Here is a 115,046-nt window from a genome sequence, read left to right as displayed (position 1 = left end):
TGGGGCGATCCCACGATTCACCAAGGGATGAGCGGACTTGCTGTGGACCGGCTCCGCAGCACAAGCGGCAGTGCGGAGGGCATCCGCCGGGCTTTTCTGCACATCGATGACGCCCAGCGCCCGGTTCTGCAGTTGGTGGCTCGCAACGGCGCCCTTCTCCTCTTGGTCGATCCAGGTCCGGTCTCACGTCCGAGGACCGTGACGGACCTCTGGAACATCGTCTCGCTGCACGTGCAGGAGCGGGCTGATGAAGCCGCGCCGGAGTATCTGCGGCACGCCCGATCCACTGCAGGGGTGCGCCTTCTGGCGTTGAACGAGATCAGAGACGAGTATTCGGCGACCCTCGAGGGCGTTCTTGGTCCACTGAGGGCGGGACGGCTCTCCGATGCCTCGGCCCGGGAAGCTGCCCTGAATCGATCCGTCGCCGGGCTTGATCGTCTCCGGGCGATGTCCGGTCAGGCGCGCACCCTCGCCCAGGAGACGGTGAGCGTCTCCTTCGCGCGCCTGAAAGACGAGCTCAGGTCCGCGGCGCGCTACTGGCATGGTCAGCTCGAGTTCATCGGCCCCTCGTGCGGCGATCACCCGGTGCCCGACGAGGTCGCTCGGGGAGCCCGCGCAGTGGTCCAACGAGTCATCCTCAGTCGTATGGAGTGTTCCGAGGTCAGCCGCATGCGGGTGCAGTGGGAGTGCGACGGAACCCAGCTCCTCATCGACCTCCGCGATGATGGGGCTGGCGGAGCTGCGGACGCCGAGGCGCTGCTGGAGATTGCCCGGCAAAGGGTGGACGCGCTGCGGGGTCAGGTTTCGTTCACCGAAACCTCAGGGTGGGGTGCGGAACTCTCGGTGAGTCTGCCGCTGGATCCACCTCCGGTTCGCCCTTCCACTGCCGCGATCGCTGGTCTTCGGCCACGGGAGATGCAGGTCGCCAAACTGCTGACAGCAGGCAGCAGGAACCGCACGATTGCTCACGAGCTGGGGATCAGCGAGAACACGGTCAAGTTCCACATCTCGCGCATTCTGCGCACCCTGAACGCGAACTCCCGCGCTGAGGCCATCGCTGCACTCCTCTCGGAACAGCGGGCCTGAGGTTCCTTGCAGGGTCACCGACGTGCAGGCCCAGATTCAGAGCTCCTCGGGGTAAGGCCCTGAAGATGCGGCCTCCGCGACAAAATCCTCGACTGTTCATGAGGGCTCGTATAGGTTGTGTTCAGGGCGGAGCGACCGCACTTCACAGGAGGCGTCATGACTCAGAACCCAGGACCCTACGGACCCGAGGACGGCGAGGGGCCCGCGGGCGGCAACAGGCCGCAGGGTGGTCAGCCCCCGCAGAGCCCCGGTCCCTATGGTCAGCCGACTCCGCCCGCCCAGAGCGGTTCACCCTACGGGTACGGGGGAGGGCAGCCGTACCCCCAGCAGTCCCCGCCGCCGAACTACCCGCCGCCGCAGTCGCCCAACCGGAACGCCGTGGAGGGCAAGAACTTCTTCGCCGCGCTGTTCGACTTCTCATTCCAGAGCTTCGTGACGGTGAAGTTCGCGAAGTTCATCTACGCGATCCTGATCCTGTTCATCGCGCTCGGCTACCTGATCGTGATCGTCACAGCTTTTCTCGATAGTGCGGCCGCGGGGCTCTTCGTGCTGCTGCTGGGCTGGATCCCGGCGATGATCTATCTCATCCTGTTCCGCATCACGCTTGAGTTCATGATCGCGCTGGTGCGCACCTCGCAGAACACCGCCGGGACTCGGGCGGAGATCGAAGCGCTGCGCTCAGACTTGAAGAACCGCGGCTGAATCCCGCTTTCCAGCGGACACAACGACGACGGCGCCCGATCCACCACGTGGAGGATCATGCGCCGTCGTCGTTGTGTTGGCTGAAGCTCAGCTCAGCTCAGCTCAACGATCACGGGAGCGTGGTCCGAGGCGCCCTTGCCCTTGCGCTCCTCGCGGTCGATGGAGGCGGAGCTGACACGTGTCGTCAGGGCGGGGGAGCCCAGGACGAAGTCGATCCGCATGCCTTCCTTCTTCGGGAAGCGCAGCTTGGTGTAGTCCCAGTAGGTGTAGACCCCGGGGCCGGGGGTGTGGGGTCGCACCACCTCGGTGTACCCGCTGTCCAGGAAGCCCTGGAAGGCGGCACGTTCGGGGGCGGAGACGTGGGTGAGGCCCTGGTCGCGGAAGAAGTCGATGTCCCAGACGTCCTCGTCCTGCGGGGCGATGTTGAAATCACCCATGAGCGCGATCTGAGCCTGCGGGTCCTCGTTCAACCAGCCCTGGGCATTGTCATTGAGCTGACGCAGCCAGTTGAGCTTGTACTCCATGTGCTCGTCTTCGAGCGAGCGGCCGTTGGGGACATACAGGCTCCAGATGCGCACTCCGCCACAGGTCGCGGCGATGGCGCGGGCCTCTTGGATGGGGTCCTTGCCACCTTTGCCGAAGACCGGCTGATCCGCGAAGGTGCGCTCCACGTCTTTCATGCCCACGCGGGAGGCGATGGCCACGCCGTTCCACTGGCTCAGACCGAAATGCGCGACGTCATAGCCGTTGGCCTCGAAGACCTCCCAGGGGAAGTTCTCGTCCTTGCACTTGGTCTCCTGGATCGCCAGGACGTCTACGTCGGAGCGGTCCAGCCAGGCCTCGACCCGATCGGCTCGAGCCCGCATTGAGTTCACATTCCATGTCGCAATCCGCATGGATTCAAACTACCAGCGCGCTCCTCGCCACCAAGCGTCGGGGGTAGAAGGTGCGGAGCCGGAGGTGCTGGCTCAGCTTTGGCGCCACCAGTCGTCCTGGATCGTCACCGGCACCGTGCGCTTGTGTCGGGTGCGCAGGAAGTGCTTCTCCAGAACTTCCGCTTCGCTGTCCGGGATTTCGCGACCCTCGAGGTAGTCGTCGATGTGGTCGTAGCTGATCCCCAGCTCGGTCTCATCGAGCTGACCGGGGGTGTCATCGAGCAGGTCGGCGGTGGGGGCCTTGGACCAGAGGGTCTCCGAGGCGCCGAGATGCTTCAGCAGGTGACGGACCTGGCGTTTGTTCAGAGTGAACAACGGCAGGACATCGGCCCCGCCGTCGCCGTATTTGGTGAAGAAGCCCGTGGTGGATTCTGCTCCGTGATCAGTGCCGACCACCAGCAGTCCATGCTCGCCACCGACGGCGTACTGCACCGTCATGCGCAGGCGCGCCTTCACGTTGCCGCGGTGGTAGTCCTGCATGCCCCTGCCGAAGGTGTCATTGAAGGCGCTGTCCACGCCGGTGACGGCCTTCTCGATGTTGAACGAGTCCGTCCGGTCCGGAGAGATGAACTCCAGGGCGGCCGCGGCGTCGTCGGCGTCGTGCTGCACGCCGTGGGGCAGGCGCAGTGCGTGGAAATGGACATCATGTCCCTGCTCCCGGAGCTTCTCCGCGGCGAGCTGGCAGAGTCGGCCGGCGAGCGAGGAGTCCACTCCGCCGGAGATGCCCAGCACGAAACCGTTCACCCCCGCGGACTTCGCGTAGTCCACCAGGAAGTCCACCCGGCGGGCGACCTCCTCAGCGGGATCGATCTCAGGCTTCACGCCCATTTCTTCGACGATGACACTCTGTAGCTCACGCATGAGGCGAGTCTACTCAGCGCAAGGTTTCGCCGGTGTCACTTGTGTCTGGGTGTTGGCCAGACGCGCTCGCCGGGCGGGGCCGGTCGACGAGCCCTGCAGGTTCAATAGGATGGAGACCATGACTGAGACTGCCGCCCGTGCCCCGCAGCCCGCCTTCGATCCCGCCGCTGACCGCCGTCGACTGCAGGAGCTCATCAGCGAGCTCGCCGTCGTGCGCGGAAAGGTGACGCTCTCCTCCGGGAAGGAGGCTGACTACTACATCGATCTGCGCCGCATCACGCTGCAGCACGAGGCCGCTCCGCTGGTGGGGCGGGTCATGCGTCATCTGCTCGCCGGGGCTGACATCGACTACGTCGCCGCCGGTGGTCTCACCATGGGCGCAGACCCTGTGGGCACTGCCGTGATGCATGCCGCCGCGCAGCAGGGACAGGCCACGGACACCTTCGTGGTGCGCAAGGCGCAGAAGTCCCATGGCATGGGACGTCAGGTCGAAGGTCCGAGCGTCGAGGGGCAGAAGGTCGTGGTGCTCGAAGACACCTCCACCACCGGCGGCTCAGCCCTCACCGCGGTCGACGCCGTCCGTGCCGCTGGCGGACTGGTCCAAGCTGTGGCCGTGATCGTGGACCGCGACACCGGAGCCAAGGAGCACATCGAAGCGACAGCTGGTGTGCCCTACCTGTTCGCATTCTCGAAGAACGATCTGGGTCTCGACTGACTGAAGCCTACGGGCTGCATTGACGTTCATCGATGCGCCGCGCTAGTCTCGGCATATCGAAGAAGATCGATGTTTATCGATGCGGGAAGCGCCTCCCGGGTTCTCTGGATTCCTCCGGGATCCCCTGAGCTCCGCAGGGCTCCCTCGAGGATCCCTGGGGCTCTCCCGCGTCGACCGCCGAGATGGAGCCACGATGTCAGCCACGTCCGCCACCACTGCTGAACTGCCCGTCGTCGTCATCGGGGGCGGTCCGATCGGTCTCGCCGCTGCGGTGCACCTGTTGGAACAGGGCCTCGAGCCGCTGATTCTGGAGGCCGAGTCCCAGGTGGGCGCCGCGGTCCGGGAATGGGGCCACATCAAGCTCTTCTCTCCCTGGCGGTACAACATCGACTCCGCATGCTCCGCGATGCTGGAGGCCACCGGCTGGGAGTCGCCGCGCCCCACCGCCCTGCCCACCGGAGCTGAACTGGTGCGGGACTACCTCAAGCCGCTCGCAGCGCTCCCCGATCTCGCCGGTCGGATCTGGACGGATCACCGAGTCCTCGCCATCAGTCGTGGCGGGCGGGACAAGACCCATGTGCAGGCGCGCGCCGGTCAGCCCTTCATCCTGCGGGTCGCCCACGCGTCGGCGGTGACCGAGCTGCATGCGCGCGCGGTGATCGACGCCTCCGGCACCTGGGGCAGCCCGAACCCGCTCGGCGCCGCCGGACTTCCTGCCCTGGGCGAGGACACCGCGGCGGTGGCCGACCGGCTGCTCGGTTCCCTGCCCGATGTCCTCGGCGCCGAGTCGCAGCGGCTCGCCGGGCGCCACACGCTGGTCGTCGGTTCCGGACACAGTGCGATCAACACGCTGCTCAACCTCGCCGCGCTCAAGCGCCAGGACCACGCCACCACCATCACCTGGGCCGTCCGTGGGGACTCTGCCGAGCGCGTCTACGGCGGAGGAGACGCAGATCAGCTCCCCGCTCGCGGCGCCCTGGGGCAGCGGCTGCGCCGACTCGTCGAGGAAGGCGAGATCACGCTGCTCACCGGCGCCGAGATCCACGCCCTGGCCGCTCCGGAGGCGCGAGCCCAGACCCCGGACGACGACGCCGCGCCCACCTCCACGCTGCAGGTCGAGTTCGCAGATGGTCGCCAGATCACGGCGGACCACCTCGCCGCAGCCACGGGCTTCCACCCGCAGCTCGAGATGCTGCGCGAGCTGCGCCTGGAGCTTGATCCCGCCGTGGAATCCCCGCGCCGACTCGCCGCCCTCATCGATCCGGAGTTCCACTCCTGCGGCACCGTGGAGGCCCATGGAGCCGATGTGCTGGCGCACCCGGAGGAAGGATTCTTCCTCGCCGGGATGAAGTCCTACGGGCGGGCGCCCACCTTCCTGCTGGCTACCGGCTACGAACAGGTCCGTTCCATCGCAGCGCACCTCGCTGGCGCCGACGCGGCGGCCCGGAATCTGAACCTGCCAGAGACCGGGGTCTGCTCCGGAGTGAGCGCGTCGGACCCGGAAGAACCGCAGTCCTGCGGCGCCCCCGAGCTGACGGCCGGGGAGGCGCAGTCCTGTAGCGCACCCGAGCTTGCCGCTGTCGGTGGAGCGGCCGATGAGGCTAGGGCCGGCATCTCCACCGGCGTGCTGCACGGACGCCGCGGCTGAGCTCGGTCCCGTCCGGTCCCTTCCCATCCGCTCCTGGTGTCTTTCGATATGCTCCGCCATTTAGTGGGCGATTTTCGGGATTTTCGAAGCAAGATCTGGCCTGAACTTCCCGAATATCGCCCAGTAGATGTGAGGTTGTGGAGAAACGGCTAACCATCCGGCAATGGTCGTCAGACTTGCGAGATGGACGCGCTTCCGCCGCAGCTCACCACGCGAGCTTTCACGGCCGCCGAAGCTCTTCGCGAGGGTCTGCCCCGAGAGCGCCTTCGACGCAGGGACATCCTCGCGTTGGGGTCCGGTGTCCACGTTGCCCGGGCGCTCGCCGATGTGTGCACTCCCCAGGAGACCCTCGAGATCAAAGCGGCGGCCCTCCTCCGAGATCGGCCAGAGATGTGGGTCTCGCACCAAACCGCCGCCGAAATCCACGGGTTGTGGCTGCCAGACAGGTTGCAGAAGGACGGGCGCCTGCACCTTGCCCACCCAGCGGGCCCGGACGTCTGGACGCGGCGCGGAGGTGTCTGCGGGCACCGGGTCTCGCTCCGACGCCAGGATGTGGTGACTCGTAGGGGCTCAGAGTCGCGACACCAGCCCGCACATGGTTGGATCTGGGCAGGCTCTGCACCGTCCGCGAGCTGATCATCATCGGCGACCAGCTGGTGCGGCATCCCTACCCGCGCTTCGAAGGACGGGCTGCGCCCCATGCCACACTCGCCGAACTTCGGGGCCTCCTGGAGGAAAGCCCCGGCACGCCAGGCCGACGACGCTGCCTCGCCGCGCTGACCTGGATCCGTGTCGGCGCAGACTCCGTCCCGGAAACGCTTCTCCGGCTCGCGCTGATCCGCGCAGGCTTGCAGGAGCCGCAGCTGCAGGTCCCCGCCCAGCCGAGATTCCGCTGGTCACCCCGCGCCGATCTGGGCTACCCGGCGTTGAAGATCGCCATCCAGTACGACGGCGAGACCCATTTCACGCCGCACCAGCAGCGCGCTGATCAGCGGCGCGACAACGTCTTCTTTGCCGAGGGTTGGAGGCTGCTGCGCTTCAACCAGCAGGACCATCGCGAAGGATTTGAGCGGGCGGTCGGGCAGGTGCGCTCAGCACTCCGTCTCGGGTAGGCAACCCCACCACACCTCTCATGCGAGCCGAGCCTCCCGAGCAAGGATCGCGGCCTGCATCCGTGAGCTCAGCTGCTGCTTCGACAGGATGCTGGACACATGCGTCTTGACGGTCGCCAGACTGACGAAGAGCTCCTGAGCAATCTGGGCGTTGGAGAGCCCGCGACCGAGCGCTGCGAGGACGTCGAGCTCCCTTCGCGTCAGGTGTTCTGAGACTTCCGCAGGGGCATCGTCGGACGACGACGGCGATGCGTTCGCCTCCAAATCGTCCCCGCCGGCGAACTCGCGAAGCAGCTTGCGTGTCACTTCCGGGGCGAGGACCCCGTCGCCGGCCGCCACCCTCCGGATCGCGTCGATCAGCTGATCCGGCTCCACCGACTTCAACAGGAAACCGGACGCACCAGCGCGCAACGCACCGAATACGACCTCATCCAGGTCGAAAGTGGTGAGCATCAACACCTGAGCCGCAGAATCTGCCACGATCCTGCGGGTGGCGGCGATGCCGTCCGTGCCTGGCATCCGCGCGTCCATCAGCACCACATCAGGTCGCAGCGCAAACGCTTGACTCACCGCAGCGGCTCCGTCGGCAGCCTCTCCAACGACGTCGATCCCCTCCGCGGTCTCCAGCAGCAACCTCAGCCCGGCGCGGATGCTGGAGTGGTCATCGGCGAGGACCACGGTGATGCGCTCCTGGTTCATCTCTGCTCCTGATTCAGCGGAAGTTCGGCCTCGACCATCCAGAGCTGTGAGCCCCTGCGAACCCTGGTCGGGTTCTCGCCCATCGGGCCGGCGTTCAAGGACCCTCCGATCAGCTGTACCCGTTCACGCATCACCGCCAAGCCCACGCCGGTTCCGAGGGGTGCGTCGTCGTCGTTCCCCTTGGGTACGCCGTCGGAATCGGCCGGATCATCCGCCACTGGGGACGTGACTGTGAGCTGCAGGCGTTTGCGCTTCTGACGCAGGGTCACAGCTGCTTGCGCATCGCCATGCTTCGCGGCGTTGGTCAGCGATTCCTGCAGCACTCGCAGCAGCACATGATGCTGGCCTGTTGTCAGATTCGCCGGTGGTTCGCCCGTCACGCTGATCTCCATTCCGCGGTCTCTCGCCCGGGTGAGCACGTCCTCCCAGCTGGTTCCGTCGAGCAGCTCCTGGTAGTTCAGGGACTCCGCCTCGGGCGACCCTCCCTCACCGCGCAGCAGCAGGACCATCTCTCGCAGCTGCGCGAGAGCCTCCACGCTGATGCTCCGGATGCTTCCCAGGGCACGCCGATCCCGTTCGGTGTCGGCCACAGAATTCAGCACGGCCCCAGAGGTCAGCGCGATCGCGGAGACCTGCGAGGAGACCACATCGTGGAGCTCCCGTGCCATGCGCTGCCGTTCCTGATCCACAGCTTCGCGACGCTTGCTCGCCTGTCGGCGGAGCATGCTGGCGTGGCGTTCGGCCTCCAGCTGGTGTCGGGCGTCAGGCTCCTGCCAGAGCGGGTAGCCGCGCCGGACCTCCGCCGCCCACCACAGGGGCATCAACAGCACGGCGAGACCGACGAGGGCAATGCTCAGCGCTCCCTCCCAGTCCGCACCCACGAAAAGGCCCAGCGCGGATGACGCCAGGGTGATGCCGGTCAACGCAGCCGCAGAGGCCACGACTGCCCGCGGCGACCCTCGGATGCCGAGGTTGTACACCAGGTCAGACAGGCACAGCAGGATCCCCACATTCACGCCGATACTGAGGTCCAGCACGACGATGCCACACCCCAAAGTCAGCGCAAGCGTCGGTCGACGGATCCGCAGCAGCAGCGCTCCGGCCATCAGCGTCAGCGGAATCAGGTGCCACCACAGTTCTGGAGTGACGCCGAGGGCGCTCCACCACGGAAGCTCGGCCACACCGGCCCAGCCCACCGCGAGGATCAGCACCGCGACGCCGAGCGTCAGCAGTGACTGCAGGTGTGCCCGGACGCTCGGCCTCATGACCATATTCGATCACAGAGAAGCCCAACCCGCTTCCGACCAAAGGTTGAGAATGAGGACGCCGTCGACCGGGATTCGATCCTTTGACCGATGTGCTCTGCGGGCCGGGCGGGCGAGTCTAAGCGCATGATCAATGAACTGCTGGCCAGCGTGGACACCCTATGGGCGTTGCTGGGCGCGCTGACCGTGCTTGCACTTCTGGACTCGACGAGCTTCGGGACATTGTTGATTCCAGTGTGGCTGCTGATGGCGTCGGGTCGGCTTCGGGCGGGGCGAGTCCTGGTCTACCTCGCAGTGGTGGCCGGTGCCTATGCCGTGATCGGGCTCCTGCTCTTGCTGAGCCTGCTGCTGTTCGGGACCCAGCTGGTCGACGGTCTGACGCGAGCCCAACAGATGCCGGCGGTGTTGCTCGCCCAGGTGGGGCTGGGCATTGGTCTGATCGTCTACAGCTTTCGGCTGGATCCGCTCAGCACGGCGGGGAAGGAGCGCAAGCGTCAGCGGGAGGAGGCCAGTGGGTCAGCGGGGCGGGTTCGTCGCTTCCGGGAGCGGGCGGTGGGGGAGGGCGCCCGAGCTGGGATCAGGCCGCTGGTCCTGTTGGGGGTGGCGGCGGTAGGTCTGGAGGTCGCGACGTTGCTGCCCTATCTGGCCGGGATCGGGCTTGTGGCGGCGTTCGACCCGGGAGTGCCCGCAGCCCCGGCGCTGATTCTCTTCTATTGCGCGGTCATGATCACACCGGCGCTGGTGTTGCTGGCGACACGGGTGTTCGCGGCCCGCGCAGTGGAGCGGCCGTTGCGGTGGTTGGAAGGGTTCCTCAGTCGACACGCGAACGGCACCGTGGCGCTGATCCTGTTCCTGGTGGGCCTCTGGGTGGGACTGAACGGGCTCGGTGGATTGGAAGAGGCGGGATGGAATGTGGGTTGAGTGACGGGTTCAAGCCCCGTCGCTCTCGCCGTGCCTGACCCTCATCTCCCCAGTGAGCGCTGCATCAGGATCGTGCTCAACGTGCGTCCGCGCTTGACCCCGACGTCGGCCAGTCGTCCCACCTCGGTGAAGCCCAGCTTTTCGTGCAGCACATACGAGGCGCGGGTGGACTCGTCCTCTGAGAGCACCGCGATGACCTGGCGGTGCCCGGCCTCCTCGCAGCGAATCAGCAGCTCAGCGAGCAGCGCGCGACCGATCCCGCGCCCCTGGGCTCCTGGGCGCAGGTACACGGTGTCCTCCACGGTGTGGCGGTATGCGGACTTGCGCCGCCAGTGTCCGGCATAGGCGAACCCCTGCACGACGCCGGCCTCCGCGGCGACCAGGAAGGGGTGGCCTGCCGCCCGCTTCTCCGCCAGCTCGGCGGCCCACTCGGAGACACCCATCGGCTCCTCGCTGAAGGTGATCACCGTGTGGTGGGCGTAGTGGGTCTGGATCATCACGACTTGGGCGAGGTCGCGGGGTTCGGCGGGTCGAATAGTGAGCGAAGCTTCAGCCATATCTGGAGCATATGCCCGTAGCGGCTCTGGACCGGTGAACCATTCCCGGCAGTGCGCTCGCGGGCCTAGGGTGCTGACATGGGTGAAATGGACAATGCATGGACAGCTGTAGATGACTACCTCATCGAACGCCTGGTGCCGGAGGATGAGGCGCTCGCCGAGACTCGGCGCAGTTCCGCGGAGACTGTGACCCCGGGGATCGACGTCACGGCCAATATGGGCGCCTTCCTGGCGCTCCTCGTGCAGATCTCCGGCGCCAAGCGGGTGCTGGAGTTCGGCACCCTGGCGGGGTATTCGAGCATCTGGATGGCACGAGCCATGGACGACGACGGCGCAGTGGTCACCTTGGACATCGATCCGGCGGCGGCCCAGGTGGCCCGGAGGAACTTTACGGCTGCCGGTGTGGCGGAGCGCGTACACGTGCGGGTGGGCCCGGCATTGGAGTCTGCACAGATGCTGGTCGAGGAACAGGAAGAACCCTTCGACCTGGTGTTCATCGACGCTGACAAGGCGAACAATCCGCACTACCTCGAGGCTTCGCTGACGCTGTCACACCCCGGCACCGTGATCGTGATCGACAACGTGGTGCGCGGCGGTGCGGTGGTGGATGAAGACAGCACCGACCCGGACATCCAGGGCATCCGTACCCTGATGGATCGGATCGAGACCGACGAACGGCTCACCGCCACCGCGCTGCAGACGGTGGGACTCAAGGGCTGGGACGGGTTCCTCCTGGCGCGGGTGAACTAGTCGGACGCTCATCGGCGGCACCGGGCGCAGAGGCTGTGAGATTCCACCAGAGCAGGTGGGATAGCCTCGAACCCATGGAGCAGCAGGGGCAGGCCGACGGCGCAGCGCAGCCCACCGAACGCGAGATCGGTGTGGGCCCGTGGGAGGGACCGTGGCCCCAGGGCGAGCACTACGACCCAGAGCTGCTGCGCGAAGGTGACCGCCGCAACGTCATCGATGAGTACCGCTACTGGTCCCACGCGGCCATCGTCGAAGACCTCGACTCACGCCGCCACGACTTCCATGTGGCGATCGAGAACTGGCAGCATGACTTCAACATCGGCACCGTGGTGCGCACCGCCAATGCATTCATGGCCAAAGAGGTGCACATCATCGGGCGCCGGCGCTGGAACCGCCGAGGCGCGATGGTGACCGATCGGTACCAGCACGTCCGGCACCACCCAACAGTGGAGGACTTCGTGGCCTGGGCGGAATCCGAGGGACTGCCGGTGCTCGGCGTCGACCTCTTTCCCGATTCCAGGCCCATCGAGACCTACGAGCTGCCCCAGCGGTGCGTGCTGGTCTTCGGTCAGGAAGGCCCCGGACTCAGCGAAGAAGTGCGGGAAGCCGCGCAGGACACGCTTTCCATCGCGCAGTTCGGCTCCACCCGGTCCATCAATGCGGGCACTGCGGCAGGGATCGCCATGCACGCCTGGATCCGGCAGCACCGCTTCAGCGGCTGACGCTACGGCGTCTCTCCGCGGTCCAGCTTCTCGATGAACCGCTCGATCCTGCGGGCCCGGGTCACCGGGTTCGCCGCAATCATCAGCTGGTGCAGCACGTGGTACCTGCCCTGGCTGCCCAGCGCCTCGAAGGTCGACTTCGCCGTGGGGGAGACCTCCAGCGCAGCTGCCAGATCTGCTGGCACTTCTGCCCCGGCCTGACCGGCATAGGCTCGATCCCACCTGCCATCGGCCTGAGCCCGTTGGATCTCGGCCACACCTCGCTCACGCATGCGCCCGGAAGCGATCAGCGCCTCCACGTAGCCGACGTTGCGCTGCGACCAGATCGAGGTCCTGCGCCGCGGCGTGAACCGCTGCAGGAAGGTGTTCTCATCGCGGGACTTCCGCTGCCCGTCGATCCACCCGCTGCACAGCGCCTCCTGCAGCGCGTCTGCGTAGCCCAGCGAGTTCGGACTGGTGATGCCCTTCTTCGCCATCACCAGCCAGACTCCGTCCGAGCTGTCCTCATGCTGATCCAGCCAGGCGCGCCAGGCGGCGACGTCGGGCAGGGTCAGCTCGGGAGACTCAGTCACCGCGGCCGGCCCGGGTGCGCGTCGGGTCTCCGGCCCACCGGCTGAGGAACTCGGCGCCGGCCTCATCGTGGATGGCACCGGTGGACGAGGTGAGCACCTCGTACTCGGTCTCCGGGATGCCGTCCTTGGGGCGGACATCAACATGGCTGACGGGAAGACCCCGTTCATGCAGCCAGGTGGCCATGGCGTAGTCGCTGCGCGAGTCCCCCATGGTGAACCAGGTCTCGGCGATGATGCCGCGGGCCTCGAGCAGGCTCAGGCTGCGACGGGCGCCGAGGTCCTTGCCGACTCCTTCGTGCTCCACGTCGGTGGAGATGATGGTGGGGTCGATGCGCACATGCTCCAGCTCGTGCTTCTCGAGCAGGTCCGGGATCGCGGCGTCGAAGTCCTTCTGAGCTTCGAGGTAGTCCTTGTTCTCCACCTCGGTGGACTGCTCCACGGAGACCATGGCGCGCTTGGTCTCATCGAAGAACATCAGCTCGCTGAAGCGCTCCGCCACCAGATCGCGGATGTCGTCGAAGAGGGCGGTGGGGAGCTTGAGCTCTTCGTCGACATTGATCTCGCCGAGCCCTTCGGGGGTCACCTCAGCCCAGACTGCGCCCTTCTCGCTCACCGTGAAGACCGGAGAGTCGGGGAGCAGGCCCGCCGCGCGCATCGGCGGGATCACCTGCTTGGCGATGAAGTCATCGGAGCGCCCGGTGTTGAAGATGACGGGGATGCCCTGATTGGCCATGGCGGTCAGATCTCGCGCGATGGACTCGATGGCGACGCTCCGGCTCACCGGAGAGGCGATGGGCCCGTCGACGTCGAGCAGGAGTCCGAAGGGCGGGGTGGGATTGAAGACGGCAGTCTCAGCAGAAGAAGTCACCTATCCATTATCCTGTACAGGTCGACGTCGCGCGTGCGGTTCTTCGGAGAAGTTCGGTTCGCGTGGTCGTCGGCTCGGTATGGGGCTATAGCTCAGCTGGTAGAGCGCGTCGTTCGCATCGACGAGGTCAGGGGTTCGACTCCCCTTAGCTCCACTCTCACTCCCGCACGCACCTGGCCTCTGTATGCACCCAGCCTCGCCCGTCCCCTGCGGCGTGCCTCTGACCGCGAAGAATGTGGACTAAAGTTTCGGAATGCTCTTCAAATTTGCACTTCCTTGTGTAAACATATCTCTGATGGAGTGACCGGTCTGGTCCCTCGCCAGAGGTGGAGTGACAAGTGGCAGTAGAGATTACGCATGTTCGGTACGGTGCAACGTCGAAAACCGAATCGCAGATTGTGGCCTACCAGTGGCGCAACCCCGACGACGGACATTCCGGGTCCAGCAATAAGCTCATCATGGTGGATCGGGTGGAGAACAAGCGGGGAACCGCCTACGTGGAGACCGGAGGGTTCAGGGCCAGCGTCGCCGTCGTGCGGCCGGATCAGGGTCAGCCGTATCTTCGAACTCGCGCCGACCAGGCCTGGACGAACAATCTGCTTCAGCTCCCCGAGTTCTAGTCTCCTCCGGCACGACTCTTGATCCAATGATGCGGCTCGACTTCCTCGGTTCGCAGTTTTTCAGGAGTCATTCAAGTCTCCGTTTTTTTGCTCGTTCAGCGAGAAACGTGTTCAAGCTGCGGAGTTCTTCAAGTGACGGATTGTTGGAGCGCAGTGCTCCTCATTCTCACCGGTCCGGATTCGCTTCCTATTTGACCGCACCCATGGAGAGCCCGCGCACCAGCTGCTTCTGTGCGACCCAGCCGGCCAGGACCACGGGCAGCGACGCCAGCACCGAGGCGGCCGAGAGTCGTGCCAGGAAGAGCCCTTCGGAGGTCATGGTGCTCAGCAGATAGATGGGTGCTGTGGCCGCATTCGCCGCGGTGAGGTTCAGGGCGAAGAAGAACTCGTTCCAGGCGAAGATCACGCAGATCAGCGCGGTGGCGGCGATGCCGGGAGCGACCATGGGGATCAACACCCGCCGCATGGTGCCGAGCAGCGAGGCGCCATCAAGTGACGCCGCCTCCAGCACCTCTCCGGGGACCTCCAGGAAGAAGGAGCGCATCATCCAGACCGCAATCGGCAGGTTCATGGCGGTGTAGAGGATGATCAGCGTCGCGATGTTATCCAACATCTTGATCTGACCTGCGATGACATAGATCGGCATGATCACCGCGACGACGGGGAGCATCTTGGTGGAGATGAAGAAGAACAGCGCATCCTGTGTCCGCTTCACCGGTCGGATGCTCAGCGCGTAGGCGGCCGGGATGGCGAGCACCAGCACCAGGACGGTGGAGGCGACCGTGGCGATCACCGAGTTCATGAAGTATGGACCGGCGTCGGAGGCGAAGATCGCCCGGTACTGGTCCAAGGTGGGCTCGAAGAAGAAGCTGGGAGGCGAGCTTGCGGCGTCGGTCTCTTGCTTGAAGCTGGTGAGCACCATCCACGCCACTGGGGCGAAGAAGATCAGCGCGATGATCCAGGTGGCCACGGAGAGCAGGCGGCCCCATATCGGATTCTTCATGACTGCTCCTTCGCGTTGATGCTGGTGAAGATGAGCCGCAGCGCCAGCAGCGCAAGGGCGATGGTGGCGATCACGGTGACCACGCCCATGGCGGCAGACTGTCCGATGTCGAAGCCGAGGAATGCGCGCTGGTAGATGTAGAACGGCAGGTTCGCACTTGCCGTCCCGGGGCCGCCGGCGGTCATGAGGTAGATGTGATCGAAGGTGTTCACCACGTAGATCGCGCCCAGAAGAACTGAAAGCTCCAGGTAGAAGCGCAGATGCGGCAGGGTGATGTAGCGGAACGTCTGCCAGGCCGAGGCGCCGTCGACCGAGGCGGCCTCGAGGGCATCACGTGCCTGAGACTGCAGCCCTGCCAGCAGCAGGAGCATCATGAACGGCGTCCACTGCCACACCAGGGCGACGATGACGGAGGTCATCGGGTATTCGCTGGTCCAGTCCACCGGTGAGATTCCCACGAGTCCGATCAGCCAGTTCACCAGCCCGTAGGTCGGGTTGAACATGGAGATGCTCCAGAGCAGCGCTCCGGCCACCGGCATGATCAGGAACGGGGTGATCAGCAGGGTGCGCACGATCCCGCGACCGAAGAACTTCCGGTCCAGCAGCAGCGCCAGCCCCAGTCCGAGGAGCATGGCGATGAACACGCAGCCGAAGGTGATCAGCACCGAGTTCAGAGCCGCTTGCCTGAAGGTGGAGTCGAGGAAGAGGTCGCCGTAGTTGCTCAGGCCGACGAACTGTTCACCCTCGGGGCGCAGGAGGTTGCGGGAGCGCAGCGAGTACCAGATGGTCAGCAGGAACGGGACCTGGGTGACGATGATGACGAAGATCAACGCTGGCATGAGCGGCGCGCGGCGGCGCCAGGCGTCCGCTCGATCAGCCTTCTGCTGCGACTTCTGTTGTGAGGCTGGCTTCGTGGTGCGGGTGTCGCCGGTGACGGCGGTAGGTGGATTCTGCGTCGTCGTCATCTCAGGACTCCCATCCGTAGGTCATGGCGACGGCTTCCGCGAAGCGCTGGGATTGGTCCAGAGCTTCCGTCACCGTCTGTTGACCGGCGATGGCGGCTGAGATCTGCTGACCCACGCGGGTGCCCAGGTCCTGGAACTCGGGAATCGCCACGAACTGCAGCCCGTCGTAGGGCACCTCGTGGACCATGCAGTTCTCCTGGTTCGCGTTGCCCATGGCGGTCAGCGTCGGCTCGGCGTAGTTGCTGGCGATCTCGGCGTACTCCGGAATCTCGTAGGTGGACTCGCGGGAGCCCGGCGGGAGTCCCTCCCAGCCGATCTCGTTGCCCACGAGCTGGAAGTAGTCCGGGTGGGTCATCCACGCGATGAACTCCCAGGCCGCCTGTTTGCGCGGACTGGTCTCCGGGACGGCCAGGCTCCAGGCATAGAGCCACCCTGCATAGTCCGTCTCCGCGGTGGGGGCCAGGGCGTAGTTGACCTTGTCCGCCACGGTGGAGGACCCGGGGTCCTGGATGCCGTTGACCATCGACGAGGCGTCGTACCACATGGCCGCGTTGCCCTGGGCGACCTGGGTGAGGCAGTCACCGAACCCTGCTGTGGCGGCACCAGGCTGGCCCCAGGTCCGCACCGTGTCCACGTAGGTGTTCACCGCGGCTTCGACCTCGGGCGAGTCCAGCATCGGACGCCAATCCATATCGAACCAGCGACCGCCGTAGGTATTGATCACCGTGTTCAGCGGCGCGAGGTTCTCGCCCCAGCCGGCCAGGCCACGCAGTGCGATTCCTGCACGTCCTTGATCGGGTGAGTGGAGGACCTCTGCGAACTCGCGGACCTGATCCCAGGTGGGCCGTTCCGGCATGCTGAGTCCGGCCTCTTCAAAGAGGTCCTCTCGGTAGACCATGAAGCTGGACTCGCCGTAGAACGGCACCGCGTACTGGGTGTCCTCGTAGGAGAGTGCATCACGGATGGTGGTGATGAAGTCATCGGGGTCATACCCCGGAGTCTCGGACATATAGGAGTCAAGACTGGTCAGCCAGCCGTTGGCCGCCCAGATGGGGGTCTCGTAGTTGGAGATCATCACGACGTCGAACTCGCCGCCGCCGGAAGCGACCGAGGCGGTGATCTTCGCGCGGGCCTCATTCTCCGGCAGCGAGACGAAGCGGACATCGATGTTCGGATGGTCGCGCCGGAAGTTTTCGATCAACCCGATGGCGTCCTGCATCTGCGGGTTGGACACGATGGCGACGACGATCGACTCGCGTCCCCCGCTGCCGGTTCTCCCGCCGCTGCATCCACTCAGCGTCAGCGCCGCACCGCCAAGGCCGGCGCCGAGCAGCGTCCGCCTTGTCAGCCGTGGTCCGTTGCTTCCCATAGTGATATCCGTTCTGCGAGGTCCAGCAGGGGCGAGGTTCGCTCATTTGATAGGATTATTTCGCTCAGTTGTTAGGTGACTGTAGTCACAATTCTGAAACGGGGCAACGTGTGTGGAGGTCTGGCGCTGGCGTCTCTGGCTCGCCGGAGAGGCTCCCGGGACCTGAATTCAGCCGCAGCGCAGGCGCCCGTTATGCTCACATGAACTGAGCATGGAGGAACGATGGCTGCGGATCATTTGGTGTTGCTGGCAACACTTGCCACCGAGCACTTCAAGGAGGGGCTCTCTAAAGTTGAGCTCGCGCGCCGGCATGGCGTCTCTCGATTCCAGGTGGCCCGCTTGTTGGACGAGGCGCTCGAGACAGGGATCGTCCGCATCACCATCTTGGACCCGACGGATCCGGGTCCGCAGTTCTCTGGACTTCATGAGGCCTTGGGGATCAACTCAGTGACGGTGGTGCCCCAGCGCGCCACTGAACTGATGCGTCCGGCGTTGGCGCGGCACGCCGCGACCCTGCTCCCGCACCGGTTGCACGAGGGCGGCCGACTGGGGGTTGCCTGGTCGCGCACGCTGATGCACCTGCCCGACTACCTGAGCGATCTGCCTCAGGTGGATGTGGTGCAGCTCGTCGGGGCGCTGAGTGCGCCGGGAACTTCGACGGCGGCCTCCTCGGCATTGATCCACTCTGTAGGCGCTGCAGCCGGCGGGGAGGTCTGGCCGCTTCCCACGCCGTTGATCATGGACACCGCCGAGTCAGCAGCGGCGCTGCGCGGGGTGGCGGAAGTCAGTGCTGCACTCAAAGCCGCCGATGATCTCGACGTCGCCGTCGTCGCCATCGGCGCGTGGGGCCCCGGAACCTCCACCTTCTGGGGGCGCCTGAATGCCGAGGAACAGGCGCAGGCGCAGAAGGGCGGCGTGGTGTCTGAGTGCTCCGGAATCCTCATGGATGCCGACGGTGAGATTGCACTCTCCGGAATGGAGGATCGGGTGATCGGTGTGCGCCCCGAGCAGCTGCGCAGGGCGCATGTGGTCGCCGTCGCCGCCGCTGTGGATCATCCGGAGGCTGTGATCGCCGCGGCGCGAGCCGGCTTCGTCGACGATCTGGTGGTGCCGACCGAGCTTGCTGCTCGGCTCAGTGAGTCCCTCTAGTAATCTCATCTGAGAAATTTTCAGTGCTCAAATGAGTGCACGCTTGGTACAGTGTGGGCATGATCACACTCAATGCCTCCTCACTGAATCAGATCGCGGATGCTTCCGGCGCGCCGGCAGTGCCCACCTATGACCTGGCCCAGCGCCAGGTGGGGATCGTGCATTTCGGGGTGGGCGGTTTCCACCGAGCACACCAGGCGCTGTACTTGGATCGGCTGATGAACGACGGCGAGGCCATGGATTGGGCCATCTGTGGGGTGGGTCTCCTGCCCGGTGATGCGCGGATGCGAGATGCCCTTCTCCCGCAGGACACGCTCTACACGTTGGTGACCAAAGCGCCCGACGGCAGCCGGGACGCCCGGGTGATCGGAACGCTGGCTGAGTACCTCTTCGCCCCTGATGATCCGGAGGCTGTCCTCACCCGGATGACGGACCCCGCGGTGCGCATCGTGTCCCTGACCGTGACCGAGGGCGGCTACAACTACAACGCCTCCACCGGGGAGTTCCAGTTCGAGACTCCTGCTGTGTCCGAGGATCTGGAGGCTGACTTCGCCTCCGGTGCGACCCCGAAGACCATGTTCGGCTACGTGATCGAGGCGCTGCGTCGTCGTCGTGAAGCGGGGGAACAGGCCTTCACAGTGCTCTCCTGCGACAACGTGCGCGGAAATGGCGACCTGGCTCGTCGCATGCTGCTCGCCTATGCCCAGCGCAAGGATCCGGAGCTGGGGGAGTGGATTGCGGAGCATGTGACGTTCCCCAACTGCATGGTGGATCGCATCACGCCGGTCACCGCCGATTCGGACCGTGCCATGGTGGCCGAGAGCTTCGGAGTGCAGGATGCCTGGCCAGTGGTCAGCGAGGACTTCATCCAGTGGGTGCTGGAGGACCGCTTTCCCGCCGGCCGACCGGCGTTCGAGCGGGTCGGGGTGCAGATGGTCGACGACGTCGAACCCTACGAGCTGATGAAACTTCGTCTGCTGAACTGCAGCCACCAGGCCATCGCCTACTTCGGCCTGCTGCTGGGGCACACCTACGCCCACGAGGCAGTCAATGACGAGGACCTGGCTCGGTTTACCCGCAAGAGCTACATGGATGACGAGGGCACCCCCGCTGTGGGCGAGGTCCCGGGAACGGATCTGGAGCAGTACAAGGACCAGCTCATGGAGCGTTTCGGCAACGAGTACGTGGCGGATGCCCTGGCGCGACTGGCTGCGGAGTCCAGTGACCGGATCCCCACCTGGTTGGTCCCGGTGATCCGGGAAAACCTCGCTGCCGGGCGAGACGTGACGGCCTCCGCCGCGATCGTGGCCTCCTGGGCTCGCTACGCCGAGGGCGTTGGTGAGAACGGTGAGCAGTGGGATGTGGTGGACAGGCAGCGTGAACGTGTGATGGCTCGAGCCGCCACCCACGACGAGGACCTCCTGGCGTTCCTGCGCGACGAGGAGCTCTTCGGCGATCTGGTGGAACAGTCAGCCTTCACGGAGCCCTATGCCGAGGCGTTGAAGACCCTGCGTGCCGAGGGTGCACGGGTTCTGCTGCAGCAGATCGTGGCCTGAGGCCACTGGTCTAGCTGCGTGCAGGTGGTGCCGGGGCGCCCTTGGGAGGAGTGATCTTCGCATACTGCCCGTTGGTGCCGGCCGCAGGAGCGTCCGTAGAGGACCGTTCGGGCTGGTCAGGCCGGTGGGGAGAGGCATCCCAGCCCCGGTCGACGACGCGACGCTGCACCAGGATCGCGGCACCAAGAATCAGCAGCCCCAGAGCTGCGACGACGACGATGCCGCCGATCGAGCCGATGCCTGCGCCGTAGCCGACGAGGATCCCAAACCAGCCGAAGTCTGTGTCCCCGAACGTGGTGTTGGCAGAGCCGAAGTCACCAAGGACAAGGAGCAGCAGTGCCGGCAGGAACGTGATGAGCAGACCGTTGACGAAACCGCCTGCCACCGCGCCGCGACGACCACCGGTCGCGTTGCCATAGACGCCGGCTGCGCCACCGGTGAAGAAGTGTGGCACCAGGCCCGGCAGAATCAGGGCGAGGCCGAGCGCGGGGTTGAGCCACAGGGTCAGCGCTGCGAGTCCGACGAGTCCGCCGGTGAAGCTGGAGAGGAAGCCGATCAGCACTGCGTTCTGCGCGTAGGGGAACACGATCGGTGCATCGAGGGCAGGGATGGCGCCGGGCACGATCTTGGCTGCGATGCCCTGGAACGCAGGGACGATCTCGCCAAGGATGGTGCGGACACCGAAGAGGATCACCGCGACGGCGATGCCGAACTGCAGTCCCTGTGTCACCGAGAGCATGATGAAGTTGCCGGGATTCTCCGCGCCGCCGTCGAACGCCTCATAGGCGGCTTCGCCTTCGCGGGCGAAGAAGATCAGCGCGACGACGACGTACATGATCACCATGGACAGGGCGGTCGCGACCATGGAGTCCCGGAGGAATCGCAGTCCTTCGGGGAGCTTCAGGTCTTCCGTGGAGCGGCTGGACTTGCCGCCGACCAGCCGGCCCACGGTTCCTGCCGCGACGTAGCCCGCGGTGCCGAAGTGCCCCATGGCAATGCTGTCATCACCGGTGATCTTGCGGGTGAAGGGCTGCGAGAAGGCCGGGAGTGAGACCATCAGAATCCCGAGCAGCGCGCCGCCGACACCGACTGTGAGCGGCCCGGAGTACCCGGCAGTGGCGAGGACGATCGTGAGCAGCGTGGCCATGAAGAGGATGTGGTGGCCGGTGAGGAAGACATAGCTCAGCGGAGTGAAGCGGGCTAACACCAGACTGATGGCGAATCCAAGGATCATCAGCCACGCCACCTGCGCACCGTAGGTCTCTTGTGCGATCCCGACGATGGCCTCGTTGGTGGGGATGACGCCCTGGGCGCCGGTGGCACCCTGGATCATGATCCCCAGCGGGTCCAAGGATGCGACGACGAGGCCGGCGCCTGCACCGATGAGCAGGAACCCGAGGATCGCCTTCATGGCGCCACCGATGATCTGTCCGGTGGACTTCTTCAGCGCGATCAATCCCACGGCGACGATGATGCCGATCAGGAACGCTGGGACGGAGAGAATCTCGTTGACGAGGAATTCGGGGATTGCGACGAGCCAGTCCATGTGTGTTCCTTAGACGTCGTAGAGCTCGCGCAATGCGCTGTCGAGCTCGTTCTTGCTGGTGAAGTTTTCGATGACCTTGACCGGGATGCCGACATCACCCAGGGACTTGGCGATCTCTCCGGAGGTGAGAATCGCCTTGGCCTCTGAGGCTCGGCCGCGGGCAGAGATGGTGTCGGTGGCCTCGACGTTGAGGAAGCGGCCCCAGCCCCACGTGTCCAAAACACCTTCGAGGGTGTTCTTCAGAAAGAGGGAAGTCCCAAGGCCGTTGCCGCAGACAGTAAGGATCAGATGCTGTTCGGAGCCGCCCGACGACTTTTTCGTGGTCTCGGGAGTCTTTGTGGGCTGGTCCTCTCCACGGAGAATTGCAGTGATTGCCTCGGGAGAGGGGGCTGTATCCACGGCGGCGCGCAAGTCGTCATCGCCCAGGACGCCACTGAGCTCGGCAAGGGCGTGCGTGTGGTCTTTGGAGTCCACAGCGGCAAGAGCCACGACTAAGGAGACCGGATCGTTGTCGCCGCTTCCGAAGTCCACCGGGTCCTTGAGCCGCACCCAGGACATTCCAGTGCGGTGAACAGCCTCGGAGGGACGTGCGTGCGCGAACGCGAAGCCGGGTGCGATGACGATGTACGGGCCGTTGTCGACGACGTTGTCGACCATCGCTTGGGTGTACTCGGCGGACGCAATACCTGCCTGTTCCAGAAGGCCACCCGCAAGGCGCACAGCTGACTGCCAATCTGTTGCCTCGGCATCCAACAGAATCGAGTCCTCGTGAATGAGTTCCGGAAGAGATGAGGTCATGGTTGATCCGTTCTGCTCAGACCTGGTGGTGTCACAGCGGCGATGCTGGCTTTGGAGGCTAGGAGACAGTACCACCAGCTGACGGGAGGGCCCTAGGATGTGAGACCTCGAAAGACGGCAAGTCCTGCATTCATTTGACCCAGATTGAGCAGCGGAGCCGAGAAGCTAGACGCTCCCCGACTCCGCCGATTCATGGTCTCCTACATGTTGCGACAGGTGCCGCGCTCCGGATCGCCGTTCGTTCCGCTACGCCGGTTCTCCGGGGGGATCTGCATTCCACTCGGACAGTTGCTCCGAGTGTGGTGGACATGGGGTGGCTCGTGGATGACCCGGCGCATGAGGTCGGTGCGTGGGTTCGAACTATCGAGTGGAGCCACGTCTTTACAGTTGCTCGAACGCGAGTGGGCCCACCCAGCCCCTCCTCTCGAAACTGTGCACCCGGTAGGATCGCCCCAACGTCGCCACAATGGGGTGGCGGCGCCATGAGTTGAGGGAGACCGCAGTTATGTTCTCGAAGATCCTGGTTGCCAATCGCGGGGAGATCGCCATCCGTGCGTTCCGCGCCGGCGTCGAACTCGGTGCTCGCACCGTGGCCGTCTACCCGCATGAGGACCGCAACTCCTTCCATCGGCAGAAGGCCGATGAGGCCTACCGGATCGGCGAAGAGGGCCATGCCGTCCGCGCCTACCTGGACATCGAAGAGATCATCCGCGTCGCCAAGGACGCCGGCGTGGATGCCATCTACCCCGGTTACGGCTTTCTCTCTGAGAACCCCGATCTCGCCCGCGCCGCCGAAGCCGCCGGGATCACTTTCATCGGCCCGCCCGCCGATGTCCTGGAATCCACCGGGGACAAGGTCAAAGCTCTCCGCGCCGCCAGATCAGCCGGCGTCCCGGTCCTGCAGAGCTCCGAACCTTCCAAGGACACCGAGGAGCTCACCAAGGCCGCCGAGGAGATCGGCTTCCCGATCTTCGTCAAAGCAGTCGCCGGCGGTGGAGGCCGGGGGATGCGCCGTGTGGACAAGCGTGAAGATCTCGCCGAATCCCTCCGCTCAGCCATGCATGAGGCGGAGACCGCCTTCGGCAACCCGACAGTTTTTCTGGAACAGGCTGTCTTGCGCCCCCGCCACATCGAGGTCCAGATCCTTGCCGACGGGGAAGGCAATGTGGTTCACCTCTTCGAGCGCGACTGTTCCCTGCAGCGCCGCTACCAGAAGGTCGTGGAGATCGCCCCGGCCCCGCATCTGGATGAGGAGATCCGCCAAGCGCTGCACCGGGACGCCGTCGCCTTCGCCAAGGCCATGAACTACCGCAACGCCGGCACCGTGGAGTTCCTCGTGGACACCGTCGGGGAGCGCGCCGGGCAGCACGTGTTCATCGAGATGAACCCGCGCATCCAAGTGGAGCACACGGTCACCGAAGAGATCACCGACATCGACTTGGTCTCCGCGCAGATGCGCATCGCGGCCGGTGAGACCCTCGAGGACCTCGACATCCGCCAGGAGGATCTGCGAGTGCGCGGCTCGGCCATGCAGTGCCGGATCACCACCGAGGACCCCGCCAATGACTTCCGTCCGGACATCGGCACCGTCACCGTCTACCGATCCGCCGGCGGGTCCGGCATCCGACTCGACGGCGGCACCGTCTACACCGGCGCGGAGATCAGCCCGCACTTCGACTCCATGCTGGTGAAGCTCACCGCCCGCGGGCGCAATCACCAGACCGCCATCGCCCGGGCTCGCCGCGCGCTCTCCGAGTTCCGCATCCGCGGCGTCGCCACCAATATCCCGTTCCTGCTCAACGTGCTGGACTCCAAGGAGTTCCTCGCCGGGGACGTGGCCACCGATTTCATCGACGCCCACCCCGAGCTCGCCAAGATCAACCGCTCACTGGACCGCGGATCCAAGGCTCTGCAGTACCTGGCCGACATCACCGTGAACCAGCCGCACGGCCCCCGGGTGGAGGGCATCGACCCGCGGGACAAGCTCCCGCACTTCCCCGGAGACAAGCGTGACGAGCCCGACCGCAGCCCCTTCGACGGCCCCTCGGATCACCCCAGACCCGACGGCTGGCGCCAGGTGCTCCTCGCCGAGGGCCCCGAAGTCTTCGCCCGCAAGCTCCGCGAACAGAGCGCACTCGCCGTCACCGACACCACCTTCCGGGACGCCCACCAGTCACTGCTCGCCACCCGCGTGCGCACCCGAGACCTGCTCGCCGCTGCGCCCGCCGTCGCGCATGTGACACCCGGGCTGCTCTCGGTGGAGGCCTGGGGTGGCGCCACGTACGACGTCGCGCTGCGATTCCTCTCTGAGGACCCGTGGGACCGGCTGCGTCTGCTGCGCGCGGAGCTGCCGAACATCCCGCTCCAGATGCTGCTGCGCGGCCGCAACACCGTGGGCTACACCCCCTACCCCCTGGAGGTCACCGACGCGTTCGTGGCCGAGGCCGCCGCCACCGGGGTGGACATCTTCCGGATCTTCGACGCGCTCAATGACGTGAACCAGATCGTCCCGGCCATCGAGGCGGTCCGCAAGACCGGGACCGCCGTGGCCGAGGCCGCTCTCTGCTACACCGGCAACCTCAGTGACCCCGCCGAGGACCTCTACACCCTGGACTACTATCTGGGTCTGGCCCAGCAGATGGTCGACGCCGGCGCGCACATCCTGGCGATCAAGGACATGGCCGGACTCCTGCGTCCTTCCGCGGCGAAGACCCTGGTCACCGCCCTGCGGGAACGTTTCGACCTGCCAGTGCACCTGCACACCCACGACACCGCCGGTGGACAGCTCGCCACCCTGCTGGCAGCCGCCGAGGCCGGAGTGGACGCCGTCGACGTCGCTGTGGCCTCCATGGCGGCGACCACCTCGCAGCCGCCGGCCTCAGCGCTGGTGGCAGCCCTGGAGCACACCGAGCGCGACACCGGGCTGGGTCTGGAAGCCGTGGCCTCGATGGAGCCCTATTGGGAGGCCGTGCGCTCGATCTACACTCCGTTCGAATCCGGACTGCCCAGCCCGACAGGCCGCGTCTACCGGCACGAGATCCCGGGCGGTCAGCTCTCAAACCTGCGCCAACAGGCCATCGCGCTGGGCCTGGGGGAGCGGTTCGAATCCATCGAGGACATGTACCACGCGGCCGACACCATGCTGGGCCGGCTGGTGAAGGTCACCCCGTCCTCGAAGGTGGTCGGGGACCTCGCCCTGCAGCTGGTGGGCATGGATGTGGACCCCAAGGAATTCGAGGCCAATCCGCAGAGCTTCGACCTGCCCGATTCGGTGATCCAACTCCTCGCCGGGCAGCTCGGGGACCCGCCGGGCGGCTGGCCCGAGCCGTTCCGGTCCAAGGCGCTTGAAGGCCGCACGGTCAAACCGCTGGCGCAGGAGCTCTCCGAAGAGGACTCCCAGGCGCTGGCCTCCGAGGACGCCGGGCAGCGGCGCCGCACACTGAATCGGCTGCTCTTCCCGGGCCCGACCAAGGACTTCGAGGCCGCGCGGGACAAGTACGGCGACGTGCAGGTGCTGCACACCCGTGACTTCCTCTACGGACTGCGCACCGGCTACGAGCACGTCATCTCCCTGGGCAAAGGAGTGCGACTCCTGGTCACCCTGCAGACCGTCTCAGAACCTGACCCGAAGGGCGTCAGGACCGTGATGTGCACACTCAATGGACAGGCCCGTCAGGTCGGGGCCCGCGATGACTCCGTGGAAGCCTCCGTCGCGGTCGCCGAGAAGGCCGACACCTCCAAGCAGGGCCACGTGGCTGCACCCTTCGCCGGAGCGGTCTCACTCACGGTCGAGGAAGGTGGCACCGTCGAGGCCGGGCAGAACGTGGCGACCATTGAGGCGATGAAGATGGAAGCCGGGATCACGACTCCGGTAGGCGGGACCGTCTCCCGGGTGGTCCTCACCGGCGTGCAACAGGTGGACGGCGGAGACCTGCTCCTCGTCGTCGAATAGCTGACTTCGGGCCGGAATCCGGGCTCCGTGCCGGAAGCCGGGTTCAGGCTCGGAAGTCAGTGGCCGACCGCGCGCGGCCGGCCCCGAGTCCAGCCGACAGCTGACGGTGACCCCGGTCTCGGTCTTCCCAGGAAGCAGCGAGGTCGCTGATGTCCTCCGGTGAGCGGGCCGCCACGGCGGCCACCCAGCCTCGCGGCGAGGGAATCAGAGTGCTCCACATCCCCTCCACCCGGCTGTCCCCGGTCTCCACCACCGGAGCCCAGCGCAGCTCCGCGCTGCCCGTGCGGCCGTGCCAGCGCGTGGAGACCTCAGGGGTGCCCAGCAGCAGCGCCCCGGGGGGATGGTTCAGCCCCACCCCGGCGGCCTTGAGCACGGCCTCTTTCAACACCCAGTGCTCGATCACCGCGGGGATCTGCGCCGCAGCTGCCAGTCGCTGTAGAGCCCCCCGCTCAGTCCGGTGGAGGGCGTACTCCGTGAACTCGGGGGAGAGCCGTTCCGGAATCGCTTCGACGTCCACGCCGACGTCCCGCCCGGGGGCTGCGGCGCCGGTGAGCACGTGCCGGGCCGAGCTTGAGCTGCTCAGACTGATCCCATCCAGCTGGGGGCGTCCATGCGGGCCGCCGCATTGCTCACATTGCCGCCGGATCTGAAGCTGTGCTGCCTCCTGCGCCCCTGCCCCGAGGTGCGTGGCGGCGGTCAGTCGCAGTGCGCACCGGGCAGTGAGCACGCGCTGCTGGTCTGCCGGGTCGAGCTTGGCCGCGGCAGCCGCCTGGTCCTGCACAGTCACCGCCTCCTCAAGACGGACCAGTCTCCCGCCGGTCAGGCGTGGAAGCCGTGCCTGGAGCTCGGCGCTTGAGGTCAGCAGGACCGAGATCATCGCCGGCTGATGCGCCGGTACTGGGTCACTGCGATCGGTGCGAAGACGGCGATGATCGCCACGCAGCACAGGGTGGCGTAGAGCATCGCGTTCTCCGCGGGCCAGCCACCGGCCACCTGGAACTGTGCGGGGGCGGTGTTGCCGAAGCCCTGCCGGGCGGCGGTGGCGATGGCGGTGACCGGGTTCCACTCCGCGATCCCGCGCAGCGGACCCGGCAGCGAGTCCGCCGAGACGAAGGCGCCGGAGACGAAACAGACCGGGAACAGCCAAAGCAGCCCCAGGCTCTGTGCCACTTCCACGCTGCGCGCGGTCAGCGCGACGACGGCGCCGACCCAGGCAATAGCGAAGGCGTAGAGCAGCAGCAGCAGGAAGGTCAGGGTGATTGTGAGCGGATCCGTGGTGGCTCGCCACCCGATCATCAGCCCGCAGAGCACCAAGACCACTGTGGAGATCACACTGGTGATCAGGTCAGACCAGGTGCGGCCGAGCACGACACCGACCCGTGACATCGGCAGCACCCGGAAGCGGTCCACGATTCCCTGGTGCAGGTCCTTGGCCAGGTAGACCGCGGTGAAGGAGGAGTTGAAGGTCAGGGTCTGCGCGAGCAGTCCGCCGATGAGGAACTCCCGGTAGTCAGCCCCACCCAGCGCGCCGCCGAAGACGAAGGCCATGATCAGCACGAAGATGATCGGCTGGGCCACACCGGTGACCAGGGCCCCGGGGGTCCGGCGTACATTGGTGAAGTTTCGGCGCGCGATGATCCCGCCGTCCCGTACTGCGGTGATCACGCTCATGAGCGGACCTCCTCTCGGGTCGCTGCCTCGGCGTGCCGGGTGGAGGGATCGGTGGCGGAGTCCTCGCCGGAGCGGACCCCGGCCGGCTTCTGGGTGATCTGCAGGAAGACGTCGTCCAGGGTGGGCTGGCGCAACGAGGCTTCGACGACCTCGATCTGCGCCTCCCTCAGCGCGATGAGTGCCGCTTGCAGGCTTTCCTGACGGTGTGGCGCTGTCGCACTGAGCCGCAGCGCGGCATCATCCGCGGTGACCTCCAGGCCGATGTGACTCAGTGCGGCGCGAGCCGCAGGGACCGTGCCGCCGTGCTCAAAGACCATGTCGATGCGGGCACCTCCGGCCTCTGTCTTCAACGCCGCGGGGGTGCCCTCGGCCACGATCCGCCCGCCGTCGATCACCGCGATCGAGTCCGCGAGCTCGTCAGCTTCCTCGAGATACTGGGTGGTCAGCAGCACCGCGGTTCCGTCCTCGGCGAGCGCGGAGATGGCATCCCAGGTGTCGCGTCTACCGCGGGGGTCCAATCCGGTGGTGGGCTCGTCGAGGATCACCACCGGGGGGCGGGCGACCAGGGCCCCGGCAAGGTCCAACCGGCGTCGCATCCCGCCGGAGTAGGAGCCTGCTCGCTGTCCCTTGGGCACGCCGTCGAGCCGGAAGTGTTCCAGCAGCTCGTGCGCGCGGGTTTTCGCGGCCCGGCGTCGCATCCCGTAGAGCTGACCCACCAGGGTGAGGTTCTCGAGTCCGGTGAGCTTGTCGTCCACAGCGGCGTACTGCCCGGAGACCCCAAGGCTGCGCCGCGCTGCATGGCCCTGCGTGCGCACGCTGTGCCCCGCGATGAACGCGTCTCCGCCGTCAGGCTCTAGCAGCGTCGTCAGCACGCGCACCGTCGTCGTCTTGCCCGCCCCGTTGGGGCCCAGCAGGCCTTGGACCGTGCCGGCTTCGACCTCGAGGTCCACGCCGTCCAGCGCCTGGAAGCCGCCGAAGCTCTTGGTGATCGACTGCAGCGAGATCAAGACACAGCCAGGTCGCGTTCGAACACCGGGGTGATGTCCTGCCAGTGCTGCTCGACGTAGTCGAGGCAGTCCTGGCGCGCGGCCGCACCGAAGACGGCCACCCAGCCGCTGGGAACATCGGCGAACTCAGGCCAGAGCGAATGCTGGCCGAGCTCATTGATGACTACCCGGAACTGCACATCATCTCGGTCAAAGGGGTTGGTCATCGCAGCACTCCTGGGTCGGTTTCTCGTCACTCGCCGCATTGGTTCCCGCGGCGCCATGAGTAGTTCGTAACCGGACCGTGATCAGATGGTCGTCTTCTGCAACTTTTCAGGACCTTCCGAGAGCCTCAGCCACCGATCAGTCCTCAGTCAACACCGCGGCGAGGGCGTGGACTCCAGCGGGCTCCAACATGCGCTCGTGGGGAAGCTCTGCCTGTTCCACGATGATCTCCCCGGTGACATGCGGGGTCCAGGCGCTGGGCGCCGGACGGTTCGCTGGGACATCCGTGGTGGCCTCCACCAGGTGGAGGTCGCCACGGTAGACCGGGACCGGGCTGCGATCGAAGAGTGTTCCGATGGTGCGGAAACGTGTGGCGCTGCGCCGCATGGTCTCCTCCGGCACCGAGGCCAGTGGGCTTCCGGCTTCGCGCAGCAGAGACCGGGCGCGGCCGACCGAGAGTCGACCGTGAGCCGGGGCGGGGACACCTTGGGCGCCGAGGAACGCACGCCAGAGGCTCTGCTCATCGGTGATCCCGGCCATCGACTCCTTCGCCGGGTAGGCGTCGAGCACCGCGAGCGTGCCCACCACGTGACCCTGTTCCTGCAGTGCGGCCGCGATGGCGTGGGCCAGCCGACCCCCGAAGGACCAGCCCACGAGGTGGAAGGGGCCCTCCGGCTGTTCGCTGAGGATCACATCCACGTACTGCCCGATCAGCTCCTGCATCGTGGCGGGCTCCGTGGGCATCGGCTCATCGGGGGCGATGCCCGGCATCTGCAGACCGAGGATCGGTCGCGCAGTGTCCAGGTGGGTCACCAAGGAGGAGAAGGACCAGCTCACACCGCTGCCGGGGTGCACGGCGAAGAGCGGGTTGCCCGTCCCCTCCCTGCGCAGCGGTAGTACCGCGCGCAGGCTCTCTGCGACGTCGGCCGCACCGGAGTCCACCAGTGCAGCGAGTCCCTCCACGGTGGGCGCCTGGAAGATCGCCTGCACCGGCAGGTCCGCAGTCAGGGCGGTGTTGATCGCCGAGATGACCGGCTGGGCCAGGAATGAGTGGCCGCCGAGGTCGAAGAAGGAGTCCTCCACTGTGACCGCTGCCGCGCCCAGCACCTGCGAGAACGCGTCCGCCACGGCCTGCTCGGTGTGGTCCCGCGGGGCGCGCCCCTCGCGGCGGGCCGTCGAGGACTCAGGCGTCGGCAGTGCGCGGTCATCGACCTTGCCGTTGGGGGTCAGCGGGATCTCGTCCAGCAGGCTGACCGCCGCAGGGACCATATATCCCGGAAGCGCGGCACGCAGCCGACGCATCAGCTCCGACTGCAGGTCAGGCTGCGGCGTGGCGTCCGGTCCTTCCCCGGAGCCCAGGGTCACCCAGGCCAGCAGCTCGGTACCGCGCTCCAGGGCACGCGGACGGACCACGGCCTGCGAGATCTCAGACATCCCACGCAGCACAGACTCCACCTCGGCCGGCTCCACGCGGTAGCCGCGGATCTTCACCTGTGTATCGGCTCGTCCCAGGGACCGCACGCGAGGTCGCTGTCCCTCCGCTCCGGATTCGACGACGACGAGGTCGCCAGTCCGGTACATCCGCCCGCCCACGGCGGAGAACGGATCCGCGACGAAGCGGCTGGCAGTCTCAGCGGACCTGCCCCGGTAGCCGTCGGCCAGCTGAGACCCGGCCAGCCAGAGCTCACCCACTGACCCATCGGGAACCGGGCGAAGCCGCTCATCGAGCACGTAGGCCGTCGTGCCGGCGGTGGGGGAGCCCAGGTCAGGCTGGGAGTCACCGGCCAACGAAGCGATCAGGGAATCCACTCCCACCTCGGTGGGGCCATAGAGGTTCCAGGAGGTGGTGGTGCTGCGCTGTCGCAGCCACCCCCACAGGTCGGGATCCACCGGCTCCCCACCCAGCAGCAGCACGAAGGGATCCTCCGGGCTGCTTGCGTCGAGGTGATCTCCCAGTCCGGCGTGCGCGGTCAGGGCGCTGACATAGCTGGGCGTGGTCTCCCAGGCCGTGATCCGATGCTCCCGGAAGTAGCCGACCAGCGCCTGCGGGTCCCGACGGGTGGTGTCTTCGATCAGGTGCACCTGGTGCCCGGCGGCCAGCCAGAGGATCGGGTCCATGGCGGCGTCAAAGCCCACCCCCGTGGTGTGCGCCAGCCGCTTGGGCTGTTCCTGTGCCGCGGGCATCAGCGTCGCACGGTGCGACGCCAGCAGGTGTTCCAGCGCGCCATGCGGCACCTGCACGCCCTTCGGTGTCCCGGTGGTGCCCGAGGTGAAGATCAGATACGCCGCGTCCTGGGAGCGTGCCGTTTCAGGGCGAGGGTCCTGGCCGGAGAGCGGGTCCCCCACGGGAGCGTCCGGGTTGAGCAGGGAGTCCATCCCGAGCAGCTCCGCGCCGTTGAGGGCAGCCCGCTCCGCGGCGTCGCGTGCCAGTTCGGCAGAACTCCTCAGCGGCCCTGGGGCCACGGTCTCGTCCCCGTGCAGCACCATCCGAGGCGCTGCCGCGGCGAGCATCGCCGCGACCCTGGACTCCGGCAAGGTGGTATCGATCGGCATCGCGACCGCGCCGGCCCACCAGCTGCCGAGCAGGGCCGCCACGGTGTCCACAGAGCGCGGCAGACACAGCGCCACCACATCTCCGGGCTGGACCCCGTGCGCTGCGAGTCCCGCAGCGATCGCCCGGGTGCGAGCTTCAAGCTCGCCGAAGCTCAGGCTTGACCCGGCTGCGACCAGCGCGGTGGCATCAGGTCCTCGGCGCACGCTCGTGGCAAAGGACTCCAACACTGCGGCTGGACGGCCCTCCGGCTGCGAGGCCGCCGGCCAGGGCGTCAGATCAGACGCGGTTCCGGCCAGCTCAGCGTCCAGCATCGGCCGGTCCGGGGCCTGCCCGACATCGTCCAGGAACCGCGTCCAGCCATGAATCAGGGCCTGAGCGGCACGTTCGGAGAAGAGCGCCGCATTGAACTCCAGCACGCCGTCCACATCGGCGTCCTTGCCAGCGCCGGGACGCAGCGTGAAGGACAGGTCCACCTTGGCGCTGCCGGTAGTCCCGGGGTCCAGTGGGGTGGCCGTGACGTTGGGCAGGTCCAGACTGACGTCGGTGGGCTGCTCCACCGAGAGCATGGTCTGGAACAGCGGATGGCGGCCGAGCTGGCGCTCCGGGCGCACCCGTTCCACGATCTGCTCGAAGGGGACGTGTTCGTCCTCCAGCGCAGCGAGCGTCTGCTGGCGGGCCAGTGACACCGCGTCGGCGAAGCTCAGTGATTCCTCAGAGAGGTCCAGACGCAGCGGCAGGGTGTTCACGAAGAACCCGATCAGCTCCTCGACGTCCGGATCGGTGCGACCCGCCGAGGGGGAGCCGATGACGACGTCCTCCCCGGCGCCGATGCGCCGCAGGTATCCGGCCAGCCCGGCGAGCCAGCCGTGGAAGCGGCTGGCGGACTGCGCGGTGGCCGCGGCTGTGACCTTCCCGGCGAGCTCAGCTGGGATGGTGAAGCGCAGCTGCCCGGCTGGCTGGCTCGCGGTCTGCACCCGCTGCCCGTCCGTCGGCAGCGCCAGTTCGGTGGGCACTGCGTCGAGCCGGTCCACCCAGCGCAGCAGGGCGGGATCCTCCTCGCCGCGTGCCTGGATCAGCTCCTGCAGGTGAGCTTCGCGGCGCGCCACATCACCGAACTGCACGCTCAGCGGTCGGCGCAGAGCAGTGCCGCCGCAGGCCCGGGCGGTGTAGGAGGCCGCAAGGTCGCGCACCAGCGGTGCCAGGGAGGCGCCGTCGGTGGCGATGTGGTGCAGCACAAGCTCCAGACGCCAGGTCTGCTCCGCCTCCTCTGCTTCCTCGCCTGCATCTGTCTCACCCTCGAGGGCGACCAGTGCGGCGCGCAGCGGCTTCTCCTTGCTCAGGTCGAACCCAACGGAGATGCTCAGCGGTTCATCCCCGAGCACCCCGGATCGGGGTTCATGCACGAGCTGCACCGGCCGCGCCTCAGCGGCAGCCGGTGCATCTGACTCGTCCGGTGCGCCCGAGGCAGACGGTGAGCGGGTTCCCTGTGCGGGGAAGGTTGTGCGCAGCACTTCGTGGCGGGCCACAAGATCATCGATCGCCCCGCTCATCGCGGCGGTGTCCAGCGCCCCGCGCAGCTCCACGTGCAGGACCACGTTGTACTCAGCCGAGGAGGGGTCCAGCTGGTTCAGGAACCAGAGCCTGGTCTGACCCGCGGTGAGCGGCAGTTCCGCGCCATCGAGGCGAGGGTGTTCCTGGACCCAGGTCTGCAACGAACCGACCGTCGGCTCGGCAGATCTCGAGGAGGTGTTCTCGCCTCCCGACCCCGCATCAGCGGCGGCTGGCCGTGCCCCGATGCGCAGCAGCTGCGCCGGAGTCCCGGCCTCGAACACTGCGCGCAGCGGGATCGAGAGTCCCAGCTGCTGCTCCAGTCGTCCCACCAGAGTGACCGCGAGCAGCGAGTGCCCGCCGAGCGCGAAGAAGTCGTCATCGAGCCCGACGCTTGGCACTCCGAGCACCTCGCTCATCACGTCGCAGACGGCCTGTTCCCGCTCCGTCTCGGGTTGCCGCGCACCTGCGGTGACCTGAGGCTCCGGGAGCGCTGCGACGTCGACCTTCCCGTGTGAGGTCAACGGGATCTCCTCGACCCCAAGGATCCGTGTGGGGAGCATGTACTCGGGAAGCAGCCCTGACGCGGCGGACTTGAGGTCCTCCGGGCTGCGTGAGCTGACCACCCAGGCGGCCAGCTGTGCGGTGTCCGCGCCGCCGGGAGTCACCACCCGAACGACGGCGGACTCCACGCCCTCGACCGCGCCGAGAACGGATTCCACCTCGGCCACCTCGATCCGGTGCCCGCGGATCTTGACCTGGTCATCATCGCGGCGCAGGAACTCCAGAGTGCCGTCCTGCCTGCGGCGAACCACGTCCCCGGTCCGGTACATCCGTCCGCCGGTGCTCCAGGGGTCCGCGACGAATGCCGAGGCGGTCTCCGCGGGGCGTCCACGGTAGCCGTGCGCCTCCGAGATCCCGGCGAGGTAGAGGTCTCCCTCCACGCCCGGGGGCACCAGCGCAAGCGAGGAATCCAGCACTCGCGCGGTGAGGTTGTTGATGGGTCGACCGATATGCGGTTCGTCCCCGGTGATCGGGGTCAGGACGGAGTCCACGGTGAACTCGCTGGGGCCATAGAGGTTCCAGCCCTGGAGTCGCGGCGAGTCTGCGACGGTGCGCCAGAGCGCGCCCGAGATCGCCTCGCCTCCCAGGGCCAGCGTGAGGTGTCGATCCTGGCGCTCGAGGGCTTCCGGCAGGCCCAGGCTGAGCAGCTGCTGGGCGTAGGACGGGGTGGTCTCCACCACATCGATACCGGCCCCGGGGGTCCGGTGGGCGCCACGGGCGTCCGGGGTGGGATCGCTGGTTCCGGTGAGCAGTCCCACGACGGCCTCGGCGTCGACGCGCTGAGCCTCCTTGGGGATCACCACGGTGGTGCCGGAGACTAGCCAGAGGATCGGGTCCCAGGCGGCGTCGAAGCCCAGTCCGCTCAGGTGCAGCATCCTCGGCAGCGCCGGCGCGCAGCGCTCCTGGGCAGGACTGATCAGCCGGTGCTGGTGGTGGTCCAACACGTTGCGCAATGCGCTGTGGGGCACCTGCACGCCCTTCGGTGTGCCCGTGGTCCCTGAGGTGTGGACCAGGTACGCCGCGTCCGCGGGCTGCGGAGCCGGCGGTACGGCGGCACCGGTGGGCCGTTTGAGGTCCTCAGTGTGCAGCCGCAGCAGCTCAGGGCGCTGCCGCAGCAGCTCCTGCTCCAGCTCCAGCTCCCGGAAGTCTGTGGCCTCGGGCAGGATCGCGGCCCGCGGTGAGGCGCTGGCGGCGATCTGGCTGATCCTGCCCACCGGGTAGCTCACGTCCACCGGGACGGCGATCGCACCGGCGCGCAGGATTCCCAGCAGGGCGCTCAGGGCGTCGACGCTGCGTGGCAGAGCCAGCAGCACCGGCGCGCCGCTGCGCACCCCTGCCTGGTGCAGGTTCGCCGCAATGGTCTCCACCTGATGCATCAGCTCCGCGAAGCACAGCTGATGATCTACGTCCTGCAGCGCCGGGGACTCCGGGCGGCGCGCGGCGGTCTGTTCCAGGGCGTCCAAGATCGTGCCGGATGTGGCCAGCGCCGGGGCCGTGCTGTGCTCCTCGAGCCAGCTGCGGGTCTCCTGATCCACCGCGCTCAGCCCGGACAGGCGCGTTTCTGGCGCCTCAGCCAGGGTGTGCAGCCCGCGCAGCAGAGTGTCCAGGACGCGCTGGGCGCTCGCGGGGGAGAACAGCGCGGCGTCGTAGGTCAGGGCGAGGTGCAGCCCGCCGTCGTCGCCCGCAGGGGCGCTGACGTCGACCATCAGGTCCGTCTTGACCCCGGCGCTGGTCATCTGGGCGGGCACGGTGATCTCCACCCCGTCCAGCTCGACCCGGGCGGGCTCGGTGTTCTGCAGGGTCAGCATCACCTGGAAGATCGGGTGCATCTGTGCGGTGCGCGGTGGGTTCACGGCGTCGACCACCGCGTCGAAGGGTAGCTCCTGGTGCGCGTAGGCGCGGGTGTTCGCCTCGCGCACCCGCTCGAGCACCTCAGCCAGCTCGGGATCCTGGTGCAGGCGGGTGCGCAGCACCAGGGTGTTGACGAAGAACCCGACCAGCTCATCGAGCTGCGGGTCGCTGCGTCCGGCCACCGGGGTGCCCACCACGATGTCCTCCCCGGCGCCATGTTGCTTCAGCGTCACGGCCAGGGCCGACTGCAGCACCATGAACAGGCTGGCGCTGTGACTCGCGGCCAGGCTCCGCAGCTGCGCGTGCAGGGCGGGGCTGATCTCGGCGTCGAGCTGCCCGACGCCGACCTCCGGGTCCTGTGGCAGGATCCGGTCTGCTGCCGAGTCGGTGGTGTTCTCCATTGCGTCGTGCGGTGCGCTGGTTCGTGCACCGTGGGGCGCGACGCCGCGCGCTCGGTCCCGCGGCAGCGCGATCTCAGCGGGCGCGCCGTCGAGCTCACGGCGCCAGAACTCGGCCTGGGTGTGCGCCTCGCTCCCTGCATCGGTGGGATCCCCGAGGTGCTCGCGCTGCCACAGGCTGAAATCGCTGTACTCCAGGGCGAGCTCGCCCAGCTCCGGCTCCTGGCCTGCGGCGCGCGCGGCGTAGGCGCGGGAAAGATCGGTGGCGAAAGGCCGCAGCGACCAGCCGTCGGACGCGATGTGATGCATGACAGCCACCAGCGTGTGATCGATGGCCGAAGAGCTCAGCAGAAGGCCTCGCAGCGGGGTCTCCACAGTGATGTCGAAGGGCCGAAGGGCTTCCTCTGTCACCACGTGGTCAACGCGTTCCGCCGGCACCGAGACGGCGAGGAAGCTTGGGCGAGCTGCTTCTCCGCCGAGCACCTTCTGGATGGGTTCTCCCTCTTGCAGCGGGAAGACGGTGCGCAGCGGCTCGTGCCGGGCGGCGACGTCGGCGAACGCCTCGTGCAGAGCTGCGGTGTCGATCAGGCCCTTCAGCTTCAGCACCACGGGAATGTTGTAGGCCGCGGACTCAGGTTCCAGGCGGTTGAGGAACCAGAGTCGGCGCTGGGTCAGCGAGACCGGTAGCGTCTCCGGGTGGGGCATCCGGTGCAGCGGTGCCGGGCCGTCCGCTGCCTCGCCCTGCTGCAGGCGTTCGGCCAGACCGGCCACGGTGGGACGCTCAAACACATCCCGGACGCTCACGTGAGACTCGGCGGGGGAGGAGAGGAGCGAGGCCAGCTGGGTGGCCAGCAGCGAGTGACCGCCCGCGGCGAAGAAGTCCTCGTCGACCCCGATGCCATCGACATCGAGCTGGAGGACCTCAGCGAACGCCTCGGCCACGCGCCGCTGCATCGCGGTGCGGGGCCGCTGAGAGCTTGCCGCGGCGGTGGCCTGTGGGCTCGGCAGCGCCTTGCGGTCAAGTTTGCCGTTCGGGGTGAGCGGGAAGCCGTCCAGGACCATGATGACGCTGGGCACCATGTAGTCCGGAAGTTCGGCACGGAGCTGGTCCCGCATCGCATGACCGTCCACGGGAGAGGCGCCCCCCGGGTTGGCAACGCCAGCGACGTATCCGGTCAGCCGGGCGGTCGGACCTTCGCCATGGACCAGGGCGGCGGCCTGGTCGACTCCTGGCTGGCTGCGCAGCGCGGCCTCGATCTCGCTGAGCTCGACCCGGTAGCCGCGGATCTTGACCTGGTCGTCCATGCGGCCCAGGAAGCGCAGCGAACCGTCGCTGCGACGCCGGACGACGTCGCCTGTGCGGTACATCCTCGAGCCGTCGGCAGCGAAGGGGTCCGCCACGAAGCGCGCGGAGCTCATGCCCGGCTGCCCCACGTAGCCGCGGGCCACGTTGGCGCCAGCCAGATAGAGCTCTCCGACGGCACGATGCGGGACCGGTTGCAGCGCACTGTCCAGGATGTAATGGCGGCTGTTGCGCACGGAGCCTCCGATGTGCGGCTTGGTGTCCGCGGTGATCGGTGCCACCAGGCTGTCCACGGTGGTCTCGGTGGGTCCGTAGAGGTTCACGGCATGCACGTCTTCCAGAGCGGCGAGGCGGTTCCACAGGTCAGGTCCGACCTCTTCGCCCCCGACGGCGATCACACTGGGATGGTGCCGCTCGGGAATGGTCGCGCTGGCTTCGAAGAGTCCGGTGGACAGCAGCGCCTCGGCGAAGGAGGGAGTGGTCTCGATGAAGTCGATCTCGCGCTCGCTGAGCAGCTGTGCCAGACGCTGCGGGTCGCGTCGGTCCTCGTCGCTGATCATGTGCAGCTCGTGGCCGCCGAAGAGCCACAGCAGCGGATCCCAGGCCGCGTCGAAGGAGAGCCCGGCGGTATGGGCGACCCTGGCTCGCCGGCCGAGGCGCTTTTGGGTCGGGTCGAAGAGCTCGTCCCGGTGTTCCTGGAAGAGGTTGCGCAGCGCGAGCCGTTCGACACCCACCCCCTTGGGGCGGCCGGTGCTGCCCGAGGTGAACACCACGTAGGCGAGGTCGTTGGGGGAGACCAGCGGTAGCGTGCTGGGGTCATCGGTCGCCCTGCGCCAGGCCTGTTCCGTGTCCGCGTCGACCGCCATGGTGGGCAGCTTCCAGTCGGCGCCCGCTGCCCGGTCCGAATCTGCCTGCGCGCGGCTGGTGAGCAGCAGGGCAGGGGCGGAGTCCTCGATCATCCCCTGGACCCGATCGATCGGGTATTCCGGGTCCAGCGGGACGTAGGCGCCGCCGGACTTCAGCACCGCCAGCACCAGCAGCGGCAGGTTGACGCTTCGCTCGATCCGCACCGCCACCAACGCTCCCGGACCCACGCCGCGGCGGCGCAGGTGGTGGGCCAGCCGTGTGGAGTCCGCCTCGAGCTGCTGGAAGCTCAGCACGCCGTCCTCAGCGACCACTGCGCGCGCCTCGGGGTGTGCCGCTGTGGCGGCGGTGAAGGCCTGCAGCGCGGTCTCCGCCGTGATCGAGAGGTCCGGTCCCTGACCGTGGTCCAACAGGGCGGCAGTCTCCGGCGCTGTGGTGAGCGGGAGCTGTCCCACGCTGGTTCCGGGCTCCGCGGTCAGTGCCGCCGTGATCAGGGCACGCAGCCGCTCGCCATGTTCGCGCAGCGTCTGATCCGAGTGCAGTGCGGCGTCACCCTCCAGCTGGAGGGTGGGGGTCGCTGCCTGGCTGTCGATGCCTGAGATCACGAAGGAGAGGTCATGGACCGGTCCGGTGGAGAGGATGTGCACCTTTCCCGTGGTGCTGCCGAACTTGAGGTCCGCGACCACAGGCAGCAGGTTCACCGAGGGTCCGGCCATGCCGGTTGCGCCTGGAAGGGTCTCCACTCGGAAGCGCTGATGCCGCACTGCAGCGCGCACAGTATCGCCGGCTGAGCCGACGATGTCGGTGATGCTGGCATCAGGGGTGATGCTCACGTGCAGCGGCAAGATGTTGGAGAGCATCGAAGGCGTGGACTTTGCTACCTTGCCACGCCGTGCGGTCACCGGCAGGCCCACGGAGACGTGGTCCTGGCCGGTGATTCTGGCGAGATAGACAGCGATGATGCCGACCAGGGTCTTGGGTGCATCCCGGCCGAGTTCGCGCAGTAGCTTCGACTCATCGGGGTCCAGAGGCAGGGCGACGCGCACTACCTGACGGGCGGGTCCAGTGGGGGTGCCCTCGAGTCCCTCCACGGAGGCCTCGCTCTGGACTTGGTCTCGCCAGAAAGCCTCGTCTTCGGCGTGCTGTTCCGATGCGGTATAGCGGTGGAGATCTTTGAGGAGTTCTTGGTGACTGGGAAAGGGGGATTCTCGCTTGGCTGCGATCTTCCCCAGCACCTTCCTGACCGGTCCGCGCGCCAGGCTGTGAGGGACTCGCGCCGCGAGGGCCGAGTAGACCCCGGCCAGGTAGTGCAGGGCGATCACCGCGGAGTAGCCGTCGAGCATGATGTGATGCACCCGCTGGAACAGCCAGTTTTCACCGTCTGGCAGCTTGAAGAGCACAGCGGCACACAGATCTGTGGCGTCGAGGACACGTGCCTTCTCCATATCCGCGTCGATGCGTCGCCTGGCCTCTGCGCGTGCCGTGTCGAGTCCCGCGAATTTCGAGAGGTCCACCACGCTGAGCAGCGCGGCTGCCGGATCAGGCTTCACCAGGGTGGCGAAGGGGCCCTTCGCGTCCTCATGAAAGCGCATGGACAACGAGTCGATGTCTCGAAGCGTTTTGGTCCAGGCCAGACTCAGGATGTTGGTATCGACAGGTCCATCCAACTCCAGATACTGCCCGATCTGGTAGGTCGCATTCTCCGGGTCCAACTGCTGGGCATACCAGATGCCGCGCTGCGCCGATGTCAGCTCGAGTCTCGAATCAAGAGTTGAGCCGGATGTCGGCGGCGCGAGTTCAGCCATGGGTGATGGTGCTCCTTTGAAGATGAATGCTGAGGGATGTCGCGTGACCGGGACGGCGCCGCGCGGCGGTATTACTGCTGGAACTGGCCGATCTGGAGGTCGCTGAGCGTGTTCCCCAGGTCCAGCAGCGGCCCGTCGACCAGGGGGCCATTGATGAGCGTGAGTCCGGCAGTGGCGAAGTCCAGCAGCGCTCCGTTGCCCACCGTCAACAGCATGGCGGCGAGGATAAGCAGTGCAGCCGCTGCAGTTGCCTGAAAGGGTGCCTGGCCGAGAACAGGAGTCGGGGCAGTGGTATCTGCGGTGGTTTCGGTAGTCATGAAGCTCTCCTTCGTGTGATTCAACAGCGAGATGTGGCGCCTTGGTCGTAGTGCTGTTCGGAGCGAAGCCTCACTCGGATGGGTCGTGGAGGAGATGCTGAACTGAACCGCAGGGGGGGGGCGATGTCTCGGACGCGGCCTCCCAGCTTCGTGACGTGCATCCTGCGCACGCTTCAGCTCCCGGCGCTCAGGGGTGGATCCCTGCGACTGATTCTGCTGTTCCTCGCTGAGCAGTGAGGAATGCATCCATGGAGGCGGCGTCCCTGACCATAAACCGCGAAAGACAGTTCTAGACCCCTGTCACAGAAACCCATCACCGATAGGATGGCGGCAGTGCACCGAAGACGCTGCCGTCTTTGACTCAACGCAAAAAGGAGCTCACACGTGGCTATTGCAACCCCGGACAAGTACAACCAGATGATCGATTCCGCGAAGGCCGGCGGATACGCCTACCCCGCGGCCAACGTGACCAGCTCGCAGACCCTGAACGCTGCCATCCGCGGCTTCGCCGAGGCCGAGTCTGACGGCATCATCCAGGTCTCCACCGGCGGTGCCGCGTACTGGTCCGGCGCCAGCATCAAGGACATGGTGGTCGGCTCCCTGGGCTTCGCCGCCTTCGCCAAGCAGGTCGCCAAGAGCTACGGCGTGAACATCGCCCTGCACACCGATCACTGCCCCAAGGACAAGCTTGACGGCTTCGTGCTGCCGCTGCTCGCCGCCTCCGAGGCCGAGGTTAAGGCCGGCCGCGACCCGATCTTCAACTCCCACATGTGGGACGGCTCCGCCGAGACCCTCGAGGAGAACCTGCGCATCGCCGCCGAGCTGCTGCCCCGCAGCGCCGCCGCCAAGCAGATCCTCGAGGTCGAGATCGGCACCGTCGGTGGCGAGGAGGACGGCGTGGAGAACGAGATCAATGAGAAGCTCTATACCACCATCGAAGACGCCACCGCGACCATCGAGGCCCTCGGCCTGGGTGAGCACGGCCGCTACATGACCGCGCTGACCTTCGGCAACGTGCACGGCGTCTACAAGCCCGGCGGCGTGAAGCTGCGCCCGGAGATCCTCAAGGCCATCCAGGAGCAGGCCGCTGCGAAGTACGGCAAGGACGCCCCCTTCGATCTGGTCTTCCACGGCGGCTCCGGCTCCTCTGAGCAAGAGATCTCCGACGCCGTCTCCTACGGCGTGATCAAGATGAACATCGACACCGACACCCAGTACGCCTTCACTCGCCCGGTGGCCGGTCACATGCTCGCCAACTACGACGGCGTGCTGAAGATCGACGGCGAGGTCGGCAACAAGAAGACCTACGACCCGCGCGTCTGGGGCGCCAAGGCCGAAGAGTCCATGGCCGCCCGCATCATCGAGGCCTCCCAGCGCCTCGGCTCCGCAGGCAAGTCCATCAAGTAATTCGGTTCGCCCGGCTCCAGAAGTCGACGACGACGGCGGCCGCACCTCCCACGCGAGGGGTGCGCCCGCCGTCGTCGTATGACCCGCCAACCCTCGGCCTCGGCCGCCCCCGCCGCGGAAAAATCGTAGAGCTCTAGCAAGTCGTATCGCTATAGCACTACGACAAGTCCACAGCTCTACGATTATTTGACCGAGGGGTCGGTCTTCACGCTCCGTGATCCGCTCATCGTCGGAATCCACCCTCGGTGTTGATGGTCTGCTCAGTGATCCAGCCGGCCTCATCGGTGCACAGCCATGCGATCAGCCGCGCGGGATCGTCAGGCTCGCCGAAGCGACCCAGCGGGAACATGTGCGACATCTGCTTCCACGCCTCGGGCCCGAGGTAGCCGGTGTCCACCGGGCCGGGGTTCACCGTGTTGACCCGGATGTTGTCGCTGATCAGCTGCTCCGAGAGCGTCGCAGTGATGCCGGCGAGCGCGGCCTTGGTCGCGGCGTAGGCCACCTCGCCAGGCATCGGACCCAGGGTCTGTCCCGAGGTCAGGAAGATGATCGACCCCGGGGTTTCTCCTGAATGCCGGTGGTGGAAGGCCTGCGCCAGAAGGATCGAGGCCCGGGTGTTCACCGCCCAATGCTCATCGAGCTTCGCGGCAGTGAGCTCCCCGAGTGCTCCGTCCCGACCGTTGAGCGCCTGGTTGCAGACCAGCGCATCGACGGTGCCCAGCTCAGCGATCGCCGCTGCCATCACATGCTCCGCGCCCTCAGGATCGGACAGGTCGGCATGGACTTCGCCGAGCCGAGCGTCTCCCGCCAGGTGGCCCCGGACGCCGTCGAGCACCATCGAGAGGTCGTCCTCACCCCAGGGCTGCTCCCGGTCATGTGGGGAGTAGTGGTGGCAGAAGACGCTGGCGCCATAGGCGGCCATCCGGCATGCCGTCGCGTAGCCGATGCCCGCCCTGCGACTGACACCGGTGACCAGCACGTTGCGGCCACGAAGCGGAAGCGGGTCGCGGGAGAGATCAGGGGTGCGGGGCTGCTCCATGGGCTCATTGGACCACATCAGACCTCCCAGTTGGAGCTGTAGCTGCGGTGTGAGAGCAGTGCGGCGAGTTCCGCGTGGACCGCGACGGTCTTCTCGAGCCGCGACTGTCGATCGGGGACCAGTCCGCCGTCGTCGTCCCACTCTTGGCTGCTGAAGTAGCCCACGTAGGGATTGATCACGCACTTGAAGTCCAGCATCAATGACGAGGCCAACTGGCTCGTGGCCATGTAGGACTGCGGCAGACCCGCGGCGCAGAGGAACGTGACCACCTTGTCGAACCAGGCAGCGGACGTCCCATCGTCACCGGTTGCCCCGGTGGCTTCGATCAGGCTCTTGGTGGCCGCGGAGGGGGCCCAGTTGTAGATCGGCGTGGCGAGAATGATGCCGTCTGCTTCTGCAATCGCGCGATGCAGTCGGGCAAAGGGTTCGGTTTCGAAGACGCTGGAGTTGTCGAAGGCCGGAAGAGCGTGGTCACGCAGGTCGAGGACCGGCGCATGGTGCCCGGCAGACTTCAGCAGTTCTGCGGCCTGCGTGGCAAGGTCCCGGCTTCTGCTCTCCGGATCGAGGCTGCAGGAGATCACCGGAAGCAGGAGTCCATTCATGCCGTGAGGTTACCGGAGTACTTCCACTAACCAGTCGGCCGGACGGCTCAATGTTCTGCGCGACCCCTTCGTCCCACTCGAATCCCTGCCATGAATCCGGCGAGTACCAGGCCGAGGACCAGCACGACTGCACCGCTCGCATTCAACACGTGTGTCATCCCGTACGCGCCGGGGATGTAGGAGGTGCTGGCCAGGGGAGCCGTGGCGACCCAGCCGAAATCGGTGGAGAGGTTTCGCACGACGAGCAGCGTAACGATGCCGCCTACGGTCAGAGCGACCGCGGCCACCCAACTGATCAGCTCCCTGCGCGGCGATTCCATCCCCCGATCGTAGCCATCGCGCCGCCGGCCAGGCAGAGGCTCGCTGCCAGCACGGCCATCGCCGTCGGACTCCAGGTGTCCTGGAGCAGCCCGAACCCAGCCGCGCCCACCGCCTGTCCCGTCGCCACGGCGATGAACAGCACGGAGGTTCCCGCCCCCGCGTGATCCGGCCAGAGACGCCGCGCCCACAGGATCAACACCCCGGTCAGCGCCATGTACCCCGCACCGAAGATGGCCATGCTGGCGTAGGCGAGAGCAGCGTGATCTCCGAGCAGCGCCCAGGCCAGGACCCCGCTGGCAGTCGCGAGCACGCCGGCTGTGATGCTCCACCCGACAGGTTCGCCCACCCGGGTCACGAGCACCCCGGTGAGCGTGCCCAACAGTCCGCCCGCCCCCAGGACGATCCAGAGCCAGCCGACCTGATCCGCAGCGACCGCGCCCGAATCCGTGACCAACAGCGGTCCGAAGGTCCAGAGCAGCGCAGACCCTGACCCGACGACGACGGCGGCGCTGCCTGGGAGCAGCATCTGCCGCCACGCGTGGGCTCTGACCTCGGGGGAGGGGTTCAGGCTCGCGCCCGCCCCGGAATCAGCACCCCAGGATGTCGACGACGTGGCGGGCTCGCGGCGAGGCGAGCTCAGCTCGGTACGCCCGCGCAGTGGAAGCAGCACCGACGCGGCAGCGGCTCCCGCCAGGCCCGCCATCACCACCCATGCCATTCCCACTGACGGTGCGATAAACGCCACCAGACCTGCCCCGATCACTCCCACTCCGGTCCCGGTGTTCACCATGGATTGAGCAGTGGATCTCGCACGGAGAGCGACCATTGCGTCGATCACCGGCACCAGGGCCGGGGAGGCGAAGCCCCCGCCCATCCCTGCGATGACCACAGAGGCGATGAAGAACAGCGGCTCCGAGGCGACGGCCACTCCGAGTGACCCGAGGGTCGCGGTGGACCCTGCGAGGACCAGCCCCGTTCGCGGTCGTCGGTCCGCCAATCGTCCGGCGATCACAGCTGCCACCGAGTAGGCGATGAACTGGGCTGCTGCCGCCCAGCCGAGGACCTCGATCAGTTCGGGGCGCTCGGCAGCCAGCCTCGGGGCGAAGAGCCCGACGCCGAAGCGTGCCATGCCGTAGGTCGCGGCGATCAAGAGCATCCCCGCCACAGCGATTCCCAGCCCCGAGCTGCTTGCGGGTGGATTCGCGCTCTCTGTGGCCGGGGTCGTCCTGGCGGCGCCGATGGGGGATGCCTGGGTTCCTGGGGTGTCGAGCATGAGCAGCCTCCGAAAGATGGCGTCTGGGGTATAACGAACGTTTCACTGTAACGAACGTTATACTAGTTTCATGCCAGATCCACAACGCACCAGAGACCGTGTGCTCGACGCTGCAGAGAACCTCTTCTTCCAAGAGGGCATCAGCATCACCGGCGTGGACCGGGTCGCGGCCGGCGCCGGCGTCTCCATCGTGACGCTCTATAAGCACTTCGGATCCAAGGACAACCTGCTCCGCGAGGTTCTCGACCGCAGGCTCACCGAGTGGACCGAACACTGGGACGCAGCCGTCACGGCGGCGGACTCGCCCCAGTCGCGGCTGCTCTCGATCTTCGACGCCATCGACACCTTCCGGGCCTCCGCGGGTGCAACTCAGTGGTGCTGTTTCCTGGCGACAGCTTCCGAGCGTCCAGCCCCCAAGCCGGACAGCGAGGACCCGGTCTTCGAACTCATTCACCAGGACACGGAGCTGGTGACCCGGCGACTGCGTCAGTTCACGGTGGAAGCAGGATGCCCCGACCCCGACGCGGGCGCATCGATGTTCCTGCTCCTCTATAACGGGGTGCTCTCCAGCCTGCTGCGTGGCGCACCGGTGAATCCGGTCAGTCAGGCTCGAACGACGGCGCAGCAGCTCATCGCCGCCTGGTGAGCCGCCCCGGGAAAAAATCGTAGAGCTATGCGCCTGTCGTAGAGCTATAGCTCTACGATTCGCTACAGCTCTACGATTTTTTCCAGGAGGGGCGGGGGCTCAACCACGCACCCCTACCAACAGTCCCTCCCCGGGGAATGGAGCGGGTCTCGGTAGGGTTGAGCCTTGGGAAATCTTGTTCCGCGGCCGACCCCTCGGACGGCCGCACGTCCACCACAGCTCGGAGAACCTCATGAACCTGTCCTCAATCGCACTGCGCGCCGTGCCCGGCGCCTTCATCCTCAATGCCGGCATCGGCAAGCTGAAGCTCGACGCCGAGACGTACGCCGGCATGCAGGGAATGGCCGCCACCGGCGTCCCTGCCGTCAAGCAGCTTTCCCCCGAGCAGTTCGGCAAGGCTCTGGCCTGGGGTGAGATCACCCTCGGCACCGCGCTCCTGGCGCCGTTCGTGAGCAACCGGGTGGCCGGCGTGGCGCTGGGCACCTTCGCCAGCGGCATGCTCAGCATGTACTTCCGCAACGACGGAATGACCCAGGACGACGGCATTCGCCCCACGCAGGACGGCACACCGATCGCCAAGGATGCCTGGCTCGCCGCGATCGCCATCGCACTGGTCGACCTGGGCAAGTCGAAGAAGTCCAAGAAGGCCCGCAAGTAACAGGCTGACCCCGCGAGAAAGCGACCCCCATGACGCGTGAGAAGCTGCTCCTGCTCGATTTCGACGGCACGCTGTGCCTGGGTGATGACCCGGTGCTCTTCTACGCCGACCAGGTGGACGCTCAGCTGGCGGCCCGGAATCTGGCAGGGCACTTCGAGGGCACCACAGTCCGTGGGATCGTGACCCGCGCCTTCGCGGCGAACACCCTGCTCGCCGCCGAGATCCAGTACGACGCGGCAGGAACCCCGCTCACCGTGGGCACCGAACCCACCCACGACGACGCCAAGGCGCACCCCGTCTCCTGGCCGCTGCAGGACGGCTATCAGCTCGTCCAGCTGCTCGCCCGGCAGGCGGGGCTCACCGACGCCGAGTCCGGAGAGTGCTTCCGTGCGGCACGCAGGGATCTGCTGGCTCATGGGCTCGAGCAGGCCGATGTCCATGCACCCTCCGGGGCGAAGGAACTGGTGGCGAAGATCGCTGAGTGCGCCGTCGTCGTGCTGGTGACGAACTCGCCGGCCGAGGTCTTCGCGCCCTGGCTGGAGGCGCTCGGGCTGACTGAGGCCTTCGATCTGGTCATCAATGATGCGCGCAAGCCCTTCGGCATGCCGGAGGCGCTGGAGCGAGCCCGCGCCGTCGGGGCCGCCGGGACCGCCGCCGGAACCGGATCGGCAGCCTCGCCCGGGCAGCCGATCCACCCCCACGAGGTCCTCTCAGTGGGGGACATCTGGCGCAATGACCTCGAACATGTCGCGTCCCTCGGGGGAGGCACGGTCCTGATCGACCGCTTCCACACGGGGCTGGGGGAGCCCGATCACCGCGTGGAGGGCTTCGACGGCGCCGCCCAGGCGATCCTGACCTGGTCCGATAGCGCAGCAAGGGTGTAATCTGCGTCACAGCGCTGATAACCGTGTGTTAACAGTGTGTGACGGGTTGTCGAACAGCCCCGTCGCAGGTTGGAGGGGGCCTGAGGTGGCCCTTAGAGTGAATCCAGAATCGCCCGTCGTCAGCGTCGTCACTGCGCTGACCTGGGGCGTGACTCGCCGAGTACCGCAGCACTGAGAGTTCTACGGTGGGCCGGACCGGTGTCGCCCTTGCATCTTGATGAAGAGGAAACTCCATATGCGTATGAAGACCAAGTCCACGTTCGCCCTGGCGGGCGTGCTGACGCTCGCCCTCTCCGGCTGTGTCGCTGATGAGGGAGAGACCGGCGGCGGCGACGATGCCGAAGAGACCACCGACTCCGAGGCGGCGATCTCCAGCGTCGACGAGATCGTGATTGCACTGGTCCCCTCCAATGACGTCGACAACATCGTCGAGAGCGCCGAGCCGCTGGCCGAGGCGCTCAGCGACGCCCTCGACGGATTCCCGGTCCGCGCAGAGGAGACCCAGGACTACCTCGGCGCCATCACCGCCATGCAGACCGGTGACGCTCAGGTCGTCATGTCCGGTCCTGTGGGCATGATCCAGGCTGAGGAGCAGGCTGACGCGGTGCCGATCACTCAGTCGGTGCGCTACGGCTCAGAGGTCTACGTGACCCAGTGGTTCACCAACGACCCGGACACCTACTGCATGGACGAACCCGTCGACGTTCCCGACGACGAGGGCAACACCATGCTCTTCTGCAACGGCACCGATGAGGCCGAGCCAGGTGCCGTCGGCACCGAGGCGCTGGAGCAGATCGAAGAGGGCACCACGGTCTCCTACGTGGACCAGGGCTCAGCCTCGGGCTACTACTACCCGGCCACCCAGCTCAACGATCTGCTGGGCTTCGCCCCGGGCGAGGGTGACATCGACGAGCAGTTCGCCGGCAGCCACGACAACTCCGTGATCAACGTCTACAACGGCAGCGCCACCATCGGCACCTCCTTCGACGACGCTCGCGAGAACGTCGTCGCAGAGAACCCCGATGTGGGAGAAGAAGTCGTCGTCTTCGCCTGGGCCGGACCGATCCCGAACGACGGCATCGTCGTCTCGAACGAGTTCACCGAAGAAGAGCAGCAGGTCCTGACCGATGCCTGGCTCGCCGTGGCAGAGGACGAAGATGGCCTGGCAGCTCTGGACGAGGTCTACGAGATCGAGGGCATGGTTGAAGCTGATCAGGAGGCGCTCGACGGCGCACGCCAGGTCTACAACGACTTCGGCGATGAGTGAGCTCTAGCAACCCCTTCTGAGAGGAAACAGTCCTCCATCAGTCCGCGGTCCGGGTGCGAAGCTCTTACGCTTGAAGCGTGAGCTTCGCACCCGGACTCGGCTAGGACACCAGACCATGATCACTTTCGAGAACATCGACGTCGTCTACCCCAATGGTTTCAAGGGGCTGAGCAACGTCAATCTGCAGATCAACAAGGGCGAGTTCGTGGCCATCGTCGGGCTCTCCGGGGCGGGCAAGTCCACGCTGATCCGGACGGTGAACGGGCTGGTGCCCTTCACCTCGGGCACGCTGACCGTGGGCGACGTCGTCGTCGATCCGCGCAGCAAGGCGAAGCTGCGCCGGCTCCGGTCTCGCGTGGGGATGATCTTCCAGTCCTTCAACCTGGTCACCCGCGTCTCCGTGCTGAACAACGTGCTGGTCGGACGCTCCGCGGAGACCCCCACCTGGCGCTCGCTGCTCGGCTGGTACCGCGCGGAGGACAAGGAGCTCGCCTTCCAGTCGCTGGAACGCGTCGGGATCGTGGACAAGGCCTATATGCGCGCCGCCTCGCTCTCCGGCGGCCAGCAGCAGCGCGTGGCCATCGCCCGCGTGCTCGCTCAGGACCCCGAGGTGATCCTCGCCGACGAGCCGGTCGCCTCCCTGGACCCGCCCACCGCGCACAAGGTGATGCGCGACCTGCGCCGCATCCAGCAGGAACTGGGCATCACCACCATCGTGAACATGCACCACCTGGATCTCGCGCGCAGCTACGCCGATCGCGTGATCGGCATGCGTGCCGGTGAGGTGGTCTTTGACGGACCCGTGGAAGAAGCCACAGACGAGGTCATCGAAGAGGTCTACCAGCGCTCGCTGACCGCGGAGGACATCGTCACCGCTGAAGCGACCCAGGAGTAACGCGTGGTCACCACTTCCACCGCGGAGCGCCGCCCCGCCCCGCAGGCTTCGACCACGGTTCGGCCGGAGCCCCCGCGGCCCAGCGGCCTGGTCTACCTGGGCCTTGCCGGGCTCGCGCTGCTCGCCTTCATCGTCTTCTGGGCCATTCAGGAGTCCGGAGATGTCCTGCTCATCCCACTGGGCTTCGTGACGCTATGGGCCCCGTTGAACCCGGTCATCGGTCTGCTTGTGATGCTGGTGGCGCTCGCGGTCTGCTTCAAGGCCAGGATCGGCACGATGGCGGCCTTCGGAACGCTCGCCTTCATCATCATGAGCTACTGGGCCGGTGCCACCGTCGGCTTCACGCTGCTCGAGATCCCCGAGCGCTGGTCCAACGTGGAGCCTCGCCTCATGGCGTTCCTGGACCCCAACTGGAGCTATATCTGGACCGTCCGGGACCAGTGGCTGATCACGATCTCCATGGCGGTGGTGGCCACGCTGATCGGCTGCGCCATCGGACTCGTCCTGGCCATGTACGCCTCGCCCGTCTCTAGCCCCAATAAGGGGACCTCACAGGCGATCAAGGCCGCGAACTCGGTCATCCGCTCCATCCCCGATGTCGGCTGGGCGCTGCTCTTCGTCGCCTTCATCGGCGGCACCGCCCACGGGCTCGGCCCCATGGCAGGCATCCTGGCGCTGCTGATGTTCAACATCGGGATCGTGGCCAAGCTGACGAGCGAGACCATCGACGCCGTGAATCCGGGTCCCGTGGAAGCAGCCGATGCCTCGGGGGCGAACCTGACCCAGCGCAACCGGCTCGCGATCCTTCCCCAGGTGCTGCCCGGCTTCGTCTCCTACGGCCTCTACGTCTTTGAGCTGAACATCCGCGCCTCTGCCGCCCTGGGCATCGTCGGTGTGGGTGGCATCGGCTCGGCCATGATGTTGCAGCTGAACCGCTTCCAATTCGAGAACGTCGCCGCCATCCTGATCGCCCTGGTCGTGGTGGTCCTGCTGGTGGACATGTTCTCCATGTACATCCGGAGGAAGCTGCTGTGAGCAATACACGCCTCAACGCCGGCCCGGGGAGCACCTCGCAGGCGGAACCCCGCTTCGCTGAAGACGCGCTGGACCGCCGTCCGGTGCGCCCGTCCAAGCTTCGCTACAACCTCGGCATGCTCGCTGTGGGCATCATCTTCATCGCCGCCGTTTACGGCGCCGGCATGGACTTCGGTGCGCTGCTGAATCTTCCGGCCAGCATCATCCAGTACGGCCAGCTCATGGCTGCGGGTGTCTTCCAGTTCCCGGATGAGACGGTGGCCGGGTACTGGACGCAGTCCTTCGACGCGATGTTCGAATCCGTGGCCATCGCCTGGGTCGGCACCATGGTCGGCGCGCTGTTCTCCCTGCCCATGGGCTTCCTGGCCGCCCGCAACATGTCCCCGCTGCCGGTGTACATCGTGGTGCGCTTCGTCCTCTCGGTCATCCGCGCGGTGCCGGAGATCATCTTCGCCATCGCGATCATGCTGCCGCTCTTCGGCTTCGGCTCCGGCGGCGGCGGCGCCCTCGCCGGCGCCATGGCGCTGGGCGTCAGCTCCATCGGCACCCTCTCCAAGCTCATCTCCGAGGCCATCGAGGCGGTGGATGGAGGTCCCTTGGAGTCCTCCCGCGCCTCGGGCAGCAACCAGATGCAGATGATCCGCTGGGCGGTGCTGCCGCAGGTCATGCCCGAGATCATCGCGATCTGGCTGTACCGCTTCGAGGTCAACATCCGCGCCTCGGCCATTCTCGGTGTCCTGGGAGCCGGTGGCATCGGTTCCCTGCTCTCCACAGTGTTCGGCGCCCGCGAATGGGACCGCATCGGCATCGTCCTGGTGGTCATCATCGTGGTGACCATGCTCGTCGATCAGATCTCAGCATTCATCCGGCACCGGGTCATCCATGGCGGTGACGCCCGCAGTGACGGCGGGGAGCCGCAGGAGGACGACGACGCACCAGGTCCGGGCCCGGAGGATGGTCCCCGGGTGCAGAATGATCCTGCTCCCAAGGAGAACCGGGCGGCTGCCGGACTGTAGGTGTGGGTCGCCCAAGGTGGAGGGTTCCTCAGCCTGGCCTTCGAGCGAGATCAGCGGCGGTCCCTGGTGAACGCTTGGCAGTAGGATGGTTCCATGAGCATCGTCGGTCACAATTTGATGGAACCGGAGCCCACGCTGCTTCCGGCTGAACCCGAAGTCTCTGAATCGCTGGTCGCCGGTGAAGAGCCTGTTGACCTGGCGGCGAAGCACCCGGAGTCCTCACAGGTCTGGGCGCTGCTCGCCGAGGATGCGCTGGATCAGGGCTACACCGTGGAGGGCTACGCGTACGCCCGTGTGGGGTACCACCGCGGCCTCGACGCCCTGCGTGGTGCCGGCTGGCGCGGTGCCGGCCCCGTCCCATGGAGCCATGAGCCCAACCGCGGTTTCCTCCGTGCGCTCGGAGCGCTGGGCCAGGCCGCGGCCGCGATCGGAGAGACCGCCGAGGTGGAGCGGATCTCTCAGCTCTTGCGGGACTGCGATCCTTCGGCCCCTGAAGCGATCGCCCGCCTGCGCTGAATCCAGACTGCCCGCGCAGACCTGCGACCGCGTTCGGCGGTCTGCGCAGACCTTCACTGACACGCACGCTGGGAGGGTGGTCTCACCATGGCTAAGCTCTATTTCCGCTACGGCGCCATGAACTCGGGGAAGTCCACCGGCCTGCTGCAGGCCGCGTTCAACTACGAGGAGCGCGGCCAGCGCGTGCTTCTGGCCAAGCCTCAGGTGGACACCAAGGGTGAGGATGAGATCGTCTCCCGCCTCGGGGTGACCCGCAATGTGGATTTTCTTATCCCCCCGGGGGCGCCCCTGCGCGAACTCGTCGCGCAGCATGCGCACGGCACCACGCCTGGGACCCTGCTGGATGACATGGAAGCCGAATCGGGCGCACTGAACCGGCAGATCAAGCCCGTGGCCTGCCTGCTGGTCGATGAGGCCCAGTTCCTCGCGCCCGAGCAGGTCGAGGACCTGCTGCGCATCGCGGTCCTCGACGACGTCCCGGTGCTCGCCTATGGAATCCGCACGGACTTTCGCACCACGGCGTTCCCCGGCTCCGCGCGGCTTATGGACCTCGCGCATGCGCTGGAGGAGCTCAAGACCATCTGCCGCTGCGGCCGCAAGGCGGTGTTCAACACCCGCCGTGCCGGTGAGGCCATCATCTTCGACGGAGATCAGGTAGCGATCGACGGGACCGACATCTGGTACGAGTCCCTCTGTGCCGGCTGTTATCTGGAAGCTTCGGGCGGACGGCTCGGCTAGTCAGATGACGGCCCGCAGGGTCCGGGTTGAACCGCGTTGATAGAATCTCCCGGGATGCCTTCGCCGTCGCGCGAGCTCCCAGACCAGCTCAGCCCGGGAAAGGACTGCCATGCCAGCCATTGTGATCGTCGGAGCCCAGTGGGGCGACGAAGGTAAGGGCAAGGCTACAGACCTGCTCGGTTCACGAGTCGACTATGTGGTGAAGCCCAACGGTGGCAACAACGCCGGCCACACCGTGGTCGTCGGCGGCGAGAAGTTCGAGCTCAAGCTCCTTCCTGCTGGCATCCTCTCCCCGAACGCCGTGCCGGTCATCGGCAACGGGGTCGTGGTCAACCTCGAGGCACTGTTCCATGAGATCGACGGACTCGAAGCTCGAGGCGCGGACACCTCCAGGCTGAAGATCTCGGCCAACGCCCACCTGGTGGCTCCGTATCACCAGACGATGGACAAAGTGGCCGAACGCTTCCTCGGCAAGCGCGCCATCGGCACCACCGGGCGGGGCATCGGCCCGACCTACATGGACAAGGTGGCCCGTCTGGGCATCCGCGTGCAGGACATCTTCGATGAGTCGATTCTGCGCCAGAAGATTGAAGGCGCACTGCGCCAGAAGAACGAGCTGCTGGTCAAGCTCTACAACCGTCGTGCGATCGCCGTGGACGAGATCGCCGAGTACTTCCTGGACTTCGCCGAACGGCTGCGGCCCATGGTCGTGGACACCACGATCCTGCTCAATGACGCGCTGGACCGTGGGGACGTGGTGCTGATGGAGGGCGGCCAGGCGACCTACCTCGACGTCGACCACGGCACCTACCCGTTCGTGACCTCGTCGAACCCCACCGCGGGCGGGGCGTCGGTCGGCTCCGGCATTGGGCCTACACGCATCAAGCGCTCCATCGGCATCGTGAAGGCCTACACCACCCGCGTGGGTGCGGGGCCGTTCCCGACCGAACTCTTCGATGAGTGGGGTGAATACCTGCAGAAGACCGGCGGGGAGTTCGGGGTCAACACCGGCCGGCCACGCCGCTGCGGCTGGTACGACGCCGTGATGGCCCGCTATGCCTCCCGCATCAACGGCTTCACCGACTTCTTCCTGACCAAGCTCGACGTGCTCACCGGAATCGAGCAGATTCCCGTGTGCGTGGCCTACGAGATCGACGGCGTGCGCCACGACGAGATGCCGATGACGCAGACCGAGTTCCACCACGCGAAGCCGGTCTTCGAGAACTACCCAGGTTGGACCGAGGACATCTCCGGTGCACGCACCCTGGACGACCTGCCGGTCAATGCACGGAACTACGTGCTGGCCCTGGAGAAGCTCAGCGGCTGCCGCATCTCCGGCGTCGGCGTGGGCCCCGGGCGCGACCAGGTGATCGCTATCCACGATCTGATCGAGGACTGATGCAGGCGGCCTAGCACCGCGCGACGAGCCGGGCGTACGGATCAACGATCCGCACGCCCGGCTTTTTTGTGTCTGCTTCGAGCCACTCCAAAGCACGGGCGAAGAAAATGATCAACAGGTGTTTTTGCCCTTCCAAAAGTTTTTCGAAGACTAGGCCCTGGCTGTAAGCATCAAAATGCTTCGCGCGTACTCTCGCTGTGACCGATTCGTTCAATCAAAATCGCCCTGTTCGTGACCTTGACGTGACCTGAAAGTCTGCGGTTGCATTGTTATGTCCGATCGTGGCTCAAGTCACGTTGTTGAACAAAACGGATATATGTAGACCGCATTCACTCGCTCCGTCCATGGACGGCAAGTGGCGCAACAGGTCACGTGCGGCACGCAGGGGGCGTGCATACGGGGCGGGAGAACCTACCTATGAGGGGACCCCGTAATGAGGGAATCAGTAACAAAAGAGTCGAGGCCGAGGCCTCCAGGGCAGCATCCTCGTTGGAGACGCTGGACCGCCTTCGCATCCAGCTTCGTGCTGGCCTCCGGGCTGACCATCGCTGGGGCGGCTCCGGCATCTGCGGTGGAGCATCGAAGTGGCGGTCTTGCAGAGTTGGTAAACGCGGACACGCTTGGGCTAGACGTTGCGGATGCATTTTCAGCCGAGACGTTCTTTCCTGGCAACGAGGGGCCCGACTCCGCAGATATCGATGCCGCTGCCCTCGAGCAGCTAGTCAATCTGAACCTCGGCGGCATCTCGGTGCCGTTGGGTCTCAGTGGCGCCGTTGAAGCTGGGCTGTTGAACTCATACTCTCAGTCGTCTGCACCGACCGAGTCGTACGCGACGTCAGGAGCCGTAGGCAGCGACGGGTCGGTAAGCGTGAACCCCGGAAACACCTTCGGGTATGCCTCCGTGGACTTGACGTCGGCCTTGTCGAGCCTGGGACTGGGTACTGAAGGATTGGTAGACGATCTCTCCCTGCAACTCGGAGCGCTCGCCACGACCGCGACGTCGAACGAGGGAGGGACCGACCTTGGCTACACGTTGGCAGGGTCACGTCTGAGCATTGATGCGCCCGCGTTGGACGGACTCGTCAGCGCTGCGACTGGAGACAGCGGCGTCGTGGCCGAGCTCGATACGACTGTGAACAACTTGGCTGGGTCGGACGGCACGCTGCAGAGCGCCATCAATGGAATCGGAGAAATCACCCAGCCCGTTAGCGGACTTCTTGATGTTGGAGTAGAGGGCACTGAAATCAGTGTGACCACAGATCTACAAGCCGTCGCGGAAGGCGTTCTGACTCAACAGCTCACTAGCGATAATGGATCTGTCGTCATCGACCTTGGTGAAGGCCAGATCTACGTGGACCTCGCGGCTATCAATGGCGGTTCACTCAATGGTCTGGACCCGAACACACCTGTCCTGTCCAGCGGCCAGGTCGGAGAGATCGTCACGGAGGTGACATCCCTGCTGACTAACGTGCAGGGACAGCTTGAAACGGCGCTCACCGAATCGCTCGAAAACTCGATCTTGACTGTCGAGCTCGATCTGGAGCTAGATGTCGAATTGCCGGTGGTGGGCTCCGTCGCGAGTACGACGACGGGCGCGACGGTTTCAGGGACGTTGCTTCAGTTCGCGACGGATGCAGGTCAGCCAACGGTGGCTATTGCTCCGCCTACATTCGGTGGCTCGATCGGAACAATCCTGAACGCACTGGGAGTGGGTAGCATCGGGGAGCTGGTGACCGGCCTACTCAACCCGGTACTCGGCGCGGTGGTCGGCGCAGCCGGAGACTCGGTCTCCACCGCGCTGGAAGCCACAGACGAGGTTGGGAATCAAGTCGACGGCATCGTCCAACCGGTGCTGAGTGGACTGACTCCCGTCCTGCAGGGCATCGAAAACGTTGTTTCTGTGACCGTCAACGTACAACCTGACGTGGGAGACCTTGGAGAAGGATCCGATACCGTCCGAGCAGTAGAAGTTCAGGTGCTTCCTGGTACAGGACTGGCTGGGATCCGGTTGGCCTCCTCGACCGCGTACTCCCAAGCCCTCGGTGACGTGTTTGTGACCTCGATTGGGGCGACGGACGCGGTGCAGGGTGGTTCCACCACGGTCGTTGGTGAGGGCTTCGCTGCTGAAGAGTCGGTCACGGTGAGCATCCCCGGTGCGGCTGAGGGTGATGATCCGATCACGGAGACGGTCACCACGGACGCTGAGGGTGAGTTCACTGTGGATCTTCCGATCCCGGGGGATTACCCGACCGGTGAGGTGGACGTGACTGCTGTGGGCGAGGTCTCTGAGACCCCGGCCGAGGCCACGTTCAACGTCACCGCTGCTGACGATGACGGCGACGAGTTCGTGACCTCGATTGGGGCGACGGACGCGGTGCAGGGTGGTTCCACCACGGTCGTTGGTGAGGGCTTCGCTGCTGAAGAGTCGGTCACGGTGAGCATCCCCGGTGCGGCTGAGGGTGATGATCCGATCACGGAGACGGTCACCACGGACGCTGAGGGTGAGTTCACTGTGGATCTTCCGATCCCGGGGGATTACCCGACCGGTGAGGTGGACGTGACTGCTGTGGGCGAGGTCTCTGAGACCCCGGCCGAGGCCACGTTCAACGTCACCGCTGCTGATGATGACGGCGACGAGTTCGTGACCTCGATTGGGGCGACGGACGCGGTGCAGGGTGGTTCTACCAGGGTTGTTGGTGAGGGCTTCGCTGCTGAAGAGTCGGTGACGGTGAGCATCCCTGGTGCGGCTGAGGGTGATGATCCGATCACGGAGACGGTCACCACGGACGCTGAGGGTGGGTTCACTGTGGATCTTCCGATCCCGGGGGATTACCCGACTGGTGACGTGGACGTGACTGCTGTGGGCGAGGTCTCTGAGACCCCGGCCGAAGCCACTATCAACGTTGCGGCGGACGGTGGCCCGGATGCGGGTGCCGACGCAGCTGCTGATCCGGGTGCGAATGTTGATGCTTCGGCGTCGGCTTCTGCTTCGGCTGATGCGGACGCCAATGCTGATCCGGCGGCGCAGGCTGCTGCGCAGGTCGCGGCGGATGCGGATGCTGAGACCACGGCCTCTGCGGATGCTTCGGCTGCTGCCGATGCTGATGCGGACCCGGCGGCGCAGGCTGCTGCTGAGTCGGCTTCGGATGAGGACGCCTCCAGCGCTGCTTCGGCGGATGCTGATTCGGCGTCGGAGGCTGCTGCTCAGGCGGCGGCGACTGCGGATGCTGATTCCGAGGCTGCTGCTGATGCGACGGCTGCGGGTGATCCTGATGCGGCTGCGGCGGCCCAGGCTGCTGCCAACGCTGACGCATCTTCGGAAGCTTCGGCGGCGGCTGCTGCTGATGGTGCTGCTGATCCGGGTGCGAATGTTGATGCTTCGGCGTCGGCTTCTGCTTCGGCTGATGCGGACGCCGATGCTGATCCGGCGGCGCAGGCTGCTGCGCAGGTCGCGGCGGATGCGGATGCTGAGACCACGGCCTCTGCGGATGCTTCGGCTGCTGCCGATGCTGATGCGGACCCGGCGGCGCAGGCTGCTGCTGAGTCGGCTTCGGATGAGGACGCCTCCAGCGCTGCTTCGGCGGATGCTGATTCGGCGTCGGAGGCTGCTGCTCAGGCGGCGGCGACTGCGGATGCTGATTCCGAGGCTGCTGCTGATGCGACGGCTGCGGGTGATCCTGATGCGGCTGCGGCGGCCCAGGCTGCTGCCAACGCTGACGCATCTTCGGAAGCTTCGGCGGCGGCTGCTGCTGATGGTGCTGCTGATCCGGGTGCGAATGTTGATGCTTCGGCGTCGGCTTCTGCTTCGGCTGATGCGGACGCCGATGCTGATCCGGCGGCGCAGGCTGCTGCGCAGGTCGCGGCGGATGCGGATGCTGAGACCACGGCCTCTGCGGATGCTTCGGCTGCTGCCGATGCTGATGCGGACCCGGCGGCGCAGGCTGCTGCTGAGTCGGCTTCGGATGAGGACGCCTCCAGCGCTGCTTCGGCGGATGCTGATTCGGCGTCGGAGGCTGCTGCTCAGGCGGCGGCGACTGCGGATGCTGATTCCGAGGCTGCTGCTGATGCGACGGCTGCGGGTGATCCTGATGCGGCTGCGGCGGCCCAGGCTGCTGCCAACGCTGACGCATCAACCGCGGCAGCCGCCGACGTCACTGGTGATTCTGACGCCTCGGCTGATGGTGACGGTGACGGGACCACCGATCCCTCGGTGGCCGTGCAGCCGGACTCAGTGGAGCCCGGTGCGGAGGTAGAGATCTCCGGTGGTGGGTTCGTCCCCGGCTCGACCGTGACGGTCACTGTCACAGATGCCGACGGCAATGTCGTCGACACTATCGATGGTGTCGAGGTCGATGACAACGGTCAGTTCGTCGCGACGTGGACGGTGCCGGAGGGGACTGATCCAGGTGAGTTCACGGTCACCGCTGCCGACGATTCGGATGGTGACATCGCCGACAGCGCCGTGCTCACCGTCACCGACGGAGTCGCCACCGCAGGTGAGTCTCCAGAGGCAGATGACGATGACGGGTTCCTGGCTCGTACCGGAGCTGCAGGTATCTGGCTCCTCAGCGGACTCAGCGTGTTGCTGCTGCTCGCAGGGGGCACAGCGCTCGTCATGCGTCATCGGATGAGTTCCACAGAGTAGGCACGGGTCAGGCAGTACCCGCCGCTGGGTGGGACTGCGGACTCTGCGGGGTCCGGGTGCGTGAGCACCCGGACCCCTGCTCATTGAATCCAGCCTGTAGAAGGAAAAGATATGAATCCCAGACTGCCTAGAACCCGGGGCAGGATCGTCAAGCGATTGGCGGTAACCGCGGCCGTCATCTTCACTGGTTGGCACTTGTTTGCCTCTTTTCTCTGGATTGCCCCTCCTTCCGCTCTGCGTGACGTCGTCCCCGGCAACGCATTGAGCGACTACATGATCCCTATGTTCGGCCAATCTTGGAGTGTCTTCGCCCCCGAACCCATCAACGGCGACTACTACCTCGACATCCGAGCGATTGTGGACAGTGACGGAGAGGAAGAGGTGACTGATTGGGTTCGCGCCACCGATGTTGAACAGTCCCTCGCAACGTATCGACCGTTCCCGCCCCGGGCCGCGAAGCTAGCCGTGGCACAGGCGTCCTCGCTGCGCGGAGAGTGGCACGGACTCAATGCTGACCAGCGGGCGGTCGTGGAACTGAACTACTACCAGGACGGGGATTGGTCAGACAGGCTGGAAGCTGCGCTGCTGGATTACTCGGAAGAGCCTGAAGAGCTCGAGGACTATCTCCGGGAGGAGTGGCACACGATCGCGTACGCCACGCAGGTCGCCCAGGCGGTTTGGGGCGAGGATGTGACACGCGTCCAGTTCCAGGTGGCCCGCCAGGATGTCGTTCCATGGGGTCAGAGGAACGATCCGAGTGCGCAGAGGCCTGATATCCAACCTGTCCCAGTGGGATGGCGAGGGGTGGTCGTTCAGGAACACCAGTCCCAGGAGGCGTTCGCCGACTACTTCTGTTCCGCTCCCGAGGAGGTGTGTGTCGTTGACGAAGACTGAAGTCCAGACCTCGAATGAAACCCAGGTGGACTCACGGACAGAAGCAGGGTCGGGAACGGTGGGGCTCGGACTCGCCCTGCGACAGAACTCACGGTATGTGATGAAACGGTCGACGGCGCTGCTGAGCCGCCTCGAAGAAGCGCTGACTGGAAGTTACAAGTCGACCTATGGGATCGCTGTCACTCGCATCCTCATCGGGTTCACTGGACTCGGACTGTTGGTGACCAACTTCAACTCCCGGCATTACACCTTTGGCGTTGGTTCCGCGTGGAATGGAGAGATCGCTCAACCCACCAGCGACTTCCCGCAGATGTGGATCTTCTCCCTCTTTCACCACGTCGCCGCCACTCCCTGGTTATTCACGCTGCTCTACCTCGCTCTGGCCGGCCTCGCGATCGTGGTGGCGCTCGGTTGGCGCACTCGCCTAGTCCTTCCCTTCTACTTGATCTTCTGGATCAGCTTCATCGAAGTGAATGACGCTGCCGGTGACCAAGGCGACAACGCCTACCGGATGTTCCTGCTAGCGATGCTCTTCACCAACTCATCCATGCGTTGGTCCCTGGATTCGCGACGACGGCGCAGGAACGAACGTGCGCCCCGTCCTATCGTGCAGAAGTACCGGTGGGTGCCGGTGACGTCTCACAACCTCGCACTCGTCGTCTTGGCGTTTCAGGTGTGCGCCATCTACGTGTCAGGGGGGCTCTATAAGGCCGGCGGAGATCCGTGGGCCCACGGGTATGCGATCTACGACCCTCTGCAGACCGCGCAGTTCGGCACCTGGCCAGTGCTCTCGGACTTGCTGACCACGTGGGGGCCATTGGTGGTGTTGATGACCTGGGGGTCACTGACGTTCCAGATCGCGTTCCCGTTCCTGCTGTTCAACAAGTACACGAAGATCATCGCGCTCCTAGGGATCTTGTCGTTCCACATCGCGATCGGCCTGCTCATGGGTCTGCCCTGGTTCTCGCTGACGATGATCGCGGTGGATGCGATCTTTGTCCGCGACCGCAGCTACAGACGTGTGGCTAGGAAGCTCAGCCAGTTGACGGGAAGGCGCGCTGGGGGAGGGCCCCATGACTTGTCTGACCGCAACTCTGTCAGCAAGAGGGACGAGGACGTGACTTTGGCGGAGAAACAGACAGGCCAGGCCCCAACATCTGGCGCCAACTTAACGCAGGGTGCTTCAAGAATGAGTCCGACCAAAGTCCCACGCAGTTAGGTGTTCTCTCCCTCCGCTCTCCCCGCGCGCGTATGGGGGGCGCTCCTCAGGAAGCGCTGCCACCACAGCTGGCGACCAGTCCCAGCGCCAGGTTGATGTTGACACCCTGGGAGGGCGCGGAACTCCAGCCGCTTTCAGCCTCGGTTCTGACGGTCGCGGTGAATTGATTGGAGACCGCTAGAAGATTTCCCAGTGTCTGGAGGAGACCAGTCGTCAGACGAACGCTGGTGGCGTTCGGATCCGAGATCACGTAGACACCTGTAGGGGCGGTCGAGGGCGCCGCCCCACGGGGGCGCAGCTCGAGAATGTAACCCTGGCGCGCGATAGCGGACCCTGGGTGTGACCATGAGACCGTCGGTGCCTGTAGCAGCGGCGCCCTGCAGGTCAGGTTGGTGGGTGGGGGAACGGTGCCGGCCTGAATCGCCCCTCGGGAGTGTGTGAGCTGGTCCAGAGGGCTTCGGTGTCACCTGTGAGCCTGGGAGCTTGGGTGCTTCCCAGCCCGGTGGCCAGCACAAGACACACCACTGCTGCAGCGAGGCCGCGTTGCCATCGCGCACCGCCCAGTGTCTCGTCTCGATGCGAATGACCAGAAAAACCAGACCGCCTCATGAATATTCACCGCCATCCTGCGGACCGTGGGTGTTGCGCCGCGAGTGCATGACCTTTCCAATCACCATCAGAGCAAGCGCCAGGATCAACAGACCAAGGTAGTTGACCCCGGTTTGCGCCAAGTTTCCTGGCCCACCTTCCGGATCTGCAGCAGCGGCAGCGGAGTCGTCACCAGATGCACTGTCGCCCCCTGTGCTCATCGAGATCTCGTCGCCGGCGACCTCGGCATGGACTCGGACGACCGCTGTGGAATCGGCCGACACGGTCTCCTCCACCGGGAGTGTGGTGTCCACTCGCAACCACACGTTCTCGGCGGAGGAGAACTCGTCCAACCAGTTCACCTTCTCAGTCGAAGCCAGAGTTTCGGATTTCAGGAGCACCTCGGCGTCACCTGGACACGCTTCCCCCGGGGTGGATGTGGAGGTGGGTCCGTCGGACCATGCTTGATCACAGGAGGTGATCGTGACCCGGAGCGGAAAATCCCCGGCCATGCTCAGCCCTGCGCGGCCTCTCAGTGTCTCAGGTGGGGTGAGTGAAACATCGATGTCCCACCGAGCCTTGTCTCCTGGTCGCATATTGATGCGTTGCCCGGGTACGTACGCAGAACGCAGACTCACGTATTCACTGCTCGCGGACTCTCGGACGACAGCACCCGAGTTATTTGTAGCGGAAGCCGGGATGGGCGTCATCAGGGTTGCGCCGGTGGCTCCCGTCGCGGCGACGAGGAGAAGTGCCCCTGAGTGACTGCGCCTGCGCCGACGTGCAGCGGAGGCGGGGGCGTGACGAGGAGCAGCGGGAGGGCTCTGCGGCCAGAAGGCCCATCCCACTAGGAGCGCTACCCCCACGGTGACCCCGCCAAGAACATAGGGATTGCCGAGCTGGTTGATGGTGTTCGCCAAACCCGGCACTGACCACAAGACCTTCCTGGCTTCCGTGATGACGTAGGGGAAAGGGTCATCCGATTCGTTGGCGTCGCCGCGCATGGTCACGACCCGCGTCGTTGCAGATTCTCCAGGAGCAACGGAGGTGACTCTGTGCGTCACGGGGAGCTGCCCCGCGCGGTCGATCGTGAGGATGTCACCGACCTCCACGCTGGACGCCTTGACCTCCTGAACCACAGCAACTGCACCGGTTGGGATGGTGGGTTCCATGGAGCCCGTTCGGAACATTATCAAGGAGATGTTGAAGAAATAGGCGGCTCCCACCAGCAACACGGCGAGCAGTCCCGCAGCGGCCGCGACCCACAGCAGCGTCTCGGTCAGCCAGAATCTAAGTCGCGCCGTCACAGTCTCGGCCCCTGAATGTCAGTCACCCGCTCACGCTCGTTCCCTGCACGATCCAGAGGGGGTTCACCGTCGTTCCCTGAGCCGAGTTCGGCGCGTCAGTTCGGAGGGTAAGCCTGAGGCAGTAGTTCACCGTGTTCCCGGCATTCGCCTCCAGGGTCTGTGAAGTAGTGGAGGATGTGCCCAGCGGGCTAGAGGCTGGAACGACCCCAGTGCCGGACGACTGACTGAATACATCGGCGTTGCAGGTCGTGCCAGAGATATGGCGCACGGCATACCTGTACTGGTCTGCCGCCCCGGTGGTCTGCGCGGCACCCTGAAACTGGACGCTGCCGGGAACTGACCCTGCCGCTGTTCTTACTTGAAACAGGGCGTAGGTGTGCCGTCCCGGAAACATCGCGTCCTTATTGGAGTCGTAGACCAATGACTTTGGCGTTTCAGTGGTGGTAGCGCTGAAGCCCGAGCTGTCGCCGCCGTTGCTTTCCAGAGCAAAGCTGGCCGCCGTGATGCTGCCTTGCGCGTATTCATTGTCGTTCCAGGCCGCCAGAGTGGTTGAGGCACCTATGCCGAGCACGAGTCCCGCAGCGAGGAGCGCGCGAAGTCTCCTTGAACGGTTTTGCATGGCCCGCTCCCTGGGGTGTTCTTGGTGCCGAATGTGCGCATCACCAGCTGAATAAGTCCCGGTGCCCATCAGCTGCGTACGAGTATTCCGCGAGCAACGGTCAGGCGTCGTCGGAGACTGCCAGGAACTCCCATGTCGCGGTGGCACTTGCCGATTCAACGAGATCGCTATCGTCCGCCGACACGACGAAGCAGAATGAGATGGTCTCTCCCGCGACGTCATCACCATTGGACTCGAGAGGGATTGCCTCAGCGAGTGGCACCGGCCCGGGCGCCAGACTGCCCGACTCGGCGATGGGTGTGCTCTCAGAAACTCCGCCCGAACTGCAATCGGATGTGCGGTGCAGGGAATACGCCAAGAACTCCGTGTTCTCGCCCTCCGCGGCAAGCTCGACACCCTCTGCCGCCTCAATGCTCCCGTCCACGGTGGTGTCTTCGTCTAGGCGCACGTGGAACGGGGCGTACACGGTCTCACCCGGGACGATGTTGCCTGCGTCGAATGTCAGCGCGGCGACTTCATCTGCTTCATTCACGTTGTGGTCTGTGAAGGATGATGGGTCGTCCTCGGTGGAGCCCACGAGGTTGAAGTTTCCTGCGGTGAAGATACCCTCGGCAAACTCAGAATCATTCCAGGCGGCGAGCGTGACAGCGGCACCGATGCCGAGCACAAGTCCTCCTGCGAGCACAGCCTGGACCTTCCTTCTGCGCTGCGGCACGTTCTGATGAGGCGTGTTCTCCGGCATTTGTCTCCTAGCGGTCTTAGTGGGGTGGCGACTACTGGGAGAAATAACCTGTTGAGGATTAGGTCATAACTGCTGAACATTAGTGCCTCGTGAGCAGTTAACGTAGTAAATGGTGGTGCGCAATTCAAGAGTTTTCCGAAAGAAACTCGAAGATAGTTACCGCGCGGTACCTCCAGAGGCGAACAAGGCTCAGACGCGCGAATGTGGGCGCTTGGCCCGAGCCGGATGGTCAGGTGACGAAGTGTCAGTCAAGCATTGGGCCGGGCTGGCTGGCGCGGGTGGTTTACCTTGCGTGGCCGCGCACTCCGCCCCCCCATTGCAGATGTGTGGCTTGTGCGGCCTATGTGCGTTGCGGCGACGGGCTTTGATCTGAAATTCCTGGATTCAGGATTGAACTGGGCGCACCGTGCTTAGCGCCGCCAGCGTAATCTGACAAGCGCAGTGATAAGCCGACAACGAGAGCCGTACTGTGAGCGGAGTTACATTCACAATATTGGAGGACTCTTTGGGCACTGAAGGTCCTCGCGTCGGACGCGAGCAGGAGCTTGCGCTGGTCCGACAGTCTGCACTCCTGGCGGCGGCGCGCCGGGCGCAGGTCGTCTATCTCGAGGGTTTTGCGGGCGTGGGCAAGGGGACGCTCCTTCGGGACGCGTTCGCGGACTTCGAGGACTGGCGGGAGATCGTCGTCGTCCTGGACCAGGCGCAGAGTGAGATCTCCGGAGATCTGCTGCGTCGGCTCGTGCTTCCACCTGAGACGCAGCTGCGCGACCAGAGCGTGGACGAGCTCGTGAGCGAAGGCCTGCAGCGGGCACAGACCCTGCGTCGTCCGACGGTGATCGCGCTGATCAACACCCAATGGATCGACAGTGAGTCGGCTGAGGCTCTTCTGCGCATCTGCACCCTGCTTCGAGACGCGCCAGTCCTGGTGGTGATGTCTGGACGCCCATCCGCCCGACCGGAGGTCAATCGGCTCAGCGCTTTCGCTCGGAACAGCCCGAACGGGACTCATATCCGGGTCGACCCGTTCCGTCCAGCCGAGACGAAAGAGCTCCTGGCGCAGTATCTGACCACTCCGCTGAGCGCCGGCGTGGTCGACACGGTGCAGGCGCAGACCGCCGGCTACCCTCTGCTGGTGCACGAGGTGGGGCGCCACCTCTCGGCCACTTCCATCGGTACCCGACGACTGGCCATGTCGATCAATGCGACGAAGGCCGGACCTGCAGCTCAGTGGATGCGGCGAGCATTCGAAGAGGCTCTGGTGCCGCTGAGTGAAGAGACGAGAGAGGTGCTGCGCCTCCTCGCCGTCTCTTCCGTGCCACTGGCAAAGCATCAGATCGCCTTCGCGCTGGATTCTCCTGCGGACCTTTCCGACGTCCTGGAATCAGGTCTGGCGGTCTGGCGAGAGGTTGTTCGGATACAAGATTCGCAACGGTCTCATCTGTGAAGCGCTGCTGGCGCTGCTGTGTCCCACGGAGTTTATGGAGCTTCACAGGAAACTGATAGGCATCGTCGATGGTGTTGCTGCCCTAACCCACCGCGTGGAGATCGCCCGAGTCCTGCCCGACTCTGAGCCCATCAGTGAGCTGATCCACGATCTGCGCGATGCCGCCGCGGATTCCCTCCTGCGCGGTGACCTGGAACAGGCGTTCCAACATTTCCTCGCCGTGACGAGCCTGAAGGCTGACGCGCAGGCACTCCAGGATCTGTTGTACTTCGGAGCGATCCTGGGGCACCTCGATTGCTTCCCGCCGTATGAGTCATCGCTCCGATGCCTCAAACCTGGTCCACTGTGACAAGGCGGGCTCGCACTCGTGGCGCTGGACCGCGACAACCTGCCGGAGGCCGTCGCAGCGCTGGAACGGCAGACCCGAGTCGAGCCCGAGGACCCCGCGGCACTGGTCTTCGCACAGGCCGTCGCCCTGGTGGCGGCGGACCTGGGCATCATGGGCACTCCTGGCCGCGCCGAGGCCGCAAAGCGTGAGACGCTGCGCATGCTTGCGGTCAGGGAGCAGCATCTCGACCAGCGCCTGGCCGCGCAGGACCATGGTGATGCACCTCGAGAGGCGATGGAATGGGAGCGAGCGCATGCGGCTGGTTTGAGCGCCTTCATTCAACTATGGCAGGTCTTCGATGCTCAGGATCCTCGCACGGTCCAGGAGGCCGAGGCTGAAATTTCTCACGAGATTCAGAGACTCGAGCAGATACCCAACTCCGAAGCCTTCCAGGTGGGTCTGAAGTCGGCGAGAGGCGCCAGGCGTCGCTATCTCGGCGACCCGGTCGGGGCGTATGCGGACCTCTCCGGTGTCATGGCGGTGACCCCTGACATGAGGTTCTTGACCTTCGCGAAGGCCCAGTTGGCTCGGGTGTTGTTCACGGCTGGACTCTGGAAAGAGGCGATGGACGTGGCGGTAGCCGCGACGGACAGCGCACTGCTGAGGCGAGAGGATGCCACGGCGCTTGTCGCCTATCTGACCTGGGCATTGATACCGATCAGCAGAGGTCGCTCCGCCGACGTCGCCCCCATGATCGAAGAGATCTCGGCTGTGCGCAAGGACGCGGGGGTGCTGGTGTCTTCTGCGCTGGAACACCTGTACGCCTGGACGGCCGTGGTGGATTCCGATCACGCGCGCGCCGTGCGGCACCTGCTGCGACTTCGTGATGAGGCCGGTGGCTGGATGAACGTCGAAATCGACGCGGTGCTGTTGCTGGTCCGTGCGGCCTACTACGCCGGACTGAGTTCCATGATCCCCTCGGTGCAACGCGTCGTCCAAGCCGGTGACTGCCCCGTCGCGCCGCAGTTCGAGGGGTCGGTCGTGGACTATATGGAAGGCTTCCAAGCCTGGGGGAGGCACGACCCGACCGAAGCCATGCGACGATTCGCGCGGGTCGACGAGTGGCTCGAAGCCCAGCCTCCGATGCACCTGACGCAGCAGACCTCTGATGCCGGTGGGTTCCGGCTCTTCAGAGCCTTCACATACCTGGATATGGGTGCGCTGGTCATCGCCTATCCCCAGGAGCTGAAACGGAATCGCGTGACCGTGATCGAGGGGCTTGAGTGGTCCATCGCGCTGTTCACCCGCGTGGGTTCGCCGGGGCTTCTGCAGCTGGCCTTGGAGCAGCTCTCTGCGCTGAGGCCACGGTTGGACCGGCACGCTCCGCTCAAACGGGTCCCGCCCGTCCAGGGGCCGTCTCCGGCGATGACACCGGCGGGAATCATCCCCACTCTGAAGCCGGAGACGCTCCGCGAGAGCGTGGCGAACGACCACACCGGCCCTCTGGACGGGCTGTCGGGGCGGGAGCGCCAGGTCGCTGTTCTGATCGCTGACGGATGGACCAATAAGGAGATCGCCGAGGAACTGGGGGTCTCCGTGCGCACCATCGACTTCCATGTGCGCAATGCGCTGACCAAGTTCGATGTGAGCTCCCGCGACGAGATCCGACACCGGCTGCGCCACGGGACAGCCGGCGGCTGAGGTCGACGGCCGCCGGGCGCCGGGCGCCGTTCAGCGCAACGTGACTCGGGCCCGGCAGCCGCACTCAGCCGTCGAGGATCTGCCGCTTCGCCGAGATGACCCCGGTGTTGAAGCCGGAGAGGTGCAGGTTGCCGTGGAACCGGCCGTGCTCGATCTTCATGCAGCGGTCCTGCACCGCGTTGAGCCCAGCGTCCTGAGCAAGCTGCATGGCTTCCTCGGAGCTGATCCCGAGCTGCGCCCAGATCGTCTTCGCGCCGATCTCGGCAGCCTCCTCCGCGATGGCGGGAACATCCTCGGGGCGGCGGAAGATGTCAACGATGTCCGGCACCTCGGGAAGGTCCTTCAGCGAGGCGTAGACCGGCTGGCCCAGCACCTCTTGGAGCCGCGGGTTCACGAAGTAGACCGTGTAGCTCGAGGAGCTCATCAGGTAGGTGGCCACGAAGTAGCTGGCGCGCGCGGGCTTGTCGGACATGCCCACGATCGCCACGGACTTCGCGCTGCGCAGCAGCTGCAGGCGACGCGAGGGCGACGGCGCGGTCCAGCGGCCATGGGGATGTTCGGCCGTGGCCTCGTCGTCGTTGGTCAGGGTCTGCTCGCTCATCACTTGTCTCCTTCGACTGCGGTGCTCAGCGCCTGGTCCAGGTCCCAGATGATGTCATCGACGTCCTCGATGCCCACCGAGATCCGGATCAGGTCCTCCGGGATGCCGGCTGCGCTCATCTGCTCCGGGGAGAGCTGCTGGTGGGTGGTGGATCCCGGGTGCAGGATCAGGGTGCGCACATCACCCACATTAGCCAGGTGACTGGCGAGCTGCAGGGCCTCGATGAAGCGGGCCCCGGTCTCCCGGCCGCCGCGGATGCCGAAGCTGAAGACCGAGCCCACGCCCTTGGGCAGCATCTCCTTGGCGCGGTCATGATCTGCATGGGAGGGCAGACCCGCGTAGTTCACGTAGTCCACGCGCTCATCGGCTTCGAGCCATTCCGCCACCTTCTGGGCGTTGGCCACGTGCTCGTCGATCCGCTGGGGCAGGGTCTCGATGCCCTGGATCAGGTTGAACGCCGCCTGCGGGCCGAGGGAGGGTCCGATGTCTCGCAGCTGCTCGGCGCGCAGCTTGGTGAGGAAGCCGTATTCGCCGAAGTTGCCCCACCAGGAGAGTCCGCCGTAGGAGGCCACGGGTTCGGTCATCGCGGGGAAGTTCCCGTTGTCCCAGGGGAACTCACCGGATTCCACGATGACCCCGCCCAGGGTGGTGCCGTGACCACCCATGAACTTGGTGACGGAGTGGATCACGATGTCCGCGCCGTATTCGAAGGGGCGGATCAGGTATGGGGTGGTCAGCGTGGAGTCCACCACCAGCGGCACGCCGTGCTGATGTGCGACCTCGGAGAGTCCGCGCAGGTCAGCGATGTCCGAGCTGGGGTTCGCGACCACCTCGGTATAGACCACCTTGGTGTTCTCCTGCATCGCGGCCTCATAGTCTGTGGGCTCCAGCGAGTCCACAAAGGTGGTCTCGATCCCGAACCGCCGCAGCGTGACATCGAGCTGGGTGATGGTGCCGCCGTAGAGCTTGGAGCTGGCCACGATGTGATCCCCGGAGCCGCACAGTGCCGCGAAGACCAGGAACTCAGCACTCATCCCCGAGGCGGTGGCCACCGCACCGATGCCGCCTTCGAGTGAGGCGATCCGTTCCTCCAGCGCGGAGACCGTGGGGTTGCCGATGCGCGAGTAGATGTTGCCGTACTTCTGCAGCGCGAAGAGGTTCGCGGCGTCTGCGGTGTCCTTGAAGACGAAGGAGGTGGACTGGTGGATGGGCACGGCACGCGAACCGTAGACGGCATCGGGGACGGCCCCGGCGTGCAGGGCGCGGGTGCGGAAGCCGAACTGGCGATCGCTCATGGAGCTACCTCTTCTTTTCTCGGCGCGGTCCCGCGCCGTTGGCAGATCTCTTCAATTTTTGGAACACAGGGTTCATTCTGCAGGCTTGTGGTGTCCCCGAGGGTCTCACCGTCATGCAGCTGGGTCAGCAGCCGGCGCATGATCTTCCCGGAACGGGTCTTGGGCACCTCTGGCACCGGGATCACGCTGCGCGGCTTTGCCACCGGACCGATCACCTCGCCCACATGGCTGCGCAGGGCGCCGAGCAGCTCACGCTCTGCCGCGCTTCCGGCTCCACCAGCGGCTTCCAGGCGCTCGCGGGCCGCAGTGGTCAGCACGGTGAAGGCGACGGCGGCATGCCCGGTCATCTCATCAAAGACCGGGCAGACCCCGGCCTCGACCACATCGGGGTGGGAGATCAGCGCAGATTCGATCTCGATCGTGGAGAGCCGGTGCCCGGAGATGTTGATGACATCATCGATCCGGCCCAGGATCCAGAGGTCTCCGTCCTCATCCTTCCGTGCGCCGTCGCCCGCGAGGAACCAACCCTGATCAGCGTATTTCTCCCAATAGGAGGTGAAATAGCGTTCGGGATTGCCCCAGACCGTGCGCGCCATCGACGGGCCGGTATGGGTGAGCACGATATTTCCCTGGGTTCCGTGGGGGACGGTTCGGCCGGCATCATCGACGACGGCTGCGCCCCAGCCCGGCAACTCGCGGCTGGCCGCGCCGGGCTTGAGCTGCGCGTCCTCCGGACGCGGGGAGAGCACCGTGGAGCCGGATTCGGACTGCCACCAGGTGTCCACCATGGGAAGTGCGGGTCTTCCGGCGTCGTCGGTGGTGTTTCTGCCGATCTCGCGGCGGATCCAGTGCCAGGCCTCGGGGTTGACGGCCTCGCCCACGGTGCCGGCGAGCCGGATCGAGGAGAGGTCGTACTGCGCCGGAACGCCCTCGGGGAACCATCCCATCAGTGAGCGCACCAGGGTCGGAGCGGTGTAGTAGGTGGTCACCCTGTGCCGTTCGATGATCTCAAAGTGGCGTCCTTCGTGCGGAGTGTTCGGCGTCCCCTCGAATATCACCTGGGTGGCGCCAGCGGCCAGCGGACCGTAGATCTCATAGGTGTGTGCGGTCACCCAGGCCAGGTCAGCCGTGCACCAGTGGACGTCATGGGTGCGCCGGGCCGGATCCGGATGGGCGAAGAGCCGCAGGTAGGTGTAGAGCGCTCCGGTCAGGTAGCCGCCGGTGGTGTGGACCAATCCCTTGGGCTTGCCGGTGGTCCCGGAGGTGTACATGATGAACAGCTCGGTCTCGGCCTCGAAGAACTCCGGGGCATGCTCGGTGGAGGCAGTCTCCACCACCTCGTGCCACCAGAGGTCACGCCCAGGCGTCCACTCGATGGGGGAGTCGGTGCGGTTGATGACCAGGACGTGCTCAAGGTTCCCGCCGTGCTCGGTGGTCGCCTCGGCCACGGCGGCGTCGGCATTGGCCTTCACCGGGACTGCCTTGCCGCGGCGGAACTGACCATCCGTGGTGACCAGCAGCTTCGCCCCGGTGTCCTCCACGCGGAACTTCAGCGCCTCGGCGGAGAAGCCTCCGAAGACCAGCGAGTGCACCGCACCGAGCCGGGCGCAGGCCAGCGTGATCACGATGGTTTCCACCAGCACCGGCAGGTAGATGACCACACGGTCGCCACGAGTGATGCCCATGGCGGTCAGCGCATTGGCCGCCTGATTGACCCGGCGGCCCAGCTCGGCGTAGCTGACATCCTCGCGGTCACCGGGCTCGCCCTCGAAGTGCAGCGCGATCGTCTCGCCGCGCCCGGCGGCGATGTGGCGATCCACGCAGTTCACGGCCGCGTTGAGCGTCCCACCCTCGTACCAGCCGATCCTCGGGCCGCGCTTGGTGGTCGGGTCGGGCGGAGTCCAGGTGTGGGTGTTCTCCCACGGTGTGGCCCAGTCGAGCAGGGTGGCGGCCTCGGACCAGAACGCCAGGCGCTGGTCCTCGTCAGTCGGGTCGGCCCAGCTGTGGACATCTGCGACCAGCGGGTCTGCGGGGAACACAGCGCGCTGCGCCGTCGAAGAGGGCGCGGCTGTGTCCAGGGCAGGGGAGCGCGAGGTGGTCAACGAGGGGTCCTTCAGGGTCAGCTCAGGGGGGTCAGGGTCTTGAACTCGTGCTGGTGGAAGACCAGACCGGCGGCGTCCTCGGTGAATCCCAGATCCAGGATCTCCAGCACGATGATGTCGTGGTCACCGGCCCTGACCTGGTCGTAGATACGGGTGCGCAGCCACATCGGCACGCCTTCGAGCAGCAGGGCGGAACCGTGGAGCTGGTACTCCACCCCGGTGAAGCGGTTCGCGCGGTCCTTCGAGGCGATCTGCCGGCAGAGCCCGTTCTGATCCCGGCCCAGCACCGAGATACCCAGCTCACTGCCGCTGCGCTCGAGTTTGGGCCAGGTGGAGGAATCGTGCTGCACCGCGAGGGTGACCAACGGCGGCTCCAGGGAGACTCCCACCGTGAAGGTGGACGCGATGATCGCCTCGGGGGAGCCGTCGACCTCCGCGCCAACCGCGACCACGCCTTGCGGGAACTGAGCGAGGGCATGGCGCAGCGCAAAAGAGTCCACGCGAGATGCGGCTGCAGGATCTTCGAGAGTACGAGCAGGGACAGACATATTGATCAACTCCATCGGTCCTGGCGTTAGCACCCGGCATATCCGGGTTGCTGCGGCGTCTCTGAGCCAGATCTCTCAGCCGCTCGGGATGGCTACAGGTTCAAAGCTACGGGCTCGCACCGTGGAGCAGCAAGATTTGTTCGCACTGTGAGACGCCGTATGACGTCCGGAGCCTCCCGGCAACCTAGTGTGTTCAGGTCCGTGAATGAACACACGACGACATGTGAAGTCATGACCATTTGACGAAACAGCATGCTTGTCCTCTATATTTGAGCCCATCACCATCCAGAGCGACTGAGGGATCTGGCCCGTCGACGTCGCAGCAACCCGGGATTGCCGGGTGCTACCGCCAGAATCGATGGAGGAAAGTATGAACATACATCTGCCTGTCTCTGCTGAGCTTCGAGACGCTGTGGAGCGCGCCGGGCTCTCTGCCCTGGATCGTGAACGCCATAGGGAACTGGCCCGTGAACAGGTGCGCACCCTCGCCGACGCCGGCATCGGTCGGCTCCGACTTCCGTTGTCCTCCGGGGGCAGCGGGCTGGACTGGGTGCAGACCAGTGTGGTGCTCCTGGAGCTCGCGGCGCAGGACAGCAATCTTCCCCAGGTGCTGCGCGGGCACTTCGCGGTGGAGGAGGACCTGCTCTGGCGCCCGGCGGGGGAAGAGCCTGTGCAGGGCTGGCTGGCGCGTCTCGCCGCCGGTGAGCTGGTGGGCAATGCGTGGACCGAACCTGGCAAGGGCGGATTTCACCGTTCAGGGACGCTGGTCAGCGAGACTTCCACAGGACCGGTGGTCAACGGAGTGAAGTACTACACCACCGGGGCGATCTTCGCGGACTGGCTCGATGTCACAGCTCGGGACGCCGACGACAATGAGCTTGCGGTGCTGGTTCGTCGGGACCAGCCCGGTGTCCAGATCGAGGATGACTGGGATGGATTCGGTCAGCGCACTACAGGTTCAGGGACCGCACGGCTCTCCGATGCCGCGGTGCAGACCTCGGAGCTGCGTGGACTCACGGACCGCTTCCCCTACCAGACGGCCCTGTACCAGCACATCCTGCTGATCGTCCTGGCCGGGATCGTCGAAGCCGCAGCGCGAGACGCGGCCGCACTGCTGCACGAGCGTCCCCGCACCTATACCCACGCCAACACTCGCACACCCCGCACGGACCCCCAGCTGCTCCAGGTGATCGGTGAGGTGGATGCGGCTGCGGCGCTGGCCAGGGCACAGGTGCTCCACACGGCCACCTATCTTGATGCCGCTTTCGCCGCGCGCACTGCCGGGCCGGAGGAGGCGATCGCTGCCGCCAACGCCGCCGAACTCTCCACTGGACGCGCCCAGGTGGCTCTGCACCGACCGGCGCTGGAAGCTGTCACGCGCATCTTCGACGTGCTCGGCGCCTCGGGAGTCAGCCAGACTCGCGGTCTCGACCGTCATTGGCGCAACGCCCGCACGGTCACCAGCCACAACCCTTGGGTGTACAAGGCCCGGATAGCCGGAGATCACCGCGTCAACGGCACCGAACCGGTGCGGCTGTGGAGCGTGGGCGAGCCAGACCTCCCGGCCGTCACCCAGCTCGTCTGACACTGCCCACGGCGGCGCCCAGACTTTCCACAGCTGGATCCGATTCCGTTGGATGCAGTTCTGCTCGATCCGATTCTGAAGGAGCATGAGAATGACCTACCCCACCACCGAGGCCGGTAAGCGCGAGATCCTCTTCAACGCGTTCGACATGAACTGCGTGGTCCACCAGTCTCCGGGGCTCTGGCGCCACCCGGATGACCGCGCCCGGGAGTACAACACCATCGGCTACTGGACCGAGGTTGCGCAGATCCTCGAGCGGGGCCTCTTCGATGGGCTGTTCATCGCTGACGTGCTGGGCCCCTACGACGTGTTCGGCTCAAACCCCGATGCAGCCTTGCGCTCGGGGGCGCAGATCCCCTTGCAGGACCCGTTCCTGCTGGTCTCCGCAATGGCCGCCGTCACCAAGAACCTGGGCTTCGGCATCACCGCCGGCACCGCCTACGAGCATCCCTACCCATTCTCCCGCCGGCTCGGCACCTTGGATCACCTGACCGGTGGACGCGTCGGCTGGAACGTGGTGACCGGTTATCTGCCCTCGGCTGCGCAGAACATGGGCCAGGATGACCAGATGGAGCACGACCGCCGCTACGACCATGCGGACGAGTACCTCGAAGTCGTCTACAAGCTGCTCGAGGGCTCCTGGGAGGATGACGCGGTGGTGGCCGATAAGGCGTCGGGGGTGTTCACGGATCCGGAGAAGGTGCATCGAATCGAACACCACGGCGAGTTCTTCAAGACCCCCGGCATCGGAGTGGTGGAGCCTTCCCCGCAGCGGACCCCCGTGATCTACCAGGCCGGGGCGTCCACCCGAGGCCGCGCCTTCGCCGGCAAGCATGCCGAGGCGATGTTCATCAATCCACCCACCAAGGAGCTGGCCAAGGCCTCGGTGGCCAAGATCCGCCAGTCCGTGGCCGACGCCGGACGGGACCCCTACTCGGTGCGCATCTTCGCGATGCAGACCATCGTCACCGGACCGGACAACGACGCCGCCCAGGCCAAGTACGACGATCTCACCCAGTACATCGACGCCGAGGGCGGACTGGTGCTGATGTCGGGCTGGATGGGCATCGACCTGAGCCAGTTCGACCTGGACCAGCCCATCGGCGACGTGAAGTCCAACGCCATCCAGTCCACCGTGGAGACCTTCCAGAAGGCCTCAGGGCGGGAGGACGAGGTCTGGACCGTCCGGCAGCTGGCCGAGTGGGTCGGCGTCGGCGGCTTCGGCCCCGTCATCATCGGCGACGGTCCGAGCGCGGCGCAGCAGCTGATCGAGTGGCAGGAGGAGACCGACGTGGACGGGTTCAACCTCGCCTACCACATCACTCCCGGGACCTTCGAGGATGTGGTGGAGCATGTGGTGCCCGAGCTGCAGCGGCTCGGTCGGTACAAGACCGAGTACGCCCCGGGCACGCTGCGCAACAAGCTTTTCGGCGCAGGCGATCACCTTCCCGAAGACCACCACGGCGCGCAGTTCCAGCTCCGCCGCAAGGGCTGAGCGCCCCTTCTCAACGCAAAATACCGGGGCTTCCGGGTTCTACCTGGCCGATGGTGTGGCCGGTAGAACGCGGAAGCCCCGGTAAAACGCTGGAGCGCGGGTTCAGGCCCAGGTCTTGAGGGCCTTGCGCTCGACGATGCCGAGCAGCGTGTCGGTGAGCTTGCCCAGCAGTGCCAGCAGCACGATCGCCAGCAGCAGCCGGTCCGTGCGCCCGTTGTTCCGAGATTCATCCAGCAGGAAGCCCAGCCCTTCGGAGGAGGCCAGCAGCTCCGCGGCCACCAGGAACAGCCAGGCCTGAGCCAGGCCCAGGCGCAGTCCGGAGAACACGCTGGGCACGACGGCGGGCAGCTGCACCGTGCCGAGGAGCCGCACACCGTGGAACCCGAAGGCGCGTCCGGCCTCCACCAGCTGGGCATCCACGTGTCGCAGCGCCGAGTGTACGGCGGTGAACACCGGGAAGAAGGCGCCGATGGCGATCAGGATGACCTTCGAGTCCTCGTCGATCCCGACCCAGAGCAGCAGCAGTGGGACCCAGGCGAGCGAGGGCACGGCGCGGAAGGCGCCGACGGTCGGGTGCAGCAGGGCGTCGGCGATGGAGGAGAGACCGAGCAGCGAGCCCAGAGCCAGTCCGAGTCCCGCCCCGGCGGCGAAGCCCAGCAGCACGCGCTGCAGCGAGATCGTCATGTGATCGATCAGATCCCCGGACTCGAAGAGCCCGATCCCGGCGCTGAAGACCGTCTGTGGAGCGGGAAGCTGAACCGGACTGAAGGTGCCGGTGCCGTCGGTGACCAGCCACCACACCCCCAGCAGCAGCACCGGGACGACGGCGCCGATCAGCAGTCCGCCCCCGGGCAGCTTCCTGCGCCGTCGTTGCCGTGGTGTTCGGGCCGGTCCGTCCGCCGGCTGGGTGGTGGGTGCTGCGCGAAGGGTCTCGGTCACTCGTCAGTCTCCTCGATATCGGCCTCGTCGGCGGCGTCCTCGGTGCCTTCGGCGTCGGTGGCCTCGATGTTCTCGGCGAACTCGGTGTAGAACAGTGAATCCAGCGCCTCGTCCACCGCCTCCTGGCTGTCCACGTCGCCGTTCTCCACGAAGAACGGCCCGGCCGCCTCCATCGCGGCGCGGACATCGTCTCCCGGCACCGGATCCACTTCGAAGTTGGTGCGCTCGGTGATGACGGCCTCGGCGATCTCTGGCTCGAGACCGGCGTACTCCGCCAGGATCTCCGCGGTGCCCTCGGGGTTCTCCTTGGCCCACTCGCGCGCCTGCTCGTAGACGTTGACCACGATCTGAGCGATGTCTGGGTGGTCCTCGACGAACTCGCCGGTCGCATTGATCACCGAGTAGGTGTTGAAGTCGACGTTGCGATAGAGCAGCTCGGCGCCGTCGGCTTCGGCGCCGGCCATGATGGGATCAAGGCCGGCCCAGGCGTCCACGTCGCCGTTGGCGAGTGCCTGCCATCCGTCGGCATGCTGCAGGGACTGGACCTCCACGTCATCCACGCTGAGCCCGGCCTCCTGCAGCGAGCGGGCCATGAAGAAGTAGGGGTCCGTCGCAGGGGTGGCGGCGATCGAGGCCCCTTCGAGGTCCTCCACCGATTCGATGTCAGAGTCGCCGTTGGTGACCAGCGCAGACCACTCCGGCTGGTTCTCGATCATGATCGTGTGGGTGTCCGCGCCGACGGCGCGGTTGAGCAGGGCGGCGGAGCCTGCAGTGGATCCCACGTCGATGTTGCCGGCGCGCAGGTTCTCATTGGCGACGTTCGAGCCCGTGGACTGCACCCACTTCACATCGACGTCGAGCTCCTCCAGCTCCTCTTCCAGCCAGCCGTTCTCCAGGATGATCAGGCTGAGCGGGTTGTACGTGGCGAAGTCGATGTTCAGCGTCTCCAGTTGCTCGTCCTCGCCACCGTTTCCTCCGCAGGCCGTGGCGAGCAGGGCGACGACGGCGGCGACAGAGACCGCCTTTGCGGCGGATCCGTGGGAGGCTACGAACGAGTGGGAAGCGGTGGTGCGGGGCATGGGAGAGCCTTTCAGTTCTTCAACGGTGGGCGACTTCGAGCGGAGCCCGAGGAGTTATGTTCAGCAAAGTTCCGTGACGAGTTCCCGGAGAGTGACGGGTCATCTGCAGGTCTACCTGAATCGACTCGGCGGAGAGGCCGCGCGGGGACAGGCGTGCTTCGTCATGCTTTGAGGAGTCAGTGGGTGTGAGAATCCACGCCGAGACCGGAGAAAAGCTCGCCGCGCAGAGCTGCAAGCTCGGCCGAGGCGCGATCTCGGGGGCGAGACCCCGGCACATTCAGCAGTCGCGCGATGGTCGCTCCCTCGGCGGCTGTGGGGTCTTGGGCGTTCTTGCCCAGCAGCAGCACGCGGTCGGCCAGCTGCAGCGCCTCATCCACATCATGGGTGACCAGCAGCACGGTGGTGCCGGTCTGTGCATGGACGTCGAGGAGCAGGTCCTGCATCTTCAGGCGAGTCAGCGCGTCCAGGGCGCCGAAGGGCTCGTCGAGGAGCAGCACTCCGGGTCGGCGAGCCAGCGCACGCGCCAGCGAGGCGCGCTGCGCCATGCCGCCGGAGATCTCCCGGGGCCGCAGTGCAGCGCGGTCCTTCAGCCCGACCAGTTCCAGGAGCTCATCCACCCGCTCGCGGCCCTCAGCCTTGGACAGGCTCCGCGGCAGGCCGAGGCTGATGTTCTTGTAGATCGAGCGCCAGGGCAGCAGGCGCGGCTCCTGGAATCCGACGGCGGTGCGCTCGTCATAGCGCTGCACCGGTGAGCCGTTGATCAGGATCTCCCCGGTGCTGCCGGTGTCGAGACCGCCGACGGCGCGCAGCAGAGTGGATTTCCCGCAGCCCGAGGAGCCCAGAATGGCGAGCACTTCGCCGGGAGCAACGGTCAGGCTGACGTCGCGCAGCACGGTGTGGTCGCCGAAGGACCGGCCGACGCCGCTGAGTCGGACATCGAGTGAGGTGTAGCCCGGCCGGCTGGATGCCACGGGTGACGCGCCGGAGGAATCGGTGGCAGCGCCTTTGGCGCTCACGTCGTCCTCGGTCAGGGTGGAGGCAGGCAAAATCATCAGAGGATACTCCCATCGATCCTGGCGGTAGCACCCGGCGAAAAGACACCTGATCCAGGTGTCCCTGCCCGGGTTGCTGCGGCGTCGACGAGCCAGATCTCTCGGCCGCTCGGGATGGTACAGCCACCAGAATACGCACAGGCGCAGAATCTGATCAAAACTGAGTTCAATGGGTGAGACAAAACGACACACAAGTTCGGTCTCGTGTCGGCGGAGGAGAGGGGGTCAGGGGCCAGGCGGGAGGGGCATCCTGACCGTTGGATCAGCGTGAGGCGCGGTGCAGCAGCTGGTCCAGGATCGGATCGTTGATCCGCCGCGCGGCGCCGTAGGCGGGGTAGTGGAACTGCATCAGGTTCGCGTAGGGATTCACGTCCAGGACCACGGCCTCCGCGGCCGACCCGAGCTCCGGTGCCAGCATGTCCACCGCAGCGGCGCCGAGGCCGGGCACCGCCAGCAGTCCGTCCACGGCGAGATCCTTGAGCTCATCGCTGAGCAGGTCCAGGACGTCCACGGTGAGCCCACCGCCGCGGGCGGTGTCCGCCGTCGGCGTCAGCAGCTGCAGGGCTCCGTGGTCAGGGACCGTCTCGGTCGTGATTCCCATCGGCGCCAGGAAGGTGTCCGTGACGCGGGGCTGCCGGGTCGCAAGATATGCATTGCTCTGCCGGCGCTGGATCTCCGCGGCGGCCAGTTCGGCGACCGTGCTCACGCCGTCGCCGATGACGTAGAACGGGATGCGAGCGATCGCGCCGACCACGGTCTCGCCGACCACGCAGGCGCGGAGGTCCAGTCCCGCACGGTGTTCCTCCACCATGATCACGTAGCGCGCGCTGGAGGTGGCCGAACGGGCCGCCATCGCGGAGGTCCACGCCTGCCGCAGCTGCTCCCGAGTGGTGATGTCCGTGGTGATGCCCCGCCCCGCGCGCCCGGCGGAGGGCTTGACCGTCACCGGGCCGTCGGACTTCTTCAGGTGCTGCACCGCGCGGGTGAACTCGGTGGGGTTGATCGCCCGTCCCTTGGGCGTGGGAACCTCAGCGGCCTGCAGGTATTTCTTGGTCATGGCCTTGGAGGCTGAGACTCGGCGTGCCTGATGGCTGACCAGAGAGGTCACGACAGTGTCCATCCCACCGACCACCATGCCGGAAAGGAAGAAGAGAACATTGGAGTCGTTGATCTTCGTGATCGTCATCTTCTTTCGCCGGGCGGCGCGGTGCAGCAGCATCTCGTGGTCCATGATGTTCTGCCAGCGGTGCAGCTGGTCGAACGCGGGCTCCAGATGTTCGGCGATGAAGCTCTCGAGCGCGCTGGGCGTGGCGCTGCGTTCCAGGGCGGGCCGAGCGGGCGGTGCCGGGGGCATGGTCTCGCTCACGGCCGTGGCGCTGTGATTATCGGGATGCACGAAGCAGGATCTCCTCAGCGATGGCTCCCGCGACGTCATGGGAATCCCCATACGCGGGGTAGTGGGCGGGGCTGATATCGGCCTCGGGCAGCACGGCCCGAACGAACGCGCCCTCAGCGGTCTCCAGGTCGATGACTTCCAGGTCGACGGCGGCGGCATTGAGTCCGGGCACTGCGGCCACGGCCTCGACGGCAAGTTCCTGCAGCGAGTCGGGGAACTCGTCGGTGAGATCGATGTGCAGACCCCCGCCGGAGATCTCCCGTGACTCACCGAGGTGCACCAGCTCGTTCGAGGCCGGGACCCGTGTGTCCACATCGGATCCCGCGGCCTGGGCGGTCGGGTCCCACTCCGGTGGAGAGGCGACCAGAGCATGGCGGCCACGAGCCACGGCATCCTGCTCCAGGAGCTCACGGAGGGTCGAGGTCCCGTCGCCGAGGACCACGGGAGACACCCGGAGCAGCGCGGCGCAGACCCGATCTCCGACGACGAAGACGCGGACGCTGTTCGCGGGAGGCGCCGGAGTCTGTGAACTCTCGTCGGCAGTCTGTGGCTCGGGTTCGGCAGCCTGCTGCTCGGCCGGCGCTTCCCCGGTCGCCTCAGGTTCAGCCCCAGGCTCGAGGGCCGCAGCCTGCGGCTCCGCAGGCTCCATCGTGACGACCTGCGGCTCCACGGGGATCTCCTGGATCTCCAGGTGTCGCCGCAGCAGGTTCGGATCAGAGGTGATGCGCCGTGCGTGGGCGCTGACCAGGGTGGTCACGGTGGCGTCCATCCCGCCGACCACCACGCCGCCGAAGACGAAGACCAGGCTGCGCTCGCCGACGGGGCGCAGCTCCACGCGACGCCGGCGCAGCGCCAGACGGATGAGCTGGTCGTGGCGCGGCACCTCGGCGAACGCGTTCATCGAACGGTTCGCGAGGGTATCGATGATCAGTCGTGCGTCGATGGTCTCAGGCGGCATAGCTCTCAGGATATAGGTTGGCCGTGGTGCCTGCCCCACGCACGGCGGGCAGGCACCACGGCCAGCTCAAGGGTTCAGCGCTCGAGCCCTCAGGCTCAGCTGCTGGAGCTCGAGCCGTTGTTCGAGTTCGAGCCTGTGGTGCCGGTCGTCGAGCCGGTGCTGGACCCGGAGGATGATCCGGTGGAGGAGGAGCCGGACTTCTGTCCTGCGGCTCCGGCCTTCTCGTTGACCTTTGCGGAGGCCTGGCCAGCCACCTTCTCTGCGGGGCCGCCGGCCTTCTTCGCGGCTTCCTCGACCCGGGCTGCGGCATCCACTGCGGCATCGGCCACGGGTCCCTTGGCGTCTTCGGCGCGCTTCTTCACGGACCCTGCCGCTTCGGAGGCGTATTTCTTGGCGGTGTCCTCGGCCTTGGTGACCTGCTCCTGGACCTTGGGGTCCTTCCACTTCTCGGCGGCGTTCTTCTTCACGGTGCTGAGCGTGCGCTCAAATTCTGCTCTGCCTCGCTTGCTGCCGATGAGGTAGCCGATGGCGATGCCTGTGCCCAATGTGAACAGTTTCATGATCAACTCCGTTCTGCCGATGACTGCAGTGTCTCTGTACTGCGTGACTGAATCGAACCTAGCCCGAACTGTGGCTCCGTGTCACGGCCATGACCGCTGAAGAGCCCTGATGCAGTCCAGTTCTGCTCCGGATGAACAACCCAGCTACTGACAGCCCCGAGCGGCCCAGCTCGCTCGCAGCTCAGCTCAGTGCAGCACCGCGGTCCGCGGATTCACCTGGTCGACGGCGCCCGGCACCGGTTCGGCGGGGTCGTTGCCGATCTGCACGATTCGATTCTGCGTGTCCACGTGGACGACCTGTGGCTGGTGCCCGGCCAACTCTGCCGCGTCGACCATCACGTAGGAGATCAGGATGACCAGGTCGTCTGGATGTACCAGGTGGGCGGCTGCGCCGTTGATGCCGATGACTCCGGTCCCACGGGGCCCGGCGATGGTGTAGGTCTCGATCCGCGCACCGTTGGTGATGTCGACGACCTGGACCTTCTCGCCCTCGACGATTCCGGCGGCGTCCAGGAGGTCGGAGTCCACCGTGACGGAACCTACGTAGTGCAGATCCGCGTGGGTGACCGTGGCGCGGTGGATCTTCCCGCCCATGACGGTCCTCAGCATGAAGGGCTCACTTTCGACGAAGCCGGCGAAGCGCCGGGATGGATGAACAGGTTCCCCATTATTCAGCGTCGACCTGCGCACGGGAATTCCCGGAGTCCCCACGGCGCCGGGCCAGCGCTGTGGTGGCCCGGCTTCCGACGTCCACCAATCCGCAGCCGATGATGATGGAGACCACCGAGGCGCTCAGCAGCTCGGTCGAGGGCATTGCGAACAGGTGATATTGCTGGGAGACCGGGACGAGGAGCACCGCGGCCAGGAGCAGGTACATGCAGCTGATCAGGGTCACGCGCAGCGGGGTCAGCGGACGCAGAGCGACGTTGAGCACCCACAGCCCCACCGCTGTCAGGCAGAGGGTCGCCGCAGTCTGGATCGCTGCGGCGGGCTCGGCCAGGTAGCGACCGAACGCGCTGACCGTGACCACGCTGAGCACGATCGCCAGTGCCGTGGGGATCGCGAAGACCACCGAGCGGCGCAGGAAACCTGGTCGATACAGCCTGGTGTTGGGCATCAGTGCCAGGAAGAAGGCCGGGCAGCCGAGCATCAGGAAGTCCACCGTGGAGAACTGGCGCGGGAGGAAGGGGAACTCCCAGAACAGCAGGCCGTACACCAGGCCCAGCAGGATGGCGTAGGCGGTCTTGGAGAGGAAGAGATGTGCCACCCGCTCGGTGTTGGCGATCACCTTGCGTCCCTCGGCAAGCACAGAGGGCAGCCGGTCGAAGCGGCCGTCCAGCAGCACCATGCGGGACACCGCTTTGGTGGCCGGGGCGCCGTCGCCCATCGCGATGCCCAGGTCAGCCTTCTTCATGGCCAGCGCGTCATTGACGCCGTCGCCGGTCATGGCCACGACATGTCCCGCAGACTTCAACGTCTCGACCATCAGTCGCTTCTGCTCGGGGGAGACCCGCCCGAACACGGAGTGGTGCTCCAGCACCTCCCGCAGCGCGGCGGGGTCGCTGGGCAGCGTGGACGCGTCCACTGCGTCGCCTTCCACCGCCATGCCCACTTCCCTGGCGACTGCTGCGGCGGTCTTGGGTGAGTCTCCGGAGATCACCTTCAGCGCCACGTTCTGCTCACGGAAGTACTCCAGGGTGGCACGGGCCTCGGGCCGGACGTTCTCCTTGAACGTCAGCAGCGCCACCGGCGACAGGTCCTGGGGGAGGCGCTCTCCGCGGCCCAAGGGTCCGGTGCCGCCAGGGACGATCGGCCCGTCCAGCGGGGCATGGGCGAGCAGCATGGTGCGCAGGCCACGGCTGGAGAGTGCATCCGTGCGGCGCAGCAGCGCGTCGACCTCAACGCCTGAGGCCACGGCATCTTGACGCAGCATCTCCGGGGCCCCGAGCACCCAGTGTCCTGCCAGGGCGCCGGAGTCCTCAGCGAAGGTCACCGCAGACCACCGGCGGGCTGAGGAGAACTGCACCTGACTGGCGGCGCGATGCCGAGGCAGCGCCCTATAGGGTGCGCGCAGGGCGGCGGCCGTGGCGTTCGCATGCTCATCGGCGCCGAAGAACGCCAGTGCCTGCTCCCATCCATCGGTTCCTTCCAGCGCGGTGGAGTCCGGGCCGCGATCCACCACCTCGGGGTGCCCGAGGGGAGTCAGCGGAGTCGCCTGGTGGAACGCGATGGTGCCGTCGGTCAGTGTGCCGGTCTTGTCCAGACAGACCACGTCCACACGGGCGAGGATCTCCACCGCGGGCTGCTCCTGGATCAACACATTCTGTTTGGAGAGCTTCACCGCGGCCACGGCGAAGGCGATCGTGGTCATCAGCGCCAGACCCTGCGGGATCATCGCCGTCACGGAGGAGACCGCCGTGACCACGGCGTCGCGCCACTGCCCGGAGGCCCAGGCCGCATTCCATCCTCCGAAGGCCTGCATCTGTCCGTTGAGCACCACGGCCACGATGGGCAGCAGGACGAGGGAGAGCCAGAACGCGATCTTCTCCAGCGCACGGCGCAGCTCCGAGTTGATCTTCTGGTAGCGCTTCGCCTCGGTGGCGAGCTTGACCGCGTGGGCGCGCTCTCCGACCGCGGTGACCCGGAACCGACCCGAGCCCGCCACCACGGCCGTGCCGGAGAGCAGCTGCTCGTCACGGCGTTTCGGCACCGCGTCGGATTCTCCGGTGAGCATGGACTCGTCCACGTCCAGGCCCGCGGAGCTGAGCACGGTGCCATCGGCCGGGACCTCATCGCCGCGGTGCAGCTCGATGACGTCGTCCAGGACGATCTGCTCACGGTGGATCTCCAGCAGCATCCCGTCCCGCAGCGCACGTACGCTGTCCTGATGCAGCAGCGCGATGGCGTCCAGCTTGCGCTTGGCGCTGTACTCCTGGAACAGCCCGATGATCACGTTGGCCACGGCGGCGACGGCGAAGAGCAGATCCAGCCACCGGCCCAGCACGATGATGGCCAGCGCGCATATGCCGATGATGAGGTTGAACAGCGTCATCAGGTGCGTGCGCAGGATCTCGGTGAGGGACCGAGAGGTGGTGCGGGGCTGCACGTTCGCCAGTCCGAGCCGGTGACGTTCCAGCACCTGGACCGAGTTCAGGCCTTCGGACTCGAGGGTTGCGGGGTCCACTGCAGACCGGGTCTCCGCGGGATCGCGGATCTCAGTCCTCTGGGCAGCCACAGGGCCAGAGTCTACCGTCCGGGCCTCTAGAGTTCGGGCGGCTCCGCGCCGGTCACCGAGACGATGAGCTCCTCGCCGCTGGCGCCGACCTCCACGTCCAGGTCGAACCCGACGTCGTGACTCTCCTGAAGGCTCTCGCCGTCGTGGAAATGCCGGGAGTCGAAGTTGATCGTGGCTTCCATCTCGGTCTCCGAGGTCTCCCAGCCATCCTCGTCGAAGCCCAGGGAAAGGTCCTCCGGCTCCGGCATCTGCCACGTGATCGACTCCGTGACGACCTGGTTCGGCGTGTTGATCCCCATCGGGCAGCCCGCCGGCATCAGCACCTGCTGGTCGGCACAGCTGGCGAGGTACTCCTCGACCTCCTCGTGCAGGACCTCTTCGGCCGCCTCGGAGGCCTTGAGGTCGAGCGTGATCTGGTGCGCCTCCGCCTCGCCCTGCGCGCCGGCCTCCTGGACCACCACATAGCGCGCGGTGCCCACGAGCCACTCGCTGTCCACCGCGATCTCCACGACGGCGGGGACGTAGGAGCGCAGAGTGGCGGTGTCGTCGACGAGGTTGACCGGCTCTCCGTTCACGTCGATCTGTGCGATGCCGCCCGCCGCGGCGCCCGGCACATCGATCTGCAGCTGGCTCATGGCCCCGGAGGTCAGCTCCCAGTTCTTGAAGACGGCGAGGGTGGACTCATGCGATTCCATCGGCAGCCGCGTCTCGTAGTTCTCGCCCTCCACCGCGAACTGCATGACGGCATCGCCGCCGCCCTCGGGGTCCTCCCCGAAACGAGGATCCTCGATCGCGGTGCTGCTGGCCTCCAGTGGGGAGCCATCGAGCAGGACGCTGTCCACGTTGTCCTCACCGCCGGTCTCCAGACCCTCGGACTCAAAGAATCCCAGCGCCTCGGAGCCGCTTCCGCGGCTGATCGAATCCCAGTACTCCTGGGCGGTGTGGCCAGGCGTGTAGATCTTCTCGCTCACCTGCCAGATGGCCGCACCGCCGGCTGCCAGCGCCATGATCAGCGCCGCCACCCAGGCGAAGAGGACCACGCGGGAGGCGTGCGGCGACTGCTCCGAGTCGTTCTTCGGGGGTGGGGGAGGGGCCTGCGACATAGGGGTCAGCCTAGCAATGACCCGGCGAGCCGATGACCTCCCAGCTCAGCCCAGCAGCACGGCCACGAGCACCACCACCGGGATCGCCGCGATGGTGGTCAGCAGGACCGTGTCGCGCGCGATGACCTCCCCGGCCTGGTAGCGCACGGCGGCGACCAGCACGTTCTGTGCGCTGGGAAGTGCCGCGAGCACGACGGCGGCCAGCACCTCTGGGCCGTCGAGACCGAAGAGCACCTCGGCCAGCAGCCAGGCCAGCAACGGATGCAGGATCAGCTTCAGTGCGGTGGCCAGAAGCACATCACGACGTCGGTCGGCCCGCTTGTCCAGGGGATGGCTGCCGACCAGGGCGAGCCCGAAGGCCAGCAGCATCAGCGGGATGGAGGCGCCTGCCACGATCTCGATGGATTCCTGCACCGGCCCCGGGAAGTGCCAGTCCTGCCAGGAGAAGATCAGGCCCAGCAGGGCTCCGAGGATCATCGGGTTGACTGCCGACTGCGCCAGGCTCCGCAGGGTGGAGGTCCGCGGGTGCGGGCGCACCCGGGAGGTGCCGCCCTGATCCCTGCCGAGCAGGTCCAGGGCGGTCACATAGATCGGGGTGTAGACGGCGAGCTGGAACATGATGATCGGCGCCGCCAGGGCGATGTCTCCCAGCACGTAGGCTGCGATGGGGAAGCCGAGGTTCGCCGCATTGACCAGCGAGCCGCTCATGCCGCCGATCATCAGATCGGAGCCGCTTCGGCCCTTGAGCAGCACCAGGCGACCCAGCAGGATGTACACGCCCAGAGTCGTGAGTGCGCCGATCGCGGCGATGAGGAACTGCGGGCCCAGCACCTGGCTCATCGAGGAGTCCGAGATGGTCACGAACAGCAGGCAGGGCGAGGCGACGAAGAACGCGACGCGACTGAGCACCACCCGCGCGTCCGAGCCCAGCACGCCGAAGCGTCCGATGATCCAGCCGACCCCGATGATCAGCCAGATGACCAGGAAACCAGACAGGACCGCCCCCATGTCTCTCCCTTCGGCTGCGCAGCGTAGATTCAGCTGCTCACTCTAGCCGGGCGGGAAGAGGGTCGGGGGCGGTCCCGAGGAGTTGTGCAGACATGCCCGCGGCCGAGCGACCGCGAGCAGTCAGCTCACTGCTGTGCTTCAGCGTCCTCTGCGGGGCTGATGAAATCGGTGCGGATGCGCTCCACGCCCTCGGCGGAGATCTGGAAGCCGTGCTCCTGGCCCGCGTCGATCATGATGCCGGCACCGGTGATGGACTGAACGACCGCCACGCCTGGGGCCTCGACCGCATGCGGTGCGTGCTCCTTATAGTCATCGGGGATGTTCTCGCTGGTGCTGAAGAGCGCGATCAGCGGGTTCCCCTCATTGTCCTGAAGTGTCAGGGGGTTCACCGACCCGGTCTCGTCGGTGACCTCCTCTGGACTGAGGAAGTAGACGCTGCTGGTGAGGAACGTGCGAATGATCTCGCCGGCCTGGGCCTTGCCGTCCTTGCCCTCGATCAGGATCTGCTCGAGCGTGGCGGAGGAGCCCGCCGTCTCGGCGTCCTGCTGGGGAGTCTGCTCTGGCTGGGTATTCGGGGTCTCAGTCATGCCTCTACGCGATCACGGACGCGCGCAGAATGCAATGCGGGCGGGCCTGCACACCAGAGCCCGCAGGGCAGCCGGTCCGTCGGGGTGCGGTATTTTGAGCAGGTGCTGCTATCTGATCGAGACATCCGAGCCGAGATCGACGCCGAGCGGATCAAGCTGGACCCGCTGGACCGTTCGATGATCCAGCCCTCGAGCGTCGACGTGCGCCTGGAGCGCATGTTCCGACTCTTCGACAACCACAAATACGCCCATATCGACCCCTCTCTGGACCAGCCGGATCTGACCCGACTGGTGGAGGTGGACCCTGATGAACCCTTCATCCTGCACCCGGGGGAGTTCGTGCTCGGCGCGACCTACGAGACGGTCACCCTTCCGGACGACGTCGCGGCTCGGCTGGAGGGGAAGAGCTCACTGGGACGCCTGGGCCTGTTGACTCACTCCACCGCCGGCTTCATCGACCCGGGGTTCTCGGGCCAGGTCACCCTGGAGCTGTCGAACATGGCGACGCTGCCGATCAAGCTGTGGCCCGGGTCGAAGATCGGGCAGCTGTGCTTCTTCCGGCTGACCTCCCCGGCCGAGCATTCCTATGGTGCGGGGGCCCACCAGTCTCGCTATCAGGGTCAGCGGGGTCCCACGGCCTCACGCAGCCACGCCAACTTCCACCGCACCCGCGTCGAGTAGTGTTCAGCCCCAGCCTCCCGCTCACCGCCCTCAGCTGCTGCGCAGGATCCGATGCTCCCGCATCTTCGCGGGCCCGGTCGGGTTGTGCACCAGGGCCAGGGTGGCCAGGCCGGCGGTGAGGATCACCACAACGCCGATGATGATCGCCTTGTCGTCCCCACCTGCGGTGAACAGCAGCAGCGCGATGAGCCCCGGGGTCAGGAAGGAAACGCTGCGCCCAGCGGTGGCATAGAGGCCGAAGAGCTCCCCGGCGCGGCTCGGCGGAGCAAGCCTTGCCAGGAACGCCCGCGAAGAGGACTGGGCGGGTCCGACGAACACGCACAGCAGAAGCCCGAAGATCCAGAAGGCGGTCTGCGGAGTCAGCACGAGCGGACCGATGCTGCGCTGGACATCGAGGAAGTACAGGATCGCCGCGGTGATGATTAGCGCGGTGACACAGGTGGCGATCACCCGACGCGGGCCCACGCGGTCATCGAACCACCCGCCGATGAATGCTCCGGCGGCGGCGGCCACATTGCCGGCGATGCCGAAGAGCAGGATGTCTGAGGTGGTGAACCCGAAGACCGTGACGCCCAGGATCGCGCCGTAGGTGAAGACGGCTGAGAGGCCGTCGCGGTAGATCGCTGAGGAGACCAGGAACCAGAAGGTGTTGCGATCCTCCGCCCAGAGCCCGATCACCAGTCCGATGAGCCGGCGGTAGGACTCCAGGATGCTCACCTTCTCCTCTACCACGCGCTGGTCCGCGGTCTTCATCGGGGTCAGCAGCAGCGGGAGCGAGAAGATCAGGAACCACGCGGCGGCCACGAGTGCGACGGCCCGGACGTTGACCATCTCGTCCTCGCCGAGCCCGAACATGTGTGGCGGTTCCCCGGCCACGAGACCGAAGTAGACGATGGCGAGGATCACGATGCCGCCGAGGTACCCGGAGCCCCAGCCGATGCCCGAGACCCGGCCCATGCGTTCCGCATCCGAGATATCGGTGATCATCGAGTTGTAGTTCAGGTTGGCGAACTCATCGAAGAGGGTCATCGTGGCCATCAGGGTGACACCGAGGACCAGATAGGCCTGGTCTGGCTTCACGAAGAAGCAGGCGGCGACCAGCGCGATGACGATCAGCGTGTTGATGACGAGCCAGCGTCGTCGTCGGCCGCCGTTGTCGGCGCGCTGGCCGATCACCGGGGCGGTGAGCGCGATGATGAGTCCCGCGACGGTGTTGGCAGTGGTCAGATACTGCGTCCCCTGCCCGCCGGGCCCCACGGCGTCGGCGATGTAGGTGCCGAAGACGAAGGTCACCATGACCGCGCTGACGGTCGCGTTGCCCCAGCTCCAGAGGCTCCAGATGGCGATGAGTCGCTTCTTCAGCGGGGCTGGAGCTGCTGCCTGAGCGAACTCGGTGCTGGTCATGGGCGCATAGTAGCGCTGGTTTGTTAACATTGGAGGGATTGCCGCCGCAGAACCTGGTCTCAGGAACTCGCAGTTGGGCGTGCGAGATACAGGTCGTGGAGAGGAGCGGAGTCGATGATCCTTGGGATGCTCACAGTCCTCTTTGCAGTCAGCATCCTGACTCCATTCATGTTCCACCGGTTCGGACGCCGCACCTTCTTCCTGCTCGCCGCCATTCTGGCGGCTTCGCTGGTCTGGATCCTCAGTTACGTCCCTGCGGTGCTCGCGGCGGACCAGGCAGCCGCGATCGGCGAGCCCAATGCTCCTCCGGCCGAGGTCATGGAGTGGATCCCGCAGTTCGGCGTCGAACTTGCATTCCGCGTCGACGCCCTCGCGCTGGCGATGTCGGTGCTCATCCTTGGTGTGGGTGCCCTGGTCATGCTCTACTGCGCCCGGTACTTCGCGAACTCGGAGCGGGCTGCCGGTCCCTTCGCTGCAGAGCTCTTCGCGTTCGCCGCATCGATGCTCGGGCTGGTGCTCTCCGATGACCTGGTCATGCTCTTCGTGTTCTGGGAGCTCACCACGATCCTCTCTTTCCTGCTGATCGGCTTCTCGGCACACCGCATCTACGCCCGCCGCTCCGCGATCCAGGCGCTGATCGTGACGACCTTCGGCGGACTCGCCATGCTCGTGGGTCTGGTCTGGCTCGGTGAGCTCGCCGGCAGCTACCGTCTCTCCGAGATCCTCGCCGCCGGTCCGGGGCTGCTCGCCGACTCGAGCACCGCCACCGCGGTGGACATCGCGGTCGCGCTGGTCCTGCTGGGGGCGCTCTCGAAGTCAGCGCTCGTGCCCTTCCACTTCTGGCTGCCCGCCGCGATGGCGGCGCCGACTCCCGTTTCGGCGTATCTCCACGCCGCCGCCATGGTCAAGGCCGGTGTCTACCTGGTCGCTCGCTTCGCCCCGGGCTTCCACGAATCCACCTTCTGGCTGCCGCTGGTGCTCGGCCTGGGACTGATCACCATGCTGGTCGGAGCCTGGCGGGCGCTGCGGCAGACCGATATCAAGCTGATCCTCGCCTATGGCACGGTCTCCCAGCTGGGCTTCCTGATCATGATCAACGGACTGGGAACCGAAGACGCGGCGCTCGCGGGACTCGCCATGCTGCTGGCGCATGGGCTGTTCAAGGCCGCACTGTTCATGGTGGTCGGGATCATCGATCACCAGTCGGGCACGCGCGATCTGCGCAAGCTCTCTGGACTGGGCCGCACGCAACGTCCGCTGTTCATCGTCGCGCTGATCTCCACCGCCTCCATGGCCGGACTGCCTCCGCTGTTCGGCTTCGTGGCGAAGGAGGTCGTGTTCGAGTCCTTCTTCAGCTATGCAGAAGCCACCAGTTCGGGATCGCTGCTGACCCTGGGCTGGCTGGTGGTGGCCGGCGTCGTCCTCGGCTCGGCGCTGACGGTGGCGTACTCCGCTCGTTTCCTCTGGGGTGCCTTCGCCACGAAGCGTCCCGTCCCCGGGGTGGCCGTGGCGCGCACCATCTTCCATGGCCCGGTGTCGCGGGTGTTCCTCGCGGCTCCGATGATCCTGACCGTGTTCACGGTGGCGCTGGCGCTGGTGCCGCAGCCGGTGCAGGCCTTGGCGGAATCCTTTTCGTCGCTCTTCGATCCGGTGGAGCCCGGCGTGGAGGCGACCTACCTCGCACTCTGGCACGGGCTGACCCCCGTGCTGGGACTCTCCGTGCTGACCTGGCTGCTCGGCTTTGCCCTGTTCCGGGTGCGCGACTCCTTCGGCAGGCTGCAGGCGAAGGTCCCCGCCGTCATCGAGGCCGAACGCGGGTACCGAGGCACCGTGCGCGGCGTGGACCTGCTCTCCTCCTGGGTCACGGCGCGGACGCAGCGTGGCGCGCTGGGCTGGTATCTGTTCATCATCCTGGCGGTGGCTACTCTGGTGCCGCTCTCCGTGGTGATCTTCGGTGCTCCGGGTGGCCGTGGCATCACGGACCGCTGGATTCCGGAATCCACCATCATTGCGGAGCAGCCGCTGCAGATCGTGCTCGCCCTGGTGATCCTGGCCGGCGCCTCTGGCGCGATCTGGGCCCCGAAGCGATTCATGGCGGTGCTCATGGTCTCGCTGTGCGGCTGGGGAATCGCTGGCATCTTCGCGCTGCAGGGCGCCCCTGACCTCGCGCTGACCCTGCTCCTGGTGGAGTCGATCGTCCTGGTGGTCTTCGTGCTTGCGCTGCGCAGCCTGCCCCCCGGGATCTGGACGCAGAGCCCCACCCGCTTCAAGTTCGGGCGCGCGCTGCTCGGCCTCGGTTTCGGACTCGTGATGATGGTGGTCGCCGCGATGTCCATGGACGCCCGCATCGCCGAGCCCATCTCGATGGAGTTCCCCTGGATGGCGTATGAGGTCGGTCAGGGCGCGAACATCGTCAACGTCACGCTGGTGGACCTGCGCGTCTGGGACACCTTCGGGGAGATCACCGTGCTGGCGGCGGCCGCCACCGGGGTGGCGTCACTGATCTTCGTCAAGCGGCGCGATGTCCAGCGCCGCGAGCTGCACGAGGTCCCCAGCGGCACCGTGGGTCGCGTGTTCTCCGACAAGGCGCTGTCCCCGCGGCAGTTCAAGGAGATCAAGGTCGCCCGCTCCTTCGCGACAGTGGCTCGGGAGGCCTGGCTCGTGGCTGGACGCACCGTGGCCCCGGAGCACCGCAGCATCGTCTTCGAGGTCGTCACCCGGCTGATGTTCCACGGCATCATCATGATCTCGCTGTACCTGCTGCTCGCCGGTCACAACCTTCCCGGAGGCGGCTTCGCCGGGGGGCTGCTGGCCGGACTGGCGTTCGTGCTGCGTTACCTGGCAGGCGGGCGCTATGAGCTCGAGGCGGCCATCCCCTTCTCTGCGGGAGCGTTGATGGGCTGGGGGCTCGCCGTCGCCTGCTTCACCGGACTCGTGCCGCTGCTCGCTGGTGGGCAGGCCTTCCAGTCCTTCGACGTCGAACTCACGCTGCCGCTCTTCGGCTACCACCACTTCGTCTCGGCCGTCCTCTTCGATGTGGGGGTCTACCTCGTGGTGATCGGTCTGATCGTCGACATCCTGCGCAGCCTGGGATCGGAGATCGATGTGCGCAGCGAGCGGGAGGGCCAGCAAGCCTCCTCGCCTGGCCACGAGATCCACGGCGAGACCTCTGCGGGGGTGGCTCGATGACGATCAACCTCACGCTGCTGATTCTGATGGGAGCGCTCTTCGCCATCGGCATCTACCTGCTCCTCGAACGGTCACTGACCCGGGTGCTGCTCGGGATCATTCTGATCTCCAATGCGGTGAACCTGCTTCTGCTGCAGACGGCCGGACGGGCGGGGCTCGCACCGCTCTATGACCCGGAGATTCCAGCCGAGGACTACCTGGACCCGCTCCCGCAGGCGCTGCTGCTCACGGCGATCGTCATCGCCTTCGCGCTGGTGAGCTTCATGCTCGCGCTGATCTACCGCTCCTGGGTGCTGGCGCGCCAGGACGAGCTCGCCGACGATGAGGAGGACCGCCGCGTGGCCTCCTACGCCGGCGCCTACGACGCAGAGGAGGACGCCCCGGTCGAGGACGAGACCACGGAGTTCGCCGACGAGACCGACGCCGACGGACGCCCGATGCTCAATCCGCGCCGTGGCGCCGATGAGGATGCCCCGGATCCCGGCAACGGGCCGGCCACCGCCGAGCGAGGGGAACGCTGATGCCCACCGAGCTCCTCAGCTTCACTCCGCTGGCAGTGCTCATCCCCTTCTTCGGGGCCGCCTTCGCCTTTGCCTTCTACCGCAACAAGTCGACCCAGCGCGCGATCACCATCGGCGCGCTGATCCTCACCGTGATCCTCGAGGTCACGCTGCTGGCCCAGGTCTGGTACGGCGGTGCCCACGCGGTGCACCTGGCCGGCTGGCCCGCCCCGTTCGGGATTGTCATGGTCATCGACCGGTTCGCCGCCCTGATGCTCGTGGTCTCCTCGATCATCACGCTGTGCGTGCTGCTCTACGCCGTCGGGCAGGGTGCCGCGGAGGAGAAGGAGGACTCGGGCCCGGTCTCGATCTTCTACCCCACCTATCTGATCCTGGTCGCCGGCGTCTCCAACGCCTTCCTCGCCGGGGACCTGTTCAACCTATACGTGGGCTTCGAGATCTTCCTGACCGCCTCCTATGTCTTGCTGACCCTGGGCGGCGGCGAGTCTCGCATCAGGGCAGGGGTCACCTATGTGGTGGTCTCGATCATCTCCTCGATGCTGTTCCTGATCACGATCGGCATGATCTACGCGGCCACCGGCACCGTGAACCTGGCCGATCTGGCGCTGAAGCTCGGTGATCTGGATCCCAGCATGCAGCTGATCCTGCATGTGATGCTGCTCGTGGCCTTCGGCATCAAGGCCGCTGTCTTCCCGCTGGCGTTCTGGCTCCCCGACTCCTACCCCACGGCCCCGGCCCCGGTCACGGCGGTGTTCGCCGGGCTGCTCACCAAGGTGGGCATCTACGCGATCATCCGCACCGAGACGTTGCTGTTCCCGGGGGAGCGGATCAACACTGCGCTGATGATCGTCGCCGCGCTGACGATGATCGTGGGCATCCTGGGCGCCCTCGCCCAGGCGGACATCAAACGTATGCTCTCGTTCACGCTGATCAGCCATATCGGCTACCTGGTCTTCGGTCTCGCGCTGAGCTCGATCATCGGCATGGCCGCGACGATCTACTATGTGGCCCACCACATCACCATTCAGACCACGCTGTTCCTGGTGACCGGGCTCATTGAACGCCGCTCGGGCACCTCCAACGTGCTCCGGCTCGGCGGGTTGGCGAAGATCTCTCCGGTGCTGGGACTGCTCTTCTTCGTCCCGGCGATGAACCTGGCAGGGATCCCGCCCTTCTCCGGGTTCATCGGAAAGCTGGGGATGCTCCAGGGCGGCATCGCGGAGAACACCTGGATCACCTGGACCCTGGTCTTCGCCTCGGTGCTCACCTCGCTGCTCACGCTCATGGCGGTGGCCAGGATCTGGACCCGCGGATTCTGGCGCAAGCCGGAGGACGCGGATGAGGCCCCGGAGCGCCAGCTGATGTCCAAGACCCTGGCCCATGCGCGGGCGGCGAACAAGCGCCACCTGCCGATGTCCATGGTGGCCCCGACGGCGGCCCTGGTCGCCATGTCACTGGCCTTCACCGTCTTCGCTGGACCCCTGATGGACTTCTCCCGTGCCGCCGCCCAAGACATGTACGAGCGCACGCCGTATCTGGAGGCGGTGTTCGGTCCGGAACGTTCCGACGGGGTCCGTGAGGAGCTCGAGGATTTCGCTGGAACCTTCCTCATTGACTATGAGACCGGTGACGGCGGGGCCGCTGAGCACGCGCCGGTGGAGACCTCGCTGCAGCCCGATGACGAGGCCGCCGAGGTCGTCCCCGAGATCACCGAAGAGAGCGATGATCACCGATGAAGCGACCCAAGACTCCGCTGCGCCTCGAGCTCCCGCTGATCGCCTTCCTGGGCTTCTTCTGGATGGCGATCTGGCGCGACTTCACGCTGGGAACGTTCATCATCGGGTTGATCTACGCAACCATCATCGTGCGCGTGTTCTACCTGCCCCCGCTGCGCGGAAGCGGTCGGCTGAATCCCGTCTGGGGGGTTGTCTTCACCGCGCGCTTTCTGGTGAAGATGGTGGTCGCCTCCTTCCAGGTCTCGTGGCTCTCGGTGGTCACCGGGCCCCGGGTGAAGAACTCCGTGATCTCGGTCCAGCTGCGCAGCCACGATGACCTCATCGTCACCCTCACCGGGCACGCGCTCTCCCTGGTGCCGGGCTCCCTGGTCCTCGATGTCGATCGGACCACGGCGACGCTGTACCTCCACGCACTCGATGTCACCTCGGATGAGGACGCGGAGAAGATCCGTCTGGACGCGCTGACGACGGAGGCGCTGATCATCCGGACCTGCGGCAGCCGCTCAGATGTCGCAGTGGTCAAGGCCGAGAAGCGCCTCGGCAGGATGTCAGGGTTCTCCAAGACCGAGCGAGACACACCGTTCCGCCGACACGGGCGGGCCGAGGTGCACGGCGGCGGCGACTCTTCCTCGGATGCTCGGACCACCATCGAGGAGGTGGAGGACTGATGCTCGAGATCGCAGTGCACATCACCCAGGTCCTGCTCGCCCTGGGCGCCGCCGGCACCGTCTACCGGATCTACAAGGGTCCCTCGGTGCTGGACCGCGTGATCAGCCTCGACGTCATGCTCATCATCGTCGCCTCGATGATGATCGTGGACATGGTGATCAACGATCACCAGGACTTCATCCTCTTCGTCGTGGTCACCGCCGTGATCGGATTCCTGGGCTCCGTCGCGATCGCCCGCTACGTGGTGGTGCGCTCTCCCGAGGAGATCGTCCCAGACGCGCCCGAGCACGACCCGGTCCCCTTCCCGCCCTCCGTCCCGGACAGAACATCGGCTGAGGGTGAGCCAGAGACCCCGCATCAACCGATCTCCACCCCTGTCATGCCCGGTGTCGGGCCGCCGGAGGACGAGTCGACCTCCTGGTTCTCAGCGCTGGCCCGTTCGGGCTTCACCCCGAAACGTCGCGAGGACCCCATGCCGCCGGAACAGGACTCGCAGGAGCCGCCGGAGCTCGACTCGCCGGAGCCCGAGTCAAAACCCGACTCGAAGCCATCCACCCAGCAGGAGGACCGGGATGCCTGAGTCACTCACCGCCGACGTGATCCTGGACGCTCTGGCCTCGGTGCTGCTGGTGGTCGGTGGGCTGATGTCCCTGGCCGCCGGCATCGGACTGGTTCGGCTCCCGGATCTGCATTCGCGGATGCACGCCGCCACGAAACCACAGGTGCTCGGCCTGCTCGCGCTGCTCCTGGCCGCGGCGATCACCTGGCGCTCCTGGGAGCTGGTGCCGATCGTGGTGCTTGCCTGGGGCCTGCTGCTGCTCACCGCTCCGGTCAGCGCACACGTGGTGGGCCGCTCGGGCTACCGCACCAAACACATGCGCCGAGACCTGCTGACCCACGACGAGCTGGCGAGTGCGGTGGAGCGGATCAGCCGGGAACAACCTCCCAACCGCGGCTGACCGGCGTCTCCCCCTGAAGCTGGCTCTCCTCTCCGTCACCGGCTGGCCCCACGGGCAGCTCGTTTTCAGGACCAGACGAAGTTCCAGGTGCCCGCTGCCACTGCTGCGCAGACGGCTGCGGCCCCGATCAGGGCGCCGCCCAGGATGACCGGCACATCTGCTGCGTGGAATTGAGCGGGACGGGCCCAGGTCCGCCTGCCGGCGCCGAATCCGCGCGATTCCATGGTCACCGCCAGTCGAGTCGCCATGCGGATCGACTGGACCAGCAGCCCGAACGCCTGCGAGAGGGTGCTGCGCAGCCGCTGCCTCGCGCCTCCATGGGCACCGACTCCGCGTGCACGCCGCGCATGGCCCAGCGTGGTCCAGTGTTCAGCGAGGAGCCCCAGCAGCCGCATCGCCGCCAAGGCGCCCAGCACGAACCGGGCGGGCAGCCGCAGCTGCTGAGCCAGTGAGTCCGCAAGGTCCGTCGGGTCAGTGGTGGAGAAGATGATCACCGAGGGCAGCACGATCGCGAAGGCGCGGGCCCCCAGTGCCAGGCCCAGCGCGAGAGATCCCTCGCTGATCGTGGTGAATCCCAGGTCGACGAGCACCGCCCCGGACTCTTCGGCAGCCAGCGCGGTGCCCCAGGCCGCCACCACCGCGCCCAGCGCGAAGGGCCACATGAGCCTGAGCAGTCCCGTCACGCGGATGCCGGCCAGCGGCAGCGCAGCCAGGCTCGCGAGCACGACGACGCCGGCGCTCACCACGTCGATGGTCACCACCAGTGCCGCCGTGATCAGGAAGACGGCGATGAGCTTGGCCAGCGCGTTGCGTCGACCCAGCCAGGAGTCCGCTCGCGTGCCGGAGAAGAGTTCCCCCGCGCCGGTGGCGGGCGCCTCCGGTGGGGGAGCGTCCCGGCTGAGCTCGAGCTCCCGCGCCTGGAGGCCGCGCAGGAAGGCGGCGTCGTGGGTGACGGCCAGCACGGTGCCTCCGGCGTCGACATGTTCGCGGAGCAGAGAGATGAGCTCGCGAAAGGTGTGGGCGTCCTGTCCGAAGGTCGGTTCATCGAGCATCAGCAGTTCCGGTCCCGCCGCCAGCACCGTGCCCACCGAGAGCCGTCGCTTCTCCCCTCCGGAGAGCGTGAAGGGATTCGCCTGAGCCAGGGTGCGCAGTCCCAGTCGGTCCAGCAGACGCTGCACCCGAGCGTCGATCTCGGCCGGGGTGTAGAGAGGTTCCGCAGTGCCGGGGACCTTCGCCTGCTCAGCCCCGAGCGCGAGCTCCTCGGCGACGGTGCCGCGCACAAACTGATGTTCCGGCTCCTGAAAGACCATGCCGATCCGAGCCACGAGATCAGCGGATCGCCAGTCGTGGGGATCGGCTGCCAGCAGCTCACCAGGCCCGTCTCCCTTGAGCCCGGCGGTGGCCGTGAGAGTTCCGCCATGAGCTGGAAGCAGCCCGGCCAGGGTCAGCAGCAGCGTGGACTTTCCGGCGCCGTTGGCACCGGTGATCCCCAGCGTTTCTCCGCGACGGATCTGGGCCTCGACCCCGGTCAGCGTCGGCGGCGCGATGGCGCTGCGCCGCCACCGCGTGGTGGGCGAGTGCCTGCCCACCGCCAGGTCGCCCGCGTGCAGCAGCAGCTCACCGGGCGGTTCGTCCCGGCCGCCACCCGCGCTGCGGGGGTCGGTCAGTCCGTGCAGGGGGTCTCGCCCGGGCACCCACAGGCCCATGCTGGAGAGCTCGTCGGCCAGGGTCTGGTCGGTGAAGATCTGCGCCGCCGGGCCGCGGCGACGAACTCCCGCCCCCGCATCCAGCACCACGAGCGTATCCATGTGCTCCGCCCAGATCTCGAGCCGGTGTTCGACCACGATCACCGTGGCGCCGGTGATCTCGGCCGCGAGGAGCACCGCATCGCGGACCTGCCGCACTCCGGCCGGGTCCAGATTCGCCGTGGGCTCGTCCAGCAGCAGCAGTCCCGGCCGCATGGCAAGGATCCCGGCGAGGGCCAGCCGCTGCTTCTGACCCCCGGAGAGCTTGGCACTGGGATGCTCGAGACCGAATCCGCTCAGCCCCACAGCGCCCAGCGCGCTGTCCACGCGGTCCCAGACCTCGGCACGCGGCACGGCGAGGTTCTCGGCCGCGAAGGCCACGTCGTCGCCGATGCGGGAGAGCACCACCTGGGATTCGGGATCCTGCTGCATGAGCCCCGCGCGACCCCTGGCCCGCTCGGCAGGGACCCCGTCCAGCAGCAGCTGACCCGCAGCCTGGGCGTCCTCATCGTGCAGGACGCCCGCCAGCCCGTGCAGCAGCGTGGACTTGCCGGCTCCGGAGGCCCCGGCCAGCAGCACCCTCTCCCCGGCGGAGATCTGGAGGTCCAGACCCGCGATCGCGGGAGTCTCGCGCTCGGCGTGCTGCCAGCTCCAGCCCTCGGCCGCCACGGCGACGCCGGGGGCTTCACCCACGCGGCGTGCCGCCCAGCAGCATCGGTTCGCGGTGGGCGCGACGTGAGGCCAGCGGCCCCAGCACGGAGGAGGCCGCCAGCCCACGCGTGGCGAGCCAGGGCAGGACTCCGGCGATGACCGCCCCGGAGAGCGCGAAGCAGGAGATGTGGATGATGGTCTCGAGCGGCGCGTAGGCATACATCGGCACGATCCAGTGGTAGGTGATGCCGCCGGTGAGCCCGGAGGCTGCGCCGGCGAGCATGGCGAACTCCAGGCTGAATCTGCGGTAGACCACCGCGAGGAAGACCAGCTCGGCACCAAGTCCCTGCATGAATCCGGAGGAGAGGACCGTCAGACCCCACTGCGAGCCCAGCAGCGCGGAGACCGCCGCAGCGACCATCTCGCAGTAGATGGCGGCACCGGGTTTACGGATCACCAGCGCGCCGAGGACCGCCGGGAAGAGCCACATGCCGTGCACGAGGGTCTCCACGGGCGGGTAGAAGACGAAGAGGTTCCCGATGAGGTGATAGCTGAGGTTCCAGCCCCAGAAGATGACACCGGAGGCGACGGCGAGCACCGAGGCCACCACGATGTCGGAGACCGTCCAGGACCATGACCTGGTGGTTGTCTTTCTGCTGCTCATGATGCTTCTCCCTGAAGAGGTGAGGGCGGACCAGGAGCACGCAGGAGGAAAGCTGCTGCTCACAAGCATCAGCATCCGAGTGCAGAATCTCGACTTCCTTCGCAGGTCCTAACCTGATCAGGTTCGAGGGTCTGGGCCTTCAGCCCACTCTCAGCGCCCTGCCGGTGACATCACAGCTGGTCAGCTGTGTCTGGCACCGAGGGGCGCTCCCCTGTCGTGTCTCAAATGACGTGCACTACAGTAGCACCAGAGACACTCGACCCACCTGCAACGGAGGACACTGTGGACAAACTTCTTGACAAGGGAATGGCTCTCGGAATCTCACTGGGAGGCGGTTTCATCGCCACCCGGATCTTCGATTTCGTGTGGAAGAAGACCACCGGCGATGACGCACCTCGGGTCGCCAACGATGAGATGACGCTCAAGCGCGCGCTGGCCTTCTCCATCGGCTCGGCCGTGATCTCGGCAGCGGTTCAGGTGCTCTCCCAGCGTGGCGCCAGCTCCACGGTGAAGAAGATCCGCGGCAAGTTCGGGGATCGTTCCGAGGTCTGACCCGATGCGCATCGCAGCTGCTCAGATCACCACCGGGCCTGATCCGGAGGCCAATCTCGCGCTGATGCGCGAGTACACCTACCGCGCCTCCTATGCCGGTGCGAAGGTCGTGGTCTTCCCCGAGGCGACCCAGCGAGCCTTCGGGCATCCTCTGCCGCCCATCGCGGAACCCGTGACCGGGCCCTGGGCCGAGGCGGTGCGACGCTTGGCCCGCGAGTTCCGCATCGTGATCGTCGCGGGGATGTTCACACCGGGCGTCCCCAGCGCGGACGGACACCCACGGGTGGTGAACACGCTGCTCGCAGTCGGGCCGGACGCGGACATCGATGTCGCCTACGACAAGATCCACCTCTACGACGCCTTCGGCTTCAAAGAGTCCGACGGCGTCCAGGCCGGTCGAAGCCCCGCCCAGTTCCAGCTCGACGGCGTCACCTTCGGCCTGGCCACCTGCTATGACATCCGGTTCCCGAACCTCTTCACCGCGCACGCCCGCTCCGGCGCGCACGTGACCCTGGTGCCAGCCTCATGGGGCGCAGGGGAGGGAAAGCTGGACCAGTGGCGACTGTTGGCGCGGGCGAGGGCACTGGACTCCACCCAGTACATCCTCGCCTGCGGCCAGGCGGACCCGGCGGCGGCCGGCGTCGACTCAGTCCAGGGCGCGCCCACCGGAGTGGGCCACTCCATGATCGTCTCCCCCTTGGGGGTGCCGCTCGCAGAGGCCGGCGACGCGCCCGAGCTGCTGCTCGCAGAGGTCGACCCCGCGGTGGTCGCTCACACCCGCACCATGGTGCCGGTGCTGGAGAACGCGCGCCAGTTCTGAACGTCGCTGAGACGTCTCGGCTCTGAGCGTCCCTGAAGCGTCGCGTTCCTGAATCGTCTCTGAGCGGGCCAGACGCTCGGCGCGCTAGTCCACCGGATGGTTGACCGGCAGGTCCTGGTCCAGGAAGCTGTTCAGCGCTGCGGTGAGCTCCGGGTCCACTGCGAGACGGTGCTCATCCAGCCGCTCCACGGGTGCGGCGAGCCGCACCGAGGAGAGCAGCCACAGGTGATCGGCCGCGTAGAGGTCCTCCGGAGTCAGCGGCCCGTAGCCGAGCTTCCATCCCGCGCGCTCAGCGGCGGTGAAGATGGCGCCCTGGGTGGTGCCGGGGAGAATCCCGGTCTCCAGTACGGGGGTGATCAGCGTCGGCGGCTCACCCTCGGCGCCGCGCCGGGCGATCAGCACGGTGGAGGTCGGCCCTTCAAGCACCTGCCCGTCGGAGGTGGTGAAGATGACGTCGTCGAACCCGTGGGCATCGGCATGCCGCAGCGCCGCCATGTTCACCGCGTAGCTCAGCGTCTTTGCGCCCAGCACCAGCCAGGGGGCGCGTTCAGCGGCGGTGGAGTCATATCCTCGGTCCAGCAGCGTGACCGCCAGCGGCGTCCCGCGGTTCGTGCGCATGGACTCGGCGACCGGGGTCAGCGTGGCCCAGTAGGTTCCGGCGAAGGCCGGGTCCTCGGAGGCAGGCTCACCCTCGACGCCGCGGGTGGCCACCAGCTTGATCGCCAGCTCCTCGGGCACGCCGCCTCGGGCGCGGTACTCTTCGAGGCCCAGCCCGATGGCGGCCTCCCAAGAGTCGGCGGGCGGGATGCCGATGTCCAGGATGCCGGCCGACCGTCGCAGCCGTGCCAGGTGCGCGTCGAGCTTCCGGGGAGTCCCGTTGACCGCCAGCATGGTCTCGAAGATGCCGTCACCGCGCACGGCGCCGAGATCCGTGATGCGCAGTTGGGGCTGGTGCGGGTCGAATACCAGCCCGGAGGTGTGTTCGGCGTCGATCCGTACAGCGACGGCGGCCACGGAGTCATCGCGAAAGTGCTCAGCCATGGCTACAGCCTAGCGCCTGCAGGCGCATGGTGAGGCCCGCCCGCACTGGGCTCCCAGCGGGCACCCAGTAAGCTGTCCCAGAAGGGTTTGGAGGCGATGACGTGCTGTGGCCGATAAGCGGATTGGGGATCGAGTCCCTCCCGCAGTGGATCTTCCTGAGCATCTTGGTGCTGGAGGTCGGAATCAGGGTCGCCGTGATCGGCATCATCCCGGACAATCGGCGACCGAACACCGCGATGGCCTGGCTCCTGGCGGTCTTCTTCATCCCCGCGGTCGCCCTTCCGCTGTTTCTGCTGATCGGCCGCAGCAAGCTCTCCTCGCGGCGCCAGGAGCGCCAGCGCCGGATCAACGAGGCGCTGCTGGAGGCCACCAGCCACATGGACCTCTCGGATCAGCTCCGCGACTATGACGAGCAGCTCAGCGCCACCGCGGTGATGAACCGCAACCTCGGCGCGTTCCCCATTCAGGAGGGCAACCAGCTGACGCTGATCTCTGACTATCAGGAGACCTTCCACTGGCTCGTGGATCAGATCGACGAGGCTCGTGAGTACGTCCACGTCCTCTTCTACATCATCGGCGATGACCCCGATTACACCGGGCCCGTGCTGGACGCCCTGGAGCGCGCGACGCAGCGCGGCGTCAAGGTTCGGCTGCTCTTCGATCATCTCGGCACTGCCCGGGTGCGCGGGTACCGCAGGCTCAAGCGACGGCTGCGCGCCTCGGGGATCGAGTGGCACCGGGTGCTGCCGGTGCGGCCGCTGCGTCGTCGCTTCTCGCGTCTGGACCTGCGCAATCACCGCAAGATCGTCGTCATCGACGGGCTCACCGCGCTCACCGGCTCCACGAATCTCATCGAGCCGCACTACCAGCGCGCCTCCGCCGTGCGGATGGGGCGTGCGTGGGTGGAGCTCAACGTGGTGCTCACCGGGCCCGCCGTGACCGGGCTCGACATCGTCTTCGCCTCAGACTGGTATGCGGAGACCAACGAGAACCTCGGTGAGAAGCTGCTGGTGGACCTGGAGGCGGACGAGGCGGCCTCCGGCGGCAGCCTGGTGCAGGTGGTCCCCTCCGGGCCAGGCTTCCCCGATGAGAACAACCTGCGGCTCTTCAACGATCTGATCTACCAGGCGACGGACCGGATCGTCATCTCCACCCCCTATCTGGTCCCGGATGACTCCCTGCTCTACGCGCTGACCAATGCGGCGCATCGCAACGTGGAGGTCCTGGTGCTGGTCTCGAAGAAGGCAGACCAGTTCACCGTCCAGCACGCCCAGCAGTCCTATTACCAGATCCTGCTCGAGGCGGGCGTGCGGATCTTCCGCTATCCGGACCCCGACGTGCTCCACGCGAAGTTCATGATCATCGATGACGACGTCGCAGTGCTCGGCTCCTCGAACATGGACATGCGGTCCTTCTCGCTGAACCTGGAAGTGACGCTGATGATCGTCGACGACGCCAAGGTCGCCGAGATCGAGGGGGTCTTCACGCGCTACCTCATGCTCTCCACGGAGCTGGACCTCGCCCAGTGGTCCACGCGTCCCTGGTACGTCCGATACCTCGACAACACCTTCCGGCTCACCTCCGCTCTCCAGTAGTCCTCATCTCCGCAGCCTGCGCATCTGGTCAGAGGCGACCACCCTCGCCGGGCTTCCTGGGGTCAGGCTCCCGGGACGTTATATACTCTCTGCGGTGAAGGCCGGGGCATGCCCCGGCTCCGTTGCACCGTGCACCGATGAGACCCGAGGGAACATGACCGGAATGCGTTCTGCCGCTCGAGGAGCCGCGCCGCCCAAGGCCCGCGCTCCCGGGTTCACGGCGCTGATCGCCGCAGCTGCACTGTCGGTGACAGGCTGCGCCCAGGGTGCCGGGGATCCGAGTCTTGCCAGTGATTCAGCCTCCGCAGCTGATGTCGCCGACTCATCAGATGGCGCCGAGTCCGGTGCCTCCTCCGCTGAGTCGGGCGCCGCGTCCAGCGAGTCCGAGCCTGACTCAGGTGCGTCGAGTTCTCCAGCGGCGGAGGATGCGGAGTCCGAGAGTGAGCCCGAGGAGCTGCTCGAGGAACAGGAGATCGCGGAGATCCTGCTGACGGAGAGTGAGCTCCCCTTCACCCCGGACCGTCATTCAACCTTCACCGGCCTGGATTTCTTCCAGGAGCAGCTGGCGGTCGAAGAGGACATCTACGCCGAGAACTTCGGCGACGGAGCCTGCGCCGCGGCGATGGACCGAGTCAACGCCGAGCTGGTCGGAGAGAGCCCGCAGGGCGGCGTCGTCCAGGAATATGAGCACCAGCTCGAGGACCGCACAGAAAGTCTCTATGTGTGGATGCTCGGCCTCGAGGAGCCGCAGGACTCCGCAGCCGTCTGGGATCAGGTGCTCGACGCCTGCGCGGGCACGCCGCTCCGCGGTGAGACAGACTCAGTGCAGGTCAAGCCCTTCGAGGCCCAGGAATTTGAAGGCATCGAGCTGGACATGGACGTGCACAACGGCGAGGACATGGTCGAGGTGCTCGGTTACTCAGCAAGCGTCGACTACGGCAGGCACCTGCTGATGGTGAGCGCGGCCAACATGGAGGCCGAGACGTTCAGCACGATCGTGGAGCTGCAGGCCGAGAAGCTCGCCGCCTACCGCTACGAGAACGCCGACTAGGACGCTGGACTGGGCTGCAGCGCCTGCTCTTCGGCGCCGCCGCTCTCAGGAAACTGCGCTCCGAGCGCGGCCAGCACGCCGCGCGACTTCACCTTGACCTCCTCCCACTCCTGTTCTGAGTCGGAGTCGGCGGTGATCGCTCCTCCCAGGCCGAGATGAAGCCTGCGGGATTCTGCTCCTCCGGTCAGCACGGCGGTGCGGATCAGCACCGCGAGATCGGCTGCCCCGTTGCTGCTGAAGTACCCCGCCACCCCTGAGTAGGGTCCGCGGGCACCGGATTCGAGGCGTTCCAGGATGTCCATGGTGGAGATCTTCGGCGCTCCGGTCATGGACCCGGGTGGAAAGGCGTCGGCGATGACCCGCCCCCGGGAGGTCCCTGCGGGGATCTTCGCGCTGATGGTGGACACCAGCTGATGCACCGTGGGGTAGCTCTCCACGGCACAGAGCCGCTCGGTGCGCAGGCTGCCGGGGACCGCGTGGATGGAGAGGTCGTTGCGCACCAGATCCGCGATCATCACGTTCTCGGCGCGGTCCTTCGGATGGGTCGCGAGATCCTCCACCAGGCGACGGTCCTCGGCGGTCGTCCGGCCCCGGGGCCGAGTCCCCTTGATCGGTTCGGAACGCAGCGTGCCGCCCTGGCTGATGCTCAGAAACCGCTCCGGTGAGGTGGAGGCCACCTCGGTCTCCCCGATTCGCAGGAACTGGGTGAAGGGTGCCCGGTTCTGCGCTCGCAGCCTCGTGAAGAGCTCGAGGCCGCGGCCGATCGCTTCAGTGCTCGCCGAATCCGCGCCCAGCGTGGCGGTCACCGCGGTAGTCAGGCAGATCTCGTAGCTGTTGCCCGCGGTGATCTCACGCTGAGCGGCCTCGATCGCCGCGAGATACGCACTGCGTGAGTCCCGGCTCTCCAGGTTCTCGAGTCTCAGCCGATGCTCATTCTGCTCGGGCTCTGCCACGCTCGCTGTCTCGGGTTCGGGTCGCAGCTGGGACAGCGCCCGCCGCACCAGCTCCGGCCACGCTGCGGCGTCCTGGGCCGCCGACTCCAGCCACTGCAGCTCGAGCTGCCCGCTGGGATGGTGCAGGACCACCGCGTGGGTGGCGCGGAAGAGGCTTGCCTCTTCGGTGGGGAGGCTCTCGCGTGCTGGGGCGGGCTCCACGGGGGAGCCGGCCTCACGCTTGAGCTCGTAGCCGAGCCATCCCACCCAGCCGAGACGGAAGCTGGGGGTGTCCGAGGGCTCCTCGTGTGACTCCGGCCGTTCGGGGGTGTGCCGGTCGACTGGCCGCTGGCCGTCGGTTCGCTGTTCGCGGAGCCAGTTCTGCTCGAGCCAGGAGAAGAACGGCTGCTCCCGCTGGCTGGTCTCCCCGGGGGTGACGAGGGTCGTCACTCCCGCGGTGTGACTGACCGTGCCGGCGTGCTCACCGAAGGAGAAGGCGAGGATGCTCTGTGCGCTGCGGCTGGGCTGGTCGGTGGAGGCATGATCGCTGCTGTCGAGCAGGGCGGCGGGGGCCTCCGGCAGCAGGGCGCTCAATGCCTTGAAGAGGTGCAGCGCCAGATCTTCGGATCCAGGAGTTCCGGATCCAACGCCGTCGCCCTGGTCGTGCCGCTTCAAGATGCTGCTGCGAAACTGAGCTTCCGCCACTGAGAAGGCCTGTCCCGCCGCTGTCATGGGTCAAGGATGGCACAGGCTCCGCACCTGCGCCGCGCTACGATGACGCTCATGGCATGTGAGGCACAGCGATCCGGCACTGCGGAACCGCGTCGGGGGCGGCCGCGCAGCGAAGCATCCCATCAGGCGGTTCTCGATGCCACGTCCCGGCTGCTGAGCCAGAGCTCCTACGAGGAGCTGACGGTGGAGGCCATCGCCTCCGAGGCGGGCGTCAGCAAGCAGACCATCTATCGCTGGTGGAGATCCAAGGCTCTGGTGGTGCTTGAGGTCATGCTCACCGGCGATGCGGAGTTCGAGATCGTCCCGATGCCATCCACGGGGGATCTCCGCCGGGACTGCCTCAGTTGGGTCCGTTCCATGCTGGTGGAGGCCTTCCAGGAGACCCATGTAGGGATGGCACGCAGCCTCGTCGTGGCAGGTCTGCAGGGCGACGCCGGCACCGAGCGCCTGCTCCAGCGCGCCAGCATGTGGGACCACGGGCCGCTCGCCGAAAGGCTGCGCGAAGCAGAGCGGGCTGGTGAGCTGCGCGAGGGTGTCGACATCGCCGCGGCAGCCTCGGCCATGGGGGATCCGCTGATCTTCCGAATGCTCATCGGCTCCGCCCCCTCGCTGAGCTGGGCCGAGTCGCTCGTCGACGTCGTGGTGACGGGTCTGCTGCGTCCGGCAGAGACCTCTGGGTCTTCCTGAACTGCTATGAAATTTGTCACATATGGTACGCAGACCCGACTGAGTGAATTTCGAGACGCGGCGTTCCGTTTATGATCGACCCATGGCAAAGCTCCTTTATCGCCTCGGCCTGCTGTCTGCACGTCGAGCAAAAACGGTCGTCGCAGCGTGGTTCGTCCTGCTCGCCCTCGCTGTCAGCTCCTTCCTCGCCTTCGGCGGTCAGCTGACAGACCAGATCAGTCTTCCCGACCTCGAGACCACCAAGGTGGCAGATCGACTGGCGGACGAGATGCCCGATTCCGGTGGAGGCAACGCCTCAGCGCTGCTGCGCACGCAGGACGGTGAACCGTTCACGCAGGAGCAGAAGGACGAGATCGCCTCTCTGATGGAGGAGCTCGAGTCCGACGAGGCCATCAGCAGCGTGACGGACCCTTTCGCCACGCAGTCCGAGCTTGAGGATGCGCGCAGCGACATCACCGATGGTCAGGACGAGCTCGACGCCGGTCGTGAGGAGCTCGAGTCCAGCCGCGAGGAGATCGAGGCTGGATTCGATCAGCTCGAACAGGGTCAGGAGCAGCTCGATCAGGCCATCGCGCAGGCTCGCGAGCAGGGCATCTACGAGGCCGCGGCTCCGCAGTTTGAAGCCCAGCAGGCCGAGATCGATGCCAATCGCGAGGCGCTCGAAGACGGTCAGGAGGAGCTGTCCTCCGGAGAGGATGAGCTCTCCGAGGCGCAGACCGAGCTGGAGCGCGGCGAGGCGCTGCTGGAGCTCTCCTCCGGCGCGCAGGTCCTCTCCGATGAGGGCGACGTCGCCGTGCTGATGATCAACTTCGACGAGCCTATGGAGAGTGTGGGCACCGAAGAGCTCGCCTCCATCTCCGAGGAGCTCAGCAACGCCGACATCGACGGCGTGGACGCGCTTCCCGGTGGGGACCTCGATATGGAGCTGCCGCACCTGTTCTCCGTGGCGGAGCTCATCGGTCTGATGATCGCCGCCGCCGTGCTTCTGATCATGCTGGGCACCCTCATCGGCGCAGGACTGCCGCTGCTCAACGCTCTGGTGGGCGTGGGCGTCGGTGTGGCCGGCGCGATGGCCCTCTCCGGGGTCGTCGAGATGATGTCGATGACTCCCATCCTGGGCCTGATGCTCGGCCTCGCGGTCGGCATCGACTACTGCCTGTTCATCATCCACCGGCATCGTCGCCAGCTGAAGGATGGCATGGCCCTCCACGACTCCATTGCTCTTGCCACCGGCACAGCAGGAAATGCGGTGGTCTTCGCGGGAGCCACAGTGGTCATCGCGCTGCTGGCACTCAACGTCACTGGCCTGCCGTTCCTGGCGCTGATGGGCACGGTCGCGGCCGCCTGCGTGGCCATCGCGGTGCTCATCGCCGTGACCATGACCCCGGCGATGCTCTCGATCGTCGGTCACAAGATCCTGCGCGGCAAGGAACGGCGCCACATGGGCGACTTCCGGGCGAAGCAGGTCACCGAACCGATGGGCCACGGCAAGGCAGTCGTCATCGCGGCGCTGGCGCTCCTGGGGCTCGGTGTGCTCTCGATCCCGACGTTCGATCTCCGTCTGGGTCTGCCCGATGCAAGCTCCAACGCCGAAGACTCGGCCTCCTACCAGGCGTACCACGCCACTGAAGAGGCCTTCGGAGCCGGAGTCAACGGCCCGCTGCTGGTGCTGGCGGACATGCCGGAAGGGCTCGACGACGCCGCGGCCCAGGATTATCAGGTCGAGATCGGCAATGAGCTGCTGGCCAATGAGTCCATCGCCGCAGCGGTGCCGGCGGCCTTGAACGATGACAACACTCTCGGCGTCTTCCAGGTCATTCCGGAGGACGGCCCGGCGGCCGAGTCCACCGAGGAGCTCGTCCATGAGTTCCGTGCCGGTGGGATGCTGGACGGCACCGAGGCGGCCGACGTCGAACTCTCGGTGGCAGGCATGACCGCAGCACAGGTCGACATGTCAGATGTGATCTCTGAAGCCCTCCCGTTCTACCTCGCTCTGGTCATCGGGCTCTCGCTGCTGCTGATGATCATGGTGTTCCGTTCGATCCTGCTCCCGGTGATCGCCACCCTCGGGTTCATCGGCTCCTTCGCAGCGGCGGTGGGCATCGTCGTCGCGGTCTTCCAGTGGGGCTGGTTCGCCGATCTCGTCGGCGTCACCGAACCCGGTCCGATCGTGACCTTCCTGCCCGTGCTCATGGTCGGGATCCTCTTCGGGCTGGCGATGGACTATCAGCTCTTCACCGCCTCGGGGATGCGGGAGGCCTATGCCCACGGCTCTGCACCGCGCCTGGCGGTGCGCCAGGGCCTCCATGCCGGGCGCTCGGTGGTCACAGCCGCCGCGCTGATCATGTCCTCGGTCTTCGCCGGGTTCATCTTCACCGACGACCCGATGGTGGCCTCCATGGGTCTCGGGCTCGCGGTTGGCGTGCTGCTCGATGCCTTCGTGGTGCGGCTGCTGCTGGTGCCCGCCCTGCTGCACCTCGCAGGGCCGGCCGCGTGGTGGCTGCCCAAGTGGATGGATCGCATCATTCCCGATGTGGACGTCGAGGGCGCCAAGCTGGAGCGCAAGATGGTCGACGATTCCGCAGGCCGGGATACCTGAGTCCAGACATGAGAAATGCCCGGCGCCGCGGGAGCGGTTGCCGGGCATTTCTGTGTCCGCCTCACAACGCCGGGAGGCTGCGGGCCTGGGGCCGTGAGGCAGGGTGGGTCGAGACGGCGGGGCTGAGCGCCTCAGTCGTCCTCGTCGCCGCCCTGCAGCGGCTCGTCCAGCAGCTCATAGACACCGTCGATGATGCGGTTCGGGCGGAAGGGGAAGTCGGCGATGCTGGCGCGGCTGGAGAGTCCCGTCATCACCAGGATGGTGTGCATTCCGGCTTCCATGCCGGCGACGATGTCGGTGTCCATGCGGTCGCCGATCATGGCGGTCTCCATGGAGTGTGCGCCCAGGTGGTTCAGCGCAGATCGAAACATCATCGGGTTGGGCTTGCCCACCACATACGGCTCCCGGCCCGTGGCCTTGGTGATGAGTGAGGCGATCGCGCCGGTCGCGGGCAGGACGCCCTCGGCGCTGGGGCCTGTGGCATCCGGGTTGGTGAGTATGAATCGGGCGCCGTCGTTGATCAGCCGCACGGCCTTGGTGATGGCCTCGAAGCTGTAGTTCCGAGTCTCGCCCACCACCACATAATCGGGGTTCGTCTCCGTCATGATGAAGCCCGCCGCGTGGATGGCGGTGGTCAGGCCAGCTTCACCGATGACGTAACAGCTGCCCTGGGCATTCGACTCCGGATCGATCTGGTTCGCCAGGAAGGTGGCACTCGCGAGGGCAGAAGTCCAGATCCGTTCCTCGGGGACGACGAGCCCGGAGTGACGCAGCCGAGCGCTGAGATCCCTTGCCGTGAAGATGGAGTTGTTCGTCAGCACCAGATAGGGGAGATCCTGTCGCCGCCACTGCTCCAGAAGCTCGGCGGCACCGGGGAGTGCCTCCTGCTCTCGGACGAGCACGCCGTCCATATCGGTCAGCCAGCATTCAATATTCTCACCATTCATGCCCTGATCTTATGTCCTTCGCCTGTGGGCCCACTAGGAGGCGGGTGCTGGGCGCCTGTCGATCGCGCCTCGGCCGGTCCCGCGAAGCTGTCGAATCGGCAGGTCTTGACCCTGCTGTGCCACTATGGTTCATTAGTAGAGTAATGAACCATTGAGGTGATGGACTGGCTATGCTGCTCTCGTTGCCGAAGGAAGGGTGGTCAGTCTGTGGAAGAGGGTCGAGCACTGTTCGTGCAGATCGCAGAGCAGTTGGAGGCTTCTGTGCTGGACGGTTCGCTGGCTGAAGGCGAACGCGCCCCCTCGACCAATGAACTCGCCACCTTTCATCGCATCAACCCGGCGACGGCGGCCAAGGGGATCAACCTCCTCGTGGATCGCGGGATCCTGGTCAAGCGCCGGGGGCTGGGGATGTTCGTCGCCCCGGGTGCTCAGGAGGTGCTGACCGCACAGCGTCGTCAGCAGTTTGCTGCGGCCTACCTCGATCCGATCCTCACCGAAGCGCGCGCCGTCGGGCTCTCGGTGGACACCATCATCGAGATGCTTCGCTCACGCGCGTGAACAGCGCACCGAAGCGCTGAAGGAAGGAGGCGGACATGAGGACCGCCATCGAAATCACCGGGGTCTCGCGGCGATATCGCAGCATGACTGCGCTGGCCAACGTCTCACTGAGCCTGAAGAAGGACGTCATCCACGGGCTGCTGGGTCGCAACGGCGCCGGGAAGACGACTCTGATGTCCATCGCCACGGCCCAGGACTGGCCCAGCGAGGGAGAGGTCAGGATCCTGGGCATGCGTCCGCACGAGAACGAGCAGGCGCTGCCTAAGATCTGTTTCGTCCGTGAAGAGCAGCGTTATATCGACGATGCCCTCGCCAAGCATGCCTTCAGCGCCGCGGCACAGGCATTCCCACGCTGGGATGCTGAACTGGCGACCCAACTCGCCCGCGAGTTCAGGGTCCCGGAGAAGACCCGGATCAAGAAGATGTCCCGCGGACAGCGTTCTGCCGTGGGGGTCATCATCGGCATAGCATCGCGCGCCGAGGTGACCTTCTTCGACGAGCCGTATATGGGCCTCGATGCCGTGGCTCGCCAGCTCTTCTACGACCGGTTGCTCCAGGACTATGCCGCCCACCCGCGCACCGTGGTGATCTCCTCTCACCTGATTGATGAGATCGCGCACCTGATCGAGAACGTGGTGGTCATCGACCAGGGTCAGATCCTGCTCCAGGAACCGGTGGAACAGCTGCGCGATCGCGCCGTCACCCTGGTCGGCCGAGCAGACGCAGTAGCCGAGATCGCAGGAACCCGCGAAGTCCTTCATCACGAGGCCATGGGGCGCATCGTGCGGACCACGGTGCTCGGAGCGCTTGACCACGCAGATCGCAGGGCCCTGGATGAACGCGGGGTGGAGATCGTTCCGGTTTCTCTGCAGCAGCTCGTCGTGCGGCTCACTGCACGCCATGGCACGTCAGACCAGACCACGATGGAACTATCCGAGGAGGTGTCCCGATGAGCAGCGCCCCAGTTCGATCAGCGGCAGTTCCGGCGGGCCAGGAGGAAGCAGCACGTTCGAGCTTTTCTCGGGTCCCCGCGGCCTTCAAGCTGCAGTTCACCGTCCCCTCGCAGATGATCTGGGTGCCACTGAGCGTGTTCTTCCTCGCCTGGGCCGTAGCCATCGGCATCGGACTGTGGATCCGGCACATCACAGGGGATGGAGCGGTCATCCACACAGGTGCGTCGCAGGCCACGATCTGGTGCTTGGCGTTCATCGCGGCCTACTCGGCCTCTCACACGTTCCCTTTTTCGATGGCGTTGAGCTACAGCCGCCGCGTCTTCGTGCTGGGGGCCTTCCTGGCCTTTGCGACAGTCTCCGCGGGCTTCGGCGTGCTGTTCACGATCGGCATCCTCTTGGAGCGGGTGACCGGGGGATTCTGGGCGGAGAGCTACACCTTCGACATCCCAGCCGTGACGCAGAATGCCGGGGTCCTCGGCGCCGGGCTCCTGGCCAGCGCTGTGTGTCTGTTTGCGATGATGTTCGGGTTCTTCTGGTCCATCCTCTATCGCCGTGTCAGTCTCATGCTGCTGTGGGTGATCGCGCTGGGTCTGATCGCAGCCTTGGCCGTCATCCTCATGATTCTCACGCAGAACGGCTGGTGGCCCCAGGTGGGGGACTGGTTGTCGGTGCAGAGCTCCTACACGTTCGCGGGCTGGGTGCTGCTGCTCACCCTGGGCCTCACCGCAGTGAACTACGTAGTGATCAGGCGGGCAGTCCCGTCCCCCTGAGTGAACTGCTCGAGGGCGGCCGGCTCAGATCGGGACGCATGAGAAAGGAGTCCCGGATCGGCCAGCGTGAGGGGGACGCTATGTCGGCCGATCCGGGACTCCCGAATCACTCGCACCTTGATGAGGTAGTCACTACTCTAGGAAGTCTTCTTGGACGGGCACTTGCAATTAGCTGTTAAGTCACTGGGAATATCTTCCCCACCCTGCGGACAAGAAGAAGCCCCGAGTCGACCAGCGTGAGGGACGCTATATGTGGCCGACTCGGGGCTTCCGAATCACTCGCACCTTGATGAGGTGGTCATGACTCTACTGACGATTCTTGGCAGTTCTCAGTGCAAATCCTGGGAAGTTCCTGGGTCTTTTTCCGGAGGCTATTTCTCGGCAGGCCGAGGGGCTCCCGGGTGAAGAATGAGGCGGCCTCCGTCGAGCGAGATCTGGTGGGTCTTCACCGGGGTGAGGGCGGGGAGGGTCTCCGGGACCCCCGTGCGCAGGCAGAAGGCGGAGGCGTGCATGGGGCACTCCAGAGTGTCCTCCTCCACGTAGCCGTCGGAGAGCGACACCGCTTCGTGGGAGCAGGTGTCGTCCAAGGCGTAGAAGCCGCCGTCCTCGGCGTGGACCACTGCGATGTCGTCATCCCACCCGGTGGTCTCTGCCGCGACGCGGAACGCCTCCCCTTCCGGATACTGGGCTGCAGGGCCGAGGTCTACAGGGGGGAGTGGTTCAGTCGATGACATGGGAGTGCCTCTCACAGAGATGGATATGTTCTGCCTGTATTGTCTCAGCGGGCGTCAGTAACCGCGCAGCTCCTCGAGCTGGCGCCGTTCTCGCTTGGTCGGACGGCCTGCGCCGCGTTCCCGCACGGGAAGACCGACGTCACGGGGACGTATGCGCTCCGGGGAATGGTCCCGGTAGGCCTGCTGGGCCACGGGAGCTCCCACCCGTTTGGAATGCGTATGAACGATGTCGAGGATCAGCTCGTGTCCTGGTCTCCGCACGTGGATGCGCGTTCCGGGGCGGACTCGCACCGAAGCCTTGACCGGATCTCCGGCGATGGTGATGTGCCCGGCACGGCAGGCTGAGGTGGCGGCGGATCGCGTCTTGAACAGTCGCACGGACCAGAGCCAGGCGTCGATGCGAACCGGGGCGCTCGGACCGGTGGGGGCGGTCTCAGTCATCCCACCAGTCTAGGAGCAGTCCGGGAGTGTGTGGAATGCACAGACCCCGCGCCCGGAGTGTGAGGGGACACTGTTCCGTGACGCGGGGTCTGCTGAATCACTCGCACCTTCAAGAGGCAACTCGAAGCCTAGAGCTGCTCTTTGGGTGCGGAGTGGATGCCTCCTGGGTGAAGCCTGGACCTCAGTCCTGAGCGCCAGCCTCGCCCTCATTCTGGTTGTGGTATTGACCATCACAGAATTCGACGGTGAGCCAACCCTCCACCGGTTCTGCGGCCACGAGAACTTCTTCTTCATCAAGATTCTCAACCTCAGTGTTCAGCAGGTTGAGAATGTTTTTGAGCGGGTCACGCAATTCATCAGGGACAAGCACATAGGTCTGCTCGACAGCCAAATATGCTTCGTCTAGTATCTCTTGTTCTTCGATACCTTGGTTCATATCTGAACGCAGTCCATCGACCATTGAGCCGACAGATAAACATGCTTCTTCTTCGGAGAAATACGCACCGAGTTCCTCGGTTCTTTCCATGTCCATTGCATCAGGGTCCGGCAGTTCATCGTCGGGCGCGGGACCAGAAGCATCTTCATCGTCAGACTCAGACTCCGTGTCGCTCTCCTCGTCAGGAGCCGAGGTCTCGACGGGTTCGGCTTCCTCGGAGTCGATGCTCGACGGGCTGGGAGATTCGCTGGAGCTGGAGCTTGGCTCCTCCTCCACAGCGCAGCCGACCAGCATCAGGGGCGCGATCGCGGCCATGGAGAGAGCGGCGCGGAGGCGCGGCGACAGCGGGCGGGAGCCTTGCACTCGGGCCGCCGGAGGAGCAGGAAGCAGGTTCATGCGTCCAGTGTGGCACGTCGTCTCGGCAATGGGTCACGAACCCATCACAATGCGGTTCAAAGGCAGCGAGTGCGGCGTTCTTCTGCAATGAGGCTGAGATACTTCCAACAAGAGGGCAGTGTGACGCACCCTGAATGTCCTGCGGTAGTGATATTCGGCCGTTGCACTGCCCTCTCCTCATGGCCCCAGGTCAACCCCGGTCAACCGCGGACAAGTGACCGTCCATTGCCTGCGAGGTAATCACTGTGTGATGCAGCGGCTGTTTCCTCGATACCGCGATCACATACTGGTTAAAGTCCGACTGGAAGCTTTTCTAAAATCTCTTGTCAGCTGCATCTATTCATGGGTTAGAGTAGTCCTGACTCGGCAGGCTGTACGCGTAGGCTTCCCATCTTCAAGT

Annotated in this window: 96 protein-coding genes, 1 tRNA gene, 1 pseudogene and 4 riboswitches (1 of these 102 cut by a window edge); of the genes and pseudogenes, 48 read left to right on the top strand and 50 right to left on the bottom strand. The window is 66.2% G+C overall.

The window, feature by feature from the left end; genetic code table 11:
* Nucleotides 1-1,086 carry the 3' portion of a helix-turn-helix transcriptional regulator gene (locus tag H4W26_RS07565; RefSeq protein ID WP_192591473.1) on the top strand. Its footprint begins 168 nt before the window's first position, so the window shows 1,086 of its 1,254 coding nt (coding positions 169-1,254); its start codon lies beyond the left edge, outside the window; the stop codon is at nt 1,084-1,086.
* A 156-nt stretch (nt 1,087-1,242) separates the two neighbouring features.
* On the top strand, nt 1,243-1,788 hold the full coding sequence (locus H4W26_RS07560) for a DUF4282 domain-containing protein (protein ID WP_192591472.1): 546 nt from the start codon (nt 1,243-1,245) through the stop codon (nt 1,786-1,788).
* A gap of 92 nt (nt 1,789-1,880) precedes the next feature.
* Here the strand turns inward: H4W26_RS07560 and H4W26_RS07555 are convergent, their stop codons facing one another.
* Together H4W26_RS07555 and nadE are read right to left on the bottom strand one after the other, a co-directional pair.
* Complete coding sequence (locus tag H4W26_RS07555) at nt 1,881-2,684, bottom strand: exodeoxyribonuclease III (protein ID WP_192591471.1); 804 nt, start codon at nt 2,682-2,684, stop codon at nt 1,881-1,883.
* A 72-nt stretch (nt 2,685-2,756) separates the two neighbouring features.
* On the bottom strand, nt 2,757-3,584 hold the full coding sequence (gene nadE / locus H4W26_RS07550) for an ammonia-dependent NAD(+) synthetase (protein ID WP_192591470.1): 828 nt from the start codon (nt 3,582-3,584) through the stop codon (nt 2,757-2,759).
* A 118-nt stretch (nt 3,585-3,702) separates the two neighbouring features.
* Between nadE and pyrE the strand changes: the two genes are divergently transcribed.
* The 3 genes from pyrE to H4W26_RS07535 all read left to right on the top strand — a co-directional run bounded on the left by pyrE (nt 3,703) and on the right by H4W26_RS07535 (nt 7,059).
* On the top strand, nt 3,703-4,299 hold the full coding sequence (gene pyrE / locus H4W26_RS07545; protein WP_192591469.1) for an orotate phosphoribosyltransferase: 597 nt from the start codon (nt 3,703-3,705) through the stop codon (nt 4,297-4,299).
* A gap of 193 nt (nt 4,300-4,492) precedes the next feature.
* A complete protein-coding gene (locus tag H4W26_RS07540) occupies nt 4,493-5,947 on the top strand; it encodes an FAD-dependent oxidoreductase (RefSeq protein ID WP_192591468.1) in 1,455 nt (484 codons plus the stop codon).
* A gap of 599 nt (nt 5,948-6,546) precedes the next feature.
* On the top strand, nt 6,547-7,059 hold the full coding sequence (locus H4W26_RS07535; protein WP_192591467.1) for an endonuclease domain-containing protein: 513 nt from the start codon (nt 6,547-6,549) through the stop codon (nt 7,057-7,059).
* An 18-nt stretch (nt 7,060-7,077) separates the two neighbouring features.
* Here the strand turns inward: H4W26_RS07535 and H4W26_RS07530 are convergent, their stop codons facing one another.
* Together H4W26_RS07530 and H4W26_RS07525 are read right to left on the bottom strand one after the other, a co-directional pair.
* A complete protein-coding gene (locus H4W26_RS07530; RefSeq protein ID WP_192591466.1) occupies nt 7,078-7,758 on the bottom strand; it encodes a response regulator in 681 nt (226 codons plus the stop codon).
* Nucleotides 7,755-9,023 (bottom strand): sensor histidine kinase, encoded by a 1,269-nt coding sequence (locus H4W26_RS07525; RefSeq protein ID WP_192591465.1) that lies wholly within the window; start codon nt 9,021-9,023, stop codon nt 7,755-7,757. The genes H4W26_RS07530 and H4W26_RS07525 overlap by 4 nt, the downstream gene beginning before the upstream one ends.
* 126 nt (nt 9,024-9,149) lie before the next feature.
* Here H4W26_RS07525 and H4W26_RS07520 point away from each other — a divergent pair, with 126 nt between their 5' ends.
* Nucleotides 9,150-9,944, top strand: coding sequence for a GAP family protein (locus H4W26_RS07520; protein ID WP_192591464.1), 795 nt, complete (start codon nt 9,150-9,152; stop codon nt 9,942-9,944).
* A 41-nt stretch (nt 9,945-9,985) separates the two neighbouring features.
* On the opposite strand, the gene H4W26_RS07515 is transcribed toward H4W26_RS07520, so the two are convergent.
* Complete coding sequence (locus H4W26_RS07515; RefSeq protein WP_192591463.1) at nt 9,986-10,501, bottom strand: GNAT family N-acetyltransferase; 516 nt, start codon at nt 10,499-10,501, stop codon at nt 9,986-9,988.
* A gap of 78 nt (nt 10,502-10,579) precedes the next feature.
* Between H4W26_RS07515 and H4W26_RS07510 the strand changes: the two genes are divergently transcribed.
* Both H4W26_RS07510 and H4W26_RS07505 read left to right on the top strand, forming a co-directional pair.
* Entirely contained in the window at nt 10,580-11,251 is a 672-nt protein-coding gene (locus H4W26_RS07510; protein ID WP_192591462.1) for an O-methyltransferase, read from the top strand.
* Nucleotides 11,252-11,325: 74 nt separating this feature from the next.
* Nucleotides 11,326-11,973, top strand: coding sequence for a TrmH family RNA methyltransferase (locus H4W26_RS07505; RefSeq protein WP_192591461.1), 648 nt, complete (start codon nt 11,326-11,328; stop codon nt 11,971-11,973).
* A 2-nt stretch (nt 11,974-11,975) separates the two neighbouring features.
* Here H4W26_RS07505 and H4W26_RS07500 read toward each other — a convergent pair whose 3' ends face one another.
* Nucleotides 11,976-12,545, bottom strand: a complete 570-nt coding sequence (locus tag H4W26_RS07500; RefSeq protein WP_318779800.1) for a YdeI/OmpD-associated family protein — start codon at nt 12,543-12,545, stop codon at nt 11,976-11,978.
* Nucleotides 12,538-13,413: a hypothetical protein gene (locus tag H4W26_RS07495; RefSeq protein ID WP_192591459.1), complete on the bottom strand. Its 876-nt coding sequence runs from the start codon at nt 13,411-13,413 to the stop codon at nt 12,538-12,540. Before H4W26_RS07495 ends, H4W26_RS07500 begins: the two co-directional genes overlap by 8 nt.
* A gap of 81 nt (nt 13,414-13,494) precedes the next feature.
* Between H4W26_RS07495 and H4W26_RS07490 the strand changes: the two genes are divergently transcribed.
* Both H4W26_RS07490 and H4W26_RS07485 read left to right on the top strand, forming a co-directional pair.
* Nucleotides 13,495-13,567: transfer RNA gene (locus tag H4W26_RS07490), tRNA-Ala, on the top strand.
* Nucleotides 13,568-13,751: 184 nt separating this feature from the next.
* Nucleotides 13,752-14,033, top strand: a complete 282-nt coding sequence (locus H4W26_RS07485; RefSeq protein ID WP_192591458.1) for a DUF3892 domain-containing protein — start codon at nt 13,752-13,754, stop codon at nt 14,031-14,033.
* Nucleotides 14,034-14,220: 187 nt separating this feature from the next.
* Here H4W26_RS07485 and H4W26_RS07480 read toward each other — a convergent pair whose 3' ends face one another.
* From H4W26_RS07480 to H4W26_RS07470, 3 genes are read right to left on the bottom strand one after another with little or no spacing between them, the layout of a single operon-like run.
* Nucleotides 14,221-15,036 carry a carbohydrate ABC transporter permease gene (locus tag H4W26_RS07480; protein WP_192591457.1) on the bottom strand — a complete coding sequence of 272 codons (816 nt, stop codon included), beginning with the start codon at nt 15,034-15,036 and terminating at the stop codon, nt 14,221-14,223.
* Complete coding sequence (locus tag H4W26_RS07475) at nt 15,033-16,001, bottom strand: carbohydrate ABC transporter permease (RefSeq protein WP_192591456.1); 969 nt, start codon at nt 15,999-16,001, stop codon at nt 15,033-15,035. Before H4W26_RS07475 ends, H4W26_RS07480 begins: the two co-directional genes overlap by 4 nt.
* Before the next feature lies 1 nt (nt 16,002).
* Nucleotides 16,003-17,370, bottom strand: coding sequence for an ABC transporter substrate-binding protein (locus H4W26_RS07470; RefSeq protein ID WP_192591455.1), 1,368 nt, complete (start codon nt 17,368-17,370; stop codon nt 16,003-16,005).
* A gap of 222 nt (nt 17,371-17,592) precedes the next feature.
* Between H4W26_RS07470 and H4W26_RS07465 the strand changes: the two genes are divergently transcribed.
* Both H4W26_RS07465 and H4W26_RS07460 read left to right on the top strand, forming a co-directional pair.
* The gene (locus H4W26_RS07465; protein WP_192591454.1) at nt 17,593-18,519 is read left to right on the top strand and encodes a sugar-binding transcriptional regulator; all 927 of its coding nucleotides are present in this window, start codon (nt 17,593-17,595) and stop codon (nt 18,517-18,519) included.
* 59 nt (nt 18,520-18,578) lie between these two features.
* Nucleotides 18,579-20,075, top strand: a complete 1,497-nt coding sequence (locus tag H4W26_RS07460; protein ID WP_192591453.1) for a mannitol dehydrogenase family protein — start codon at nt 18,579-18,581, stop codon at nt 20,073-20,075.
* Nucleotides 20,076-20,085: 10 nt separating this feature from the next.
* Here H4W26_RS07460 and H4W26_RS07455 read toward each other — a convergent pair whose 3' ends face one another.
* Together H4W26_RS07455 and H4W26_RS07450 are read right to left on the bottom strand one after the other, a co-directional pair.
* Complete coding sequence (locus H4W26_RS07455; RefSeq protein ID WP_192591452.1) at nt 20,086-21,621, bottom strand: PTS ascorbate transporter subunit IIC; 1,536 nt, start codon at nt 21,619-21,621, stop codon at nt 20,086-20,088.
* Nucleotides 21,622-21,630: 9 nt separating this feature from the next.
* Nucleotides 21,631-22,419 (bottom strand): PTS sugar transporter subunit IIA, encoded by a 789-nt coding sequence (locus tag H4W26_RS07450; protein ID WP_192591451.1) that lies wholly within the window; start codon nt 22,417-22,419, stop codon nt 21,631-21,633.
* Nucleotides 22,420-22,924: 505 nt separating this feature from the next.
* On the opposite strand from H4W26_RS07450, the gene H4W26_RS07445 reads away from it, so the two are divergent.
* Nucleotides 22,925-26,371, top strand: coding sequence for a pyruvate carboxylase (locus H4W26_RS07445; protein WP_192591450.1), 3,447 nt, complete (start codon nt 22,925-22,927; stop codon nt 26,369-26,371).
* Nucleotides 26,372-26,414: 43 nt separating this feature from the next.
* Here the strand turns inward: H4W26_RS07445 and H4W26_RS07440 are convergent, their stop codons facing one another.
* The 6 genes from H4W26_RS07440 to H4W26_RS07415 form a co-directional block, all read right to left on the bottom strand.
* The gene (locus tag H4W26_RS07440; RefSeq protein WP_192591449.1) at nt 26,415-27,158 is read right to left on the bottom strand and encodes a 4'-phosphopantetheinyl transferase family protein; all 744 of its coding nucleotides are present in this window, start codon (nt 27,156-27,158) and stop codon (nt 26,415-26,417) included.
* Nucleotides 27,159-27,244: 86 nt separating this feature from the next.
* A complete protein-coding gene (locus tag H4W26_RS07435; RefSeq protein ID WP_192591448.1) occupies nt 27,245-28,042 on the bottom strand; it encodes an ABC transporter permease in 798 nt (265 codons plus the stop codon).
* Complete coding sequence (locus H4W26_RS07430) at nt 28,039-29,049, bottom strand: ATP-binding cassette domain-containing protein (protein ID WP_192591447.1); 1,011 nt, start codon at nt 29,047-29,049, stop codon at nt 28,039-28,041. Before H4W26_RS07430 ends, H4W26_RS07435 begins: the two co-directional genes overlap by 4 nt.
* Complete coding sequence (locus H4W26_RS07425; RefSeq protein ID WP_188682244.1) at nt 29,046-29,255, bottom strand: MbtH family protein; 210 nt, start codon at nt 29,253-29,255, stop codon at nt 29,046-29,048. Before H4W26_RS07425 ends, H4W26_RS07430 begins: the two co-directional genes overlap by 4 nt.
* Before the next feature lie 136 nt (nt 29,256-29,391).
* A complete protein-coding gene (locus tag H4W26_RS07420) occupies nt 29,392-40,140 on the bottom strand; it encodes a non-ribosomal peptide synthetase (RefSeq protein WP_192591446.1) in 10,749 nt (3,582 codons plus the stop codon).
* Nucleotides 40,141-40,211: 71 nt separating this feature from the next.
* Nucleotides 40,212-40,457, bottom strand: coding sequence for a hypothetical protein (locus tag H4W26_RS07415; protein WP_192591445.1), 246 nt, complete (start codon nt 40,455-40,457; stop codon nt 40,212-40,214).
* 384 nt (nt 40,458-40,841) lie between these two features.
* Between H4W26_RS07415 and fbaA the strand changes: the two genes are divergently transcribed.
* Nucleotides 40,842-41,864, top strand: a complete 1,023-nt coding sequence (gene fbaA, locus H4W26_RS07410) for a class II fructose-bisphosphate aldolase (RefSeq protein ID WP_192591444.1) — start codon at nt 40,842-40,844, stop codon at nt 41,862-41,864.
* A 223-nt stretch (nt 41,865-42,087) separates the two neighbouring features.
* Here the strand turns inward: fbaA and H4W26_RS07405 are convergent, their stop codons facing one another.
* The 4 genes from H4W26_RS07405 to H4W26_RS07390 are packed head-to-tail and all read right to left on the bottom strand — an operon-like array spanning nt 42,088 to nt 45,099.
* Complete coding sequence (locus H4W26_RS07405) at nt 42,088-42,903, bottom strand: SDR family oxidoreductase (protein WP_192591443.1); 816 nt, start codon at nt 42,901-42,903, stop codon at nt 42,088-42,090.
* A gap of 17 nt (nt 42,904-42,920) precedes the next feature.
* Entirely contained in the window at nt 42,921-43,505 is a 585-nt protein-coding gene (locus H4W26_RS07400) for an NADPH-dependent FMN reductase (RefSeq protein WP_192591442.1), read from the bottom strand.
* A gap of 47 nt (nt 43,506-43,552) precedes the next feature.
* A complete protein-coding gene (locus tag H4W26_RS07395; protein ID WP_192591441.1) occupies nt 43,553-43,792 on the bottom strand; it encodes a hypothetical protein in 240 nt (79 codons plus the stop codon).
* Nucleotides 43,793-43,800: 8 nt separating this feature from the next.
* The gene (locus H4W26_RS07390; RefSeq protein ID WP_192591440.1) at nt 43,801-45,099 is read right to left on the bottom strand and encodes an MFS transporter; all 1,299 of its coding nucleotides are present in this window, start codon (nt 45,097-45,099) and stop codon (nt 43,801-43,803) included.
* Between the two features lie 70 nt (nt 45,100-45,169).
* On the opposite strand from H4W26_RS07390, the gene H4W26_RS07385 reads away from it, so the two are divergent.
* From H4W26_RS07385 to H4W26_RS07325, 14 genes and pseudogenes are all read left to right on the top strand, one after another.
* Nucleotides 45,170-45,745 carry a TetR/AcrR family transcriptional regulator gene (locus H4W26_RS07385; RefSeq protein WP_192591439.1) on the top strand — a complete coding sequence of 192 codons (576 nt, stop codon included), beginning with the start codon at nt 45,170-45,172 and terminating at the stop codon, nt 45,743-45,745.
* A gap of 232 nt (nt 45,746-45,977) precedes the next feature.
* Entirely contained in the window at nt 45,978-46,403 is a 426-nt protein-coding gene (locus tag H4W26_RS07380; RefSeq protein WP_192591438.1) for a hypothetical protein, read from the top strand.
* A gap of 29 nt (nt 46,404-46,432) precedes the next feature.
* The gene (locus tag H4W26_RS07375; RefSeq protein ID WP_192591437.1) at nt 46,433-47,287 is read left to right on the top strand and encodes an HAD family hydrolase; all 855 of its coding nucleotides are present in this window, start codon (nt 46,433-46,435) and stop codon (nt 47,285-47,287) included.
* Between the two features lie 235 nt (nt 47,288-47,522).
* Nucleotides 47,523-48,554, top strand: a complete 1,032-nt coding sequence (gene phnD / locus H4W26_RS07370; protein ID WP_192591436.1) for a phosphate/phosphite/phosphonate ABC transporter substrate-binding protein — start codon at nt 47,523-47,525, stop codon at nt 48,552-48,554.
* Nucleotides 48,555-48,669: 115 nt separating this feature from the next.
* Complete coding sequence (gene phnC, locus H4W26_RS07365; protein WP_192591435.1) at nt 48,670-49,449, top strand: phosphonate ABC transporter ATP-binding protein; 780 nt, start codon at nt 48,670-48,672, stop codon at nt 49,447-49,449.
* A 3-nt stretch (nt 49,450-49,452) separates the two neighbouring features.
* Nucleotides 49,453-50,484 (top strand): phosphonate ABC transporter, permease protein PhnE, encoded by a 1,032-nt coding sequence (gene phnE, locus H4W26_RS07360; protein WP_192591434.1) that lies wholly within the window; start codon nt 49,453-49,455, stop codon nt 50,482-50,484.
* On the top strand, nt 50,481-51,500 hold the full coding sequence (phnE, locus tag H4W26_RS07355; RefSeq protein ID WP_318779799.1) for a phosphonate ABC transporter, permease protein PhnE: 1,020 nt from the start codon (nt 50,481-50,483) through the stop codon (nt 51,498-51,500). Before phnE (H4W26_RS07360) ends, phnE (H4W26_RS07355) begins: the two co-directional genes overlap by 4 nt.
* 93 nt (nt 51,501-51,593) lie before the next feature.
* The gene (locus H4W26_RS07350; protein ID WP_192591433.1) at nt 51,594-52,016 is read left to right on the top strand and encodes a DUF3151 domain-containing protein; all 423 of its coding nucleotides are present in this window, start codon (nt 51,594-51,596) and stop codon (nt 52,014-52,016) included.
* Nucleotides 52,017-52,103: 87 nt separating this feature from the next.
* Complete coding sequence (locus H4W26_RS07345) at nt 52,104-52,754, top strand: thymidine kinase (RefSeq protein WP_192591432.1); 651 nt, start codon at nt 52,104-52,106, stop codon at nt 52,752-52,754.
* Between the two features lie 109 nt (nt 52,755-52,863).
* Entirely contained in the window at nt 52,864-54,153 is a 1,290-nt protein-coding gene (locus H4W26_RS07340) for an adenylosuccinate synthase (protein WP_192591431.1), read from the top strand.
* A 433-nt stretch (nt 54,154-54,586) separates the two neighbouring features.
* Nucleotides 54,587-55,552: pseudogene (locus H4W26_RS14140) on the top strand (choice-of-anchor G family protein); the annotation flags it as partial.
* 330 nt (nt 55,553-55,882) lie between these two features.
* A complete protein-coding gene (locus H4W26_RS07335) occupies nt 55,883-58,798 on the top strand; it encodes a hypothetical protein (RefSeq protein ID WP_264080822.1) in 2,916 nt (971 codons plus the stop codon).
* 111 nt (nt 58,799-58,909) lie between these two features.
* Nucleotides 58,910-59,692 carry a DUF5819 family protein gene (locus tag H4W26_RS07330; protein ID WP_192591429.1) on the top strand — a complete coding sequence of 261 codons (783 nt, stop codon included), beginning with the start codon at nt 58,910-58,912 and terminating at the stop codon, nt 59,690-59,692.
* The gene (locus H4W26_RS07325) at nt 59,679-60,911 is read left to right on the top strand and encodes an HTTM domain-containing protein (RefSeq protein WP_225939630.1); all 1,233 of its coding nucleotides are present in this window, start codon (nt 59,679-59,681) and stop codon (nt 60,909-60,911) included. The genes H4W26_RS07330 and H4W26_RS07325 overlap by 14 nt, the downstream gene beginning before the upstream one ends.
* A gap of 605 nt (nt 60,912-61,516) precedes the next feature.
* Here the strand turns inward: H4W26_RS07325 and H4W26_RS07320 are convergent.
* From H4W26_RS07320 to H4W26_RS07310, 3 genes are all read right to left on the bottom strand, one after another.
* Nucleotides 61,517-62,806 carry a S24/S26 family peptidase gene (locus tag H4W26_RS07320; RefSeq protein WP_192591428.1) on the bottom strand — a complete coding sequence of 430 codons (1,290 nt, stop codon included), beginning with the start codon at nt 62,804-62,806 and terminating at the stop codon, nt 61,517-61,519.
* Between the two features lie 22 nt (nt 62,807-62,828).
* Nucleotides 62,829-63,425, bottom strand: a complete 597-nt coding sequence (locus H4W26_RS07315; protein ID WP_192591427.1) for a SipW-dependent-type signal peptide-containing protein — start codon at nt 63,423-63,425, stop codon at nt 62,829-62,831.
* A 100-nt stretch (nt 63,426-63,525) separates the two neighbouring features.
* Nucleotides 63,526-64,167, bottom strand: coding sequence for a SipW-dependent-type signal peptide-containing protein (locus H4W26_RS07310; protein WP_192591426.1), 642 nt, complete (start codon nt 64,165-64,167; stop codon nt 63,526-63,528).
* Between the two features lie 505 nt (nt 64,168-64,672).
* On the opposite strand from H4W26_RS07310, the gene H4W26_RS07305 reads away from it, so the two are divergent.
* The gene (locus H4W26_RS07305) at nt 64,673-65,611 is read left to right on the top strand and encodes an AAA family ATPase (protein ID WP_192591425.1); all 939 of its coding nucleotides are present in this window, start codon (nt 64,673-64,675) and stop codon (nt 65,609-65,611) included.
* Nucleotides 65,612-65,693: 82 nt separating this feature from the next.
* Here H4W26_RS07305 and H4W26_RS07300 read toward each other — a convergent pair whose 3' ends face one another.
* Nucleotides 65,694-65,900: a hypothetical protein gene (locus H4W26_RS07300; RefSeq protein ID WP_192591424.1), complete on the bottom strand. Its 207-nt coding sequence runs from the start codon at nt 65,898-65,900 to the stop codon at nt 65,694-65,696.
* Between the two features lie 78 nt (nt 65,901-65,978).
* Between H4W26_RS07300 and H4W26_RS07295 the strand changes: the two genes are divergently transcribed.
* On the top strand, nt 65,979-67,640 hold the full coding sequence (locus H4W26_RS07295) for a helix-turn-helix transcriptional regulator (RefSeq protein WP_192591423.1): 1,662 nt from the start codon (nt 65,979-65,981) through the stop codon (nt 67,638-67,640).
* Between the two features lie 64 nt (nt 67,641-67,704).
* On the opposite strand, the gene H4W26_RS07290 is transcribed toward H4W26_RS07295, so the two are convergent.
* The 4 genes from H4W26_RS07290 to H4W26_RS07275 all read right to left on the bottom strand — a co-directional run bounded on the left by H4W26_RS07290 (nt 67,705) and on the right by H4W26_RS07275 (nt 72,186).
* Nucleotides 67,705-68,241, bottom strand: a complete 537-nt coding sequence (locus H4W26_RS07290) for a CoA-binding protein (protein WP_192591422.1) — start codon at nt 68,239-68,241, stop codon at nt 67,705-67,707.
* Nucleotides 68,241-69,536: an O-acetylhomoserine aminocarboxypropyltransferase/cysteine synthase family protein gene (locus H4W26_RS07285; protein ID WP_192591421.1), complete on the bottom strand. Its 1,296-nt coding sequence runs from the start codon at nt 69,534-69,536 to the stop codon at nt 68,241-68,243. The genes H4W26_RS07290 and H4W26_RS07285 overlap by 1 nt, the downstream gene beginning before the upstream one ends.
* On the bottom strand, nt 69,533-71,575 hold the full coding sequence (gene acs, locus H4W26_RS07280) for an acetate--CoA ligase (RefSeq protein WP_449867030.1): 2,043 nt from the start codon (nt 71,573-71,575) through the stop codon (nt 69,533-69,535). Before acs ends, H4W26_RS07285 begins: the two co-directional genes overlap by 4 nt.
* A gap of 80 nt (nt 71,576-71,655) precedes the next feature.
* Nucleotides 71,656-72,186 (bottom strand): flavin reductase family protein, encoded by a 531-nt coding sequence (locus H4W26_RS07275; protein WP_192591419.1) that lies wholly within the window; start codon nt 72,184-72,186, stop codon nt 71,656-71,658.
* 8 nt (nt 72,187-72,194) lie between these two features.
* Nucleotides 72,195-72,281, bottom strand: a riboswitch (SAM riboswitch).
* Nucleotides 72,282-72,464: 183 nt separating this feature from the next.
* Nucleotides 72,465-72,551, top strand: a riboswitch (SAM riboswitch).
* 5 nt (nt 72,552-72,556) lie between these two features.
* On the opposite strand from H4W26_RS07275, the gene H4W26_RS07270 reads away from it, so the two are divergent.
* Together H4W26_RS07270 and H4W26_RS07265 are read left to right on the top strand one after the other, a co-directional pair.
* Nucleotides 72,557-73,771 (top strand): acyl-CoA dehydrogenase family protein, encoded by a 1,215-nt coding sequence (locus tag H4W26_RS07270; protein ID WP_225939629.1) that lies wholly within the window; start codon nt 72,557-72,559, stop codon nt 73,769-73,771.
* A gap of 91 nt (nt 73,772-73,862) precedes the next feature.
* Nucleotides 73,863-75,266, top strand: coding sequence for an LLM class flavin-dependent oxidoreductase (locus H4W26_RS07265; RefSeq protein ID WP_225939628.1), 1,404 nt, complete (start codon nt 73,863-73,865; stop codon nt 75,264-75,266).
* 102 nt (nt 75,267-75,368) lie between these two features.
* On the opposite strand, the gene H4W26_RS07260 is transcribed toward H4W26_RS07265, so the two are convergent.
* From H4W26_RS07260 to H4W26_RS07210, 11 genes are all read right to left on the bottom strand, one after another.
* A complete protein-coding gene (locus tag H4W26_RS07260) occupies nt 75,369-76,205 on the bottom strand; it encodes an ABC transporter permease (protein WP_192591416.1) in 837 nt (278 codons plus the stop codon).
* Nucleotides 76,202-77,284 carry an aliphatic sulfonate ABC transporter substrate-binding protein gene (locus H4W26_RS07255; protein ID WP_192591415.1) on the bottom strand — a complete coding sequence of 361 codons (1,083 nt, stop codon included), beginning with the start codon at nt 77,282-77,284 and terminating at the stop codon, nt 76,202-76,204. The genes H4W26_RS07260 and H4W26_RS07255 overlap by 4 nt, the downstream gene beginning before the upstream one ends.
* A gap of 176 nt (nt 77,285-77,460) precedes the next feature.
* Complete coding sequence (locus H4W26_RS07250; protein WP_192591414.1) at nt 77,461-78,336, bottom strand: ABC transporter ATP-binding protein; 876 nt, start codon at nt 78,334-78,336, stop codon at nt 77,461-77,463.
* 9 nt (nt 78,337-78,345) lie between these two features.
* A riboswitch (SAM riboswitch) is annotated at nt 78,346-78,457 on the bottom strand.
* A 141-nt stretch (nt 78,458-78,598) separates the two neighbouring features.
* On the bottom strand, nt 78,599-79,732 hold the full coding sequence (locus H4W26_RS07245; RefSeq protein WP_192591413.1) for an ATP-binding protein: 1,134 nt from the start codon (nt 79,730-79,732) through the stop codon (nt 78,599-78,601).
* Entirely contained in the window at nt 79,719-80,690 is a 972-nt protein-coding gene (locus H4W26_RS07240; protein ID WP_192591412.1) for a hypothetical protein, read from the bottom strand. The genes H4W26_RS07245 and H4W26_RS07240 overlap by 14 nt, the downstream gene beginning before the upstream one ends.
* Before the next feature lie 95 nt (nt 80,691-80,785).
* Nucleotides 80,786-81,250 (bottom strand): hypothetical protein, encoded by a 465-nt coding sequence (locus H4W26_RS07235; protein WP_192591411.1) that lies wholly within the window; start codon nt 81,248-81,250, stop codon nt 80,786-80,788.
* A gap of 186 nt (nt 81,251-81,436) precedes the next feature.
* The gene (panD, locus tag H4W26_RS07230; RefSeq protein ID WP_192591410.1) at nt 81,437-81,859 is read right to left on the bottom strand and encodes an aspartate 1-decarboxylase; all 423 of its coding nucleotides are present in this window, start codon (nt 81,857-81,859) and stop codon (nt 81,437-81,439) included.
* 58 nt (nt 81,860-81,917) lie between these two features.
* On the bottom strand, nt 81,918-84,485 hold the full coding sequence (locus H4W26_RS07225) for an HAD-IC family P-type ATPase (protein ID WP_192591409.1): 2,568 nt from the start codon (nt 84,483-84,485) through the stop codon (nt 81,918-81,920).
* Between the two features lie 26 nt (nt 84,486-84,511).
* The gene (locus H4W26_RS07220; RefSeq protein WP_192591408.1) at nt 84,512-85,588 is read right to left on the bottom strand and encodes a hypothetical protein; all 1,077 of its coding nucleotides are present in this window, start codon (nt 85,586-85,588) and stop codon (nt 84,512-84,514) included.
* A 45-nt stretch (nt 85,589-85,633) separates the two neighbouring features.
* Nucleotides 85,634-86,596, bottom strand: coding sequence for an AEC family transporter (locus tag H4W26_RS07215; RefSeq protein WP_192591407.1), 963 nt, complete (start codon nt 86,594-86,596; stop codon nt 85,634-85,636).
* 125 nt (nt 86,597-86,721) lie between these two features.
* On the bottom strand, nt 86,722-87,183 hold the full coding sequence (locus H4W26_RS07210) for an SseB family protein (RefSeq protein WP_192591406.1): 462 nt from the start codon (nt 87,181-87,183) through the stop codon (nt 86,722-86,724).
* Nucleotides 87,184-87,285: 102 nt separating this feature from the next.
* Here H4W26_RS07210 and dcd point away from each other — a divergent pair, with 102 nt between their 5' ends.
* The gene (gene dcd, locus H4W26_RS07205; RefSeq protein WP_192591405.1) at nt 87,286-87,864 is read left to right on the top strand and encodes a dCTP deaminase; all 579 of its coding nucleotides are present in this window, start codon (nt 87,286-87,288) and stop codon (nt 87,862-87,864) included.
* A 30-nt stretch (nt 87,865-87,894) separates the two neighbouring features.
* Here the strand turns inward: dcd and H4W26_RS07200 are convergent, their stop codons facing one another.
* On the bottom strand, nt 87,895-89,268 hold the full coding sequence (locus H4W26_RS07200) for an MFS transporter (RefSeq protein ID WP_192591404.1): 1,374 nt from the start codon (nt 89,266-89,268) through the stop codon (nt 87,895-87,897).
* 114 nt (nt 89,269-89,382) lie between these two features.
* Here H4W26_RS07200 and H4W26_RS07195 point away from each other — a divergent pair, with 114 nt between their 5' ends.
* Genes H4W26_RS07195 through mnhG form a run of 6 tightly spaced genes read left to right on the top strand, consistent with a single transcriptional unit; the run spans nt 89,383 to nt 96,342 of the window.
* A complete protein-coding gene (locus tag H4W26_RS07195) occupies nt 89,383-92,457 on the top strand; it encodes a Na+/H+ antiporter subunit A (protein ID WP_225939627.1) in 3,075 nt (1,024 codons plus the stop codon).
* The gene (locus tag H4W26_RS07190) at nt 92,454-92,978 is read left to right on the top strand and encodes a Na(+)/H(+) antiporter subunit C (RefSeq protein ID WP_192591403.1); all 525 of its coding nucleotides are present in this window, start codon (nt 92,454-92,456) and stop codon (nt 92,976-92,978) included. The genes H4W26_RS07195 and H4W26_RS07190 overlap by 4 nt, the downstream gene beginning before the upstream one ends.
* Entirely contained in the window at nt 92,978-94,714 is a 1,737-nt protein-coding gene (locus tag H4W26_RS07185; protein ID WP_192591402.1) for a Na+/H+ antiporter subunit D, read from the top strand. Before H4W26_RS07190 ends, H4W26_RS07185 begins: the two co-directional genes overlap by 1 nt.
* Nucleotides 94,711-95,382 (top strand): Na+/H+ antiporter subunit E, encoded by a 672-nt coding sequence (locus H4W26_RS07180; protein WP_192591401.1) that lies wholly within the window; start codon nt 94,711-94,713, stop codon nt 95,380-95,382. Before H4W26_RS07185 ends, H4W26_RS07180 begins: the two co-directional genes overlap by 4 nt.
* Nucleotides 95,382-95,963 (top strand): monovalent cation/H+ antiporter complex subunit F, encoded by a 582-nt coding sequence (locus H4W26_RS07175; RefSeq protein ID WP_192591400.1) that lies wholly within the window; start codon nt 95,382-95,384, stop codon nt 95,961-95,963. The genes H4W26_RS07180 and H4W26_RS07175 overlap by 1 nt, the downstream gene beginning before the upstream one ends.
* A complete protein-coding gene (gene mnhG, locus H4W26_RS07170; protein ID WP_192591399.1) occupies nt 95,956-96,342 on the top strand; it encodes a monovalent cation/H(+) antiporter subunit G in 387 nt (128 codons plus the stop codon). The genes H4W26_RS07175 and mnhG overlap by 8 nt, the downstream gene beginning before the upstream one ends.
* A 65-nt stretch (nt 96,343-96,407) precedes the next feature.
* Here the strand turns inward: mnhG and H4W26_RS14020 are convergent, their stop codons facing one another.
* Together H4W26_RS14020 and H4W26_RS07160 are read right to left on the bottom strand one after the other, a co-directional pair.
* Nucleotides 96,408-98,780 (bottom strand): ATP-binding cassette domain-containing protein, encoded by a 2,373-nt coding sequence (locus H4W26_RS14020; protein ID WP_192591398.1) that lies wholly within the window; start codon nt 98,778-98,780, stop codon nt 96,408-96,410.
* Nucleotides 98,773-99,402: an ECF transporter S component gene (locus H4W26_RS07160; RefSeq protein ID WP_192591397.1), complete on the bottom strand. Its 630-nt coding sequence runs from the start codon at nt 99,400-99,402 to the stop codon at nt 98,773-98,775. The genes H4W26_RS14020 and H4W26_RS07160 overlap by 8 nt, the downstream gene beginning before the upstream one ends.
* A 77-nt stretch (nt 99,403-99,479) precedes the next feature.
* Nucleotides 99,480-99,625: riboswitch (TPP riboswitch) on the bottom strand.
* Nucleotides 99,626-99,684: 59 nt separating this feature from the next.
* Here H4W26_RS07160 and H4W26_RS07155 point away from each other — a divergent pair.
* Nucleotides 99,685-99,954 (top strand): DUF4235 domain-containing protein, encoded by a 270-nt coding sequence (locus tag H4W26_RS07155; protein ID WP_192591396.1) that lies wholly within the window; start codon nt 99,685-99,687, stop codon nt 99,952-99,954.
* A gap of 4 nt (nt 99,955-99,958) precedes the next feature.
* The gene (locus tag H4W26_RS07150) at nt 99,959-100,774 is read left to right on the top strand and encodes a carbon-nitrogen hydrolase family protein (RefSeq protein WP_192591395.1); all 816 of its coding nucleotides are present in this window, start codon (nt 99,959-99,961) and stop codon (nt 100,772-100,774) included.
* Nucleotides 100,775-100,858: 84 nt separating this feature from the next.
* Here the strand turns inward: H4W26_RS07150 and H4W26_RS07145 are convergent, their stop codons facing one another.
* The gene (locus H4W26_RS07145) at nt 100,859-101,815 is read right to left on the bottom strand and encodes an aminodeoxychorismate lyase (RefSeq protein WP_192591394.1); all 957 of its coding nucleotides are present in this window, start codon (nt 101,813-101,815) and stop codon (nt 100,859-100,861) included.
* Between the two features lie 101 nt (nt 101,816-101,916).
* Here H4W26_RS07145 and cls point away from each other — a divergent pair, with 101 nt between their 5' ends.
* Together cls and H4W26_RS07135 are read left to right on the top strand one after the other, a co-directional pair.
* Nucleotides 101,917-103,410 (top strand): cardiolipin synthase, encoded by a 1,494-nt coding sequence (gene cls, locus H4W26_RS07140; protein WP_192591393.1) that lies wholly within the window; start codon nt 101,917-101,919, stop codon nt 103,408-103,410.
* Nucleotides 103,411-103,564: 154 nt separating this feature from the next.
* On the top strand, nt 103,565-104,461 hold the full coding sequence (locus H4W26_RS07135) for a hypothetical protein (RefSeq protein WP_192591392.1): 897 nt from the start codon (nt 103,565-103,567) through the stop codon (nt 104,459-104,461).
* Here the strand turns inward: H4W26_RS07135 and H4W26_RS07130 are convergent.
* The gene (locus tag H4W26_RS07130) at nt 104,458-106,125 is read right to left on the bottom strand and encodes an anthranilate synthase component I family protein (protein WP_192591391.1); all 1,668 of its coding nucleotides are present in this window, start codon (nt 106,123-106,125) and stop codon (nt 104,458-104,460) included. The genes H4W26_RS07135 and H4W26_RS07130 overlap by 4 nt on opposite strands.
* Before the next feature lie 51 nt (nt 106,126-106,176).
* Here H4W26_RS07130 and H4W26_RS07125 point away from each other — a divergent pair, with 51 nt between their 5' ends.
* Complete coding sequence (locus H4W26_RS07125; RefSeq protein WP_192591390.1) at nt 106,177-106,812, top strand: TetR/AcrR family transcriptional regulator; 636 nt, start codon at nt 106,177-106,179, stop codon at nt 106,810-106,812.
* 82 nt (nt 106,813-106,894) lie between these two features.
* The gene (locus tag H4W26_RS07120; RefSeq protein ID WP_192591389.1) at nt 106,895-109,411 is read left to right on the top strand and encodes an MMPL family transporter; all 2,517 of its coding nucleotides are present in this window, start codon (nt 106,895-106,897) and stop codon (nt 109,409-109,411) included.
* 131 nt (nt 109,412-109,542) lie between these two features.
* Here H4W26_RS07120 and H4W26_RS07115 read toward each other — a convergent pair whose 3' ends face one another.
* Nucleotides 109,543-110,358 carry an HAD-IIA family hydrolase gene (locus tag H4W26_RS07115; protein WP_192591388.1) on the bottom strand — a complete coding sequence of 272 codons (816 nt, stop codon included), beginning with the start codon at nt 110,356-110,358 and terminating at the stop codon, nt 109,543-109,545.
* A gap of 207 nt (nt 110,359-110,565) precedes the next feature.
* Here H4W26_RS07115 and H4W26_RS07110 point away from each other — a divergent pair, with 207 nt between their 5' ends.
* From H4W26_RS07110 to H4W26_RS07100, 3 genes are read left to right on the top strand one after another with little or no spacing between them, the layout of a single operon-like run.
* Nucleotides 110,566-110,916: a GntR family transcriptional regulator gene (locus tag H4W26_RS07110; protein WP_318779798.1), complete on the top strand. Its 351-nt coding sequence runs from the start codon at nt 110,566-110,568 to the stop codon at nt 110,914-110,916.
* Between the two features lie 35 nt (nt 110,917-110,951).
* Entirely contained in the window at nt 110,952-111,869 is a 918-nt protein-coding gene (locus tag H4W26_RS07105; RefSeq protein ID WP_192591386.1) for an ATP-binding cassette domain-containing protein, read from the top strand.
* A complete protein-coding gene (locus tag H4W26_RS07100; protein WP_192591385.1) occupies nt 111,866-112,639 on the top strand; it encodes a hypothetical protein in 774 nt (257 codons plus the stop codon). The genes H4W26_RS07105 and H4W26_RS07100 overlap by 4 nt, the downstream gene beginning before the upstream one ends.
* A gap of 371 nt (nt 112,640-113,010) precedes the next feature.
* Here H4W26_RS07100 and H4W26_RS07095 read toward each other — a convergent pair whose 3' ends face one another.
* The 3 genes from H4W26_RS07095 to H4W26_RS07085 form a co-directional block, all read right to left on the bottom strand.
* Nucleotides 113,011-113,373 carry a non-heme iron oxygenase ferredoxin subunit gene (locus H4W26_RS07095; protein WP_192591384.1) on the bottom strand — a complete coding sequence of 121 codons (363 nt, stop codon included), beginning with the start codon at nt 113,371-113,373 and terminating at the stop codon, nt 113,011-113,013.
* A gap of 54 nt (nt 113,374-113,427) precedes the next feature.
* On the bottom strand, nt 113,428-113,814 hold the full coding sequence (locus H4W26_RS07090) for an RNA-binding S4 domain-containing protein (protein WP_192591383.1): 387 nt from the start codon (nt 113,812-113,814) through the stop codon (nt 113,428-113,430).
* A gap of 181 nt (nt 113,815-113,995) precedes the next feature.
* On the bottom strand, nt 113,996-114,646 hold the full coding sequence (locus H4W26_RS07085; RefSeq protein WP_192591382.1) for a hypothetical protein: 651 nt from the start codon (nt 114,644-114,646) through the stop codon (nt 113,996-113,998).
* Between the last annotated feature and the right edge of the window lie 400 nt (nt 114,647-115,046).

It is taken from the genome of Nesterenkonia halotolerans (assembly GCF_014874065.1).
GTDB lineage: Bacteria > Actinomycetota > Actinomycetes > Actinomycetales > Micrococcaceae > Nesterenkonia > Nesterenkonia halotolerans.
This window is presented reverse-complemented; position numbering and strand designations above follow the sequence as displayed.

Excerpts from the sequence above, each read along its gene's own strand:
- H4W26_RS07560 (WP_192591472.1), top strand. The coding sequence starts at position 1,243 with ATGACTCAGAACCCAGGACCCTACGGACCCGAGGACGGCGAGGGGCCC.
- H4W26_RS07555 (WP_192591471.1), bottom strand. The coding sequence starts at position 2,684 with ATGCGGATTGCGACATGGAATGTGAACTCAATGCGGGCTCGAGCCGAT.
- nadE (WP_192591470.1), bottom strand. The coding sequence starts at position 3,584 with ATGCGTGAGCTACAGAGTGTCATCGTCGAAGAAATGGGCGTGAAGCCT.
- pyrE (WP_192591469.1), top strand. The coding sequence starts at position 3,703 with ATGACTGAGACTGCCGCCCGTGCCCCGCAGCCCGCCTTCGATCCCGCC.
- H4W26_RS07540 (WP_192591468.1), top strand. The coding sequence starts at position 4,493 with ATGTCAGCCACGTCCGCCACCACTGCTGAACTGCCCGTCGTCGTCATC.
- H4W26_RS07530 (WP_192591466.1), bottom strand. The coding sequence starts at position 7,758 with ATGAACCAGGAGCGCATCACCGTGGTCCTCGCCGATGACCACTCCAGC.
- H4W26_RS07525 (WP_192591465.1), bottom strand. The coding sequence starts at position 9,023 with ATGAGGCCGAGCGTCCGGGCACACCTGCAGTCACTGCTGACGCTCGGC.
- H4W26_RS07520 (WP_192591464.1), top strand. The coding sequence starts at position 9,150 with ATGATCAATGAACTGCTGGCCAGCGTGGACACCCTATGGGCGTTGCTG.
- H4W26_RS07515 (WP_192591463.1), bottom strand. The coding sequence starts at position 10,501 with ATGGCTGAAGCTTCGCTCACTATTCGACCCGCCGAACCCCGCGACCTC.
- H4W26_RS07510 (WP_192591462.1), top strand. The coding sequence starts at position 10,580 with ATGGGTGAAATGGACAATGCATGGACAGCTGTAGATGACTACCTCATC.
- H4W26_RS07505 (WP_192591461.1), top strand. The coding sequence starts at position 11,326 with ATGGAGCAGCAGGGGCAGGCCGACGGCGCAGCGCAGCCCACCGAACGC.
- H4W26_RS07480 (WP_192591457.1), bottom strand. The coding sequence starts at position 15,036 with ATGAAGAATCCGATATGGGGCCGCCTGCTCTCCGTGGCCACCTGGATC.
- H4W26_RS07475 (WP_192591456.1), bottom strand. The coding sequence starts at position 16,001 with ATGACGACGACGCAGAATCCACCTACCGCCGTCACCGGCGACACCCGC.
- H4W26_RS07470 (WP_192591455.1), bottom strand. The coding sequence starts at position 17,370 with ATGGGAAGCAACGGACCACGGCTGACAAGGCGGACGCTGCTCGGCGCC.
- H4W26_RS07465 (WP_192591454.1), top strand. The coding sequence starts at position 17,593 with ATGGCTGCGGATCATTTGGTGTTGCTGGCAACACTTGCCACCGAGCAC.
- H4W26_RS07460 (WP_192591453.1), top strand. The coding sequence starts at position 18,579 with ATGATCACACTCAATGCCTCCTCACTGAATCAGATCGCGGATGCTTCC.
- H4W26_RS07455 (WP_192591452.1), bottom strand. The coding sequence starts at position 21,621 with ATGGACTGGCTCGTCGCAATCCCCGAATTCCTCGTCAACGAGATTCTC.
- H4W26_RS07450 (WP_192591451.1), bottom strand. The coding sequence starts at position 22,419 with ATGACCTCATCTCTTCCGGAACTCATTCACGAGGACTCGATTCTGTTG.
- H4W26_RS07445 (WP_192591450.1), top strand. The coding sequence starts at position 22,925 with ATGTTCTCGAAGATCCTGGTTGCCAATCGCGGGGAGATCGCCATCCGT.
- H4W26_RS07435 (WP_192591448.1), bottom strand. The coding sequence starts at position 28,042 with ATGAGCGTGATCACCGCAGTACGGGACGGCGGGATCATCGCGCGCCGA.
- H4W26_RS07425 (WP_188682244.1), bottom strand. The coding sequence starts at position 29,255 with ATGACCAACCCCTTTGACCGAGATGATGTGCAGTTCCGGGTAGTCATC.
- H4W26_RS07420 (WP_192591446.1), bottom strand. The coding sequence starts at position 40,140 with ATGGCTGAACTCGCGCCGCCGACATCCGGCTCAACTCTTGATTCGAGA.
- H4W26_RS07415 (WP_192591445.1), bottom strand. The coding sequence starts at position 40,457 with ATGACTACCGAAACCACCGCAGATACCACTGCCCCGACTCCTGTTCTC.
- H4W26_RS07405 (WP_192591443.1), bottom strand. The coding sequence starts at position 42,903 with ATGGAGCAGCCCCGCACCCCTGATCTCTCCCGCGACCCGCTTCCGCTT.
- H4W26_RS07400 (WP_192591442.1), bottom strand. The coding sequence starts at position 43,505 with ATGAATGGACTCCTGCTTCCGGTGATCTCCTGCAGCCTCGATCCGGAG.
- H4W26_RS07390 (WP_192591440.1), bottom strand. The coding sequence starts at position 45,099 with ATGCTCGACACCCCAGGAACCCAGGCATCCCCCATCGGCGCCGCCAGG.
- H4W26_RS07385 (WP_192591439.1), top strand. The coding sequence starts at position 45,170 with ATGCCAGATCCACAACGCACCAGAGACCGTGTGCTCGACGCTGCAGAG.
- H4W26_RS07380 (WP_192591438.1), top strand. The coding sequence starts at position 45,978 with ATGAACCTGTCCTCAATCGCACTGCGCGCCGTGCCCGGCGCCTTCATC.
- H4W26_RS07375 (WP_192591437.1), top strand. The coding sequence starts at position 46,433 with ATGACGCGTGAGAAGCTGCTCCTGCTCGATTTCGACGGCACGCTGTGC.
- phnD (WP_192591436.1), top strand. The coding sequence starts at position 47,523 with ATGCGTATGAAGACCAAGTCCACGTTCGCCCTGGCGGGCGTGCTGACG.
- phnC (WP_192591435.1), top strand. The coding sequence starts at position 48,670 with ATGATCACTTTCGAGAACATCGACGTCGTCTACCCCAATGGTTTCAAG.
- H4W26_RS07350 (WP_192591433.1), top strand. The coding sequence starts at position 51,594 with ATGAGCATCGTCGGTCACAATTTGATGGAACCGGAGCCCACGCTGCTT.
- H4W26_RS07345 (WP_192591432.1), top strand. The coding sequence starts at position 52,104 with ATGGCTAAGCTCTATTTCCGCTACGGCGCCATGAACTCGGGGAAGTCC.
- H4W26_RS07340 (WP_192591431.1), top strand. The coding sequence starts at position 52,864 with ATGCCAGCCATTGTGATCGTCGGAGCCCAGTGGGGCGACGAAGGTAAG.
- H4W26_RS07330 (WP_192591429.1), top strand. The coding sequence starts at position 58,910 with ATGAATCCCAGACTGCCTAGAACCCGGGGCAGGATCGTCAAGCGATTG.
- H4W26_RS07315 (WP_192591427.1), bottom strand. The coding sequence starts at position 63,425 with ATGCAAAACCGTTCAAGGAGACTTCGCGCGCTCCTCGCTGCGGGACTC.
- H4W26_RS07310 (WP_192591426.1), bottom strand. The coding sequence starts at position 64,167 with ATGCCGGAGAACACGCCTCATCAGAACGTGCCGCAGCGCAGAAGGAAG.
- H4W26_RS07290 (WP_192591422.1), bottom strand. The coding sequence starts at position 68,241 with ATGAGCGAGCAGACCCTGACCAACGACGACGAGGCCACGGCCGAACAT.
- H4W26_RS07285 (WP_192591421.1), bottom strand. The coding sequence starts at position 69,536 with ATGAGCGATCGCCAGTTCGGCTTCCGCACCCGCGCCCTGCACGCCGGG.
- H4W26_RS07275 (WP_192591419.1), bottom strand. The coding sequence starts at position 72,186 with ATGTCTGTCCCTGCTCGTACTCTCGAAGATCCTGCAGCCGCATCTCGC.
- H4W26_RS07270 (WP_225939629.1), top strand. The coding sequence starts at position 72,557 with ATGAACATACATCTGCCTGTCTCTGCTGAGCTTCGAGACGCTGTGGAG.
- H4W26_RS07265 (WP_225939628.1), top strand. The coding sequence starts at position 73,863 with ATGACCTACCCCACCACCGAGGCCGGTAAGCGCGAGATCCTCTTCAAC.
- H4W26_RS07255 (WP_192591415.1), bottom strand. The coding sequence starts at position 77,284 with ATGCCCCGCACCACCGCTTCCCACTCGTTCGTAGCCTCCCACGGATCC.
- H4W26_RS07250 (WP_192591414.1), bottom strand. The coding sequence starts at position 78,336 with ATGATTTTGCCTGCCTCCACCCTGACCGAGGACGACGTGAGCGCCAAA.
- H4W26_RS07240 (WP_192591412.1), bottom strand. The coding sequence starts at position 80,690 with ATGCCGCCTGAGACCATCGACGCACGACTGATCATCGATACCCTCGCG.
- H4W26_RS07235 (WP_192591411.1), bottom strand. The coding sequence starts at position 81,250 with ATGAAACTGTTCACATTGGGCACAGGCATCGCCATCGGCTACCTCATC.
- panD (WP_192591410.1), bottom strand. The coding sequence starts at position 81,859 with ATGCTGAGGACCGTCATGGGCGGGAAGATCCACCGCGCCACGGTCACC.
- H4W26_RS07220 (WP_192591408.1), bottom strand. The coding sequence starts at position 85,588 with ATGTCGCAGGCCCCTCCCCCACCCCCGAAGAACGACTCGGAGCAGTCG.
- H4W26_RS07215 (WP_192591407.1), bottom strand. The coding sequence starts at position 86,596 with ATGGGGGCGGTCCTGTCTGGTTTCCTGGTCATCTGGCTGATCATCGGG.
- H4W26_RS07210 (WP_192591406.1), bottom strand. The coding sequence starts at position 87,183 with ATGACTGAGACCCCGAATACCCAGCCAGAGCAGACTCCCCAGCAGGAC.
- H4W26_RS07200 (WP_192591404.1), bottom strand. The coding sequence starts at position 89,268 with ATGACCAGCACCGAGTTCGCTCAGGCAGCAGCTCCAGCCCCGCTGAAG.
- H4W26_RS07195 (WP_225939627.1), top strand. The coding sequence starts at position 89,383 with ATGATCCTTGGGATGCTCACAGTCCTCTTTGCAGTCAGCATCCTGACT.
- H4W26_RS07190 (WP_192591403.1), top strand. The coding sequence starts at position 92,454 with ATGACGATCAACCTCACGCTGCTGATTCTGATGGGAGCGCTCTTCGCC.
- H4W26_RS07185 (WP_192591402.1), top strand. The coding sequence starts at position 92,978 with ATGCCCACCGAGCTCCTCAGCTTCACTCCGCTGGCAGTGCTCATCCCC.
- H4W26_RS07180 (WP_192591401.1), top strand. The coding sequence starts at position 94,711 with ATGAAGCGACCCAAGACTCCGCTGCGCCTCGAGCTCCCGCTGATCGCC.
- H4W26_RS07175 (WP_192591400.1), top strand. The coding sequence starts at position 95,382 with ATGCTCGAGATCGCAGTGCACATCACCCAGGTCCTGCTCGCCCTGGGC.
- mnhG (WP_192591399.1), top strand. The coding sequence starts at position 95,956 with ATGCCTGAGTCACTCACCGCCGACGTGATCCTGGACGCTCTGGCCTCG.
- H4W26_RS07160 (WP_192591397.1), bottom strand. The coding sequence starts at position 99,402 with ATGAGCAGCAGAAAGACAACCACCAGGTCATGGTCCTGGACGGTCTCC.
- H4W26_RS07150 (WP_192591395.1), top strand. The coding sequence starts at position 99,959 with ATGCGCATCGCAGCTGCTCAGATCACCACCGGGCCTGATCCGGAGGCC.
- H4W26_RS07145 (WP_192591394.1), bottom strand. The coding sequence starts at position 101,815 with ATGGCTGAGCACTTTCGCGATGACTCCGTGGCCGCCGTCGCTGTACGG.
- H4W26_RS07135 (WP_192591392.1), top strand. The coding sequence starts at position 103,565 with ATGACCGGAATGCGTTCTGCCGCTCGAGGAGCCGCGCCGCCCAAGGCC.
- H4W26_RS07130 (WP_192591391.1), bottom strand. The coding sequence starts at position 106,125 with ATGACAGCGGCGGGACAGGCCTTCTCAGTGGCGGAAGCTCAGTTTCGC.
- H4W26_RS07125 (WP_192591390.1), top strand. The coding sequence starts at position 106,177 with ATGGCATGTGAGGCACAGCGATCCGGCACTGCGGAACCGCGTCGGGGG.
- H4W26_RS07120 (WP_192591389.1), top strand. The coding sequence starts at position 106,895 with ATGGCAAAGCTCCTTTATCGCCTCGGCCTGCTGTCTGCACGTCGAGCA.
- H4W26_RS07115 (WP_192591388.1), bottom strand. The coding sequence starts at position 110,358 with ATGAATGGTGAGAATATTGAATGCTGGCTGACCGATATGGACGGCGTG.
- H4W26_RS07105 (WP_192591386.1), top strand. The coding sequence starts at position 110,952 with ATGAGGACCGCCATCGAAATCACCGGGGTCTCGCGGCGATATCGCAGC.
- H4W26_RS07100 (WP_192591385.1), top strand. The coding sequence starts at position 111,866 with ATGAGCAGCGCCCCAGTTCGATCAGCGGCAGTTCCGGCGGGCCAGGAG.
- H4W26_RS07095 (WP_192591384.1), bottom strand. The coding sequence starts at position 113,373 with ATGTCATCGACTGAACCACTCCCCCCTGTAGACCTCGGCCCTGCAGCC.
- H4W26_RS07090 (WP_192591383.1), bottom strand. The coding sequence starts at position 113,814 with ATGACTGAGACCGCCCCCACCGGTCCGAGCGCCCCGGTTCGCATCGAC.
- H4W26_RS07085 (WP_192591382.1), bottom strand. The coding sequence starts at position 114,646 with ATGAACCTGCTTCCTGCTCCTCCGGCGGCCCGAGTGCAAGGCTCCCGC.